This window comes from Nocardia australiensis, assembly GCF_020733705.1.
GTDB lineage: Bacteria > Actinomycetota > Actinomycetes > Mycobacteriales > Mycobacteriaceae > Nocardia > Nocardia australiensis.
On record NZ_JAJFZM010000001.1, the window covers coordinates 1,781,738 to 1,897,080 of the forward strand.

Annotated in this window: 97 protein-coding genes, 2 tRNA genes, 1 other RNA gene and 4 pseudogenes (2 of these 104 running past the window's edge); 57 read left to right on the forward strand and 47 right to left on the reverse strand. The window is 65.0% G+C overall.

All coding sequences use genetic code 11. The annotated features are described in order from the left end of the window. The 3 genes in view from LKE06_RS08015 to LKE06_RS08025 are tightly spaced (at most 5 nt apart) and all read left to right on the forward strand, a layout consistent with a single transcriptional unit that may run on beyond the window. Window positions 1-879: the end of an ABC transporter ATP-binding protein gene (locus LKE06_RS08015; protein ID WP_255648464.1), read on the forward strand. 942 nt of this gene lie to the left of the window's left edge; the window shows 879 of its 1,821 coding nt (coding positions 943-1,821); the start codon falls outside the window, past its left edge; it ends in the stop codon at window positions 877-879. After that, window positions 876-2,789, forward strand: a complete 1,914-nt coding sequence (locus LKE06_RS08020) for an ABC transporter ATP-binding protein (protein WP_227997978.1) — start codon at window positions 876-878, stop codon at window positions 2,787-2,789. Before LKE06_RS08015 ends, LKE06_RS08020 begins: the two co-directional genes overlap by 4 nt. A gap of 5 nt (window positions 2,790-2,794) precedes the next feature. Continuing rightward, a complete protein-coding gene (locus LKE06_RS08025) occupies window positions 2,795-3,430 on the forward strand; it encodes a putative glycolipid-binding domain-containing protein (protein ID WP_372477295.1) in 636 nt (211 codons plus the stop codon). A 9-nt stretch (window positions 3,431-3,439) separates the two neighbouring features. Here LKE06_RS08025 and LKE06_RS08030 read toward each other — a convergent pair whose 3' ends face one another. Continuing rightward, complete coding sequence (locus tag LKE06_RS08030) at window positions 3,440-4,390, reverse strand: prephenate dehydrogenase (protein ID WP_227997980.1); 951 nt, start codon at window positions 4,388-4,390, stop codon at window positions 3,440-3,442. A gap of 57 nt (window positions 4,391-4,447) precedes the next feature. On the opposite strand from LKE06_RS08030, the gene LKE06_RS08035 reads away from it, so the two are divergent. From LKE06_RS08035 to LKE06_RS08045, 3 genes are all read left to right on the forward strand, one after another. Next, window positions 4,448-4,987: a tRNA adenosine deaminase-associated protein gene (locus tag LKE06_RS08035; protein WP_227997981.1), complete on the forward strand. Its 540-nt coding sequence runs from the start codon at window positions 4,448-4,450 to the stop codon at window positions 4,985-4,987. Between the two features lie 31 nt (window positions 4,988-5,018). Then, window positions 5,019-5,468: a nucleoside deaminase gene (locus tag LKE06_RS08040; protein WP_227999336.1), complete on the forward strand. Its 450-nt coding sequence runs from the start codon at window positions 5,019-5,021 to the stop codon at window positions 5,466-5,468. Between the two features lie 63 nt (window positions 5,469-5,531). Beyond that, a tRNA-Ser gene (locus LKE06_RS08045) sits at window positions 5,532-5,622 on the forward strand. A gap of 123 nt (window positions 5,623-5,745) precedes the next feature. On the opposite strand, the pseudogene LKE06_RS08050 reads toward LKE06_RS08045, so the two are convergent. Then, a pseudogene (locus LKE06_RS08050) lies at window positions 5,746-5,925 on the reverse strand (tyrosine-type recombinase/integrase); the annotation flags it as partial. A gap of 349 nt (window positions 5,926-6,274) precedes the next feature. On the opposite strand from LKE06_RS08050, the gene LKE06_RS08055 reads away from it, so the two are divergent. Then, window positions 6,275-6,442, forward strand: coding sequence for a hypothetical protein (locus tag LKE06_RS08055; RefSeq protein ID WP_372477296.1), 168 nt, complete (start codon window positions 6,275-6,277; stop codon window positions 6,440-6,442). A 101-nt stretch (window positions 6,443-6,543) separates the two neighbouring features. Here the strand turns inward: LKE06_RS08055 and LKE06_RS08060 are convergent, their stop codons facing one another. Both LKE06_RS08060 and LKE06_RS08065 read right to left on the reverse strand, forming a co-directional pair. Beyond that, window positions 6,544-8,847, reverse strand: coding sequence for an MMPL family transporter (locus LKE06_RS08060; protein WP_227997983.1), 2,304 nt, complete (start codon window positions 8,845-8,847; stop codon window positions 6,544-6,546). A gap of 205 nt (window positions 8,848-9,052) precedes the next feature. Then, window positions 9,053-11,350 (reverse strand): MMPL family transporter, encoded by a 2,298-nt coding sequence (locus tag LKE06_RS08065; protein ID WP_227997984.1) that lies wholly within the window; start codon window positions 11,348-11,350, stop codon window positions 9,053-9,055. A gap of 203 nt (window positions 11,351-11,553) precedes the next feature. Here LKE06_RS08065 and LKE06_RS08070 point away from each other — a divergent pair, with 203 nt between their 5' ends. The 6 genes from LKE06_RS08070 (at window position 11,554) to tgt (ending at window position 18,006) form a co-directional block, all read left to right on the forward strand. Next, window positions 11,554-12,147 carry a TetR/AcrR family transcriptional regulator gene (locus tag LKE06_RS08070; RefSeq protein WP_227997985.1) on the forward strand — a complete coding sequence of 198 codons (594 nt, stop codon included), beginning with the start codon at window positions 11,554-11,556 and terminating at the stop codon, window positions 12,145-12,147. A gap of 39 nt (window positions 12,148-12,186) precedes the next feature. Beyond that, complete coding sequence (locus LKE06_RS08075) at window positions 12,187-12,720, forward strand: RrF2 family transcriptional regulator (RefSeq protein ID WP_227997986.1); 534 nt, start codon at window positions 12,187-12,189, stop codon at window positions 12,718-12,720. Between the two features lie 45 nt (window positions 12,721-12,765). Further along, window positions 12,766-14,499: an ABC transporter ATP-binding protein gene (locus LKE06_RS08080; protein WP_227997987.1), complete on the forward strand. Its 1,734-nt coding sequence runs from the start codon at window positions 12,766-12,768 to the stop codon at window positions 14,497-14,499. Then, window positions 14,496-14,642: a hypothetical protein gene (locus LKE06_RS08085; protein ID WP_227997988.1), complete on the forward strand. Its 147-nt coding sequence runs from the start codon at window positions 14,496-14,498 to the stop codon at window positions 14,640-14,642. The genes LKE06_RS08080 and LKE06_RS08085 overlap by 4 nt, the downstream gene beginning before the upstream one ends. Then, window positions 14,639-16,552: an ABC transporter ATP-binding protein gene (locus LKE06_RS08090; protein ID WP_227997989.1), complete on the forward strand. Its 1,914-nt coding sequence runs from the start codon at window positions 14,639-14,641 to the stop codon at window positions 16,550-16,552. The genes LKE06_RS08085 and LKE06_RS08090 overlap by 4 nt, the downstream gene beginning before the upstream one ends. A 203-nt stretch (window positions 16,553-16,755) precedes the next feature. Continuing rightward, complete coding sequence (gene tgt / locus LKE06_RS08095; protein WP_227997990.1) at window positions 16,756-18,006, forward strand: tRNA guanosine(34) transglycosylase Tgt; 1,251 nt, start codon at window positions 16,756-16,758, stop codon at window positions 18,004-18,006. Here the strand turns inward: tgt and LKE06_RS08100 are convergent. Continuing rightward, complete coding sequence (locus LKE06_RS08100; protein WP_227997991.1) at window positions 18,003-18,785, reverse strand: queuosine precursor transporter; 783 nt, start codon at window positions 18,783-18,785, stop codon at window positions 18,003-18,005. The two genes, tgt and LKE06_RS08100, sit on opposite strands and share 4 nt — an antisense overlap. A gap of 92 nt (window positions 18,786-18,877) precedes the next feature. On the opposite strand from LKE06_RS08100, the gene LKE06_RS08105 reads away from it, so the two are divergent. After that, window positions 18,878-19,447 carry a DUF4190 domain-containing protein gene (locus LKE06_RS08105; RefSeq protein WP_227997992.1) on the forward strand — a complete coding sequence of 190 codons (570 nt, stop codon included), beginning with the start codon at window positions 18,878-18,880 and terminating at the stop codon, window positions 19,445-19,447. Window positions 19,448-19,523: 76 nt separating this feature from the next. Here the strand turns inward: LKE06_RS08105 and LKE06_RS08110 are convergent, their stop codons facing one another. From LKE06_RS08110 to LKE06_RS08120, 3 genes are read right to left on the reverse strand one after another with little or no spacing between them, the layout of a single operon-like run. Next, window positions 19,524-20,273 carry an RDD family protein gene (locus LKE06_RS08110; protein WP_227997993.1) on the reverse strand — a complete coding sequence of 250 codons (750 nt, stop codon included), beginning with the start codon at window positions 20,271-20,273 and terminating at the stop codon, window positions 19,524-19,526. A gap of 44 nt (window positions 20,274-20,317) precedes the next feature. Then, entirely contained in the window at window positions 20,318-21,256 is a 939-nt protein-coding gene (gluQRS, locus tag LKE06_RS08115; protein WP_227997994.1) for a tRNA glutamyl-Q(34) synthetase GluQRS, read from the reverse strand. After that, on the reverse strand, window positions 21,253-21,756 hold the full coding sequence (locus tag LKE06_RS08120) for a DUF309 domain-containing protein (RefSeq protein ID WP_227997995.1): 504 nt from the start codon (window positions 21,754-21,756) through the stop codon (window positions 21,253-21,255). The genes gluQRS and LKE06_RS08120 overlap by 4 nt, the downstream gene beginning before the upstream one ends. Window positions 21,757-22,173: 417 nt before the next feature. Between LKE06_RS08120 and LKE06_RS08125 the strand changes: the two genes are divergently transcribed. Then, window positions 22,174-22,374 (forward strand): DUF397 domain-containing protein, encoded by a 201-nt coding sequence (locus tag LKE06_RS08125; RefSeq protein WP_227997996.1) that lies wholly within the window; start codon window positions 22,174-22,176, stop codon window positions 22,372-22,374. A 115-nt stretch (window positions 22,375-22,489) separates the two neighbouring features. Here LKE06_RS08125 and qcrB read toward each other — a convergent pair whose 3' ends face one another. Then, a complete protein-coding gene (gene qcrB, locus LKE06_RS08130; RefSeq protein ID WP_227997997.1) occupies window positions 22,490-24,139 on the reverse strand; it encodes a cytochrome bc1 complex cytochrome b subunit in 1,650 nt (549 codons plus the stop codon). 171 nt (window positions 24,140-24,310) lie between these two features. Between qcrB and LKE06_RS08135 the strand changes: the two genes are divergently transcribed. Beyond that, complete coding sequence (locus tag LKE06_RS08135; RefSeq protein WP_227997998.1) at window positions 24,311-25,723, forward strand: wax ester/triacylglycerol synthase domain-containing protein; 1,413 nt, start codon at window positions 24,311-24,313, stop codon at window positions 25,721-25,723. A 19-nt stretch (window positions 25,724-25,742) separates the two neighbouring features. On the opposite strand, the gene LKE06_RS08140 is transcribed toward LKE06_RS08135, so the two are convergent. Next, window positions 25,743-26,171: a hypothetical protein gene (locus tag LKE06_RS08140; RefSeq protein ID WP_227997999.1), complete on the reverse strand. Its 429-nt coding sequence runs from the start codon at window positions 26,169-26,171 to the stop codon at window positions 25,743-25,745. 269 nt (window positions 26,172-26,440) lie between these two features. On the opposite strand from LKE06_RS08140, the gene LKE06_RS08145 reads away from it, so the two are divergent. Continuing rightward, window positions 26,441-27,022, forward strand: a complete 582-nt coding sequence (locus LKE06_RS08145) for a TIGR03086 family metal-binding protein (RefSeq protein ID WP_227998000.1) — start codon at window positions 26,441-26,443, stop codon at window positions 27,020-27,022. 7 nt (window positions 27,023-27,029) lie between these two features. On the opposite strand, the gene LKE06_RS08150 is transcribed toward LKE06_RS08145, so the two are convergent. From LKE06_RS08150 to LKE06_RS08160, 3 genes are all read right to left on the reverse strand, one after another. Next, complete coding sequence (locus LKE06_RS08150) at window positions 27,030-27,374, reverse strand: MmcQ/YjbR family DNA-binding protein (protein WP_227998001.1); 345 nt, start codon at window positions 27,372-27,374, stop codon at window positions 27,030-27,032. A gap of 50 nt (window positions 27,375-27,424) precedes the next feature. Continuing rightward, window positions 27,425-27,583: a hypothetical protein gene (locus LKE06_RS08155; protein WP_227998002.1), complete on the reverse strand. Its 159-nt coding sequence runs from the start codon at window positions 27,581-27,583 to the stop codon at window positions 27,425-27,427. Between the two features lie 388 nt (window positions 27,584-27,971). Beyond that, on the reverse strand, window positions 27,972-28,283 hold the full coding sequence (locus LKE06_RS08160; RefSeq protein WP_227998003.1) for a hypothetical protein: 312 nt from the start codon (window positions 28,281-28,283) through the stop codon (window positions 27,972-27,974). 148 nt (window positions 28,284-28,431) lie between these two features. Between LKE06_RS08160 and LKE06_RS08165 the strand changes: the two genes are divergently transcribed. The 3 genes from LKE06_RS08165 to LKE06_RS08175 all read left to right on the forward strand — a co-directional run bounded on the left by LKE06_RS08165 (window position 28,432) and on the right by LKE06_RS08175 (window position 31,606). Beyond that, window positions 28,432-29,559 (forward strand): CapA family protein, encoded by a 1,128-nt coding sequence (locus tag LKE06_RS08165; protein ID WP_227998004.1) that lies wholly within the window; start codon window positions 28,432-28,434, stop codon window positions 29,557-29,559. A 395-nt stretch (window positions 29,560-29,954) separates the two neighbouring features. Beyond that, entirely contained in the window at window positions 29,955-30,536 is a 582-nt protein-coding gene (locus LKE06_RS08170) for an MspA family porin (RefSeq protein ID WP_308188318.1), read from the forward strand. 452 nt (window positions 30,537-30,988) lie between these two features. Continuing rightward, window positions 30,989-31,606, forward strand: a complete 618-nt coding sequence (locus LKE06_RS08175; RefSeq protein WP_227998006.1) for a DUF8020 domain-containing protein — start codon at window positions 30,989-30,991, stop codon at window positions 31,604-31,606. A 1,061-nt stretch (window positions 31,607-32,667) separates the two neighbouring features. Here LKE06_RS08175 and LKE06_RS08180 read toward each other — a convergent pair. Continuing rightward, window positions 32,668-32,755, reverse strand: a tRNA-Ser gene (locus tag LKE06_RS08180). A gap of 55 nt (window positions 32,756-32,810) precedes the next feature. Further along, window positions 32,811-33,863: a hypothetical protein gene (locus LKE06_RS08185; protein ID WP_227998007.1), complete on the reverse strand. Its 1,053-nt coding sequence runs from the start codon at window positions 33,861-33,863 to the stop codon at window positions 32,811-32,813. A 118-nt stretch (window positions 33,864-33,981) separates the two neighbouring features. Between LKE06_RS08185 and ffs the strand changes: the two genes are divergently transcribed. Together ffs and LKE06_RS08195 are read left to right on the forward strand one after the other, a co-directional pair. Next, window positions 33,982-34,076: signal recognition particle sRNA small type (gene ffs, locus LKE06_RS08190), an RNA gene on the forward strand. A 188-nt stretch (window positions 34,077-34,264) separates the two neighbouring features. Next, a complete protein-coding gene (locus LKE06_RS08195) occupies window positions 34,265-35,554 on the forward strand; it encodes an aspartate aminotransferase type Ic (protein WP_305082792.1) in 1,290 nt (429 codons plus the stop codon). Window positions 35,555-35,637: 83 nt separating this feature from the next. On the opposite strand, the gene LKE06_RS08200 is transcribed toward LKE06_RS08195, so the two are convergent. Beyond that, window positions 35,638-36,486 (reverse strand): methyltransferase domain-containing protein, encoded by an 849-nt coding sequence (locus LKE06_RS08200; protein WP_372477297.1) that lies wholly within the window; start codon window positions 36,484-36,486, stop codon window positions 35,638-35,640. Window positions 36,487-36,635: 149 nt separating this feature from the next. Beyond that, the gene (locus LKE06_RS08205; protein ID WP_227998008.1) at window positions 36,636-36,875 is read right to left on the reverse strand and encodes a hypothetical protein; all 240 of its coding nucleotides are present in this window, start codon (window positions 36,873-36,875) and stop codon (window positions 36,636-36,638) included. A gap of 166 nt (window positions 36,876-37,041) precedes the next feature. On the opposite strand from LKE06_RS08205, the gene LKE06_RS08210 reads away from it, so the two are divergent. The 4 genes and pseudogenes from LKE06_RS08210 (at window position 37,042) to LKE06_RS08225 (ending at window position 41,189) form a co-directional block, all read left to right on the forward strand. Next, window positions 37,042-37,626, forward strand: a complete 585-nt coding sequence (locus tag LKE06_RS08210; RefSeq protein WP_227998009.1) for an HhH-GPD-type base excision DNA repair protein — start codon at window positions 37,042-37,044, stop codon at window positions 37,624-37,626. Between the two features lie 6 nt (window positions 37,627-37,632). After that, a pseudogene (locus tag LKE06_RS08215) lies at window positions 37,633-37,964 on the forward strand (hypothetical protein); the annotation flags it as partial. A 69-nt stretch (window positions 37,965-38,033) separates the two neighbouring features. Further along, complete coding sequence (locus tag LKE06_RS08220) at window positions 38,034-39,509, forward strand: MFS transporter (RefSeq protein WP_372477298.1); 1,476 nt, start codon at window positions 38,034-38,036, stop codon at window positions 39,507-39,509. 390 nt (window positions 39,510-39,899) lie between these two features. Next, window positions 39,900-41,189, forward strand: coding sequence for an ROK family transcriptional regulator (locus LKE06_RS08225; protein WP_227998011.1), 1,290 nt, complete (start codon window positions 39,900-39,902; stop codon window positions 41,187-41,189). Between the two features lie 193 nt (window positions 41,190-41,382). Here the strand turns inward: LKE06_RS08225 and LKE06_RS08230 are convergent, their stop codons facing one another. Further along, a complete protein-coding gene (locus LKE06_RS08230) occupies window positions 41,383-43,011 on the reverse strand; it encodes a DUF2207 family protein (RefSeq protein ID WP_227998012.1) in 1,629 nt (542 codons plus the stop codon). Window positions 43,012-43,154: 143 nt separating this feature from the next. On the opposite strand from LKE06_RS08230, the gene LKE06_RS08235 reads away from it, so the two are divergent. Further along, on the forward strand, window positions 43,155-44,291 hold the full coding sequence (locus LKE06_RS08235; RefSeq protein ID WP_227998013.1) for a neutral zinc metallopeptidase: 1,137 nt from the start codon (window positions 43,155-43,157) through the stop codon (window positions 44,289-44,291). Window positions 44,292-44,464: 173 nt separating this feature from the next. Here the strand turns inward: LKE06_RS08235 and LKE06_RS08240 are convergent, their stop codons facing one another. Then, complete coding sequence (locus tag LKE06_RS08240; protein WP_227998014.1) at window positions 44,465-45,289, reverse strand: hypothetical protein; 825 nt, start codon at window positions 45,287-45,289, stop codon at window positions 44,465-44,467. 434 nt (window positions 45,290-45,723) lie between these two features. Between LKE06_RS08240 and LKE06_RS08245 the strand changes: the two genes are divergently transcribed. The 5 genes from LKE06_RS08245 to LKE06_RS08265 all read left to right on the forward strand — a co-directional run bounded on the left by LKE06_RS08245 (window position 45,724) and on the right by LKE06_RS08265 (window position 56,637). Continuing rightward, window positions 45,724-48,519: a DNA polymerase III subunit gamma and tau gene (locus LKE06_RS08245; protein WP_227998015.1), complete on the forward strand. Its 2,796-nt coding sequence runs from the start codon at window positions 45,724-45,726 to the stop codon at window positions 48,517-48,519. Between the two features lie 367 nt (window positions 48,520-48,886). Next, complete coding sequence (locus tag LKE06_RS08250; RefSeq protein ID WP_227998016.1) at window positions 48,887-50,101, forward strand: acetyl-CoA C-acetyltransferase; 1,215 nt, start codon at window positions 48,887-48,889, stop codon at window positions 50,099-50,101. Window positions 50,102-50,138: 37 nt separating this feature from the next. Beyond that, window positions 50,139-52,289: a 3-hydroxyacyl-CoA dehydrogenase NAD-binding domain-containing protein gene (locus tag LKE06_RS08255; RefSeq protein ID WP_308188319.1), complete on the forward strand. Its 2,151-nt coding sequence runs from the start codon at window positions 50,139-50,141 to the stop codon at window positions 52,287-52,289. A 154-nt stretch (window positions 52,290-52,443) separates the two neighbouring features. After that, window positions 52,444-52,767, forward strand: a complete 324-nt coding sequence (locus LKE06_RS08260; RefSeq protein WP_227998017.1) for an esterase-like activity of phytase family protein — start codon at window positions 52,444-52,446, stop codon at window positions 52,765-52,767. A gap of 291 nt (window positions 52,768-53,058) precedes the next feature. Next, window positions 53,059-56,637, forward strand: coding sequence for a serine/threonine-protein kinase (locus tag LKE06_RS08265; protein WP_227998018.1), 3,579 nt, complete (start codon window positions 53,059-53,061; stop codon window positions 56,635-56,637). Window positions 56,638-57,222: 585 nt separating this feature from the next. Here the strand turns inward: LKE06_RS08265 and LKE06_RS08270 are convergent. Both LKE06_RS08270 and LKE06_RS08275 read right to left on the reverse strand, forming a co-directional pair. Further along, on the reverse strand, window positions 57,223-58,539 hold the full coding sequence (locus tag LKE06_RS08270; RefSeq protein WP_227998019.1) for a class I SAM-dependent methyltransferase: 1,317 nt from the start codon (window positions 58,537-58,539) through the stop codon (window positions 57,223-57,225). Continuing rightward, window positions 58,536-60,029 carry an FAD-binding oxidoreductase gene (locus tag LKE06_RS08275; protein WP_227998020.1) on the reverse strand — a complete coding sequence of 498 codons (1,494 nt, stop codon included), beginning with the start codon at window positions 60,027-60,029 and terminating at the stop codon, window positions 58,536-58,538. The genes LKE06_RS08270 and LKE06_RS08275 overlap by 4 nt, the downstream gene beginning before the upstream one ends. 232 nt (window positions 60,030-60,261) lie before the next feature. On the opposite strand from LKE06_RS08275, the gene LKE06_RS08280 reads away from it, so the two are divergent. Further along, the gene (locus LKE06_RS08280) at window positions 60,262-60,696 is read left to right on the forward strand and encodes an SRPBCC family protein (protein ID WP_227999340.1); all 435 of its coding nucleotides are present in this window, start codon (window positions 60,262-60,264) and stop codon (window positions 60,694-60,696) included. Between the two features lie 52 nt (window positions 60,697-60,748). Here LKE06_RS08280 and LKE06_RS08285 read toward each other — a convergent pair whose 3' ends face one another. The 3 genes and pseudogenes from LKE06_RS08285 to LKE06_RS08295 form a co-directional block, all read right to left on the reverse strand. Beyond that, on the reverse strand, window positions 60,749-61,099 hold the full coding sequence (locus LKE06_RS08285) for a VOC family protein (protein ID WP_227998021.1): 351 nt from the start codon (window positions 61,097-61,099) through the stop codon (window positions 60,749-60,751). A gap of 100 nt (window positions 61,100-61,199) precedes the next feature. Next, window positions 61,200-61,346, reverse strand: a pseudogene (locus LKE06_RS33095) (hypothetical protein); the annotation flags it as partial. A 202-nt stretch (window positions 61,347-61,548) separates the two neighbouring features. After that, window positions 61,549-62,133: a hypothetical protein gene (locus LKE06_RS08295; protein WP_227998022.1), complete on the reverse strand. Its 585-nt coding sequence runs from the start codon at window positions 62,131-62,133 to the stop codon at window positions 61,549-61,551. Window positions 62,134-62,334: 201 nt separating this feature from the next. Between LKE06_RS08295 and LKE06_RS08300 the strand changes: the two genes are divergently transcribed. After that, a complete protein-coding gene (locus LKE06_RS08300) occupies window positions 62,335-62,667 on the forward strand; it encodes a YbaB/EbfC family nucleoid-associated protein (protein ID WP_227998023.1) in 333 nt (110 codons plus the stop codon). Between the two features lie 16 nt (window positions 62,668-62,683). Further along, window positions 62,684-63,292, forward strand: coding sequence for a recombination mediator RecR (gene recR / locus LKE06_RS08305; protein ID WP_227998024.1), 609 nt, complete (start codon window positions 62,684-62,686; stop codon window positions 63,290-63,292). Between the two features lie 111 nt (window positions 63,293-63,403). Here the strand turns inward: recR and LKE06_RS08310 are convergent, their stop codons facing one another. After that, complete coding sequence (locus LKE06_RS08310; protein WP_227998025.1) at window positions 63,404-64,048, reverse strand: hypothetical protein; 645 nt, start codon at window positions 64,046-64,048, stop codon at window positions 63,404-63,406. A gap of 180 nt (window positions 64,049-64,228) precedes the next feature. Here LKE06_RS08310 and LKE06_RS08315 point away from each other — a divergent pair, with 180 nt between their 5' ends. The 4 genes from LKE06_RS08315 to LKE06_RS08330 all read left to right on the forward strand — a co-directional run bounded on the left by LKE06_RS08315 (window position 64,229) and on the right by LKE06_RS08330 (window position 71,847). Further along, window positions 64,229-67,699, forward strand: a complete 3,471-nt coding sequence (locus LKE06_RS08315; RefSeq protein ID WP_227998026.1) for a transglutaminase family protein — start codon at window positions 64,229-64,231, stop codon at window positions 67,697-67,699. Between the two features lie 47 nt (window positions 67,700-67,746). Further along, entirely contained in the window at window positions 67,747-70,575 is a 2,829-nt protein-coding gene (locus LKE06_RS08320; RefSeq protein WP_372477299.1) for a circularly permuted type 2 ATP-grasp protein, read from the forward strand. Further along, complete coding sequence (locus LKE06_RS08325) at window positions 70,572-71,486, forward strand: transglutaminase family protein (protein ID WP_227998027.1); 915 nt, start codon at window positions 70,572-70,574, stop codon at window positions 71,484-71,486. Before LKE06_RS08320 ends, LKE06_RS08325 begins: the two co-directional genes overlap by 4 nt. 103 nt (window positions 71,487-71,589) lie before the next feature. Next, window positions 71,590-71,847, forward strand: coding sequence for a type II toxin-antitoxin system Phd/YefM family antitoxin (locus tag LKE06_RS08330; protein ID WP_227998028.1), 258 nt, complete (start codon window positions 71,590-71,592; stop codon window positions 71,845-71,847). A gap of 162 nt (window positions 71,848-72,009) precedes the next feature. On the opposite strand, the gene LKE06_RS08335 is transcribed toward LKE06_RS08330, so the two are convergent. The 8 genes from LKE06_RS08335 to LKE06_RS08375 all read right to left on the reverse strand — a co-directional run bounded on the left by LKE06_RS08335 (window position 72,010) and on the right by LKE06_RS08375 (window position 80,785). Further along, on the reverse strand, window positions 72,010-72,720 hold the full coding sequence (locus LKE06_RS08335) for a type 1 glutamine amidotransferase (protein ID WP_227998029.1): 711 nt from the start codon (window positions 72,718-72,720) through the stop codon (window positions 72,010-72,012). Then, window positions 72,717-74,003, reverse strand: a complete 1,287-nt coding sequence (locus LKE06_RS08340) for a Mur ligase family protein (protein ID WP_227998030.1) — start codon at window positions 74,001-74,003, stop codon at window positions 72,717-72,719. The genes LKE06_RS08335 and LKE06_RS08340 overlap by 4 nt, the downstream gene beginning before the upstream one ends. Window positions 74,004-74,071: 68 nt before the next feature. After that, complete coding sequence (locus LKE06_RS08345; protein WP_227998031.1) at window positions 74,072-74,710, reverse strand: pyridoxamine 5'-phosphate oxidase family protein; 639 nt, start codon at window positions 74,708-74,710, stop codon at window positions 74,072-74,074. 79 nt (window positions 74,711-74,789) lie between these two features. After that, complete coding sequence (locus LKE06_RS08350) at window positions 74,790-76,565, reverse strand: hydroxysqualene dehydroxylase (RefSeq protein WP_227998032.1); 1,776 nt, start codon at window positions 76,563-76,565, stop codon at window positions 74,790-74,792. A 400-nt stretch (window positions 76,566-76,965) separates the two neighbouring features. Then, window positions 76,966-77,337, reverse strand: coding sequence for a metalloregulator ArsR/SmtB family transcription factor (locus LKE06_RS08355; RefSeq protein ID WP_227998033.1), 372 nt, complete (start codon window positions 77,335-77,337; stop codon window positions 76,966-76,968). Between the two features lie 3 nt (window positions 77,338-77,340). Then, window positions 77,341-78,585 carry an MFS transporter gene (locus LKE06_RS08360; RefSeq protein WP_227998034.1) on the reverse strand — a complete coding sequence of 415 codons (1,245 nt, stop codon included), beginning with the start codon at window positions 78,583-78,585 and terminating at the stop codon, window positions 77,341-77,343. Window positions 78,586-78,719: 134 nt separating this feature from the next. Next, window positions 78,720-80,063: a HAMP domain-containing sensor histidine kinase gene (locus LKE06_RS32810; RefSeq protein ID WP_305082793.1), complete on the reverse strand. Its 1,344-nt coding sequence runs from the start codon at window positions 80,061-80,063 to the stop codon at window positions 78,720-78,722. Next, window positions 80,060-80,785 (reverse strand): response regulator transcription factor, encoded by a 726-nt coding sequence (locus LKE06_RS08375; RefSeq protein ID WP_255648467.1) that lies wholly within the window; start codon window positions 80,783-80,785, stop codon window positions 80,060-80,062. The genes LKE06_RS32810 and LKE06_RS08375 overlap by 4 nt, the downstream gene beginning before the upstream one ends. Before the next feature lie 89 nt (window positions 80,786-80,874). Between LKE06_RS08375 and LKE06_RS08380 the strand changes: the two genes are divergently transcribed. Continuing rightward, window positions 80,875-81,858 (forward strand): DUF1259 domain-containing protein, encoded by a 984-nt coding sequence (locus tag LKE06_RS08380; protein WP_372477300.1) that lies wholly within the window; start codon window positions 80,875-80,877, stop codon window positions 81,856-81,858. Between the two features lie 149 nt (window positions 81,859-82,007). Here LKE06_RS08380 and LKE06_RS08385 read toward each other — a convergent pair whose 3' ends face one another. From LKE06_RS08385 to LKE06_RS08395, 3 genes are all read right to left on the reverse strand, one after another. Continuing rightward, entirely contained in the window at window positions 82,008-83,033 is a 1,026-nt protein-coding gene (locus LKE06_RS08385) for a YncE family protein (protein WP_372477301.1), read from the reverse strand. Between the two features lie 199 nt (window positions 83,034-83,232). Beyond that, the gene (locus LKE06_RS08390) at window positions 83,233-83,583 is read right to left on the reverse strand and encodes an RlpA-like double-psi beta-barrel domain-containing protein (protein ID WP_227998035.1); all 351 of its coding nucleotides are present in this window, start codon (window positions 83,581-83,583) and stop codon (window positions 83,233-83,235) included. Window positions 83,584-83,842: 259 nt separating this feature from the next. Further along, complete coding sequence (locus tag LKE06_RS08395) at window positions 83,843-84,817, reverse strand: EamA family transporter (RefSeq protein ID WP_227998036.1); 975 nt, start codon at window positions 84,815-84,817, stop codon at window positions 83,843-83,845. A gap of 174 nt (window positions 84,818-84,991) precedes the next feature. Here LKE06_RS08395 and LKE06_RS08400 point away from each other — a divergent pair. After that, a pseudogene (locus tag LKE06_RS08400) lies at window positions 84,992-85,914 on the forward strand (LysR family transcriptional regulator). 131 nt (window positions 85,915-86,045) lie between these two features. Here the strand turns inward: LKE06_RS08400 and LKE06_RS08405 are convergent. Together LKE06_RS08405 and LKE06_RS08410 are read right to left on the reverse strand one after the other, a co-directional pair. Further along, window positions 86,046-86,264, reverse strand: coding sequence for a hypothetical protein (locus tag LKE06_RS08405; protein WP_227998037.1), 219 nt, complete (start codon window positions 86,262-86,264; stop codon window positions 86,046-86,048). 60 nt (window positions 86,265-86,324) lie between these two features. Continuing rightward, entirely contained in the window at window positions 86,325-86,753 is a 429-nt protein-coding gene (locus LKE06_RS08410; RefSeq protein WP_227998038.1) for a DNA-directed RNA polymerase subunit beta, read from the reverse strand. A 469-nt stretch (window positions 86,754-87,222) separates the two neighbouring features. Here LKE06_RS08410 and LKE06_RS08415 point away from each other — a divergent pair, with 469 nt between their 5' ends. Together LKE06_RS08415 and LKE06_RS08420 are read left to right on the forward strand one after the other, a co-directional pair. Next, window positions 87,223-88,113 carry a DUF5753 domain-containing protein gene (locus LKE06_RS08415; RefSeq protein WP_227998039.1) on the forward strand — a complete coding sequence of 297 codons (891 nt, stop codon included), beginning with the start codon at window positions 87,223-87,225 and terminating at the stop codon, window positions 88,111-88,113. Then, window positions 88,110-88,316 carry a DUF397 domain-containing protein gene (locus LKE06_RS08420; RefSeq protein ID WP_227998040.1) on the forward strand — a complete coding sequence of 69 codons (207 nt, stop codon included), beginning with the start codon at window positions 88,110-88,112 and terminating at the stop codon, window positions 88,314-88,316. Before LKE06_RS08415 ends, LKE06_RS08420 begins: the two co-directional genes overlap by 4 nt. A gap of 102 nt (window positions 88,317-88,418) precedes the next feature. On the opposite strand, the gene LKE06_RS08425 is transcribed toward LKE06_RS08420, so the two are convergent. The 4 genes from LKE06_RS08425 to leuA form a co-directional block, all read right to left on the reverse strand. After that, window positions 88,419-89,795, reverse strand: coding sequence for an alpha/beta hydrolase family protein (locus LKE06_RS08425; protein WP_227998041.1), 1,377 nt, complete (start codon window positions 89,793-89,795; stop codon window positions 88,419-88,421). Window positions 89,796-89,803: 8 nt separating this feature from the next. Then, a complete protein-coding gene (locus tag LKE06_RS08430; protein ID WP_227998042.1) occupies window positions 89,804-90,385 on the reverse strand; it encodes a winged helix-turn-helix domain-containing protein in 582 nt (193 codons plus the stop codon). Window positions 90,386-90,657: 272 nt separating this feature from the next. Beyond that, a complete protein-coding gene (locus tag LKE06_RS08435; RefSeq protein WP_227999346.1) occupies window positions 90,658-92,178 on the reverse strand; it encodes a MinD/ParA family ATP-binding protein in 1,521 nt (506 codons plus the stop codon). Window positions 92,179-92,931: 753 nt separating this feature from the next. Next, complete coding sequence (gene leuA, locus LKE06_RS08440; protein ID WP_227998043.1) at window positions 92,932-94,725, reverse strand: 2-isopropylmalate synthase; 1,794 nt, start codon at window positions 94,723-94,725, stop codon at window positions 92,932-92,934. 267 nt (window positions 94,726-94,992) lie between these two features. Here leuA and LKE06_RS08445 point away from each other — a divergent pair, with 267 nt between their 5' ends. From LKE06_RS08445 to LKE06_RS08460, 4 genes are all read left to right on the forward strand, one after another. Beyond that, window positions 94,993-95,760: a sulfite exporter TauE/SafE family protein gene (locus LKE06_RS08445; RefSeq protein ID WP_227998044.1), complete on the forward strand. Its 768-nt coding sequence runs from the start codon at window positions 94,993-94,995 to the stop codon at window positions 95,758-95,760. A 95-nt stretch (window positions 95,761-95,855) separates the two neighbouring features. Next, a complete protein-coding gene (locus tag LKE06_RS08450) occupies window positions 95,856-97,439 on the forward strand; it encodes an alpha/beta hydrolase (RefSeq protein WP_227998045.1) in 1,584 nt (527 codons plus the stop codon). 96 nt (window positions 97,440-97,535) lie between these two features. Beyond that, on the forward strand, window positions 97,536-99,155 hold the full coding sequence (locus LKE06_RS08455; protein ID WP_227998046.1) for a GMC oxidoreductase: 1,620 nt from the start codon (window positions 97,536-97,538) through the stop codon (window positions 99,153-99,155). A gap of 98 nt (window positions 99,156-99,253) precedes the next feature. Continuing rightward, window positions 99,254-100,087 (forward strand): ion transporter, encoded by an 834-nt coding sequence (locus LKE06_RS08460; RefSeq protein ID WP_227998047.1) that lies wholly within the window; start codon window positions 99,254-99,256, stop codon window positions 100,085-100,087. Here the strand turns inward: LKE06_RS08460 and LKE06_RS08465 are convergent. Continuing rightward, the gene (locus LKE06_RS08465; RefSeq protein WP_227998048.1) at window positions 100,072-101,289 is read right to left on the reverse strand and encodes a low temperature requirement protein A; all 1,218 of its coding nucleotides are present in this window, start codon (window positions 101,287-101,289) and stop codon (window positions 100,072-100,074) included. The genes LKE06_RS08460 and LKE06_RS08465 overlap by 16 nt on opposite strands. A gap of 99 nt (window positions 101,290-101,388) precedes the next feature. Beyond that, entirely contained in the window at window positions 101,389-101,847 is a 459-nt protein-coding gene (locus LKE06_RS08470; protein WP_227998049.1) for an SRPBCC family protein, read from the reverse strand. Between the two features lie 231 nt (window positions 101,848-102,078). Here LKE06_RS08470 and LKE06_RS08475 point away from each other — a divergent pair, with 231 nt between their 5' ends. Beyond that, window positions 102,079-102,408, forward strand: coding sequence for a sporulation protein (locus LKE06_RS08475; protein WP_227998051.1), 330 nt, complete (start codon window positions 102,079-102,081; stop codon window positions 102,406-102,408). Between the two features lie 40 nt (window positions 102,409-102,448). Here the strand turns inward: LKE06_RS08475 and LKE06_RS08480 are convergent, their stop codons facing one another. Then, a complete protein-coding gene (locus LKE06_RS08480; protein WP_255648473.1) occupies window positions 102,449-103,042 on the reverse strand; it encodes a TetR/AcrR family transcriptional regulator in 594 nt (197 codons plus the stop codon). A gap of 58 nt (window positions 103,043-103,100) precedes the next feature. Between LKE06_RS08480 and LKE06_RS08485 the strand changes: the two genes are divergently transcribed. The 5 genes from LKE06_RS08485 (at window position 103,101) to LKE06_RS08505 (ending at window position 107,985) form a co-directional block, all read left to right on the forward strand. Further along, window positions 103,101-103,676, forward strand: a complete 576-nt coding sequence (locus LKE06_RS08485) for a dihydrofolate reductase family protein (protein WP_227998053.1) — start codon at window positions 103,101-103,103, stop codon at window positions 103,674-103,676. A 34-nt stretch (window positions 103,677-103,710) separates the two neighbouring features. Beyond that, the gene (locus LKE06_RS08490; RefSeq protein WP_227998054.1) at window positions 103,711-104,289 is read left to right on the forward strand and encodes a dihydrofolate reductase family protein; all 579 of its coding nucleotides are present in this window, start codon (window positions 103,711-103,713) and stop codon (window positions 104,287-104,289) included. 255 nt (window positions 104,290-104,544) lie between these two features. Continuing rightward, window positions 104,545-105,810: an aspartate kinase gene (locus LKE06_RS08495; RefSeq protein ID WP_227998055.1), complete on the forward strand. Its 1,266-nt coding sequence runs from the start codon at window positions 104,545-104,547 to the stop codon at window positions 105,808-105,810. A 77-nt stretch (window positions 105,811-105,887) separates the two neighbouring features. Beyond that, on the forward strand, window positions 105,888-106,922 hold the full coding sequence (locus LKE06_RS08500; protein ID WP_227998056.1) for an aspartate-semialdehyde dehydrogenase: 1,035 nt from the start codon (window positions 105,888-105,890) through the stop codon (window positions 106,920-106,922). Window positions 106,923-107,070: 148 nt separating this feature from the next. Continuing rightward, a complete protein-coding gene (locus tag LKE06_RS08505) occupies window positions 107,071-107,985 on the forward strand; it encodes an aminotransferase class IV (protein ID WP_227998057.1) in 915 nt (304 codons plus the stop codon). A 20-nt stretch (window positions 107,986-108,005) separates the two neighbouring features. On the opposite strand, the gene LKE06_RS08510 is transcribed toward LKE06_RS08505, so the two are convergent. Together LKE06_RS08510 and LKE06_RS08515 are read right to left on the reverse strand one after the other, a co-directional pair. Next, window positions 108,006-109,355, reverse strand: coding sequence for a serine hydrolase domain-containing protein (locus LKE06_RS08510; protein ID WP_227998059.1), 1,350 nt, complete (start codon window positions 109,353-109,355; stop codon window positions 108,006-108,008). 81 nt (window positions 109,356-109,436) lie between these two features. After that, complete coding sequence (locus tag LKE06_RS08515) at window positions 109,437-110,636, reverse strand: APC family permease (protein WP_372477355.1); 1,200 nt, start codon at window positions 110,634-110,636, stop codon at window positions 109,437-109,439. Window positions 110,637-111,063: 427 nt separating this feature from the next. On the opposite strand from LKE06_RS08515, the gene LKE06_RS08520 reads away from it, so the two are divergent. The 4 genes from LKE06_RS08520 to bla form a co-directional block, all read left to right on the forward strand. Next, complete coding sequence (locus LKE06_RS08520; protein ID WP_227998061.1) at window positions 111,064-112,350, forward strand: ATP-binding protein; 1,287 nt, start codon at window positions 111,064-111,066, stop codon at window positions 112,348-112,350. Window positions 112,351-112,402: 52 nt separating this feature from the next. Then, entirely contained in the window at window positions 112,403-112,843 is a 441-nt protein-coding gene (locus LKE06_RS08525; RefSeq protein WP_308188325.1) for a Fur family transcriptional regulator, read from the forward strand. Window positions 112,844-112,898: 55 nt separating this feature from the next. Then, the gene (locus tag LKE06_RS08530; protein WP_227998062.1) at window positions 112,899-114,365 is read left to right on the forward strand and encodes a catalase; all 1,467 of its coding nucleotides are present in this window, start codon (window positions 112,899-112,901) and stop codon (window positions 114,363-114,365) included. Window positions 114,366-114,519: 154 nt separating this feature from the next. Then, a protein-coding gene (gene bla / locus LKE06_RS08535) for a class A beta-lactamase (RefSeq protein ID WP_227998063.1) crosses the window boundary here: on the forward strand, window positions 114,520-115,343 show its 5' portion. 94 nt of this gene lie beyond the right edge of the window; only the first 824 of its 918 coding nucleotides appear in the window; it begins with the start codon at window positions 114,520-114,522; its stop codon lies beyond the right edge, outside the window.

Below are 115,343 nucleotides of genomic sequence, written 5' to 3' on the forward strand. Positions count from 1 at the left end.
CCGATCATCTGGACCGGTTTCCTGCTCACCGAGCTCAATGACGCGCGCACCGCCGCGGACCGGTACTGGGAGATCATCGACACCCCCATCGACATCACCGACCCAGCGCATCCGGTGGAATTGCCAACCCGGATCGCGGGCAAATTGGCGTTGGACGGCGTGCGATTCGCCTTCCCTGATGCGAAAGGTGAAGTACTGCACGATGTTTCGCTCGAAATCCGGCCGGGTGAGACGGTGGCGCTCGTCGGTGCTACCGGCAGCGGAAAGACCGCGCTGCTCAACCTGATTCCCCGGCTCTACGACGCCACCGGCGGCGTGATCACCATCGACGGCATCGATATCGCCTCGATGCGGGTGGACGATCTACGCTCACTGGTTTCGGTCGCGTTCGAGGAACCGGTGCTGTTCTCGGCGAGTGTGCGGGAAAACGTCGCGCTCGGCGAACCGGAGGCCACCGATGCCGATGTGCGGCGCGCACTCGATGTCGCCCAGGCCGCCGATTTCGTCGCCGAGCTGCCGTGGGGACTCGACACCAGAATCGGTGAGCAGGGACTCAGCCTGTCCGGTGGCCAGCGCCAGCGGCTTGCACTGGCCCGTGCGGTGCTGGCCGAACGCGGCCTCGGCGATCGGACTCGCATCATGGTGCTCGACGACCCACTGTCCGCGCTGGACGTGGAAACCGAAGAGCGCGTGCAGGAACGGCTGCGGACGGTGCTGGCCGGCGCGACCACACTGCTGGTCGCGCACCGTCCCTCGACGGCGGCGCTGGCGGACCGGGTCGCGGTGCTGGACGACGGGCGGATCGTCGCCGAAGGCACCCACGACCACCTACTTCGGACAAGTACTCGCTACCGCGAGCTGATGGGAGGTGAATCATGACCGCAGAAGCCGAAACCGATCAGCGTCTGTCATCGGAAGGCGCGGCGAGACAAGGAGATGCACCGGCCGAAGCGTCGAAGAGTGTGGCCGGTCAGGATTCGGCCGCCGATTGGCGCGGTATCGCCAACGAGGACAAAGAGGTCACCCAGACCGGAAATCTGGTGCTGGCCGATCGATCCCGGCGACTGCTGCTCGAACTGGTGCGGCCCCACCGCAGGCTCGCGATACTCGCCCTGGTCCTGATCGTGATCGACAATGCCGCGACCGTCTCGGCCCCGCTGTTCATCGCGTACGGACTCGACACCGGCATCGCGGAGGGCGCCCACGGTAACTGGATGCCTTTGACGCTCACCGTCGCCGGATACCTGGTCTCGGTCGCGGTCGGTGTGGCCACCACCTTCTTCTTTCTGCACGTATCCGGAAAGCTCAGCCAGAGCGTGCTGTTCGACCTGCGGGTGCGTTCGTTCACGCATATCCAGCGACTCAGCGTCTCCTTTCACGAGAAGTACACCTCGGGCAAGGTCGTCGCACGGCTGACCGGCGATATCGAGACCCTGCAGGAACTGCTCGAGGGGGCGCTCAATCAGGCACTGAGCGCGGTTCTTTCGGTGCTGACCATCGCGATGCTGCTGATCTACCTCGATCAGATGCTCGCCGCGATCGTGCTGGCCGGATTCATCCCGCTGGTGCTGGTCACCCGCTGGGCGCAGCGCAGGCAGCGTGCGGGCTACCGGCGTACCCGTGGCGCCATCGCGAAAGTCGTTGTGCAGTTCGTGGAGTCGATGGGCGGCATTCGCGCGGTGCAGACCTTCCGTCGTGAGCAGCGTAACGAATCAGTGCTGGCGCAGGAAGATTCGGAGTACCGGCAGGCGACCACGGCCGCATTGCGAGGTATGGGCGATTACGTCGGGCTCACCCGGTTACTCGGCAACCTGACCACCGTCATCATCATCGTGGTCGGCGCGTGGCGAGTGATCGAGGGCGACCTTGCGGTCGGTGTGCTCGCGGCATACCTGTTGTACCTCAACGAGTTCTATGGTCCTCTCGACGAACTCGCCCAGGTCTTCAACTCCTACCAGTCGGCCGCGGCGGCACTGGAGAAGATCTCCGGCGTACTCGAGGAACAGCCGACGGTCGCGGAGCCGACCGATCCGGTACCGCTGGACAAGGCGAGCGGCGCGGTGCGCATGGACCACGTCTGGTTCAGCTACGACAGCCAGTCGAAGCCGGTGCTGCCAGAGTTCTCGCTGGAGATTCCGGCGGGTCAGGTGATCGCGCTCGTCGGCGCGACCGGCGCGGGCAAGTCGACGCTGGTCAAGCTGCTGACCCGCTTTTACGATCCCTCCGGCGGTACGGTCACCCTCGACGGCATCGACCTGCGCAGCCTCGGTGACGCCGACCTGCGCCGCAACGTCGTGATGGTCACCCAAGAGTCGTACCTTTTCTCCGGTTCGGTGGCCGACAACATCCGGCTCGGCAGGCCCGAGGCCACCGATGAGCAGGTGTACGCGGCCGCCCGCGCGATCGGCCTCTACGACCTCGTGATGGCGCTGCCCGACGGTTTCGACACCGATGTCCGCAAACGCGGCGGCAGACTGTCGGCAGGCCAACGGCAGCTGGTGGCCTTCGCTCGGGTATTCCTGGCGGATCCGGCGGTGATCGTCTTGGACGAGGCGACCTCGAGCCTGGACATTCCGAGTGAGCGACTGGTTCAGCGGGCACTGGAAACAGTTTTGCGCGAGCGCACCGCGGTGATCATCGCGCACCGGCTCTCCACGGTCGCGATCGCGGACCGGGTGCTGGTCATGGAGTCCGGGCGGATTGTCGAGGACGGCACCCCGGCCGCGCTGATCGGGGGCTCCGGACGCTTCGCCGACCTGCACGCCGCATGGCGTGAGTCGTTGGTGTGATGCGGATGCGGGCCGTCCCTTACGGTAGATATGTGACGAACCCAGCCTCTGGCCCCGACAGCCAACCGGCGGCATCGCGGTGGCCGGCGATTCTCACGTGGCGCGCACACGACGCGGTGCGGATGGAGTCGGTGCGCGTGACGCTCAATGGCAACCGCATCCGCGCCGCGGGCCGGATGGTCGGCACAGATTGCGCGGACCATCCGGCGTTCAGTGCGTCCTACGATCTCGTCACCGATGAGAACGGCGCCACCAAGCGGCTGTCGCTGCGTACCACCACCGCGGCGGCGGGGGAGCGGCACGCGTCTATCGCAAGGGACGAGGAGAACTACTGGCTGGTCGACGCGGGCGGCAACCACATGCGCTCCACCTTCGCCGGCGCCCTCGACGTCGATGTGGTGTTGAGCCCGTTCTTCAACACGCTGCCCATCCGCCGCTTCGGTCTCCAACACGCGGTCGGCGATGTGCAGGTGCCGGTCGTCTACGTCCGGCTCCCGGACCTGCTCGTCCAGGAAGCCAGCCTCACCTACAGCGGCGGCGCCGATGGCATCAGCGTCCTATCGCCGGTTTCCAGTGCCACCGTTACCGTCGACGCCGACGGCTTCCTGCTGGACTACCCCGGACTCGCCGAACGCGTCTGAGGCGGCAGCTCAATTCAGTTCGGTGAGCACACCGCCGCCGCGACCCGCCGTGCGTAACCGCTCGAGCCAATCGTGGTCCCCTGGACGGATATCGGTGATTTCCCAGCGCTGTGCCGTTTCGTAGTTCTGCCGCGCATCGTGACCCGCTTCCACCAGATCGGCGAGCGAACCGTCGATGCGCAGGCTGTCGCGTGCGACGCTCAGCACGGTAAGAGTTTCCTCGAGAACACCGAGCAGCGCCGCCGCGTTCGGCTCGCAGATCGCGCGCACCAGGTTCGGTGCTGTCGCGGCGACCCGGGTGCCGTCACGAAACGATCCGGCCGCCAAACCCAGCGCGAGTTCGCCGCCGGTCGTCCCGGCCAGCGCCAGCGCCTCGGCCAGCACGTGCGGCAGATGCGAAATGCGGGCAACGGCGTGATCGTGTTCTTCCGCGGCAACCGGTACCACCACCGCGCCACAATCCAATGCCAATCGCACCACGCGCCGCCACGGCTGCGGATGTGTGCCGTCGTCCACGCTCACCGCCCATGCCGCGCCGCGGAAAAGGTCTGGATCGGTAGCGGCCCAACCGGATTCGGAGGTGCCCGCCATCGGGTGCCCGCCGACATAGCGCGCAGCCAGCCCGCGTTGGCGCACCGCCGCGGCGACCGGTGCCTTCACACTCACCACATCGGTCAGCGTGCAGCGCGGCGCGAAGGTGGAAACGTCGGCGAGCAGGTGGTCGACCGCGGGCATCGGCACCGCGATCACGATCAGCGCGTCAGTGTCGGCGGCGCGGGTCAACACACCGAGCAGGTCACTCCGCACGTCGTAGCCGTCGGCGCGTGCCGCCTGCGCGCCCGCCTCCGAACGGTTGTAACCCCAGGCGTCATAGCCCGCGCCAATGGCGGCACGCAGCAGGGAACCGCCGATCAGGCCCGTCCCGAGGACACACACGGGCGCTTTCTGGTCACGAGTCATCCGAACAGATTCGCACACGACTTCAACATTTCGGCTCGAGCCGACTACCGTTGCGGCATGGCAGCACAGCGCTCGGGCACGAACAGGGCGACGTCGGATGATTACGACGACGTGGAAGGATTCGCAGTGGCCGTTGTCCGCGAAGAAGGACAATGGCGCTGTAGTCCGTTGAGTTCGGCCGCGCTCACCGATTTGTCCGCAGCTGAAACCGAGCTCAAGGCATTACGCAGTTCCGGCGCGGTATTCGGATTGCTCGATATCGACGACGAGTTCTTTATCGTGCTGCGGCCCGCCCCGAGCGGAACCAGGATGCTGGTTTCGGACGCGACCGCCGCGATCGACTACGACATCGCCGCCGACGTGCTCGAGGCATTGAATGTCGAGATCCCAGATATCGACCCCGACGAACTCGACGATGTGGAGCCGTGGGAGGAGGGCGACCTCGGCGTGCTCGCCGATCTGGGCCTGCCCGAGCCGGTGCTCAGCGTTATCCTCGCCGAGACCGACCTCTATCCGGATGAGCAACTCGGCATGATCGCCCAGCGACTCGGCTTCGCCAACGAACTATCCGGCGTCCTGGACAAGCTACCGCGCTGAGGCGGAATTGCCGGCTCACGTGACCCCCACAATGTCCGACGCCGATATGGTGCGCGCCGCCATCGCGGCGGCGGGTGCAGCGGACCCGCGCGATGTGCCGGTCGGCGCGGTCGTATTCGATTCGGCCGGACGGGAACTCGCCCGCGCCGCCAATGCCCGCGAGGCCCTGGGGGACCCAACCGCGCACGCCGAAATCCTCGCGCTGCGCCGCGCCGCGGAAGTTCACGGCGACGGCTGGCGCCTCGAGGACGCCACCCTCGCCGTAACCCTCGAACCATGCACCATGTGCGCGGGCGCGCTCGTGCTCGCCCGCGTCGGCCGCCTCGTCTTCGGTGCCTGGGAGCCGAAAACCGGCGCCGTCGGCTCCCTATGGGACGTAGTCCGCGACCGCCGCCTCAACCACCGCCCTGATGTCCGCGGCGGCATCCTCGAACAAGAATGCGCCACCCTCCTGGACAACTTCTTCCACACCCAACGCTGACCACATCCCCCGCCTCTACAGGCGATTTATCGATCCGCCACCCGGTCCGGTATGGTTGTCGGCGGTGGCGTGTCCGAGCGGCCTAAGGAGCACGCCTCGAAAGCGTGTGAGGGGTAACCCCCCTCCGAGGGTTCAAATCCCTCCGCCACCGCCAAAGGCCCTTCACCTGTTTGCGCAGGTGGGGGGCTTTTTCTATGCCGTAGCTCGCTCCGTTTTCGGCGCTGTGGGCACATCTTGGGCACACTCGCCCGGCGCGTAGGGCCGCATCCATCGCGTTCGCGAGCTTGTCGAGGTCGTCATCGAATAAGTCCGCGTAGGTGTTCAGCGTCTCCTTGGTGTCCTTGTGCTCGAGTAACCGAGCGAGCGCCAGCACGTTCGCACCCGCCGAGATGGTGAGCGATGCGCACGTGTGCCGAAGATCGTGCGGCGTGATCGGCTGGACCTTGGATCGCTTCACCGCACCGGTGACGATGCTTGCAGGTGCAAGCATCCCGTACGTCTCGACCGACTGCCACCCTTCGACCGAGTTGATGACCACGGCAAAAGTAGGTGTCCTAAGTAACGGGTAGAAGACCGATTGGTTTCTTGAATCCGGTCACGGCATCGCTGGATGTCTGGCAGGGTGTGTTCCCCGGCGCACACCGCATGGATAACCGCCAGCGCCATCGGGTACCCGGGGTAGTACGCGAGTGCAGAAAGAGGCGATGACTATGCGCGAGCGAACGATCAATGGAAGACCAGTACGCGGCGAGAGACCAGCACACGAAATGAGGTCGCGGTTTCTGAGTCTGCTGCTCCTAGCCTGGTTGGCCACCGGCCTGATTGCCGCCGGTCAACGCCACTATTTCGAGAGCGGACCACTCAACTGCGCCGGCTGGGAAACCATTGCCGTCACCGCGGTAGCCGGTCCGCTCAACTACATGGGGCTCAAACCCAAGGTCTCTGAATGCCAGTTGCCGGAACCCAGTCAGTGACCGTAGGCGTCGGTGCCGATACCTGAGCCGTGATGGCACCGACATAATTGCGCCCCACCCGAACGAATTCGGGTGGGGCGCGGGAGTCCTCGCGTTCCGGCTCAGCCGGGTGCGGCCGGCTGCCGCACCGCTTCCGGTTGTGCCTGCTCGCGCAGGGCATGCAGCTTCGCGCCCTCCACGTCGATGTCCGGCACGATCTTGTCCAGCCATTTCGGCATCCACCATGCCCATTTACCCATCAGGACCAGCAGCGATGGGATCAGCAGCATGCGAACCAGGAATGCGTCGAAGAGCACGCCTGCGGCCAATGCGAAACCCATCGACTTCGCGGTGGCGTCGGATTCCAGCAGGAACGAGCCGAACACCGAGATCATGATGATCGCGGCGGAGGTGACTACGCGGGCGCCGTGGTGGTAGCCGCCGACCATCGCTTCGGTCGGCGATTTGCCGTGCACGTATTCCTCGCGCATACGGGTCACCAGGAATACCTGATAGTCCATGGCCAGGCCGAAGACCAGTCCGATCATCATGATCGGCAGGAAGCTCACGATCGGATGTGGATCGGCGATGAGCCCGAACTTGCCCTCCTGGAAGATCAGCACCGTGGCACCGAAAGTAGCCGCCATCGAGAGCAGGAAGCCGAGTGCCGCGGTCAGCGGGACGAGTACCGAGCGGAATACCGAGATCAGCAGCAGGAACGCGGCACCGGCGACGATCGCGAGGTAGGGCACGATCTTGCTGAGCAATACATGGTCGACATCCGCGTAAATGGCCGTAGTTCCCGTGATGCCGTACTCCATGCCGTACTCGGATTTCAGCTGTGTTTCGGCGTCGCGGGCATCGTTGACCAGGTCTTTTGTGTCCTGGTTGTTCGGGCCAGATTTCGGCACACCGTCCAGCAGTGCGCCCGCTTTGTCGGGTCCGCTCCACTGCGGCTCGGTCACATAGTCCATGCCGGAATAGGACGAAAGCCGGTCCCGCAGGGCCGTGACCGCGGCTTCCCGGCGATCCTGCGGCACGTTCCCGAGGTCTGCCACGACCTTCAGCACGCCATTGCTGCCCTCGCCGAAGCCCTCGGTCCGCAACTCGTATGCCTTCCGGATCGTCGTGTCCTTCGGCATGCTGTCGTCACTGGGCAATCCGAGGCTCAAACCGGTCGCGGGCGCGGCGAGCAGGCCGAGCACGATGATGGCGAGGAGCAACGTCAGGGCCGGCGCCTTGGCGATCAGCCTGCCCATGCGCATGCCATTGGTGATCGAGTTGTCGTCCTCGGGGTCGTGCTCGGCGATGAGTGGCAGCTTCGGTTTGAACAGGAATCGCCCGAATGCGCCGAGTATTGCGGGCATCAGCGTGATCGCGGTGAGCACCGCGAACGCCGCCGCGATCGCACCGCCGAGCCCCATGAACGTGAGGAATCGGACCCCGACGATAGCCAAGCCGATTAGCGCGATAATGACCGTCAAACCAGCGAAGACCACCGCGGACCCAGCGGTGCCGAGTGCGGTGCCGGCCGCTTCTTCCGGTGAATCCTGTACTGCCAGTTCGTGTTTGTAGCGGGAGACGACGAACAGCGCGTAGTCGATCGATAGCGCGATGCCGATCATCGAGGCGAGGAAGGTTGTGAAGCTGGGGATCGACAGGAACGAGGTGCTGAGGAAGATCAGCGAGGTGGCCGCGCTCAGGCCGACGATCGCGGTGATGATCGGCACGAACGCCGCGACGATCGCTCCGAACGCGATGATCATCACGATCAGTGCCACCGCCATGCCGATCATTTCTGATTTCCCGCTCGGCGCCTGTTGTTGCATCGCGATGGAACCGCTCATTTCGACCGTCAGCCCGGCATTGCGGGCGGCATCCGCCACGTTGTAGGCGGCCGCGCGGTCGTCGGCGGTGACGTCGCTGAATTCCTTGATGGTGAACGGCACGCTCATGAAGGCGACCGAATCGGGGTCGGTCTTACTCAGCACGTTCAACGGTGCGCCACTGCATTTGGAGAGGTCGGGCCGGCCGTTGAGACAGCCCAACTGTTCGGCGGCGACAACCGGATCGGTGATCGGCTTGCTGTGATCGACGATATCGAGTTGGTTGAGGTTCGCGATCAGCGTCTCGACCGCCTGATGGTTGGCCGGGTCGGTGAGCTTCTGCCCCTGCGCCGCACCGATCACGTAGGTGCCGGTTACCGCGTCGAAATTGAACGCCTGGGACATGCCGGGGAAATGCTTGTCGAGGATTTCCGTGGCCCGCTCCGAAGGCAGGTTCGGCATGCTGAAGTCGTCGCTCATCGGCTCCTTAAGCTGCGCGCCGAGGCCGCCGAGGATCAGGAACAGGACGAGCCAGACGGGTAGGACGATCCACTTGTGGCGGAAGGCGAACTTCCCCCACCGGTATAGCAGTACGGACACTGAGGTCTCCTCGCGGTGATCGGGTTGTGCTGGTTCATTCACGAACTTCCAACCGACCGCCTGCGCCGGTGGACTACCGAGCTGAAGAGTCGAACAACCTCAGAGTCTGCTGCCGAGCGCACCCAAGATCAAGAACCGGGGCAAAAGCACTCGGCCCCGCACCATGAAAAGGTGCGGGGCCGAGTGCCTATTTGCTACGTGTCGATCAGCCGACGGTGACCGGCTCCTTGTCGAGATCGACAGCCTTCTGCTGCAACGCACGCAGCTTGGTGCCCTCGATATCGATATCCGGCAGGATCCGGTCCAGCCACTCCGGCATCCACCAGGACCACTTGCCCATCAGGACCAGCAGCGACGGAATCAGGATCATCCGGACGATGAACGCGTCAAGCAGCACACCCACTGCCAGTGCGAAGCCGAACGATTTCGCGGTGGGGTCGGATTCGAGCAGGAACGAACCGAATACCGAGATCATGATGATCGCCGCGGCGGTCACCACGCGGGCACCGTGGTGATAGCCGCTTACCATCGCTTCGGTCGCCGATTTGCCGTGCACGAACTCCTCGCGCATGCGCGTCACCAGGAATACCTGGTAGTCCATGGCCAGACCGAAGACCAGTCCGATCAGCATGATCGGCAGGAAGCTGATGATCGGGTGCGGATCGTCGATCAGCCCGAACTTGCCCTCCTGGAAGATCAGTACCGTGGCACCGAAGGTGGCCGCCATGGAAAGCAGGAATCCGACGGCCGCGGTCAGCGGCACCAGGATCGAGCGGAACACCAGGATCAGCAGCAGGAATGCGGCGCCGGCGACGATCGCGAGGTAGGGCACGATCTTGCCGAGCAACACATGGTCGACATCCGCGTAAATGGCCGTGGTGCCAGTGATGCCGTATTCGATGCCGAATTCGGACTTCAGCTGCGCTTCGGCGTCGCGGGCGTCGATGACCAGGTCTTTTGTGTCCTGGTTGTTCGGGCCTGATTTCGGTACACCATCCAGCAGCGCGCCCGCCTTGTCGTCGCCGCTCCACTTCGGTGTCGTGACGTAATCCATGCCCGAATACGACTCGAGCTTGCTACGCAACGCCGCGACCGCGGGCTCGCGCTGATCGGCGGGCACATTGGTGAGATCCGCGGCGATGTTCAGCACGCCATTGCTGCCCTCGCCGAAGCCATCGGTCCGCAACTCGTACGCCTTGCGGATGGTGGAGGTCTTCGGCTGGCTGTCGTCACCGGGCAGGCCGAGGTTCAGGCCCGCGGCGGGCGCGGCGAGCGCACCGAGCACAACCACGCTGAGCAGTAGCGCCACCGCGGGTGCCTTGCCGATCAGCCGGCCGACACGCATGCCGACCGTGATCGAGTTGTCGTCCTCGGGGTCGTGCTTGGCGATGAGTGGCAGCTTCGGTTTGAACAGGAATCGCCCGAATGCGCCGAGTATTGCGGGCATCAGCGTGATCGCGGTGAGTACCGCGAATGCCGCCGCGATCGCGCCACCCAGACCCATGAAGGTCAGGAACTCGACACCGACGATGCTCAGTCCGGCCAGCGCGATGATCACGGTGAGACCCGCGAAGACCACCGCGGAGCCGGCGGTGCCGGTTGCGGTGCCGGCCGCTTCTTCCGGTGAATCCTGTACTGCCAGTTCGTGTTTGTAGCGGGAGACGATGAACAGCGCGTAGTCGATCGATAGCGCGATGCCGATCATCGAGGCGAGGAAGGTTGTGAAGCTGGGCACCTCGATCACCGAGGTGCCGAGGAAAATCAGCGAGGTGGCCGCACCGAGGCCGACGATCGCGGTGATGATCGGCACAAACGCGGCGACGATCGCACCGAACGCGACGATCATGACGACCAGTGCCACCGCCATGCCGATCATTTCTGATTTCCCGCTCGGGACCGCGCTCGTCATCGCGATCGAGCCGCTCATCTCGACGTCGAGCCCCGCATTGCGCGCGTCGCTGGCCACGTCATAGGCCGCTTTGCGCTGCTCATCGGTGACGTCGGTGAACTTCTTGATGGTGAACGGCACGCTCATGAAGGCGACCGAATCGGGGTCGGTCTTCCCGAGTACGTTGAGCGGGGCGCCGCTGCACTGCGAGGGGTCGGGATTGGTCAGGCAGCCCATTTTGTCGGCGGCTTCGACCGGGTTCATGACCGGCTTGCTGTGGTCGACGATGTCGAGCTGGCCGAGTTTGGCAATGAACGCGTCCAGAGCGGCACGGTTCGCCGGGTCGGTCAGCTTCTGCCCGTCGGGGGCCGCGATGACATAGGTTCCGGTCACGGCGTCGAACTTGAAGGCGTCCGACGCGCCGGGGAAGTGTTTGTCGAGGATGTCGTTGGCGCGGGCCGACGGCAGCGCCGGCATGCTGAAGTCGTTGCTCATCGGCTCCTTGAGCTGCGCGCCGAGGCCGCCGAGGAGCAGGAAGAGGATGAGCCAGACCGGAAGCACTATCCATTTCCGGCGGAAAGCGAACTTTCCCCATCTATATAGATAAACGGACACGAGAGATTCTCCTAGCGATGACTGGGGGGACGTGCTGGTTCGCGGCCCGTAGACAGCACTCGCGGGGGTGCGCTGTGCCCCGCTTCCATTGACTCACTCTGCCTACCGTGCGGTAGGTAGACTACCGAGAGTCTAAGCGGAGGTCCAACCTCAATTTGGATGGCAAAGTTAGCTGAGCGCAGCAGTGATGAGAGGATCATCCCATGCATGTCCGTGACACACCTGGCACCGTCGTCGCAGGTGGGGGCACTAAGATCGCGATTCGAGATGCCGCGCTGAAGCTGTTCGCAGCCAAAGGATTCGAGCAAACGAGCCTGCGCGAGGTCGCAGATGCGGTAGGGATCACAAAGGCGTCGCTCTACTATCACTACGCCTCGAAGCTCGATCTGCTTGTCGCGATCATTGATCCGATCGTCGATCACATGCGTGCGGTGGTCGAGGACATCGTTGCGGTTCCGCATGATGCCGATGGCGTCCGCGCGGTGCTGCGCGATTATCTGCACGGCATGATCCGCCACCGCAGCGCCGGTGCTCTGTTGGTGCGCGACAGCGTGGCGATCATCAATGCGATGGCCGACAGATACCCCGATCTGATGGATTCGAACGACCGCTTGCGCAGTTGGCTGGCCGGCCCTGACCCGACCGACGAGAAGAGGCTGCGTGCGAGTGCGGCGCTGGAAGTGCTCGGGGTGGCGCTGCTTTCCCAAGAGTTCGTGCCAGGGGCCACCGACGCCGTTGTTGAAACGACCCTGCTCGACGCGGCGACATGTGTACTGACGGCCTGCGGAACCGCGTAGGTTCGAACTGGTCATCCGATAGCTCAGGGGGTCGCTGCTGTGCATATCACCGCGAGGGTCGATTACGCGGTGCGGACCCTGCTCGAGATCGCCCGTGCGCCGCGGGTGGGTCAGGCGGGGGTCACCGGCGTGCCGGTGATCACGGCCGCGGCCGTGGTGAAAGCGGATGCGATCGCCTCCGCCCAGGCCATCCCGCCCAAGGTGCTGGAAACCGTGCTCGCCGAGCTGCGCCGCGCCGATCTGGTCACCAGCAGGCGCGGGCCCGACGGCGGCTACTGGCTGGCCCGCCCGGCGGCCGAGATCTCCGTCGCTGATGTCATCAGGGCAATCGAGGGCCCGCTGGCTTCCGTACGTGGACAGCGGCCCGAGGACGTGAAGTATCCGGGTGCGGCGCAACCGCTACAGCGGGTGTGGATCGCGCTGCGCGTGAATATCCGCGCGGTGCTGGAGAATGTATCCATCGAGGACGTCGCCCAGGATCGGCTTCCCGGTTTCGTCGAGGCGCTCACCGAGGATCCCGGTGCATGGACCCGCAGAAACCCGCAGATCGGAGGCATCCGTGCCGGTCAATAATCCGCACGACGGTTGTCACCGCTTGCCGGTAGCCTGCGGATCACCATGCTGATCAGACTGTTACGGACCTATCTGTACCCCTACCGGGCGCAACTGGCGGGGGTCGTTGTCTTGCAGCTGATTTCGGTCATCGCGATGTTGTACCTGCCGAGCTTGAACGCCGATCTGATCGACGGCGGCGTCACCAAGGGCGATATCGGCTATATCTGGAGCACGGGTCTGCGGATGTTGGCGGTGACGGGTGTGCAGATCGTCGCGTCCGCGTCATCGGTCTACCTGGCCGCCCAGGCCGCCATGGGGGCCGGGCGTGATCTGCGCGGCGCGGTGCTGCACCGGGTGGGCACCTTCTCCGCACGCGAGGTCGGCACGTTCGGCGCGCCGTCGCTGATCACCAGGAATACCAACGATGTTCAGCAGGTTCAGCTGCTCATCGTGATGTCGGCGACCATCCTGGTGATGGCGCCGATCATGTGTGTCGGTGGCATCTTCATGGCGCTGCGCGAAGACCTCGGTCTGTCGTGGCTATTGCTGATCGCGGTGCCCGCGCTGGCCATCTCGATGGGCTTCATCGTCGTCAAGATGGTGCCGGGTTTCCGCGCCATGCAGGCCAAGATCGACGCGGTCAACCGGGTGCTGCGCGAGCAGATCACCGGCATCAGGGTGGTGCGCGCATTCGTGCGGGAACGGCAGGAAACGTGGCGTTTCGGTGTCGCGAACACCGAACTCACCGACACCGCGCTGCGCGTGGGCAGGCTGGCGGCACTGATGTTCCCGCTGGTCATGCTGATCAGCAATGTCACCGCCGTAGCGGTGATCTGGTTCGGCGGGCACGCGATCGACCAGGGCAGCATGCAGATCGGTTCGCTCACCGCGATGCTGTCCTACATCATGCAGATTCTGATGGCTGTGATGATGGCATCGTTCCTGGCCATGATGGCGCCGCGCGCGGCGGTCTCCGCCGACCGGATCGGCGAGGTGCTCGAAACCGAGACATCGGTGGTCGCACCGAAGCTGCCGCAGTCGTTCAAGGGTGATCCGGGAACGGTCGACATCGCCTTCGCCGAATTCGCGTTCCCCGGCGCGGAGAAACCCGTGTTGCGCGCCATCCGATTCCAAGTAGAACCGGGTACGACCACGGCGATCGTCGGATCCACCGGTGCCGGTAAGACCACGCTGCTGAATCTGATTCCCCGGCTCATCGATGTCACCGACGGCGCGGTTTACATCGGCGGAACCGATGTCCGCCACATCGACCTCGAACTGCTACGGGCGCAGATCGGTCTGATACCGCAGAAGGCGTACCTGTTCTCCGGGACGATCGCGAGCAATCTGCGCTACGGCAACCCCGATGCCACCGACGAGGATATTTGGCGTGCCCTGGAAATCGCGCAGGCCGCGGACTTCGTGCGGGATATGCCAAAGGAACTCGATGCCCCGGTCGCCCAGGGCGGGACGACTGTGTCGGGTGGACAGCGTCAGCGCCTCGCCATCGCAAGGGCGCTGGTGAAACGCCCGCGCATCTACCTGTTCGACGATTCGTTCTCCGCCCTTGACGTCGCCACCGATGCCAGACTGCGCGCCGCGCTCCGGCCGGAAACCAGGGAATCGTCGGTAATCATTGTGGCACAACGGATTTCCACCATCCGTGACGCGGATCAGATCGTAGTGCTCGAGGACGGCGCGATGGCCGGAGTCGGCACCCATGAACAGTTGATGCGTGACTGTCCCGAGTACCAGGAAATCGTCGCGTCGCAGCTCAGTGCGGAGGAGGTGCGATGAGACATGATCGCGTAGCGCTCATCGTGGCCGACCGGGTGCGGGTGTCCCGCAAGGACGCTGGAGGTGCGATGAGACATGATCGCGTAGCGCTCATCGTGGCCGACCGGGTGCGGGTGTCCCGCAGAACGCAGGAGGTGCGATGAGACCCGGAGCAGCTACTCCTGGTGCGCCGGATGCGAAGGCGAAGTCGTTCGCGCCGTCGTTGAAGCGACTGTTGCGCAGGCTCGCGCCGGAGCGGGTGTCGGTCGTACTGATCCTCGTGCTGGTGATAACGGCCGTGGTGTTGAACACCCTTGGGCCCTACATCCTCGGCAAGGCGACCAATCTCGTTTTCGATGGCGTTGTCGGCAAACAACTGCCCGCGGAGTTCAGCAAGGATCAGGCGATCGAGGCGCTGCGGGCCGAGGGCGACAACACCTTGGCCGAGATGCTCGGTGCCATGGATGTCACACCGGGCGCCGGGGTCGATTTCGATGCCGTCGGCCGGGTGCTGATGCTGGTGCTGGTGCTGTATATAGGTGCGGCGGTGTTCGGCTGGTTACAGGGCATCCTGCTCAACCTCGTCATCAACCGCACGGTCAAGCGCCTGCGCAGCGATGTCGAGGACAAACTGCATCGGCTGCCGTTGAGCTACTTCGACGCCGCGCCGCGCGGTGATGTCCTCAGCCGGGTCACCAACGACGTCGACAATGTCTCCCAAAGCCTGCAGCAGACCATGAGCCAGCTGCTGACCTCGGTTTTCTCGGTGCTCGGCATCCTGATCATGATGTTCTGGATCTCGCCGTTGCTCGCGGTGATCGCGCTGCTCACCGTCCCGGCCGCGGTCGTGGTCACCGCGCAGATCGCCAAACGCTCCAAGCCGCACTTCGTGAACCAGTGGAAATACACGGGCCTGGTGAACGCCCAGGTCGAGGAGGCGTTCACCGGCCACGAGATCGTCACCGCGTTCGGCCGCAATCGCGAGGTCGGCAAGGAATTCGACAAGCGGAACAACGAGCTCTATGAGGCCAGCTTCAAGGCGCAGTTCATCTCCGGCCTGATCATGCCCGCCATCATGTTCCTGGGGAACGTGAACTTCGTGCTTGTCGCTTTGGTCGGTGGGCTGCGGGTCGCGACGGGGCATATCTCCCTCGGTGAGGTGCAGGCATTCATCCAGTACTCCCGGCAGTTCAGCCAGCCGTTGACCCAGATCGGCGCGATGGCCAACCTGCTGCAATCCGGTGTGGCTTCGGCCGAACGGATCTTCGAGATCCTCGATGCCGAGGAGCAGTCGCCGGATCCGGTCATGGAGAACGTGCGTCCGGTCGACCGTGGCCGAGTCGAATTCGAGGCGGTCTCGTTCCGCTATGAGCCCGAGACCCCGATCATCGAGCGGTTGTCGCTGATAGCCGAGCCGGGGCACGTGGTGGCAATCGTCGGCCCGACCGGCGCGGGCAAGACCACGCTGGTGAACCTGCTAATGCGGTTCTACGAGCTGGACGCGGGCACTATCACCATCGACGATGTCGACATCACCGAGATCACCCGCGATCATCTTCGCTCGCGGATCGGCATGGTCCTACAGGACACCTGGCTGTTCAAGGGCACCATCCGGGAGAACATCGCCTACGGGAATCCGAACGCGAGCGAACAGGACATCATCGCCGCCGCCCGAGCCGCCTACGTGGACCGCTTCGTGCACGCGCTACCCGCAGGTTACGACACCATCATCGATGACGAGGGTTCCGGAGTGAGCGCGGGGGAGAAGCAGCTCATCACCATTGCCCGCGCGTTTCTGGCGAAGCCGTCGATCCTGGTGCTCGACGAGGCGACCAGTTCGGTCGACACCCGCACCGAGCTGCTGGTTCAACACGCGACGGCCGCGTTGCGCCGCGATCGCACCAGCTTCGTCATCGCGCATCGCTTGTCCACCATTCGCGACGCCGATCTGATTGTCGTCATGGAGGCGGGCCGGATCGTCGAACACGGCACCCATGAACGACTACTGCAGGAGCGCGGCGACTACTACCGCTTGTACAACGCGCAGTTCGCCGCAGCGGCCGCTGACGCTTAGGACCCGGCCTCTCCGCGCCTCGATGCCGGACTCGGGTATCGCGGACAGAGGTGTCGGGCCCGGTGCCGTGTCGGTGGTTGGGAGAGGTGTCGCACTGCCCGGATCACGGGTGCGATGGGATCAGCGCGAGCAGGATGGACGCGCAGGTCGGGCTGGGTGGTGGGCGGCGTCGATCACCCACGCTCGCCTGAGAGGATGGCAGCGTGTCCATACCCGAGTCCTTCTCTTTCACCGTCAACAGCCGCCTCGATAATGAGCGGCACGGTCGGTCGGGTGTGATCAGCACACCACATGGCGCGATCGCGACGCCCGCGTTCATCCCGGTCGGCACCAAGGCGACCGTGAAGGCGGTGCTACCGGAGACGATGAAAGAGATCGGCGCGCAGGCATTGCTGGCCAACGCCTATCACCTCTACCTGCAGCCCGGTTCGGACATCGTGGACGAGGCGGGCGGACTCGGTAGGTTCATGAACTGGGACGGCCCGACCTTCACCGACAGCGGTGGATTCCAGGTGATGTCGCTCGGCGTTGGGTTCAAGAAGGTGCTGGCGATGGAAGCGGTCGAGGTCCGCAGCGACGATGTGATCGCCAAGGGCAAGGAGCGCTTGGCGACCGTCGACGATGACGGCGTAACTTTCCGTTCGCACCTCGACGGATCGAAGCACCGGTTCACCCCGGAGGTGTCGATGGGCATCCAGCACCAACTCGGCGCGGACATCATGTTCGCCTTCGACGAGCTGACCACCCTGCTCAATACCCGTGGCTACCAAGAGAAGTCGCTACAGCGCACCCACGAATGGGCACAGCGCTGTATCGATGAACACGAGCGGCTGACCACGGCGCGTACCCACCGCCCGTACCAGGCGCTGTTCGCCGTGATCCAGGGCGCGCAATACGAGGACCTGCGCCGCAAGGCATGTCGCGAACTAGAATCGATACGTGGCAGTGCCGGAACGGGTTTCGACGGCTACGGCATCGGTGGTGCGCTGGAGAAACAGAACCTCGGCGCGATTGTCGGCTGGTGCTGTGACGAGCTGCCCGAAGACAAGCCGCGGCACATGCTCGGCATCAGCGAGCCGGAAGACATCTTCACCGCCGTGGAGAACGGCGCGGATACCTTCGACTGCGTGAATCCGTCGCGGGTGGCGCGCAATGCCGCGATCTATGTCGCGGAGGGCCGATTCAATATCAACACTGCCCGTTTCCGTCGCGACTTCACGCCCATCGACGACACTTGCGACTGCTACACCTGCGCGCACTACACCCGGGCCTACATCCATCACCTGTTCAAGGCCAAGGAGATGCTCGCCGCGACACTGTGCACAATCCACAACGAGCGCTACACGATTCGGCTCGTCGATCGCATCCGCGAGAGTATCGAGGGCGGCTACTTCGACGAGTACAAGAGCGAAACGCTGGGCCGCTGGCAGGGGCGGATCAGCACCCCGTCCTAGGCTCGCAGGGCCGGGACTTCGCGCGGTTCGTAGCTCGGCTCGTGCTTCTTCAAGAAGGCGATCACCCGGTAGGTGATGGGTAGCACGATGATCTCGGCCAACGTCTTCCAAATGAAGCCGACGATTACGTAATTCACGAATTGTTCCCAGCTGTCGATGCCGATGGCGGTGGCGGCGATCGAGCAGAAGATCAGGGTGTCACCGAATTCGCCGATCACTGTGGAACCGATCAGCCGGGCCCACAGATGCTTCTCCTTGGTCCGTTCCTTGATCAGCACCAGCGTCGCCGAATTCAGCATCTCGCCAACGAAGTAGCCGATCAGTCCGGCGGCGACCAATTGCGGGGTGGTGCCGATGACGGTTCGGAACGCGTCCTGGTTTTCGTAGAAGCTCGCGGCGGGCAGTCCGATGGCGATGGTGAAACACAGCACAGTCACCAGCAGGATGGCGAACCCGTAGTAGATGGCCCGGCGGGCGGCGCGGAAGCCGTATACCTCGCTGAGCACGTCGCCGATGATGTAGGCGAGGGGGAAGAGGAACCAAGCGCCGTCGGTGGTGATCGGCAGGATCTCCAACGGCCCAAGCCGCACCGAATGGTCGGCGAAGTATTGAACGCCCTTGGTAGCGCAGATGTTCGAGATGATCAGCGTTGCGGTGAACAACGCCACGACCGGTGTGTAGTACCCCCGCGCGACCTGGGCGAATGCCGCATGGTCCGACGCGGGGCGCCCAGACTTTTCGTGTTCTTCGGTTTTATACGACTCACTCACGCGCTTCATCCAACCAGGTTGCCGTGGGCTCGGCTGCCTCGCTTTCGCGCGGGCCATGCTTCGGGCGGACCGTCTCCGGCGGCACCCATTAGGCTGTAGCAATGACGAATCCCGGCGATTCCGACGAGTGGTGGAAGCAGTACGGCGGCGAAGGTGTGTCGGCGGAATCTGGCACGCCCAGTTCGGTGCCGCAATACCCGACCGCCCAACCGTCCGGATATCCGTCGGCTCCGCAGTACCCACAGCAGCCTGTCCCACAGCAGCCTGTCCCGCAGCAGGCTGTCCCGCAGATGACGCCGCCGCAGTATCCGAACTACCAGCCGCAGCAGCCAGCGCAGCCGCAGCCATATCCGCAGCCGCCGAATCCCGCCTACCCCAATGCGGGCTACCCCAACCCGGCCTACCCGAACGCCTACCAGCCCTACGGATATCCTCAGCCGCAGGGCACCAGCGGTATGGCCATCGGCGCGCTGGTTTCGTCGCTGGCCGGATTTGTTACCTGCGGTGTCGGGGCGATCGTCGGGATCATCCTTGGGGTCGTCGCGCTGAATCAGATCAAGCAGTCCGGTCAGGACGGCCGGGGTATGGCGTTGGCGGGCATCTGGATCGGCGTCGGCCTCGTCGTGCTTTCGGTGCTCTGGCTCATCCTCGTGATCGCCAGCAGCGCGTAGCTTCGTAGGTCGAAAACAACAGGGGCGCACCCGATTCGGGTGCGCCCCTGTTGTGTGGTGATCAGGTGCCGGAATATCAGCTCTTCACGACCGCGGTGCCGCCGGCGAACTTATCGTGCCAGCCCTGCTTGTTCGGGTCCTGCGAGGTCGTAACGATGATGTAGATGGCCAGACCGAGCGCGACCAGCGGTCCGACGCACGGGATGATCATCGCCAAGATGTAGATGTTGCGCTTGAGTGAGGCCTCTGGCTGCAGCTTCGGCGCACCACCAGGCGCGAGCACCTTGAGCCCGACCAGCTTCTTGCCGAGGGTCGTGCCCTGGCTGGTCTCCATGGCCACGAAGTAGCCGATCAGCGCGAGAGCGGCCACGATGCCGTTGACGGCCGAACCCGCGAAGCTGTTGAGGCCGAAGAAGAGCGTAATGACAATGTAGACCGGGATGCCGACGATCAGGTGATCGATGACACGGGCACCGATGCGGGTCCCCACATCGCCGGGTTGTCCGCCATAGCCGGGCTGCCCGCCGCCGTAACCGGGCTGCCCGCCGTAGGGCTGATGGGGGTGTTGCTGGCCGTAGGGGTCCTGCGGCTGTCCGTACTGCGGCGGCTGCCCGTACTGCGGCGGCTGCTGGGCGTAGGGGTCCTGCGGCTGCCCGTATTGCGGCTGTTGTCCGTATTGGGGCGGCTGCTGCTGCTGGCCATATTGATCCTGCGGCGGCTGGCCCTGGGGATACTGCTGGCCGCCTTGCGGATACTGCTGTCCGCCCTGCGGGAACTGTTGTCCGCCCTGGGGATACTGGTTGGGGTCGTACCCACCGCTTGTCATATTGAGTCCTAGTCAGTGATCTGAAGATCGGTCGAGTCCGTACGTTACGGACAACGGGTGCGTTGCAACAACCCATTCCGGTCGAGGACCCATGGTTCTCGGGGCAGACCGGTTGGCGCGAAAACGTCGAGAAGCTCGGTTGGCGACACCGGCGGATAGCCGAGGGAGCAGGCCAGTGCGGCGGCGACTCGCTCGGGAGAGTTGCCGAGGACGGCCTGGTCAGCGAGGGTCACGGCACCATCGCGTTTGGCCAACCGCTTGCCTTCTACGTTCAATACCAGTGGTACATGGGCATATTGCGGAACCGGCAGCTCGAGCAGCGACGCGAGGTATGCCTGCCGGGGCGTGGAGGGCAGCAGGTCATCGCCACGCACCACCTGCTCGATGCCTTGGGCGGCATCGTCCACCACGACAGCCAGGTTGTAGGCGGGAATGCCGTCGCCACGGCGTAGCACGACGTCGTCTACCTGGCCCCGGAACCGTCCGTGCAGCTCATCGACGATCTCGAAGTCTGTTTCCGTCGCGCGCAGGCGCAGCGCGGCGGGCCGGCCGTTGGCTCGGTGTTCGGCGCGCGCGGCCTCGGACAGGGTGCGGCAGGTACCGGGGTAGGCGCCCATCGGTCCATGCGGCGCGGTGGCGGACTGCTGTATTTCTCTTCTGGTGCAATAACACTCATAGGTGCGCCCGGCAGTGGTCAATCGATCGATCGCTGCTCGGTAGAGCGCGAGCCGCTCGGATTGCCGCACTACCGGGCCATCCCAGTCCAGTCCGATGGCGGCCAGATCCGCCAGCTGTCGCGGCTCGGCGCCGGGACGCACCCGATCCAGGTCGTCGATCCGCATCAGGAAGCGCCGCCCCGTCGAGCGGGCGAACAGCCAGGCCAGCAGGGCGGTGCGGAGATTGCCCAGGTGGAGGTCACCCGATGGGCTCGGCGCGTATCTGCCCGCGCCTACCGCATCGGACCCGATCCGCGCGTCGATCATGGCTGGGCCCGCAGATACGGCCGGAGTCGTTGTGCGGAGATCGCTGTTGCTGAATCGAGCTCCGCGAGCAGTGACTTCGCGTGGGCGATCAAGCCGGGGCCGTCGATTTCGTAGGGGAATGCGATATCCGTTTCGCGGCTATCGTCCGATTGGTAGTCGGTCAGCCGGGTGATCGCTCGAGTGAGCAGCGTGCGCGCACCCTTGGGGTTGCCGCGTTGGATGTGCGTCAGAGCGACCGCATATTGCGCGAGACCTTGCCACAGCATCCGCTCGGCGAACGGCCCGTTCTTCCATGCGGCCTCCAATACCTCGTGTGCGTTGAACGCCAAGCCTTCATCCAGCAGTTGCTGGGCGTAGGAAAGAGTTTGCTGGGGCGGCAGATTCAGGTCATCGGGAATACGCGGTACGCCGGGGCTACCGACCGGTAGTGGGCGTCCGAATCTATCGCGTGGGCGGGGATTGCGGGCGCGACCTGCCTCGTCGCGTGGGCGTTCGACCATGGCCCCATGATCCACGGGGTGGCGCGAGCCTGTCGAGGCGAGGGGTTTCGGAGGCGATTAAGTGACGGATCACGGAGTTATCACATCGACACGAAAGTTAACCTGGCACGCGTTGTCCGAAAGAAAATCAATGACTGGCAATGTCTCCGCAACATTTCATCTTCGCAAGATTGGCAAATGCGATGGTCGCGTGAGCAAGAGATCGGCAAATGGTCGATGAACCTGCTAGTCTTTAGCCAGCGGGGGCAACCCCGTGGGTGTATTCCACCTCGCAGCGCAGTGTGATCACAAGCTATGTGAAAGTGGCGCGTTACCACTGGGCGCACCACGGGATTCGGCGTTACCGCCGAGTGCCGGTGCTAGTTAGAACGATGTCAGAAGAATTCTCGTTCTCGACGCAGCAAAGGAGCTAGTGCCGTGGAGGTTGATTTCACGGACGCTGTGTGGCGTAAGAGCACACACAGTGGTCCCGACGGGAACTGCGTGGAAGTCGCATTTCTTGTCGACGGCAAAGTGGCGGTTCGCGATACCAAGAATAACGGATATGGTCCGGTGCTGGCCTTCGCGCCGGGTCGGTGGGATGAATTCCTAAGAAGAGTTGCGGCGGGGGAGTTCTGACGCGACTGAACCACAGTTGCGTGTAAGCCGGCCAGCATGGGCCCCGGGTCGAAAAGGACTTGGGGCCTTCGCGCTGTTCAGAGCACAATTCGTGCCCACCGCCTTTCGCGGGCGATTAGTGGTCGCGTGATCCGTCGCCGCTGTGCGCGATGGTCTGTTCCTGGTCTTGAACCTGGCGCAGCACCGCGAGTTGTTTGTGCTCTTCGTCGTGCTCGGTTGCCAGATTGCGTTCGGACTCCTGCCGGGGATCGGCGCGGAAAAAGCTGCCCGTGCCGGGTTTTCCTGCGGCACCTAGCTTGCTCATCTTCCGTGGAACCGGTGCCCCCTGATATTCCAGTGGAATCGGATGCCCGTGCTCGTCGACCGGGCCGAGCGGCTGGTGGATTTCGATGTATTCGCCATGCGGCAATTGCCTGATCACACCGGTTTCCACGCCGTGTTCCAACACCGCACGATCGCTGCGCTGCAGGCCGAGGCACATCCGATAGGCGATGAAGTAGGCCAGCGGGGGCAAGGTCAGAATTCCGATCCGCCCGGCCCATGTTGTCGCATTCAGTGAGATGTTGAACTTCAGCGCCAGGATGTCATTGACGCACGACAGCGTCAGCACCACGTAAAAGGCGATCACCATGGCGCCGATCGCGGTGCGCACCGGCACGTCGCGCGGCCGTTGCAGCAGGTTATGGCCGACGTAGTCCTTGGTCAGGCGTCGTTCGATCCAGGGGTAGCTGATAAGCAGCGAGAACACCAGTCCCATGATCAGCGCACCCCACACCGGCGCGGGCACCGTATAGCGTCCGAGATACAGCTCCCACGGAGGTATCAGGCGCATCATCCCGTCGGTCCACATCATGTAGAAGTCCGGTTGCGAGCCCGCCGACACCTGAGACGGGTTGTATGGCCCCATGTTCCATATCGGGTTGATCTGCAACAGACCGCCCAGGACCGCGACGATGCCGAGGGTGAATGCGAAAAACGCGCCCTGGTCAGCGGCGAACACCGGCACGATTCGGGCGCCGACCACATTCTTTTCGCTGCGGCCGGGACCGGGGAATTGTGTGTGCTTCTGGTACCAAACCAACGCGATATGGGCGGCGATCAGCGCCAGCATGATGCCGGGGAACAGCAGCACATGCGCGATGAACAGCCGCGGGATAATGATCGTGCCCGGATAGTCGCCGCCGTAGACCAGCCAGTGCATCCAGGTGCCGATGACCGGGAGCCCGAGCATGATCGAGGAGAACGCGGCACGCAGGCCGGTGCCCGACAGTAGGTCATCGGGCAGGGAGTAGCCGAAATACCCCTCGAACATCGCCAGGATCAGCAGCAGCGTTCCGATCACCCAGTTCGCCTCGCGCGGCTTGCGGAACGCGCCGGTGAAGAAGACGCGGAACAGGTGCACGATGATCGAAGCGGCGAAGAGCAGTGCGGCCCAATGGTGCACCTGACGGACGAACAGACCGCCGCGCACCTCGAAGGAGATGTTCAGCGCGGTCTCGTAGGCACGTGACATGGTGACGCCGCGTAATGGCTGGTAGGAGCCGTTGTAGACGACCTCGGCCATCGACGGGTCGAAAAATAGGGTGAGGTACACGCCCGACAGCACCAGGATGATGAAGCTGTAGAGCGCGATCTCGCCGAGCAGGAACGACCAGTGCGTCGGGAAGACTTTGTTGATCGAACGTTTGACGAAGGCCGCCGCCCGGTATCGCTCATCCGCGGAATCGGCCTGTGCGCTGAGCTTGCGACCAACCTGACCAGCCATAATTAACACCCCGCACCCTTTGGGTGAGCGATACTTTCCCCTACTACAGAAGGTAGCAGAGGATCTGGGCGGAATCGATAGGTTCGTCGAGCACCGTTGCCGAACAAGATCATTCGCTGGATCGGGGCGTCGCGATCACGGGTTCGGAAGGCGGCCGATATTGTCGAGCGGGTGAGCTCGTTGGCCGCATCGGACGCGATGATGTACTGGCTGTCCAGGCGCACCCACAACGATCTGTTCCTGCTGTATTGCTTTGCCGATTCCGCCAGCCCGACCGCGGAACTGCGCGCACTTGTCGAGCGGCGTAGCGCGCGGATCAGTGAACTTCGGGTTCGGCTGCGTGCGGTGCCCGGCGATCTGGATTATCCATCCTGGGTGCCCTGCGAATTCGTCGCCGAGCAATTCCTGGAACACGCTTTGTCGGAGGCGAATTGGCCGGGCGTGTTGGATGGTCTCGGCAAACTCCTCGGTACGGGAGTGGACGCGACTGTGCGGCCGTGGCGAGTGCATATTTTTCGCGGAGTACGCGGCGTACCGGGGCAATTGCCCGACGCGGCGCCGGCGCTGGTGGTGGTGCTCCAGATGTCGCATGCCCTGGCTGACGGGCGGGGTGCCGCTCGGATTGCTCGAACGTTGTTCGCGGAGTCCGATATGACCCGTCCGCCTGATAATGGCTCGGCGCTGCGGCCGAGTGCGGCTACCTCGCTCTCGGCAATCACGGATTCGGTATCCGGTCTGCTGCGGACGCCGATACAGGTGGTGCGGACGGTCGTGCGCGGCTACGGTGCCTACCGGGCGCAACAGCAACTTGCCGAATTGACCTCGACCGGTCGACTGCCCGCACCCGGACCCGGCTGTATGCCGAGCGCAGTGAACCGGCCGCTACTCGCGGGACGGGCGGACCATGCGGCCCGCATGATCGTGTGCGATGCCCGACAGCTGCGCGGTACCGGCCGGACGGTGACAGTTGTTGTGCTGACGGCGATTTCGCAGGCACTGGCACGTTATCTGGAGTCGCGCGGCGAACCCGTGGACCGCCTCGCTGCCCAGGTGCCGATGGCGATAACCGGTACGTCGTCCGGGGTTCGCAATAACTACCGCAACCTCGGCGTCGACCTATTCATCGACGAACCGGATCTGACCGTGCGCGCGGACAAGATCGCGGCGGCGCTCGCCGCTGGCCGAGTCCGCGCCGAGCATCCGCTGCTGGCGGCGCGGGACCTGGTGACAGCCGTCATTGCGGCCCCATTACTGCGCCGTGACGTGGACCGCTACCCGATCGACACCGTCCCCGACTCGATTGCGGGACACACGGTGGTCTCCAGCGTGGACCGTGGCCCGGCCGACCTGACCTTCGGCGGTGGCCGAGTCCTGTTCACCGCGGGGTTCCCGGCCATCGGCGCGGTAATGAACCTGACCCATGGGGTGCACGGCCTCGGCGACACCGTCACGATCTCGGTGCACGCCGACCGCGCGGCCGTGCCCGACCCCGACGCCTATGTCGAGTTGGTTCGTGAGGCGTTGCGCGCGGTTACCGCCGTGCCTCGAGGCGACGCGAGCGTGCGTGATCGACAGTCCCGATGACGCTGCGGATAAATGGGTGTCAGCCGCGCCGTGGCTGACCCGTCGCTGCTGCGACACCTGGGCCGAGCGTGGCGCCCTCGAAGAATTCGGTTTCGCTGACCCCGAGCCGTGAGGTGACCAGGTCGAGCGCCTGCCGCACCACGGCCGATTCGTCGACCGCGACAACCTGGGATTGCTCGAGCCGGGAGGTGCCGCGTTCGATCCGGACCTGGCAGCGCCACGCGCGCCCAGTCGCATACCGTTCCGGTCGCCCGATCATCACCCGGACCGCAGTGCCGTTGGCGGTGAATTCCTTGGTCGCCAGCAGATCGCCCGCGAGCGTATCTCCAACGATCATCCCGCGTGCGGTGCCGCGGCGTACGACGTGGTGGCTATCGGTCATCATGCCCATCGGATTCTCCCGGTCTTCCACGACGGCCTGGGAAGTCCACCGCCTCCCATTGCGCATGAGCGTATCCCCACCCGCAGCTATTCAGCAACATTTCAGCTAATGGCCGATCGTGGCCGATGTACCGACGTACATAACCGCTATGTCCGTGCTCGGGCATACGAGCAACGCCGTGGCGGCTACGGTGACCTGATTCGCCGTCTGACCACAACATTTACGGCCGACGACATTGTGGCAACCGTCTTCCGATGAGTTCCGGACGCGGCTGCCGTCTATATCGCTGTGGGCGCCTCGCGCCTGGAGAGTGTGGACCCTGAGGAGGGAACGTCATGATCGATCTGAAACCGGCCTGTCACACGATGATCGAGTTGCTGATAGGTACTTCCGAGGACGGGCTGGCGGACCCGACCCCGTGTGCCGAGTACAACGTTGCGGGCCTTATCGACCACATCAGTGAGGTGGCGCGCGGGTTCGCGGCGATCGCGGGCGGGGAGACCGGCGAGCCACAGGTGGCCGGCGCCGAGTCCGTCGCTGTGAGTTTCGGCGACGAACTGGCCACGGCTGCCGAGCGGGTGCGGACGCTCGGGCAGGTGTGGGACGACGCGGCAGCTTGGCAGGGGAGCGCGGAGTTCGCGAGTCTGGAGTTGCCGAATGAAGTGTGGGGGAATATCGCGCTCACCGAAATGGTGGTGCACGGCTGGGATCTCGCCGTTGCCACCGCCCGGCCCGTCGTCACGCCCGACCCGACGCTGCTGGCCTGCCTCGAGCATGTCGCCTGGTTTGTCCCGAACGCTCCACTTCCGGAATTGTGGGGTACCGCGTACGACGTTGCCGCGGACGCCGAACTCATCGACCGGATCGTGGCTATCACCGGGCGCGATCCGCGCTGGAATGCGGCTGTGGCGCGTTGATGGCCGGCTATTTCCAGTCCGGCACCTCGGCGAGGAGTTGTTCGGGGGCGGATAGGCGCCACGCCTCGAAGACCAATTCGGATAGCTCGTCGATCTCGACGCCCGCCAGGTAGACGACCACCCAGCCGAATCCGCCCGCGGTGAATTGTTCCTCGAAGACCTTCGGGCGTTCGGCCACCAGCGCCTGCTGTTCGGACAAAGTCTGCTTCAAGCCGACAGTTTGTGTTCGCGGCCAGTAGTAACCGAACCGCTTGCCGCGCACGCTGAACGTCGTGAATTTTTCGCCCTTCGCGCGTTCCACGTCGACGAGCGAGTCCACGATCCGGAAGAACTCGTCATCATGCACAGCCACTACAGACTCCCACTCGACAGAGCCCGAAGTATATGTCCGGCAGCTATCGGTCAGTCGGCCGGTACGACGCTGTCCAGGAAGGCTTCGACAGTGTCGACCACACTCTCTAACCGTGGTGAGCGGAACAGGTCGAAAGAATGCTGCGTGCCCGGGAGTTCGGCGTAGACGACACCGTTACGTGACTGTGCGCGAGGCTTTTTCGAGGTCATCGACCTGCGCCGCAAGATCCGGCACACCCCCGAACAGAACAGTCCCCGGTAGTCTCCATCGAATCCATGAGCCTCAGTCGTCGCTGACTGCTCCGGTTTCGATTGGCTTGCCGGGGGCCTGGCCAGATCCTGAAAAAGCGTCTCCGTAGCCGCCGAACGTCTCCGCTGACCACGCGACTCTCTCCGGTATTCCGGTGTAATAACTAGTCTCCTCTAGTTCTGCCTCCAGTCAATACTTCGCTGCTCGGAATATGTATTAATTTTCTGGGCGATCGGCCGAACCAGAAGCCGGACCGTGCTGTCCATCGTCGTGCCGGGGTTTGGGGGTAGGAGACCGGCTCGAGCGCGAGGCCGATGGCGCTATCTCGAAATGGCCGGATCGGTTCGGTCAGCTACTGCCGAACATGCCATTGGGAAACATGTTGTTCCAACCGTAGTTCCAGTCATTGCCCTGGTCACGGTCGCATCGATGATCATCGCGGTCGCGCTGATCGTTGTTGCCGTAGCGCCAGTTGTCGTCGCGGTCGCACCGCTGGTTGTCGCGGTCTTGGGGGTAATCCGTCCGCACGACACCGGGGGTAGACGGCGCCGCCATTGCGGGAACCGCCACCGCCGTCGTTGGGACTGTCATCGCCGCTGCGACGAGTGCGACCTTCACGAGCAGCCGGCCGCCGCCGGTGCTGTGGGTCCGTTTGGTCATGATCACTACCTTCTTCCAGCGAGTTTCGTCGTGTGGACGTACCCCGCCGAGTTGTCGAGTTTATTGACATTTCCCCGACTCACTGATCGTAGGACCGCACCATCGGTCGCCGCCAGCACCGGAGCCGACCCAATTTGCTCCGATCCCGGTGGCCGGGATCGATAATGGTGATGTGGCGACGGTGCTACTGGGTGGCGATGTCATGCTTGGCCGCGGCGTGGACCAGATCCTGCCGCAACCCGGCGATCCGATGCTGCGCGAACAGTATGTGCACGATGCGCGGACGTATGTGGAGTTGGCCGAACTCGCGCACGGCCCGATTGCCCGTCCCGTGGATTTCCGCAGGCCATGGGGTGATGTTCTGCCGATCCTCGCGCAATTCGCCCCGCAGGTGCGTTTGATCAACCTGGAGACCTCGATCACCGCCGACGGCTGGTTCGCGCCCGCCAAGGGCATCCACTACCGGATGAACCCGGACAACCTCCCGGTCTTGACCGCCATCGCGCCCGTCGTCTGCGCACTTGCCAATAATCACGTCCTCGATTTCGGTACCGACGGGTTGTCCGACACCCTCGACGCGCTCGATATCGCGGGCATCCAGCGGGCCGGAGCAGGTGAGGATCTCGATAATGCCTGCGCCCCAGCACTATTCGAACTCGATGACCGACGCCGGGTGGTGATCGTCTCGATCGCCGTGGGATCGAGCGGGGTCCCGGCGGGCTGGGCGGCGCGCCGCGGTCGGCCGGGGCTGTGGCGGATCGGCGATGCACCGAGCCTTCGCGCTGCTGACGGTGTGGCGTCAGAAGTGTTGGCGCACAAGCGTGATCGCGATACCGCCATTGTCTCGATACATTGGGGACCCAACTGGGGTTATGGGGTGGCGCTGAGCGAAATTCAGTTCGCACACCGGTTGATCGATGCCGGAGTGGATCTGGTGCACGGACATTCCGCACATCATCCGCGGCCGATCGAGATCTACCGGGGTAAACCGATTCTGTACGGATGCGGCGACGTCATCGACGACTACGAAGGCATCGGCGGGCATGCGCGGTACCGCCCCGACCTTCGTCTGTTGTATCTCATATCCATCGAACCCGATGCAATGCAGGTGCGATTGATTCCGCTGCGAATTCGACGCATGCGCCTCGAATCGGCCGCGCACAGTGAATGCCAATGGCTGTGCCAAACAATCGAGCACATAAGCCACGCGTTCGGCACCCGCGTCGCGCCGCGGCCCGACGGCTTGCCGGTGGTATTCGAGGCTGTACAGCGCTGAGGTGGCGGGGCACGGCAGCTCCCGAACTTCATCTTCAGATGGATCGTCGGAATCATGGGGACTGGACTCGTGCCGATGTTCCTTCTGTTCCCGCAGGATGGGACCGTCGACACGCCTGCCGCGGCGACCGATCGGCACGGTGTCCGCGTTATGCTTTCCGATCGTTAGCTATTTGGGATCTGATTCTGCGATATCGAGCCAATGCACATCTGCTTCGAGTGGAGGCCCCGGGTATGCGACGTCCGTTCATTATGGCTGTGGCGGCTACTGCCGCGGTCGGTTCAGCCGCCGCTGGTTTATGGATCGGTAACGCGGAACCCAGCCATGCCCAGCCGCCCGGTACGGATGTATCCGGCTCTGGAGTTCATCTGATGGCGTCGGTCGACTCTATTGAGGTGAACCCGCCTGGTGACCGGACTCCGAACTACCTCATGACCTTCTCGCATGCGACGCAGGTGTCCGGGAATTACTCGGTCACCGTGGAGGAGGGCTCGATCGTATCGGGTCAGGCCGTCGCCGGGTTCCTGCTCGGCTGCGGGATCAGTGTGGCCGGCGGCGTCGGCGTCGGAGTTTCGCCCCAGCAGGGGCTCGATTACAGCATCTCCCCGTCATTCAGCCCCCCGTCATTCAGCCCTCCGAGCGCCGCCGTGCCCAGTGCGACAAGTGCTCCCAGCATCAGTCCGCCGAGCGTCACTCCCCCCAGTTTCAGCCTCGGGCCCAGCGTCGGTGGTTCGCTCGGCCTAACGGAAAACCTGGGGGTGACCTTGGCGCCCGGCGAGGTCACTACCGCGACCACGGCGACGGTCAACCTGGACAGCGCGACGGTTTTCCCGTTCCACATCGCGTTCAACAACACAGCGCTGAACGTCTCCCAATGCGCCTCCCCGGTGGCGGCGGTTCCCTTCGTCACCGCCTCGGTCTCCACCACGGAGGGGTTGGTGCAGACAACCGCATACGGCGACCAATTCACCTTCTGACCGCAACGACTCCACCAGCGAAAAAATCGGCGTGAAGGGCGGAGATCCCCGACTCGTGCCCCGCAGGCCCATCATGACGCGAATTCGATTGCTCGATCAGGTCCTCGTGTCTGTTTAGCATGGACGTGGCCGAGACTTGGTTGGGGAGCGGGACTTGGTTGGGTAGCGGGATGGGAAGAGGCGCCGATCGACCGGGCCTACGGCGCACTCGCGATCCGGCGGGGACCATCGCGGGAGCTCGGTTCGAGCAAATGTGTGGCATCGCACGTAGGGCTTGACTGCCTCGCATATTGATTCGCGGCACCACATCTACCGTCGGTAGCCAAATCCTAGCTATTGCTGAAGTTTCGCAGCAACAAAACCCCAATGCGCGACAACAAATTCCGCACGCTAACGTTCTGATCCTGTCCCCTTGTCATGGGGGCAAACAAAGTGGAGGGAATTCAAGAAATATGAAGTTCGGAAAGATCACTGCTGCCGTTTTCATGGCCGTCACCGCGGTGGGGATTACCGCGGCCACCGCCAATGGACAGCCCGTCGTGGCGAGCGACCAGCCGGCGGCAGTGACCCCGGGGGACGCGACTTCTGGTGTTGCGCACGGAATCAATTACCACACAACGGTTTCCCCAACTGACAAGGTCATCACCTGGGCGGTCGACAGCGGCCGGTTCGAGCTCGCCTCGGACGGTGCCGCAGTGCTGCTGAAATCCGACGACGGCGCGACGGTGGACCAGGTGCCGCTGCGTTCCGAGGTCGCGGGGCTCCCCATCGCGGTGAGCCAGCAGATCAGCGCGGACCGTCGCACTGTTGCGCTGACCCCGACTATGACCCCGCAGGACACCGCCAAACTGCAGGACATCGCGGGGCTGAAGGACATCAGCTCGTACGACCGGCTCATGGAGCAGGTCAACAAGAACCTGCCGGGCATCATCATCGGTGGTGTCATCGGCGCGTTCGTCCCCTTCCTGTGGCTCATCAGCATCCCGGCCGGCGCACTGATCGGCGGATACGTCATGGGTGGCCAGGAGTTCATGGACGCCGTGATCGCGTTCGCCACCGGTCAGCCCTGATCTGACCGAGCGATCCCACGTGGGTGCGCGGGCGATTCCCGGCCGCGCACCCACGTGGCCGTAAGGGGTAGTTATGAGTCGGCCTTGACGCAATCGGACTGAACCCCGCCGCAGTTTCGTCTGGCAGTGCGCGGCGTCGCGACCAGGGCGTACCCATTGGCGGAGGATGGGGGATTTGAACCCACCCAATAATCAGCGCCGAAACAGACTGCAATGCAGTGGATTTGACCGAAGTATCTGTTGCCCTGGGGTTTTGGGCCCCATAGAACGCGATGTGGACTATTCGAGTTTCCGAATCGTGTTTGTCGACAAGGACATTGCGAATATCCCCACTCCAGTAGGTGATTGAAACACGTCCTGGGCCGATTGAACATTCGGCGAGGTTGCCGGATCGGGCCCGGCGATCGCCGTATCAGCAATTGGCGGATACCGCTTCCGGAAAGCGGAACTTCGAACTCACCCGTGTTGTATGCCGGCCGGAATATTCGCGCCGCGGCTGGGCCAGCGCAATCTCCAGTGGGTGTGGGCGGTAGGTGCTGCTGGGTGCACCAGTGAATACGGCTCCGAAAATCAATGAAACGGACTTTGAAACTGACAACAACGGTACAAACCCCGGCAACTGCTACCCAATTCGAGTGGGGCTGAGGTTTCCTGCCTTCTTGGAGGGCTTCGAGCATGGTCCGATAGGACCAAGGAGGAGTCATTCGTGGCAGCACCGAAGAAGTACCCCGACGAGTTGAAGGCGCGGGTGGTCTGGTTGCATCGGTAGCCCGATCCCAAGCCGACGGTTCGGAAGCTGGCTCAGCAGCTCGGGGGGCAATCGCGGACCTGGCGCTGAGGGGTCGCAACTACCAGCGCCCTATAGGGGATGTGATCCCCTATCCCGAGGCTTGTTGACGCGGTCAGCACGCCCTCCACCTGCGGAAACGGCTGTGATCGGCTCTGAAACCGCCCTAATAAGCCCTTATGGGCAACAAGACTGAGCGTTTGCCGGCAGCGATAGCGCAATTAAGAAAAACGCCCCTGACCAGCCATTAAGGCTGGATCAGGGGCGTTTGCCCTGGCGGAGGATAGGGGATTTGAACCCCTGAGGGCGTTAACCCAACCCGCGTTCCAGGCGAGCGCCATAGGCCACTAGGCGAATCCTCCGTGCAGCAGCATACCGGTTGCACCCCGTCAGTCGCCAAATTGGGCAGGTCGGAGGCTATTTACGCAGGCCGGCCAAGACCTTTCTGGCCTGTGCCTCACCGGCGGCGGCGACCGCGGACTTATCGATCGAGGTTTTGGAGTAGATGTTTATCTGGATCTGGACGGAGAGGTTGCTGTCCAGGACGCCGACGGTGTAGTCCAGCGTGTTGAAGGAGCTGGACGCGTCCTCCTTCGAGGAGAAATACGCCTCTTCACCGAGGTTGCTGATCGCCCCGGAGGCACGGCCGGTGCCCGAGGTGCCGGTGTCGTATTCCTTCCAGGACTTGTAGGACGGTGAGCCGTATTTGCTGGCGAAGTCCGCGTCCATGGTGAGGGTGGCGTCATTGATGCCGGTGCCCTCGTTGCGGGCCCGGCAGTTCAGCGAGCCGCCGCCCCAACGCGAATCGGGTTGGTTCTCGGTGTGGGTGACTTCCTTCTGGCTCGGCGCCCACTGTCCGAGGATGGTCACGTCGACGAGGTTGCACGAATTGGTGACCTTGTCCATGGCGTAGTTGCCCTGCCAGGACTTGTCGTCGTCACCGCTGACGCTCCGCGCGGCCACGACCAGACCACCGACCAGGGCCACGACAAGGACGAACGCGGCGATCCCGCCGACGATCCACGGAGTCTTGCTGCGTTGGCGGCGCGGCTGATTCGGGTACTGGCCGCCGTAGGGCGACGCCGGGTAACCGGGCGGGCCCACGGGTGGCTGTCCGTACGCCGGCTGCTGCGCGTAGGGAGACTGCTGCGCGTAGGGGGACTGCTGCGCGTAGGGCTGGGGTTGTTGCGCGTACGGCTGGGATTGCTGCGCGTACGGCTGGGATTGCTGCGCGTAGGGCTGCGGTTGCGGGGTGTAGGAGGGCTGTGCGTACGGCCCGGACGTGCCCGCCGCGTACGGCGCTGGCGGCGGGGGCGCGAACTGATCGGCGTCGCCACGCAGGATCGTCGGGTCGGCGCCGCTATCGCCGGCGCTCGGCGCTTCCCACCACTGCTTGGTTTCCTCCGCGGAGCTTTCACCGGGCTTGCCGAGGGGTACCTCGTTGCCGCCGTGTGCGTTGTTGTCTGCCACCTGTTCATCCCCTCGGGTATCGGGAGAGCCCCTCCGATGTTGCACAGATCGTAGCCAGTGATCGCCGACGTGTGTGGGCCCCGGATGGGTGAGTGGGATCGATGCCGCTACACTGGCCATCGGATCCCGCGCGGCGCGCATCCTGTGAACTCCCCCAGGGCCGGAAGGCAGCAAGGGTCAACGGGCTCTGCCGGGTGCGCGGGGTCCCCTATATCTACTGCTCGGGCGACGAATTTCCATCCGCCCGCTTGGAGCGTCGCGAGGGCGAAGGCCCGGCCCTATATTCCCTCCCAATTCCGAGCAACAGCCGGGTAACGTGAACTACGGTCCGCCGACGGTCAGATGGACATCGGCCGGACATCAACCCCTAGCCCCTTTGTTGCTTCGAAAGGCTGCCCAGGATGCCCCGGCAAACGCAGATCGGTTTGATGAGCCACGCGGAGCTCGTGTCCGAACACGAGACCCAGACCTCGAATTACGCGACGCTCCGGACCGAGAAGCTCACGCTGGATCTGACCAGGGGCAAACCCTCGCCGGAACAACTCGACCTCTCCGCGGACCTGCTCTCGCTGCCCGGCTCGGGCGACTTCCGTGACGGCACCGGCACCGACTGCCGCAATTACGGTGGCCTGCAAGGGCTTCCGGAGCTGCGCGCGATCTTCGGTGAGCTGCTCGGAATTCCAGTGGACAACCTGCTCGCGGGCAACAACGCCAGCCTCGAGCTGATGCACGACGTCATCGTCTACGCGACGCTGCACGGCACCCCGGATTCCCCGCGCCGCTGGGCCGCCGAGCCCACCGTGAAGTTCTTGTGCCCCAGCCCCGGCTACGACCGGCACTTCGCCATTACCGAGGCGCTCGGCTTCGAGATGATCCCGGTTTCGATGAACCACAATGGCCCGGATGTCCACGCGATCGCCGAGCTACTGGCGGCCGACCCGCAGATCAAGGGTCTGTGGGCCGTACCGAGCTACTCCAATCCGACCGGCGTGGTCTTCTCCGAAGAGGTTGTCCGGGAACTGGTTTCGATGCCGGCGGCGGCACCGGACTTCCGGTTGTTCTGGGACAACGCCTATGCGGTGCATCCGCTGACCGATACTGCCGCGCCGGTGATCGACGTGCTCGGGCTGGCCGCCGCGGCCGGTAACCCCAACCGCCCCATCGTCTTCGCGTCCACCTCGAAGATCACGCTGGCTGGTGCCGGTGTCAGTTTCATCGGCGGCTCGACCGCGAACCTGGACTGGTATCTCGGGCACGCGTCGAAGAAGAGCATCGGGCCGGACAAGATCAATCAGCTGCGTCATCTGCGCTTCTTCAAGGATGCCGATGGTGTGCGCGCGCATATGCAGAAGCATCGGGCTCTGCTGGAGCCGAAGTTCGCACTGGTACTGAAGATCCTCGAGGATCGACTGGGCGCCTCGAAGGTGGCGTCCTGGACCGAGCCGAAGGGCGGTTACTTCATCAGCCTCGACGTGCTGGAGGGCACCGCCGCCAGGGTGGTCGCATTGGCCAAGGAGGCCGGAATCGTGCTCACCGCGGCGGGGGCCCCGTTCCCATTGCGGAATGATCCGGAGGACAAGAACATTCGCCTCGCACCCAGCTTCCCGCAGCTGCCGGAACTGGAGAAAGCGATGGACGGTCTGGCTACCTGCGTGTTGCTCGCCGCCACCGAAAAACTGCTCGGGAAGTAGCCGAGCGGTCTCGATACGCACTGCGGGCGCAATACCGATTCGGTATTGCGCCCGCAGTGTTCTGGTTCGCCGTGTTGTCGCGGTCAGCCTGGCTTATGGGCCAAAACCGCGAACATCGTCACCGATAGGTGGATGTCGCCGTTGTCCGCGCCCGCCTGTAGGTCGGCGATCAGCTGTTCGCGTTGGGTCTCGGTGATAACGCCGCGTGCGACCGCCATCGCCGAGATGCGGGTGACCAGTGATCCGGCGCCGACGCTGCGGTCTTGGACCAGCGCGTGCGAGCCGATCTCGTCGATCACCAGACCTGCCTTGGTCAGTAGCCCGGGCAGCCTGCGTCCCGACAGCGGGTTGGTGGTCGCGGAGGCGAGGGTGTCCACGACATCGCGGACGACCCGCCGGTCACCGGGGTGCACGATCGCGGTTCCCCAGTCGCTGTCCATCACCACGACGCGACCGCCGGGTCGCAGTACGCGCGCGATCTCGTTCGCGGCACGCAGCGGCGCGGTGAGGTGCTGGAATACGCGCTCGCAGAGCACGGCGTCGAAACTGTCGGCGCCGAAGGGCAGGCCGTAGGCGTCGCCGGTATGGAATTTGGCTGACGAACCGAGGTCGGTGGCGCGGCGTTCGGCTGCGGCGAGCAGGTTCGGGTCGGGTTCGACGCCGAGCGCGGTGCCGGTCGGCCCGACCGCGTCCGCGAAGGTCAGTACCTCGGAGCCGGTGCCGGAGCCGATATCGACGGCGTCTTCACCGGGCTGTAGCGCGAGTGCGTCATGGGCCCAATTGCGTAGTCGCCGAATGCCCGGCAGTGCTGCCTGTAGGTCGCGCACATCGACAAGTTGATCGTGGCCCGCGCTGTCGAAGCGGTCCGGGCGCAACCCGCGCATATCCATGGGCTCGATTCCGTCCTTCGGGATGGCCGTCGTCTGAGGCATGGGCGCGAGCCTACGCGGGCCCTCATTGCGCTGCTCGGCGGGGATGTGAGCTGAATCACGATCTTGCTGACATCCCCGCCCGGGCCGCCGAAATCCCGATCGCTGCGGCGGAATCTGTACAGCCGCAGCGCAGCGTTACGGTCGCCGGATCACCACGGCATTCCGTCGCAACCGGCGAAGTCGGCGGAAAAGGGGCATATCGACATGTTCGGCAGCAGGGCATTGGCCGATCCGGTTGACGCGCCGGCGGCGGGTGCGGCCACCTGCGCGCTGTTCGCCGGGGCCGGCTCGAGCGGAAGACCCGGAGCCGCCGCCGCCGTACCCATCGCCATACCGCCGCCGAGGGCGAAAGCCAACACCGTCGCACATCCCATGACTGCACGTTTCACAAGTTTGTCCTTCCATTGAATCCTCTTGCTGCGCAGAACGCTAACGTGGCTCGATGTCGGTGGGTAGCCGAATATTTCGGGGCACTATCGCTGGGGGGTGCTCGCCTGAGTCATCGCATTTCGGGGTAGCCAACCCGTACCCGTGCCGAAGTGCGATGATCGGGTGATGGTGAGCCACCAGCTGTGCCTCGCGCAGGAACCCGAGGCGGACAAGTTGCTATCGCAGGACGACTTCGCCCTGCTGACAGGAATGTTGCTCGATCAGCAGTTCCCGCTCGAGCATGCCTTTCGGGGGCCGAAGAAGATCGCCGACCGGATGGGTGGGCTCGATATCCGCCGGATCGCCGAGGCTGATACCGAAGCGTTCGAACAGTTGTGCGCGACACCGCCCGCGATTCACCGCTATGGCAGATCGATGGCGCGCCGGACCCAGGAGCTCGCCAGGTATGTGCTCGAACACTACGACGGCGACGTCGCCGTGATATGGACCGCCGGTGATCCCGACGGCAAAGAAGTGTTGAAGCGTCTGAAGGCGCTCCCGGGGTACGGCGATCAGAAGGCGAGGATCTTCCTCGCGTTGCTCGGTAAACAGCTCGGGGTTCAGCCGAAGGGCTGGGAAAAAGCGGCCGGTGCTTATTCGGAGCGAGGGTCGCGTCGTTCTGCCGCCGACATTGTCGACGCTGAGTCGTTGCTGGAAGTCCGCGCGTTCAAGAAACAGCTGAAGGCCGCCGCGAAACAGGCGGCAAAATAGGCACCTACCGAATACGACCGCGAGCAGGCGGCCTGGAGCAGGCTGACCAGCATTAGCGCGGGCGCCACTCTCGGCGCTTTACTCGGCGGCATCACCGGCTGTGTCCTCGGCGGTATCGCCGGTGCGACCGTCGCGTCCGCGACCATCATCGGTCTGTTCGGTCCATTCATTCCTGCCGCGGCGGTCGGTTGCGTCGGCGGCATTGCTGCCATCGATGCGCTGGGTACGCTGCTCGGTCAGATTTCCGCACCACTCCGGTGGCCGTCGGTGCAGCTATTCAGTACTTCAACACGATCAACCAGCCCTTCGGCGTGCCTGCTCCGGCTCCGGGCGAATAGGACCCGTGGTGTCCGGGATCGGGGCATAAGCTGCTCGACCTGGAGGTTCATGCGGCTGCATTACATGTGTTGACAACTAATGCGCGTGCATTTAAATTAGCCGACGTGACTCTGACGGCTTCCGCACCAGAAACTCTGACTACCTCACCTACCGCACACACCCCCGATCGTTGGGGGCCCATGCTGTGGGCCGTGTTGTTCGTCGCCGGTCTGGCGATGTTTCTCGACGCCCTCGATGTTTCGATGGTCGGCGTCGCGCTGCCGTCCATCGGTTCGGAGCTCGGTCTGAACACCGAGAGCCTGCAGTGGATCGTCAACGGCTACATCCTCGGCTACGGCGGCCTGCTGCTACTCGGCGGACGAGCCGCCGACCTACTCGGCAGGCGCCAGGTCTTCCTGACCGCGCTGGTCGTCTTCGGCCTCGCCTCGCTAGCGGGCGGCCTGGTCGATGACGGTGCCCTGCTCATCGCGAGCCGAATCATCAAGGGTGTGGCCGCCGCGTTCACCGCGCCCGCGGCGCTTTCGATCATCACCACGACCTTCAAGGAAGGTCACGATCGCAACCGCGCGCTGTCGATCTTTACGGTCTTCGGCGCCACCGGATATGCCTCCGGCCTGATCGTTTCGGGTCTGCTCACCGGTATCGACTGGCGGCTGACCTTCTACGTCCCGGTCGTGGTCGTCGCGGCCGTCGTGGTCACGGCCTACTTCGTGGTGCCACGCAATATCGAAAAGGAGCCGGGCCGTATCGATTTCGCCGGTGCCGCGCTGCTGACCGGCGGTATGCTCGCCGCGGTCTACACAATCGTCACCGCGCCCGAGTCGGGTCTCACCGTTGGCGTGATCATCACCGGCGTGCTGGCCGTTGTCCTGCTCGGCGGCTTCTTCGCGGTGGAGAAGAGGGTTGCCCATCCGCTGGTGCGGCTGAGCATCTTCAAGGTCAAGTCGATCGTGCGGGCCAATCTGGCCGCGCTGGCAATCTTCGGTTCCTACATCAGCTTCCAGACGATCGTGTCGTTGTACCTGCAGAACACACTCGGCTGGGAACCGCTGAAGATGGCTCTCGCGCTGGCGCCGACCGGTGTCCTCGTGGCAATCGTTTCGCCGGTCGCCGGAAAGCTCATCGACCGCTATGGCACCACCCCGATGATCATCGCCTCGATGGCCTCGTTCGTGCTCGGCTACATCTGGTTCCTGGCTCTCGGCGGTAGTGCCGATCCGAACTACGTGGTGGATTACTTGCCCGCGTTCCTGTTGCTCGGTCTCGGCTTCGCGCTCGGCTTCTCCTCGGTCATGGTGCAGGCCACCGAGGGCATCGCCGATCACGAGCAGGGCCTGGCTTCGGGGCTGGTGCAGACCTCGGGTCAGATCGGTGGGGCGGTCGTCCTGGCCATTGTCACCGGCCTGATCAGCGGTGGCGCGGCCACCGGCATTGCCCAGTACCGGCCCGGCCTGTACCTGGTCGCGGCGGTCGCCGCCGTCGGTCTGGCGGCCTCGGCTACCGCACTGCTGACCCGGCGCGAAGCGGTCGCCGAAGCCGCGTAAGGGGAAGAAAGTCACCCGATGGGGTCGCCGTGATCGGCGGCCCCATTCGGCATTTCGGGATAGAACGTGCCGTGGGCCACAGTAGAATCGGAACATGATGTGGGGCAAAGATTTCGGCGAGACGTGTATAGCCGGGTCGCTCCGGGGGCATCGAGAGGGGTTGGTGAGCTCCGGTTTCGGTGTTAGCTTTGATCCCATGTCTGCCAGCCGCCCCACCGCCCCGCAGGTCACTTTCGTGACCGCCGCGCTGGGTCTGCGGCTCCCGTTGACGCGGGAACTGTGTTGTCGCCACTGCCGCAGCTGAGCCTTTCTTCCGGCTCGCGCGCTGCCTAGTCGTCACACGTGTAGGCATGTCCCGTCGAAACGGGACTGGAGCAAGGAATTTTCCATATGTCCCTCACCCTCGAGCGACCCCTGTCCAGGGTCGCGAACGGTCGTGTTCGTGTACAGCGCCCGGTGGTCGCCCCGGAACTGCGCATCGCTGACAACCCGGCGGCCGCAGTGCTGCGGGCCGCGATCGGTGGGCCGGTTTCCCGTGACAATGCCGCGCGCACAACAGGTTTGAGCATTGCGACGGTCAACCGTCAGGTATCCGCGCTGCTGGCCGTCGGTCTGCTGCGCGAGCGGCAGGACCTGACCGCCTCGGGTGCGGTGGGGCGTCCGCGAGTGCCGTTCGAGATTGATCACGAGGCGTATCTGACCCTCGGCATCTACGTCGGCGCGGCGGCAACCAGAATCGTCGCCGCCGACCTGCGCGGCCGGATCCTCGGTGGTCTGGCCATCGCCACCCCGCAGACCGGGGAAGCCTTCGCTACTACGACCATCGCACGCAGCGCCAGAGCATTCCTGCAGCGCTGGCATCGGCGCAAGCCACTGTGGGCTGGTGTCGCGATCGGTGGCCGTGTCGATCCTTTGACCGGCGTGGTCGATCACCCGAAGCTGGATTGGCAGGGCTCGCCGGTCGGTTCGGTCCTCGGCGACGTGCTCGAGTTGCCCGTTTCGGTGGCACCGCACGTGGAGGCCATGGCCGCCGCTGAGCTTTTGCTCCCGACTCCGGAACTGCGGGACGCGGCGGCACAGGGCCGCGCCACGGGACTGGAACGCGGTAGCGGTCTATACTTCTATGTCCGTGAAACCGCCGGTGTGGCAGTCACATTGGACGGTCGAGTGCATACGCCGAGCAATGGGCCCGGCTCTATCGCACATCTTCCCACCGGCTCCGATGTGGTGTGCCCCTGCGGCAGGCGCGGCTGCCTCGAGGTGACGGTCGGTGACCGGTCGCTGCACGCGCGGGCCGTCGGGCGCGGGATCATCCCGGCCTACAACGGCACCGCGGGCTCGACCATCGCCGATCTGTACCGAGCTGCCGAGGCGGGCTCGGAGCCCGCACGGGAACTGCTTGCGGAACGGGCGACAATTCTCGGTCAGACCGTCGCGCTGGTTCGGGACATGCTGAACCCGGACCGGGTGATCCTCGGTGGCCAAGCATTCACCGGATACCGTCCTGCGGTCGCCTATATGGCGCGCGCGTTCCAACAGTCCTCCAGCCTGCCGCCCACCGACATCCGGATCAGCGGATTCGGCGGCAAGGTCCAGGAATTCGCCGCCGTGGTGACCTCGCTGAGCGCGCTGTACGCGGACCCGCTGTCGGCCATGCGCCGCGCGGCGGCCGTCGACTGATCATCGCAAGATCGACGCCGGACTATCGGCCCGGCCGTCGGTTCGCGTGCGGTGGAACAGACTGCGGAGTAATGGGATTCGCCAGTCTTCTCGGCACCGAATCGGGCTTCATCGGATCGGCGGTATTTGTGCCCGAGGACGCGGGCAGTATCGAATGGCAGCCGAATCTGTTTGGCTTCCACCAGATTTCGAGCTATCGGCTGCCGCTGGAGTTGCCGAACAAACCCTCGATCGCGGTGATGAAGTAGGGGAAGTGGGCGGCGAAGCGTTGCAGGTCACGGTCGCGGTCGAAGCCGCCGAACCAGTAGATGCCCGGTTGGGAATCGGCGGCCGGATTCAGGTCGCGGAAGGCGCGAATCCAGTTGTCGGCTCGGCCGCTGATGATGGTGAACGGAAGCGCCCTGGAGAACACCAATTCCTGGTCGGCGGGTGGAATCCGGTCGCGCATAGTCGTATCCAGCCCGCGTTGCAGTGCGCGAATCTGTCCGGCGAGCTCCCGGCCGTGTGCGGTGCGGGCCGGCAGATAGCGCGGCAGCAGCAGCGTCGCGATACCCGCGAGCAGGATCGCGACGCCGACCAGGGCGTGCCCGGAGCTGACGGCGAGTGCGATGGTTACCGCGATGCCCGCGAGGATCAAACCAGCGCCGATCCAAACCGGAAGCCCGAGACGCGACCGTTCGGTGAAAGCGCCACGCGCCACCACGTCCGCGAGCATGGCCTTGCGCACCGGCTCGGCCGGCACGCGGCCGGGGGCGCGCAAGTCGGCCACCGTAACCGAATCGGTGCCCTCGGGCAGCAGCGTCTGGTAGACCGTTCGCTCGTAGTCGCGCAGTTGATCGTCGGCCGCGTTGACCCGGTCGATGCGCCAGTCGGTGTCGCTGATCGGCGTGATCCACAAGTAGCGGCGCACCGCGAGATCCACCACGGTCGCGGCGATGTCGGCGGGGTCCGCGTGCTCGTCGAGTACCACTCCGGCCTCGCCGGGCAGGATGCCTTCCGGCGAGGTGAACTGGACCCGATCGCCTTCGCGCAACAGCGGATCGATTGTTTCCGAACCCGTTGCGGCCGAGGCATTTTCGCGCCGAGCTCGCAACACGAACGCGGCCAGTCCGGCCAGCGCGAGCAAGAGCACTCCGAACGCGACGAGGACCGGTGCGGTTACCGCGAATGGTCCCGGTCCATCGTCACCACGAACATCGGCATTGGCCGGGACGGTCCCGGGTGGTATTTGCAGAGTGAGGTCGATGGAGTCGCCCTTGTGCAGGTCGGACTCCTCGAGGAACAACTCACCGCCGACCTCGATCTGCACGTTATTGCATTTGCGCAGGTTCGCAGGCGGGCCGAGTTTGCAGTCGACAATGCCCATTTCGTAACTCGGACTGACCAGCGACGCATCGATCGACGCGACATCGGCGTTGATCACCCCGAGCCAATGGAACAGCTGGCTGCCCGGCGCATCGCTCACGGTGTTGTGGATGGCGTATTTGAAGGTGGATTCGCCGGGCTTCGCATCGATCGTGAACTGATCGCCCGCGGTCGCGGTGGTGCCGGCGCCCTGGGTGTCGACATCGGTGACCCGAAAGACGCGCTCGACGTCCTTATCTACCTGAAGACGCAGCGGCAGCGACATTTTGAACTCGCGGCCCGGTGGCACGGTCACCTTCTCAGTGACCTCGAGAACGCCCTGCCTGCTGAGCGTCAGCTCGGCGCTGATGGTCACACCCTCGGGCGCGGGCTCCGTGTGGGCGACCGGCGCGGCCGCCAACAATCCCGCAGCGGCGAGAAATAGCGCGCCAGCGGCGCCCCCCCGAAAAGTCAGCATGGCTGCTTACTCTAGACAAGTTGCTATTCTGCGTCAGCCGGGCGGCGCGGCCCGGAAGCGGTAGCGAACCGGTACTCCAAAAGGCCGTGAGCGCTGCACAGGCAATAGAGCTGGCGATCATGAGACGAGGGGGGTACGGGGGCGTGACACAACCACCGTACGGCTATGGACCGGTCCCGTCTGGTGGGCGGCAGGTTCCGCCGCCCGGTTACGGCACGCCCTATGGTCAGCCGGGCTACGGTCCGCGGCCGGGGTACGGTCCGCCACCCGGATATCGACAGCAGCCGGGATATGGGCAGCAGCCCGGATACGCTCCATCGCCGGGTTATTCGCCGCCCGGATATCGGCAGCCCATGGCGCCGCCGATCCCTTACCGACCGCCCGGTCCGCCGCCCGGCCCGCCACGTAAGCGCGGTGGTGGTGCGGTCGCGTTGTTGCTGGTCGTGGTGTTCCTCATTGCCGGTGGTCTGGTGCGATACGCGGTGGCGACCGGCAAGGTCGGGACCGGTTCCTCCGGATCGTCGCCGAGCTTCACCTATACCCCGGATCCCAGTGGCGCATCGGGCCGCGCCGACACCGGAACCAACCCGCTGCTGACCGATGTCAACGCGACTCTGCTTCCAGCGCAATGCGATTACGCGCCATGGGGAACCCAGGTGGATACCGCGCGCAAGTTCTTCGAGACGGCCGCGAGCTGCCTGCATTCGGCCTGGAAGCCGGTGCTGGAGAAGGCGAATCTGCCGTTCCAGGCGCCGCTGCTCAACGTCACCGCGACCACCGCGGGTATTACCACCCCATGCACCGGCACCACCAGCAACTTCGCGGCCTTCTACTGTGGGGCTGACAAGACCATCTACTTGCCGATCAGCCAGTTGCAGACGGACCTGTTCAAGGACAACTGGGTGGTCTACCTGTCGGTGTTCGCGCATGAATACGGCCACCATGTTCAAGCAATGTCGGGAATTCTGCGCAAGGCGAACAGCGAGCGGGTCGACGTGGGCGCGCGCAGCGACAGGGGTTTGGAGCTTTCGCGCCGAGTCGAGTTGCAGGCCAACTGCTTCGACGGCATGTACATGGCCTCGTCGTCCGGTGGCGGGTCGCTGACTTCCGCGCAGATCGGACTCGCCAAACGCGACGCGGGCAATCGCGGTGATCAGCGCGGGGATATGCGTGATCACGGGACTTCCGAGCACGGCGGCGACTGGTTCGAGACGGGCGTCGACAAAAACCGTGCGGCACAGTGCAATACCTTCACCGCGCCGGCGAGTTCGGTGAGCTGACCCGATGACACAGCCGCCGCCCGGTTACGGCCCGCCGCACCGTACGGTCCACCGGCGGCATATGGTCCGCCCGGTTACTACGGACACCCGCCACGGCAGAAATCCGGCCTGCTCGGCGGAAGGCGGCGAATAGCCCGGAATGCGCACATCGCGCCCGGCCACCACCACATGTATCAGCGCCGGGACTTGCGGGTCAGCACCCGCAGACCGCGCCGTCCGGGAACCGGGAGGTCATCGCGGACCGCGATCCATTCGGCCGTGGTCAACCACTGTTGTTGGATGCGGGCGTCGGCGGCGTCGTAGAAGATCCGGCGGCCGTGGTCGTCGCGCAGATCATGTGCCAGCGCCGACCAGCCGGACGGGCGGTTGTACTCGGTCAGATGTGTGTCGAGATAGGCGGCGACCAGGGTGCCGATGGTGTTCACCGGCCGCAGCGAGACGTGCCTGCCGTATTTGGCCGAATGGAAACGCCTTGCGGCACATAGTGATCCAGGTTCAGCATTGGAGGCGATCCAACCGGCGCGCTGGGCTCGCTCGATTAGCCACAGGTGTTTCACAGCGGTGGGCGCGATGTCGCCGATTCGTTCCCGGATGAGGCTCATCACCGGCTCGGACCGCAGTATGTCTCGGCGGATGGGGCCGGTGCCGTGTTCGATCCAATGACTGTGGGCGAGCTGGGCCAAGACGCTGCCGAAGTCGTCGATGCTGCGCTGGGCGCGGCGGCCGAGCCGCTCGATGCGCGCGGCCTCGCGGCGCATCTCGTTCTGGGCGGTGATGGTGCGGATCGCGGCCATGGTCGGCACCTGACCTCGCTCGAGTAGCTCGAGGATCGCGGCAGCCGTCGCCGGATCGGCCGCTGCGGCCACCGGCAGCGAGTCGCGTTTGATCGCGAAATCCTGCGGGCTGATCGCCCGGCCGAGTAGGTCGACGGCGGCATGGTCGTCGGCGAAATCGGTGCTCGAAAGCCAGGCAGCGGCAATATCGTCACGAGACGGCACGGTGCTAGAGCCCTCCGTCGGAACGTGGATGTTTGTTGTGCCCCGGTCGGGATGAGGGACCGGCCGGGGCCACCAACCTGATGAAGGTTTGGCTACCGAAGTTGCCGATGACCACGGTAGCCAGCCAATAGCGTCGATGTCACTTCCGTACACAAATTCGTTATGTACGCAAACTGGGGCCGAATCAGGGTGAAGGTTCAACCAACCCACGCCAAGGAGGGTGGCCAAATGGCAAGTTGGTTGGTTCGTCTTCTCATCGACAGGAGATTGCTGGTCCGTAGCATGTTCGTCGCTGATCCGTGGGGGTAAATAGGGTTAAGGAATTTTCTGGCTACGCCGCCCCATGGTCGGTAGATGGGCTGGTAGCGCGCCTTCTCGGGTTTCGGGGCGGCGGGGGAATGTTCTTTGTCGGTGCTCGCCGGTAGCCTCTGGCCGTGGCTCTGTACCGGAAATACCGACCGGCAACGTTCGCTGAGGTGGTGGGCCAAGAGCACGTCACCGACCCGTTGAGTATCGCGCTCGACACCGGGCGAATCAGTCATGCCTACCTATTCTCCGGTCCGCGCGGTTGCGGCAAGACCTCCTCGGCGCGCATCCTCGCGCGCTCACTGAACTGTGTGCAGGGCCCGACATCGAGACCGTGTGGCGTCTGCCCCTCCTGTGTGGCGCTCGGACCAGGTGGCCCGGGAAACCTCGATGTGATCGAACTCGACGCCGCGAGTCACGGCGGGGTCGACGACACCCGTGAACTGCGCGACAGGGCCTTCTACGCGCCCGCGGAGTCGCGGTATCGGGTGTTCATCGTCGATGAGGCGCACATGGTCACCACAGCGGGCTTCAACGCGCTGTTGAAGATTGTGGAGGAGCCACCCGCGCACCTCATCTTCATCTTCGCCACCACCGAGCCGGACAAGGTGTTGCCGACCATCCGCTCCCGTACCCACCACTATCCGTTCCGGCTGCTGCCGCCCGCGACCATGCGCGGACTGCTCGGGAAGATCTGCGAGCAAGAACAGGTCCCTGTCGAAGAAGCGGTGTACCCGTTGGTGATTCGCGCGGGTGGCGGATCTCCTCGCGACAGTCTGAGCGTGCTCGACCAACTCTTGGCCGGGGCGGGCGCCGAGGGCGTCACCTATCCGAGGGCGGTCTCGCTGCTCGGCGTGACCGATGTCGCGCTGATCGATGACGCGATCGACGCGCTCGCGGCAGGCGACGGCGCGGCGCTGTTCGGCACCATCGATCAGGTCATGGAGGCGGGACACGATCCGCGCCGCTTCGCCGTCGACCTACTGGAGCGGCTACGTGACCTGATTTTGTTGCGTGCTGTCCCCGACGCCGCCGATCGTGGCCTGGTTTCCGGTCCGGGCGATGTCCTCGAGCGCATGCGCGACCAGGCGCAACGGGTCGGTCCGGCCACGCTGGCCAGGCACGCCGAGTTGCTGCACGAGGGCCTCGGCGAAATGCGCGGCGCCACCGCGCCCCGATTGCTATTGGAAATCGTGTGCGCCCGCATGCTGTTGCCCTCGGTCTCAGAGGCCGAATCGGCCACTTTGCAGCGCATCGAACAGCTCGAGCGCGGCATCGCGAGCGGTGCGGCGCCGGCGTCGCGGCCCGCTGCGGCGCCCACCTCGACCGCGCCCGCCCAGGATGCGCCATCCGGTGCACCTCGCCGCAGGGGTGCTGAGTTGCTCGCCGCCGCGCGCCGCGAGACTCGGGCAGCCAGTGAGGGAGGCGCTCAGTCGAATGCGGCCCCGGACCGGAATTCGGATTCCGGATCGGGAGCCGCGCCGACATCGTCCGCCGAGCCTGCGCCGGTCCGTGTGCGAGCCGCTGGTGCCGACTCGGCTGCGGTATCCGAGCGAGGAACGGGTACTGAGCCGACCGCTGCGGTAGATCCGTCGGCGGTTGTCGAGCCCGTGGCGGGTGCTGGGTCGCCTCCGGTTACCGAGCGTGAAGGTGAGTCGTCTCCGATTGGCGAGCGCGCGACGCAGTCTTCCCCGGTTATTGCTCACCCGGTGGGTGCCGAGCCGGTGGGTGCGGTAGATCCGTCGGCGGTTGCTGAGCGTAGGGCCGGTGCTGGGGCGTCGGCGTTCGCTGAGCTCGGGGCGGTGGCTGATGCCTCCCCGGTTGTCGAGCGTGGGGCCGGTAGCGAGTCGTCGCCGGTTGCCGAGCGTCGAGTTGGTGGCGGGGTGTCGCCGGTTGCCGAGAGTGCTGCGGCTGCGGAGTCGTTCCCGGTCGCCGAGCGCGGAGCCGGTGCGGGGTCGTCGGGGCCTGCTGGCGGGCGTGCGGATGATGCCGGGGCCGTGGGTGCTGTCGAACCGCCGTTGGATGCTGATCGCGCGGAGGGTGCCGGCCCGGCCCGGAGTACTCGGTCCGGTGCCACCGTCGGTGCCGACAGCGCCGGCAATCCGGATGTCGGTGCGCTGGATGTAGCCGGTGCGGCTACGGAATCCGAAGCGGCACAGTCGGGTTCGGCGTCGTCAAGCGGTGAGGTGGCCGCGGAAGCGGGCCCGGCCGCGTCGGACGCGGATCTATTGCGGGCGGTCGAGGCGGCGTGGGGGGATATCAGGTCGAAGGTGCGGGAGTTCGGACCGACCGTGCAGGCGTTGCTATCGGGGGCGTCGGTATCGCGGATCGATGGTGACGTGATCGTGTTCGCTCATCAGCACGCGCCGCTGGCCAAGCGGCTGTCGGACCCGCGAAATCTGGAGGCGGTGCGGGCGGCCGTGCGCGCGGTACTCGGCCGCGATCACGAGGTGCGATGGGAGGCCGGTGCGTCCGCGCCACGGCCTGCCGCCGCTACCACGGCCAAAACCCGGAGTGCGGCCGGTCGCGAACCCGCGAAAGCGCCGTCACGTGAACCCGGACCCGCGGCCGGGCGCAGCACGGATGCCGCCGCGCCACCGAAATATTCGCGGCCGAGTCAGGCGCGTGGTGCCGCGGTCGACACGGCGGGCAGCGCTCAGCGGCCGAACCGGGCTCCCGATACCCGCCCGCGCGGTGGCGACGATGACATTCCGCCGCCCGACTTCCCCGATCTGCCCGACGACCCCGGCCCGACGGACTATGCGCCGGTCGACGGCGTGCCGCCACCGACGACTCCGGAAGAGGAACAGGAGATGCTGCGCCAGTCGGCGGAGCCGGTGGCGCCGGGGGAGCGGCGTGACCCCGACGAGATCGCTCTCGAGTTGCTCGTAAGTGAGCTCGGTGCCATACGGCTGGACGGTTGACAACCGCCGCCTCGACGACGTTAAGTTAACCGGAGTTCGCACACGCGGTAGTATGAGCGGGTGGCCGTGAACTCCGGCATGGCGAGGTTCTATGGTATGCCCAAGCATCTGGGTGCCCAGAACGTGCGTCCGCTGCTGCTTGTCGAGTTTTGTACAGCGTTATGTGGTGCGGGCGATGGGCCTGGAGGAGGGAGTTCATGCGACCACGAAGGGTCCTGGGAACGCCGCCAATTTAATACAGACAGTCGGTCGGAAGATCGGTCGGCGAGGTTACCCGCGGTATCGCCGTAGACGCGGTGGCGCCGCAGAGAGCGCTTGGACGGACGGAAGTTCGGACTACGCACCCCAAGGAAGGAAACACTCCGATATGACCACAGAGGCCTACATCTACGAGGCCATCCGCACTCCACGTGGCCGCGGCAAGAAGAACGGTTCGCTGCACTCGGTGAAGCCGATCGACCTGACTGTTGGTCTGATCCAGGAGCTGCGGGGCCGTTTCCCGAACCTCGACGAGGACCGGATCTCCGACCTCATCCTCGGCGTTGTCACCCCCGTCGGTGACCAGGGCATGGACATCGCCCGTACCGCAGTGATGGTGGCCGGCCTGCCCGACACCGTCGGTGGCTTCCAGCTCAACCGTTTCTGCGCGTCGGGCCTCGAGGCCGTGAACCTGGCGGCCCAGAAGGTCCGCTCGGGCTTCGACGACCTGGTTCTCGCCGGCGGCGTCGAGTCCATGTCGCGCGTCGCGATGGGCTCCGACGGTGGCGCGTGGGCGCTGGACCCGGCCACCAACTACGACACCTACTTTGTGCCACAGGGGGTTTCGGCCGACCTCATCGCCACGATCGAGGGCTTCAGCCGCGATGACGTCGATGCCTACGCGGTGCGTTCGCAGGAGCTGGCCGCCGCGGCCACCACCGGTGGTTACTTCGCCAAGTCGGTCGTTCCGGTCAAGGATCAGAACGGCATCGTCGTGCTGGACAAGGACGAGCACATGCGTCCGGGCACCACTTCCGAGGACCTGGCCAAGCTGAACCCGTCCTTCGCGGTGATCGGTGAAATGGGTGGCTTCGACGCGGTCGCGCTGCAGAAGTACCACTTCGTCGAGAAAATCAACCACGTCCACCATGGCGGCAACAGCTCGGGCATCGTCGATGGCGCCGCGCTTGTCCTGGTCGGCTCCGAAGACGCGGGCAAGGCTTCCGGACTGACCCCGCGTGCGCGCATCGTCGCCACCGCTACCAGCGGCGCCGACTCCACCATCATGCTGACCGGCCCCACCCCCGCCGCGCACAAAGCGCTGGCCAAGGCGGGCCTGTCCATCGAGGACATCGACCTGTTCGAGATCAACGAGGCGTTCGCCTCCGTGGTGCTGAAGTTCCAGAAGGACCTGAACATCCCGGACGAGAAGCTGAACGTGAACGGCGGCGCCATCGCGATGGGCCACCCGCTTGGCGCCACCGGCGCGATGATCACCGGCACCATGGTCGACGAGCTGGAGCGCCGCAACGGCCGCTACGCGCTGGTCACCCTGTGCATCGGTGGCGGCATAGGCGTTGCCACCATCATCGAGCGCGTCTAAACCCCAACCGAGACTTTTCCCAAGGAGACACAGAGCTGTGAGCGAGACCAACATGATCGGTTGGGAGCAGGATTCGGACGGCATCGTCGTTTTGACGATGGACGACCCGAACCAGGGCGCCAACACGATGAATTCGCTGTACAAGAAGTCGATGGCCGCGACGGTCGAGCGGCTCGAGGCCGAGAAGGACAACATCACCGGCGTGGTGCTGACCTCCGCGAAGAAGACCTTCTTCGCCGGCGGTGACCTGAAGAACATGATGAAAGTCGGCCCGCAAGACGGCGCCGCCCTCCTCGAAGAGCTGACCACCATCAAGGGCGCGCTGCGTCGCCTGGAGACCCTCGGCAAGCCGGTCGTCGCCGCAATCAACGGCGCCGCGCTCGGTGGTGGCCTCGAGATCACCCTCGCTACCCACTACCGCATCGCCGCGGACGTGCCCGGTGTGCAGCTCGGTCTCCCCGAGGTCAGCCTCGGCCTGCTGCCTGCCGGTGGCGGTGTCACCCGCACCGTGCGCATGTTCGGCCTGCAGGGCGCGTTGATGCAGTTCCTGCTGCAGGGCAACAAGTACCGCCCGGGCAAGGCCAAGGAGCTCGGCCTGGTCAACGAGGTCGTCGGCTCGATCGAGGAACTGGTCCCCGCCGCCAAGGCATGGATCAAGGCCAACCCCGAGGGCGGCGTGCAGCCCTGGGACAAGAAGGGCTTCAAGATCCCCGGCGGTACCCCCTCCACCCCGGCCTTCGCGGCGAACCTGCCCGCGTTCCCGGCCAACCTGCGCAAGCAGCTCAAGGGCACCAACATGCCGGCGCCGCGCGCCATCATGTCGGCGGCGGTCGAAGGCTCGCAGGTCGATATCGATAACGCGTCGCTGATCGAGTCTCGCTACTTCGTCTCGCTGCTGACCGGCCCGGTCGCCAAGAACATGATCCAGGCGTTCTTCTTCGACCTGCAGTCGATCAACAACGGTGGTTCGCGGCCCAAGGATGTCCCGAAGAAGGAGATCCGCAAGGTCGGCGTGCTCGGTGCGGGCATGATGGGCGCCGGCATCGCCTACGTTTCCGCCAAGGCGGGCTACGAGGTCGTGCTGAAGGACGTCACCATCGAGGCGGCCGAGCGCGGCAAGAACTACTCCGAGAAGATCGAGGCCAAGGCTCTCTCACGTGGCAAGACCACCGAGGAGAAGTCGAAGGCGCTGCTGGCGCGGATCAAGCCGTCCGCGGATGTGGCCGACTTCGCCGGTGTCGACTTCGTCGTCGAGGCCGTCTTCGAGAACACTGAGCTCAAGCACAAGGTGTTCCAGGAGATCGAGGACATCGTCACCCCGGATGCCCTGCTCGGCTCCAATACCTCCACCCTGCCGATCACCGGTCTGGCGGCCGGTGTGAAGCGCGAGGAAGACTTCATCGGCATCCACTTCTTCTCACCGGTCGACAAGATGCCGCTGGTGGAGATCATCAAGGGTGAGAAGACCTCCGACGAGGCGCTGGCCCGGGTGTTCGACTACACCCTCGCGATCAAGAAGACCCCGATTGTCGTCAACGACAGCCGTGGCTTCTTCACCTCGCGCGTGATCGGCACCTTCGTCAACGAGGCGATCGGCATGCTGACCGAGGGCATCGAGCCGGCCACCATCGAGCAGGCCGGACTACAGGCGGGCTACCCGGCCGCGCCGCTGCAGCTGTCGGACGAGCTGAACCTGAAGCTCATGCAGAAGATCGCCAAGGAGACCCTGGAGGCTGCCAAGCACGGTGACGCCGCCCTGGGCAAAAAGCGGCACCCGGCGCAGGACGTCATCGACTACCTGGTTGCCGAGGGTCGTCCGGGTCGCCTGGAGAAGGCCGGCTTCTACGATTACGACGAAGACGGCAAGCGTATCGGTATCTTCCAGGGCCTGCGTGAGCACTTCAAGACCACCGCCGGTTTCGGTGTGCCGCTGCAGGATCTGATCGACCGCATGCTGTTCATCGAGGCGATCGAGACCCAGAAGTGCTTCGACGAGGGCGTGCTCATCACCACCGCCGACGCCAACATCGGCTCGATCTTCGGCATCGGGTTCCCGGCCTGGACCGGTGGCGTGCACCAGTTCATCGTCGGTTACCCGGGTGGCCAGGCGGCCTTCGTGGAGCGTGCCGACTACCTCGCCAAGACCTACGGCGAGCGTTTCGAGGTTCCCGCCTCGCTGCGCAAGTAAGTCTGGCTATGGCCCGAAGCCCGTCACCGCGAATCGTGGTGGCGGGCTTTCGCCGTTCCTGGAGCCTGTGGAAAGTCAAGGGGGCGGGGATTCGTGGCGGCGGATTTCGGAGGCCGTTTACCTCTCGGTCCGATTCCGGCGTTAGCGTGGCACGTTGGCCGCCGATCCGCTCGACCCCACGAAATTCCTTGTCCTGGAACGCTCTTTTGTGGTCGGCGTCGGCACCAAGATCCGGATCTACGAGAGTGACACCAGCGACGCCACCAACATCCTTGACGCCCCACTCGGCAGTGCCCGCCCGGTCACCAAGCGCTTGCTGGTCGACCTCGCGGATCTCGGTCTCGACCCGATCGACAATATCGAGGGTATGACCTGGGGCCCGCCACTGCCGACAGGTGAGCGAACCTTGGTGCTCGTCAGCGACGATAACTTCGCCGACCAGCAAATCACCCAGGTGGTCGCGCTGGCGGTCCGGTAGCGATGCCGCGCCGTCCGAATGGCGTGGCCTCGGCAGTGTCTCCGAAGCCAACCCAACGCACCGAGCTGTGGAGCGAATCTCGTTCCGATGCGGGCCAGGACACCGTCGTCGAGGCCCGGTCCCACACGGAACCAACGCTGATTCGAAAGATCCCCACTGGGTCGGATACCGCGCTACGTTGGAGTAAGCGCAGACATATCGGAAACTGCGGGGGGCGGCTCGCGATGCCCGGGGTGGATGCGTTGTTTGATCGCTGGTGACGCCGAATCGCTATGAGTTCGAGGTGGTCACATGAATCCACAGACGCGTTCGGGCAAGGTTGGCCCCGAATCGGCTCCGGCCGAATCGGAAACGCAGCGAATCGCGTCCATCGCAATCGCCGACGAACTGGAGGCGATGGGGCTGTCGGGTGCGGTCGAGGTCGGTCGCGGCGGCTTCGGGGTGGTCTACCGCTGCATCCAGCAGACGCTGGATCGAGTTGTCGCGGTGAAGGTGCTTTCCTCGGAAATCGATGTGGAGAGCCGCGAGCGATTCCTGCGGGAGGAACAGGCTATGGGCCGGTTGTCCGGCCATCCGAATATCGTCGACATTCTGCAGGTCGACGTGACGTCGAGCGGTCTGCCGTTCATCGTGATGCCGTACTGCACACGCGGTTCACTCGAGCGGGTCATCTGCGATCGAGGCCCGCTCACCTGGGCTGATTCGCTGCGCGCCGGGGTGAAACTGGCGGGCGCGATCGAAAGCGCGCATCGTGCGCTGATTCTGCACCGCGATGTGAAGCCGGCGAACGTGCTGCTCAGTGGCTACGGCGAGCCGCAGCTCACCGATTTCGGTATCGCGAGGATTCCCGGCGGATTCCAGACCTCGAGCAGCTTGATCACCGGCTCGCCGGCGTTCACCGCGCCGGAGGTACTCAAGGGCCAGGATCCGACCATCCGATCGGATGTGTACGGACTCGGTGCGACGTTGTTCGCACTGCTCACTGGGCACGCCGCCTATGAGAGGCAGGCGGGGGAGCGGGTTGTCGCGCAATTCCTGCGGATTACTACGCAGCCGGTGCCCGACCTGCGCGAGCGGGACATCCCGGCCGACGTGGCGGCCTCGATCGAGCAGGCCATGTCCACAGATCCGGATGAGCGCCCGACCTCGGCCTACGAGTTCGGCGAACAGTTGCGGGTGGCGCAGCGTGACCACGATCAGGTGCCCGACGAGATGGCGCTGCTGGCCACCGGCGAGGAACCCGACGCTATCGATGACGGCTCATCGGATATAACGGTGGTCCGGCCCGCGGTGACCGCACGTCGCAGTTGGCCGCTGACGTTGCGCCCCGCGGTTTCCCAACATCCCGGTGTGAACGAACCGACCGCGACCACGCTGCCGCCGACCACCCCGCCGCCGACCGCGGCGACGAAGTTCCGCCCGCCGACCCCGGCCCGCGAACCCCTTGCGCGCCCCCGGCTCCTGGATACGCTGCGGGCGGGTGGTCGCCGCAGGCTCGCGGTGATCCATGCTCCGGCCGGATTCGGTAAGAGTACGGTGGCCGCGCAGTGGCGATCCGAGCTGACCGAGGCTGGCGTCGCGGTTGCCTGGATCGGCATCGATCGCGGCGACGACAACGAGGTCTGGTTCCTCGCCCACCTCATCGAGGCCATTCGCCGGGTGCGCCCCGATATCGGCGCGGGACTCGACCAGGTGCTCGAGGAAGGTCCGGCGGACGCGGTCGCGTTCGTCATCTCGACGCTGATCGATGAGATCCACGCGGCGGGTTCCACCATGGTGGTGGTAGTCGACGACTGGCATCGAATCACCGACGCGGGTGCGCACCGAGCGATGGAAGCTTTGCTGGACAACGGATGTCACCACTTACGCTTCGTGGTGACCAGCCGCGAACAGTTCGGGTTGCCGACCAGCAGGTTGCGGGTGCATGACGAGTTGATCGAGATCGGGTCTTCCGCACTTCGGCTGACGGCCGCAGAGACCCGTCAGATTCTCTTGGAGCGCAACGGCTTTGCGCTGACCGACGAACAGGTGGAGCAGATTTACACGGTCACCGACGGGTGGCCCGCCGCAATCCAGTTGGTGAGTCTCTCCTTGCGCGGCCACTCCGATCCGGACCGATTGATCGCCAACCTGTCGGAGGGGGATCACGGCATTCGGGAGTATCTCGCGGAAAATGTGCTCGATACGCTCGAGCCGAGGATGCTCGAATTCCTGATGTCGATTTCGGTGACCGAACGGGTGTGCGGTTCGCTGGCGGCGGCGCTGTCGGAGGACCCCGATAGCGAGTATCTGCTCGAGCAGGCCGAACAGCGCGAGCTGTTCCTGCGGCGCATAGCTCACGATCCCGAGTGGTTCCGGATGCAGCCGCTGTTCGCCGAGCATCTGCGGGCCAGGCTGGAGCGGGCCGATCCCGGCCGGCTCGAGGCGCTGCACCGCAGGGCATCTCGCTGGTACGCCGAGCATCAGTTGTTGCGGAAGTCGGTCGATCACGCGCTGGCGGCGACGGATCTGAAGATGGCGCTGGACCTCTTGGAGAGCGGCGGCATGGACCTGATCGATAAGTCCCAGCTGACCACGCTGCTCGGCACCGTATCGAAACTACCTGTGCAGCAGGTTTCTTCGCGTTCGAAGCTGTTGATGGCGGTTGCCCGCGCGAACGTCAACCTGCAGCAGACCGGTGCGGCCAAGGCCGCGCTCGGCCGCCTGTCGAATGCGCTGGCCCGTGGATCGGCTACCGATGCCGATGTGATCAAGCAGCGCTGCCAAGCCGCGGTCCTCGCCGCATCGGATGCCATTGCCCAAGATCGCACCGAGGGTGTGCTCGACCAGGTTGCCGACTGTCTGGAGCGGCCCGATGAATTGCCCGCTTGGACGGTATCGACGGCGGCCAATCTGACCTCGTTCGTTCGCCTGTGCGACTTCGATTTCGACGGTGTGCGCGAGATCCAGGAATGGGCCGCGGAGTATCACGCGCGCTCGAAGGACCCACTCGGTGCGGTATTCGGGCTGTGCGGGCGGGGTGCGGCGGCCTATGAGCAGCTCGATATCGCCACTGCGGCTGTGTGTTTCCAGCAGGCGTACGAAACCGCGGGTACCCGATCCGGCCCACGCTCGCACGCGGTGCGGGTGGCCGCCGCGCTGATCGGTGAATTGAACTATCGCCGTGGCGATCTGGATTCCGCCGATCGGCTCCTCGACGAAAGTCACCAGTTGGTCGCCAGGGTCGGTCCGGTCGACTTCCTGATCTCGACCTTCGTCATCGGAGCCAGGGTAAAGGCTGCGCTGGGGGATCTATACACCGCTACCGCCAGGCTCGATGAAGGCGACCGAATTGCCGCTGACGGCAAGCTGATCCGGCTCGCCGCACACATTCGCGCCGAGCGATTGCGGCTCGGTCTGCCGACGGATGCGACCGCACGGCCGGCCGCCGAGACCATCCATCACGCCCATCGGATGACGGGTGCGAAGGCGCTGGCCGCCGAGGCCGAAGAGATAGCCGCGATCGGTGAACTGCTCGCCGAACGTCAGCTGCGCTCCGAACGTCAGCTGCGCTCCGATGACCGCGCGGTCCGCCGGGCCCGCGCGTTGCACGGCCGCATGCGCGAACAAGGCCGTCCCCGTGCCGAATTGGACGCCGCGCTGCTGCTCGCCGAATGCCTGGCCGCTTCCGGTTGGGTCGGCGAGGCCACTGGGCTGCTGCTCCCCGTCGCGGCTACCTGCGCCGAACTCGGCTGGACCCGGCCGCTGCTCGACGCGGGCCCCGGTGTGCTCGCCATTCTTCGGGTACTGCGCACCGAAATGCGTTCGTCCCCGGAACAACTCGCGGATACGACACTGCCCGCCCTGTTCCTGGATGAACTCCTGGACTAGAGCTCCCCTGATACGACTGTCGTGCTAGGCCGGATAGCAGTGGATCTCGGTGGCCTTCAATGCTCAGTACGACTAATGTCGTGTAGCGCGGCGGACCCGGCAGGTGACGCTGCCGAGCTTGCAGCGGGATCGTTGCAAGCCAATGGGGTGCACCGGGAGGTGCAAGCCGGAACAGACATGATGTTCTTGGCAGGGATGATGCTGGATCTTCGATAATCGGTATCGGCGGACGCGGAGACCTGGACGGGAACATATCGCCCGCATGGCGATCTTTTCCGACATCATCGCGAGGCGACAGCGGCTAGCACGACAAGTCGTATTTCGTTGTGTAGGTAAACCACCACCCGCGACGGCAACGTCCGGACCGTGGCCTGCACCGTCCGGGTCGCAGGCAGCGGAACTCCAGCTTGAAGGGTTGTCTTGGTCGACGAACCTTCGCTACTGGAGTTCCGCTGTTTCCATCTCCCGACACACCAAACGCCGCAACCAGATTCGCATCACAAACCCACCACCACACAACTTGACCGCCAGCTCACCGCGCAAACTGAGCGGCCTCGGCTCTAGGGCGGACAGGGCTCTGTCGTCTTACGCGGTCCACCAGGGCCGCAGCGGCAGCCCGGACTCACCGTTCGGGCCGAGCTTCACCCCGAGCGCCTGGTGCAACTGAACCACGTTGCGCTGGAAGCCGAGCCGACAGCCCGCCATGTACAAGCCCCATACCTTCGCGGTGCCCTCGCCGACCTCTTCGACGCACGCGTCCCAGTTCGCGACCAGGTTCTTGCACCATTCGTGCAGGGTCAGCGCGTAATGCTCGCGAATGTTCTCCTCGTGCATCACCTCGAGCCCGACGTTCTGGATCTCGGCGATGATGCGGCCGGAACCGATCAGCTCGCCGTCCGGGAACACGTAGCGGTCGATGAAATCGCCGGCCTTGGTGCTACGCAGGTTGTCCGGGCGGGTGATGCAGTGATTGAGAAAAAGGCCGCCGTCACGCAGCTTGCCCTTGATGAATTCGAAGTAGTGCGGGTAGTTGTGGACGCCGATGTGTTCGGTCAGCCCGATCGAGGACACCGCGTCGAAACTGGACTCCGGGATGTCGCGGTAGTCGGAGTACCTGACCTCCGCCAGTTCTGAAAGTCCTTCCTCGGCGATCTTCTTCTGCGCCCATTCGGCCTGCTCGGCCGAGAGGGTCGCGCCGATCACCTTGACGCCGCGCTTGGCCGCGTAACGCACCATGCCGCCCCAGCCGCAGCCGATGTCGAGTAGTCGGTCGCCCTCCTTCAGGCGCAGCTTGTCGAACACCAGGCGGTACTTGTTCTCCTGCGCCTGCTCGAGCGTCCACTTCTCGTCCTCGTAGACCGCGCAGGTGTAGGTCATGGAGGGGCCGAGGACGTATTCGTAGAACGTATTCGAAACGTCGTAGTGGTGGTGGATGGCCTCGGCGTCACGAGTCTTGGAGTGCCGTAGCCCTTCCAGCGCGATGCGACGCCAACGCGGCAGGGTCTCCTGCGGCGGCGGCGCGATCGGCTTGAGTCGCTCCCAGCCCAATGACCTGGCTATCGTCACCAGCGCCAGCGCCGAGGGGCGATGGAACTTCAGCCCGTCCATCGCTTTCAGGATTTCGTACGGGTCACCGGGATGCACACCGGTCGCCGTCATATCGCCGGAAATGTAGGCGCGGGCCATACCGAGATCGCCGGGGGCGCTCGCGAGGTAGTTGATGCCGCGCGGCGTCTTCACATCAAGAGTGAATCGCGAGTCCTCGGGACCGGTCGCGCTGCCGTCGTAAGCGGTTAATCGGATCGGGACTCGGCCGTCGACCAGCGTCTCGAAGATCTCGGCAATGCTGAGCTTGGTTCCGAGATCGGCGAAGACATCGGAACGGTCTTTGAATGTGGTCACTTGCGTTGCACCGCCTTCGAATACAAGTCCAGCAGTCGCTGGTCCGGGTCGTAGCGCTTCTTCAATTCGGTGTAGGTCTCGCCGCCGTAGAGAGCGGCGAATTCATCCTTGCCGTAGTACGAATCCGAGTACAGGGACTTATGTCCGTCGAATTCGGTGACGGTCTGCTCGATGGCACGGTTCGCGGCGCCCTCGGGCTGCCCGGCAGTGGTCGGCACCGCGGACCAGAATCCGACGTTCACATAGGTTCGTTTCGGCTCGAGCGGATACAGCGGCCAGGCGCGCCCATCCGCGCCCGCCTCCGCTCCGGTATCGCGCAGCCGCAGCGGGCACAGCCACAGCGGCTCGATCGGGATCTCACGCAGGAACCATTCGACGAAATCGGCGGTCCGCTCGATCGGTACCTCGATGTCCTGGACCACGCGTTCACGCGGGAGGTTGCCCTGGCGCGCCTCGAGCCGGTCGCCGATGTGATAGCGGTGGTCGAGAGCGATGAGCTTCCAGTAGAAGCTGCTGCGACGGTAGCGCTTCGGCCAGAACCGGCGGATCTTCGGGTTCTGCGCGCCGAAGGCACGTGAGCACCAGAACCAGTCGGTGTCCCAGCGCCACAGGTAGTCGTGGATGGTCAACCGGTCGCGTTTCGGGGCGGGAGCGGAGCCTGCGGAGTGACCAGAAGAAACGGCGGGACCAGAAGGCACGGCGGAATCGTGTTGGATCGACCGGTAGAAGATGTCCATATCGGTGTAGTCGCTGACCGGGCCGGGCTCGTCGGTCTGGCGGCCGAGCGTCAGGTAGCTCTCGTCCGCGGTGAACACGACGCCGTCGAGATAGTCGACCCGCTCGCCGTCATAGGTCCGCTCGGTGACGATCCTGGCGAGCGTGGCCTCCAACTCGCGCAGATCGTGGAAGCGGACGTGCCGCAGCGCCACATACGGCTGCACGGTCTCGAGTTCGATCTTCAGCCGGACGGTGTAGCCGAGTGTGCCGTAGGAGTTCGGGAAGCCGCGGAACAGGTCGGCGTGCTCGCCATCCGGTGTCGCGGTGACGATCTCGCCCGCGCCGGTCAGCACGTCCATCTCCAGGACCGATTCGTGCGGCAGGCCATTGCGGAACGACGTCGATTCGATTCCCAGGCCGGTCACGGCGCCACCGAGGGTGATGGTTTTGAGCTGCGGAACCACCAGCGGGGCCAGCCCATAGGGCAGCGTGGCGGCAACCAGTTCCTCGTAGGTGGTCATTCCGGCGACGTCGGCGGTCTTGGCGACCGGATCCACCGAGATCACCTTGGCCAGCCCGGACACGTCGAGTCCGGGCGCGGGATTCTTGGCTCTGGCCCGGAACAGGTTGGAGGTCTTCTTCGCCAAGCGCACGTTGGCGTCGGTGGGTATCGCTCGATAGCTCGCCAACAGTCGATCTACGCCAGCCCGATGCGCGGCGAACCCCGACTCGCGCGCGGTCGATCCCTGTCCGGTCTTACCCAACAGACTCACTGCCACTCCTCGACGCTAGTACTCACGGCTGCGGTCAGCCACCGTGAGGTCACCGACGAGGGAGAAATGTCACGCACATGTTGCAACGGGAATAGTAGGCGCGGATCCACGGTGGGCGGGTAATGGCCACCAGCGTGGCGCGCGGTGATGCGGTGTCTGGTTGTCGGGCGAATCGGGTGGCAAGGCAGGATGTGAGGTGGTCGAGATACCGCATCCGGACAAGGAGCTCATTGTGGGACAGGTCAACGCCAGCAGTTCGATCACCGTCTCGGCGGATCCACAGCGCACACTCGAGGCCATCGCGGATTACGAGGCGGTTCGCCCTCGCATCCTCTCTTCGCACTACCACGACTACAAGGTCGTCGAGGGCGGCCATGGCGCGGGCACGGTCGCCGAGTGGACGCTACAAGCCACCGAGAAGCGCACCCGCAACGTACATGCCGTGGTCTCGGTCTCGGATTCGATCGTGACCGAACGGGATTCGAACTCGACAATGGTCAATACCTGGACGGTGACGCCCGCCGGTTCCGGTGCGCAGGTCACGTTGGCCACCACCTGGAAGGGCGCGGGCGGCGTGGCGGGCATTTTCGAGGGGATCTTCGCGCCGTTGGGGCTGAAGAAGATTCAGGCCGAGGTGCTCGGCAACCTGCAACGCGAACTGGCCTGATACCTGCCCGCACCCCGATGCGCGATCGGGGTGCGGGTGCCGCCGGTGTGGGTTAGTCGGCGCCGATATCGAAGAGGTTGCCCTCGGGGTCGGCAAGTGTCGCCCACCGCATGCCGTACTCGTCGAAATCGCCGATGCGCTTGGCGCCGAGGCTGACCGCGTGATCGATCTGCGTGGGCAAGTCCTCGGTGTGCAGGTCGAGATGGATGACGTTCTTGCCGGGGTTCTTGTCCGACACCTGGATGAACATCAGTGTCGGCGATGCGTCGCAGCCGCGGCCGACAGTCGCGAAGTACGCGTTCGCGTCGGGATCGACGGGCTTGTCCAGTAGTTCGGACCAGAATCCGGCGAGTGCCGCGGCGTCGTTGCAGTCGAACGTGACGTGTGCGATTGAAAGCGTCATCGGGTTTCTCCTGATTTCCTATGGCCGGCCGATGGGCCAGCAGACTTCGGTTCGGTATTCGGCGGGGTCGTCGATATCGCCGGGGCCGAGCAGATACCGCTCACGCACGGGTTCGGCCAGCGCCGTGGCGTTTTCGGCGACGTGGCTGCCCAGTGCGCCGTAGGTACGGTCGAAATCGTCGAAGGCGCCGAGGTTTGATCTCAGGCAGCGGCATATCCAATTCCCGCAGCCTGCGGATCATATGGGCCTGCGCTACCTGAGCTGTCGAGTACCGCCGATATCCGGACCCGGGTCCACCGCGACGGGCTCGAGCAGCTCTATGTCGTGGTAGTACCGGAGGGTCTTGACGCTGAAATAGGTCAGCCTGGCGACTCCCCGATGGTGACGGTCGCTGTCATGACTTCAGCGAACACCCTCCAGTGTTGGGAGAGTCAACTTCACGCAATTCACTACGGCGTGGCCAGGGCGAAGGTCAGCAGGAGGGTGGTCTGGGATATACCGCGCCACCATGAATAGCCGAACCAGACGCCCGGTGTGACCTCCCGGATCTCGTCGTACACCGGCGGGGTCGGGGAGGGGGCGTAGTTCAATGCCCAGGTCGGTAGGCCATCGGTGATCGCGGGGGCGCGGTAGACATCGGCACGCCATGCCTCGATTCCGGCGCCGGTGACCCTGTTCATCAGGTAGCCGCCGTCCGGTCCGGTATAAAAGTTCTTTCCGATCCAGAACGCGGGGGCCAACGGTTGGCCCCAGCTCGGCCGGGTCACCCAGCCATCCTTCACGCCCGTCGGGACCTCGCCGAGCGGCGCGTCTCGGAACAGGGTGTCCTGCTGTTGCGGTGAACAGCGAAACCGCAGCGAATCGATGGTCGCGGCGCGATCGTCCGGGTACAGGACGCAGCCGCCGCCATAGTCGGTGGCCTGCGCGATAGCGGAATCGGCGCGGGCCATCGGGGTACCCACGCCTGGGACAAGACCGGAAAAGCCTAGCGAGATTGTGAGGATACTCAGCATCAGTACTCGGTTGGTGCTCATCGCTGTCTCCAGAATTCTGCACACCGGGCCCACCCCTCGCAGCTGATGGTATGCGCGATCGCGCCGCAGGATCCGGCGAATAGCAGAACCGGATCATACGGTTGCGGTTTATTCGCTGAGGCTGGTGCATGCGCCCGGCGGACCTCCTACGGCCGTGCCGGTTAGGCTGGACAGCGATACTTTCCGCAGAGAGGACAAGCCGTGCAGCCCGGTGGTCAGTTCGACATGCAGCAGTTACTCGCCCAGGCGCAGCAGATGCAGCAGGCGGTAATGGAGGCCCAAGCCGAGATCGCGGCGAGTGAGGTCGAAGGTCAGGCCGGTGGCGGGCTGGTCACGGTCACGATCAAGGCGACCGGCGAGATCGTTTCACTGACCATTGACCCGAAGATCGTCGACCCCGACGATGTCGAGGGGTTGCAGGATCTCGTGATCGGCGCGGTCAACGACGCCATGGCCAACGCGCAGCAGCTGGCCTCGGATCGGCTCGGGCCGCTGGCAGGTGGCGCGTCGCTGCCCGGTCTGCCTGGCCTCTGAGCACAGGACATAGCCGTTGTACGAGGGGCCGGTTCAGGATCTGATCGATGAGCTGGGCAAACTGCCCGGCATCGGTCCGAAGAGCGCGCAGCGCATCGCCTTTCATTTTCTGCAGGTGGAGCCGCCGGAGATAGATCGGTTGCAGGCCGCGCTGCAGAAGGTGCGTGACGGTGTGCAGTTCTGCGTGGTCTGCGGCACCGTCGCCGATAATGAACTGTGCCGCATCTGTGCCGATCCGCGCCGCGACCGCACCATGATCTGTGTGGTCGAGGAACCCAAGGACGTGCAGGCCATCGAGCGCACCCGCGAGTTCCGTGGCCGCTATCACGTGCTCGGCGGCGCCCTCGACCCACTCAGCGGCATCGGCCCGGATCAATTGCGGATTCGGGAACTGCTGGCGCGCATCGGAAATCAGGAAGACGGTATCGATGTCACCGAGGTGATCATCGCGACCGATCCGAATACCGAAGGCGAGGCAACCGCCACTTACCTGGTCCGAATGCTGCGTGACTTCCCCGGATTGAGCGTCACCAGACTGGCTTCCGGCCTGCCAATGGGTGGCGATCTCGAGTTCGCGGACGAATTGACCCTCGGCCGCGCGCTATCGGGACGTCGCGCGTTGTAGAAATCCGGTTGTGTTCGGCCCGATCCGGATCAATTGTGCGGGGATGAGCATCTTCGATGCGCCGTTCATTGCGCTCTCGGGGCTCCTGTGGTGCGAAACCAGTGGGCACCCTCAGAGTTCTACCCGGGTCCAGGGGAGTGTTTGCAGCTGCGTGCGGTTGTCGGTGGCCCACTCCCAAACCAGGTCGGCGACGGCGGTCGGGCCGGTGATCGTGGTGCCGAAGTGTTTGTCGGGGGCGCCGTCTCGATATTCGACGATGTAGTTGCCGGATTCGTCGTGGTAGGTCTGGATGTAGACCTGGTCGGTACGCTCGACGATCAAGTACGGGTTCGGCGGTGCGAGTTCGGAAACCCATTGAATGGCAAGGGGTTTCGTCAGATAGGGGAACTCGCCCAGGCCGCCGTGGGTGACGGTGGCATCGACCCGTTCGGCCGGGTCGATCAGCAGGGCGAGCTGAGGATCGTAGACGGCGTAGTGCAGCGGTGTCGCGATCTCGAACAGCAGATTGCGGAGGTATCCGATCGCGTCGTACGGGCATGGCACATGCAGCACCGCGCCGGTTGCCGCGCCGCCAACCGCCTCGACACTCAGGAAGTGGTCGTCCTCGGGTAGCTGTGCATTGCGTTTGTTCAGTTCCGCGGCCATTGCCGCCACCACGTCGGTTTCGGTCAGACCCTGCTGTGTGGACAGGTAGGCGTCCGCTTCGGCGAGCGTCGAGGCGGCACCGGATGGCAACAGGAGGTGGTCGTAGGTCACCGGGCCAGCGTAGGGCCAGCGGATGCGGGCCGGACGTCGACGGTTCAGTTCACGCCGTCCGGGGACATCGCGGCGGTGTCGCGCAGTCATCGAGAAGCCTGCGTCGAGAGCGCGCGGCCGGAGAAACACCGGGTTCGTTGGTCGCCATGCGCGGCCGGTGCGGTGTGGTGAACTTGCAGTATGGGCATCAAGGTGTCACTCGAACACCGGACCACCTACACCTTCGACCGGCAGGTCGAGGTTCATCCGCACGTGGTGCGGCTGCGCCCAGCACCACACTCGCGGACGAGGATCGATGCCTACTCGATGCGGGTGACACCTGTCGATCACTTCTGCAACTGGCAGCAGGACGCGTTCGGGAATTTCCTTGCCCGGCTGGTATTTCCGCAGCCGGCCAGGGAGCTTTCCATCACGGTCGGGTTGATCGCGGACCTCGAGGTGGTCAACCCGTTCGACTTCTTCATCGAGGACTGTGCGGAGCACTTCCCATTCGCCTACAGCGGTGAATTGGTGGCCGATCTCGAGCCGTACCTGCGACCGGTGGACGAAGTGGGGCCCGGATCGGGCCCCGGCGAGTTGGTCCGCGACTGGGTGCGCGCGCATACGCCAGGTGACCGGCCGCGCACCATCGATTTCCTGGTCGCGATCAATCAGGCGTTGCGCCACGATGTCGGCTATCTGATCCGGATGGAACCGGGCGTGCAGTCACCCGGCCACACCTTGCGCAGCCGGCTCGGTTCCTGTCGCGATTCGGCCTGGTTACTGGTGTCGATACTGCGAGAATTCGGGGTAGCGGCCCGGTTCGTTTCGGGTTATCTGGTGCAGTTGGCGCAGGATGTCGCGGCTTTGGACGGTCCATCTGGGCCGGACGCCGATTTCACCGATCTGCACGCCTGGACCGAGGCGTATATTCCCGGCGCGGGCTGGGTCGGTCTCGACCCGACCTCGGGGCTGTTCGCGGGCGAAGGGCATATTCCGCTGGCGGCGACACCGCATCCGACCTCGTCGGCGCCGATTACCGGCGCGACCGGAACCACCGGCGCCACCATGGATTTCGCCAATATCGTGCGCCGAGTGCACGAGGATCCACGAGTCACCCTGCCCTACACCGATTCTCAGTGGGACCGGATCACCACGGCCGGTGCCGTCGTCGATAGCCGGATGTCGGCCTCGGGGGTAGGGCTGACCGTCGGCGGCGAACCGACGTTCGTTTCGATCGATGACCAGACCAGCCCCGAATGGACCACCGCCGCCGACGGCGAGCACAAGCGGGAACGCGCTCTGGACCTGGCGGAACGCATGCGAGGGATCTATGCCGCGAACGGCCTGGTGCAACACCGGCAGGGCAAGTGGTATCCCGGAGAAGCATTGCCGCGCTGGGAAATCGCGATCGCCTGGCGTGCGGATGGTGTGCCGCTGTGGACGAGGCCGGATCTCCTTATCGATCCGTGGACACCACCGGCGGACGGCGACGCCGGTAACGCGACCTCGGACTCGGCGCGTGAAATTGTCGCGCACATTGCCGCGGGACTCGGTCTGCCCGAGACACAGGTTCGGCCGGTATTCGAGGACCCGCTGGCCCGCCTGGCGGCGAAAGTGCGTGCTCCCGAGGGTGTTCCGGTCGACCCGGACGACGATCTCGGACCGGAACTGGATTCGGTGCGGGCGCGCGAGAAACTGCTGAACCGACTCGATTCGGCGGTCGCCGAACCCGCCGCGCATGTGTTGTCGCTGTATCGCAGGGAGGACGGTTCCGGCTGGGCGAGCGCGGACTGGCGGCTGCGGCGCGGTATGTCCGTGGACAACCCCGCCGGACGAATCGTGTTGACCGAGGGCGATTCTCCAGCCGGCCTGCGCCTGCCGCTCGAGGCCATCTACTGGTATCCGCCGCGTCCACGCCCGGAACGTGACCCGATGGCCGACGCTCCGGACGCAGCGCGGGGCGGTGAGTCGCCTGCGGTAGTCGAACCGTCGGATCGGGAGCCACCTACCGCCCTGGTCTGCGAGGTCCGTAATGGCAGGGTGCATGTCTTCTTGCCGCCGCTGGACGAGTTCGACGACTTTCTCGATCTGATCCAGCGCGTCGAGGCGGCCGTGGCGGCGACGAACCGGCCGGTGGTGCTCGAGGGATACGGTCCGCCGGGGGATCCTCGGTCGCGCACCTTGTCGGTGACACCCGATCCGGGGGTGATCGAGGTGAATGTGCAGCCGACGGCCTCCTTCGGCGAGCAGGCCGAACTGCTATCGACCCTGTACGAACAGGCGCGTCAGGCCAGGCTGAGTACCGAATCGTTCGATGTCGACGGCACCCACGGCGGGACCGGCGGCGGCAACCACATCACCCTCGGCGGGGTGACCCCCGCGCGCTCGCCGCTGCTGCGCCGTCCGGATCTGCTGGTATCCATGCTCACCTACTGGCAGCGGCACCCGGCCTTGTCGTATTTGTTCGCGGGCCGATTCGTCGGGCCGACCTCGCAGGCGCCACGGGTCGATGAAAGTCGTGCGGACGGGCTATACGAAATGGAGATCGCTTTCGCCGAGATCGCCCGATTGAGCCACGAGCCCGACGCGGGCCAGGTTGCGCCAGGCGAATCATTGAGAGCTGAATCATTAAGGCGCACAGTGGCTGTCGAATTGACAGCCGAGGCGGTCGCGGACGATAACCGCGCCGGAGAAGCCCGGCCCTGGTATGTCGACCGCGCACTACGGCACCTGCTCACCGATCTCACCGGCAACACCCACCGCGCCGAATTCTGCATAGACAAGCTCTACAGTCCCGAAACCGCCAGGGGCAGGCTGGGATTGGTTGAGCTGCGCGGCTTTGAAATGCCCCCACACTTCCAAATGGCCATGGTGCAATCGCTGCTGGTGCGCGGTCTGGTTTCCTGGTTCTGGTCACAACCGTTGCGGGCCAAGATGATTCGGCACGGTGCGAACCTGCACGGTCGGTATCTGCTGCCGCATTTCCTGATGACCGATATCGCCGAGGTCGCGGCGGACCTGCGTGCGCAGGGTACCGATTTCGACACCGCCTGGCTGGACCCGTTCACCGAATTCCGTTTCCCGCGCATCGGCACGGTCGTGCTCGGCGGTATCGAAATCGAATTGCGCGGCGCCATCGAACCATGGCGCACGCTCGGCGAGCAGACCGCGGAGACCGGAACCACCCGCTACGTCGACTCGTCGGTGGAACGCCTGCAGGTGCGTGTCGTCGGCGCCGACCGGGACCGCAATGTGGTGACCTGCAATGGCATCCCGGTACCGCTGCTGGCCACCGACAAGGCTGACGTTCAGGTCGCCGGGGTGCGATATCGGGCCTGGCGGCCGCCCACCTCGATGCACCCCTCGATCACCGTCGACGCCCCGCTGGTGTTCGACCTGTTCGACGCCGAGACCGGCCTGTCCCGCGGCGGCTGTACCTATCACGTCGCGCATCCAGGCGGCATGGCCTACGACGACCCGCCGGTGAACGCGGTTGCCGCGCAATCGCGCCGAAACCGGCGATTCGAAGCGGCCGGGCACACTACAGCTCGTGTCGATCCGGGCGAGTTACGTGCGAAGATGGCCGCACAGTCCACCGACATCGGTGCGCCCGGCATCCTCGATCTGCGCCGGGCCCGGACGGTGTGGGGACTCGGCAGCGACCGGTAGGGCTCAGGCTTGCGGGCAACCTCGGCAGGGGAAGTGAGGTCGGCACGGTGACAACGCACGACATGCTGCGGGACAACAGTCAGCTCGACGTGCGCGAGCAGATCGCCGAACAGTTCGCGAGATACCGTGCCGACGGTGCGCGGGCCGCGGCCTACGACGAATGTGGTCGTCCCGTTGACGGTTACTACGACGAACTGGTCGACTCCGAGGGGCAGGTCCGGCGTATGTGGTCGGAGCTCTCGGCCGACTTCGTCGAGGTCGGCGTCACCGGCCTGGGCACGCTGGACAGTCGCGTACGCAGATTGATCGATGACGACGGCATTACCTACACCGAGGTGATCAGCCCGGGGGAGACGGCGCCGCCGACCCCGTGGCGCCTCGACCCCATTCCATTGCTGATCTCCGCGGACGACTGGACCCGGCTGGAGGCCGGGCTGGTGCAGCGGTCGCGGGTGCTCGACGAGGTGCTCACCGATATCTACGGACCGCGCCGCATCATTACCTCGGGCCTGCTGCCGCCGGAATTGGTGTTCGGCAATAGCGGGTACGTGCGGGCGGCGCACGGCATCACGGTTCCCGGGCGGCATCAGCTGTTCCTGCACGCCTGCGACATCAGCCGGTGGAGCGACGGCCAGTTCCGCGCTATCGCCGACTGGGCGCAGGCACCCTCCGGCGCGGGGTACGCGCTGGCGGATCGCCGGGCGATGTCGACGGCGATCCCGGAAGCGTTCGAGCATTCGAATCCGCGTCCGCTCACCCCGTTCGCCAGGGCGATGCGCCTGATGCTGATGGAATCGGCGCCGATGGCCGAGGACGATCCGGTGGTGGTGGTGCTCAGCCCGGGTGTGCACTCCGAAACCGCTTTCGACCAGGCGTATCTCGCTTCGATACTCGGCTTTCCCCTGGTCGAGAGCGCGGATCTGGTGGTACGTGACGGCGCGCTGTGGATGCGTTCGCTCGGCACCCTGAAACGCGTCGACGTGGTGCTACGCCGGGTGGATGCCGAGTTCTCCGATCCGCTTGATCTGCGGCCGGATTCGCGGCTGGGTGTGGTCGGTTTGGTCGAAGTCCTGCGCCGGGGTGCGGTGACCGTGGTGAACACGCTCGGCAGCGGGCTGTTGGAGTGTCCGGCGCTTGCCGGGTTCCTGCCGAAAATTTCGCGTGCCCTGCTCGGCGAGGAATTGGTGCTCGACAGCGCGCCGTCGTATTGGGGCGGCGAGGACGCCGAGCGGTCTCATCTGATCGCGAATCTGGATCGCCTCATCATCCGCTCCGCCGTCGACGGGACCACGCTGTTCGGGCCGGCGCTCGCCGCCGCCGAACGCCGCGAACTCGCGGCCCGAATCGAGACCAACGGCTGGCAGTGGGTTGGCCAGGACCCGGCGCAATTCTCGGTAGCGCCCGCGGTTGCGGGTTTCGGCGGACTCGCCTCCGCACCGGTTGGCATGCGGTTGTTCTCCATGGCCCGTCGCGGCGGCTACACGGCGATGACGGGCGGACTCGGACAGCTGCGCCATCGGCTGGAACCGGAACGGGTGGTGATCAAGGTTGCCGCCAAGGATATTTGGGTGCGCGCGGCACCCACCGCCGTTACCGCCGTCGGCACCGAACCGGCACCCGAGGAACGCGTTCGCCGTGCTCCCGCGCTGGAATCGCTCAGTTCCCCGCGCGCGCTCAAGGACCTCTTCTGGATGGGTCGTTACAGCGAACGCGCCGAATCCGTTGTGCGCCTGTTGATTGCTACACATGATCGCTATCGGGACTATCGCTACCAGCCGTGGCTGGAAGGTGCGGAGGCGGTGCCGGCGCTGATGGCCGCGCTGGCGCGAACCACCGGAACCATAGCGCCTGCCGACGTGTTGAGCGGCGGCGGTGCGCGGGGCGAGGTTGTGCTGGCGAGTGCTGGTGGCGGGTTGTCGGGCGACGCCGATGTGAATTCCACCGGCGCTGATGTGAATCCGACTGATTCCGGTGTACATCCGAATCCTTCAGCGGCAGAGCAGAATAGCTCGACCGACGCGCAACCGCGGGAGCCCGATGGAGCGGTCGGCGAGCAATCGCCGGTGGCCGGTGCGTCGCGGGCGGGGCGCGACTATCTGGTGGCATTGACCGTCGATCGTGCCCGGCCGGGTTCGCTGGCCTACGCGATCGACAGGTACGGGTCGGCTGCCCGTGCGGTGCGCGATCAGCTCTCGGCCGACACCTGGATGATCCTCGGCGCGGTCGATCGGGCGCTGGTCGAATATCGCGGCAGCGGTGGTGATCAGGAGACCGCGCTCTCGGCAGTGCATTCGTCGTCGCTGGCCGGATTGCTCTCACTATCGGGCATCGTCGCCGAATCGCTGGTCCGCGACACCGGTTGGTACGTCATGGATATCGGCAAACGTATCGAGCGCGGACTGGCGATTACCGCGCTGCTCGCGACCACGCTGACCGATACTTATCCGGGCGAGGCCGAGCGGGTGGTGATCGAGGCGGTGTTGCGTGCCACCGAGTCGTCGGTGAGTTACCGCCGCCGCCACCTCGATTCGGTATGGGTATCCGCGGTCGCCGGACTGCTGTTGTTCGACGAGTCCAACCCGCGCTCGCTCGCCTATCAATTGGACCGGCTCGACACCGATTTCCAAGCCATGCCCGGCGCGTCCGGAACGTCTCGGCCGCAACGACTGCTGGCGGACGCGCGAAGAATGCTGCGCCGAGTCGGCCCGGACGACCTGGATGTCGTCGACGCCGATGGCAAGCGGACCGAACTGGCGGAACTTCTGGAGGGCGTGAACTTGCGGCTGCGTAAGCTGTCGGAATCGTTCGAGACCACGAAATTGGCGCTGCCGGTTAGCATTCAGCCGCTGTGGGGCAGCGCGCAGGTGGTCGGGTGATCGGCCGCGATGGTTCGGCTCGCCGCTACCGCGTGGCGCATTCCACGACGTACTCCTACTCCGACCAGGTCACCAGCTCGTATGGGCGGGCCTATCTGACGCCGCGGGAATTCCCCGGGCAGCGTGTGCTTTCGCACGAGATCGTCATCGATCCGGTGCCGTCGGACCGTTCGATCGGTACCGACGTCTACGGCAACACCACCTCGTATTTCCATGTCACGGAGGAACATCGGGCATTGGTGGTCACCGGCGAATCGACGGTGGAGGTGGACGGAGCCGATTACGCCGCGTCCGGTCCGGCCGTCCAACCCTGGGAGAACGCGCGTCCCACGGCCGCGACCGGACCGCTCGCGGTGGAGTTCACGCTGGATCTGCGCCCGCCCGAGATCACGCCCGAGGTCACCGCCTACGCGGCCGAATCGTTGACGGCCGGTCGGCCGCTGCTGGAAGCGTTGCGGGAGTTGAACACTCGCATACATGCCGACTTCACCTACAAGTCGGGGTCTACCACGGTATCGACGAAGGTGTCCGATGTGTTCGCCGCGCGAGCGGGAGTCTGTCAGGATTTCGCGCGCATCGGCGCGGCCTGTCTGCGCTCGCACGGGCTCAGCGCTCGTTATGTATCCGGTTATCTCGCAACGGATCCGCCGCCGGGCAAAGAACGCATGGTTGGCGCCGACGCCACGCACGCCTGGGCGGCGGTATGGGTTCCCGGCGATACCGCGAACGACAGGACCGGCAGCTGGATCGCCTTCGACCCCACCAATGACCAACTGGTGGACGAGCGATACGTCACCGTGGCCTGGGGCCGCGACTACGCGGACGTGCCCCCGTTGCGCGGCATCATCTACACCGACGCCAGAGAAAGCTCCATTTCCGTCTCGGTCGATGTCGCGCCGATCGAGGTGTAGCGGACGCGCGGTTTCGCCTGTGTCCACGGGCGAAACACCTGGTCGTCCGCTTCTACTGTCCGTTCCGCGGACGGTGGACTAATCTCTTAGCTAAGGAGGCCCCATGTCTGGCAATGCAGCGGAGCAGTTCAATATCCACGAAGCCAAGACCAACCTGTCGCGAATTATCGACCGAGTCGAACACGGCGAAGAGATCGTCATCTCCCGAGCGGGTCATCCCGTCGCCAAGGTCGTGCCGCTGGTTCGCCGGGTCGACCGCACTGCCGGTGGATCGCTGCGTGGCCGATTGGTGCTGACCCCGGATTGGGACTCCGAACAGACCAATGCCGCGATCGCCGACGACTTCGGAATGACGCGGTGAGCTTACTGCTGGACACCCATGTGTTCGACCGCATGCTGTGTGGCACAGGCTCAGTGTGAAGGTCTCACGTTGGTCACGAGAGATCCGTACTGTCGGAAATATGATGTCGCCATTTTGGCGATCTAGGAGTTGGTTCGTTCGGAAACCTGGTGCCCGCGCTGCTCATGCGCGCAAGCGTTCCCGTCGAAGCTGCTCGACCTCGGGTAGTTCCAGCGGGGCCAGTTCGGAGACGCCGAGGGCGCGGGAAAGTAGCAGGTCGGCCAGTTCGGGATTGCGGGCAAGTACTGGGCCGTGCATGTAGGTGCCGAGGGCGGCGCCGTGGACGACGCCTTCCATGCCGTCGCCGACGCCATTGCCGACACCTCGGGTTACGCGAGCGAGGCCGGTGGCATCACTGCCGAGTGTTGTTCCGCCACGATGGTTTTCGAATCCGGTCAGCGGTGCGGTGAGGCCGGGAAGCAATGGGGTGGTGGTCACCTCGCCGATAGCGCGCAGCTTTTGCGGTGTGGTGGTGACGTCGATGAGGCCGACGCCGTCGACTCGCTCGCCCGAGGAGGTTTCATACCAGTGACCGAGCACCTGGATGGCGGCACAAATCGCAAGCACGGGTGCGCCTTTCGCGGCCGCCTGTTGCAGGCCGGGGTAGCGCTGTAGATGGCGGGTGGCCAGCCGTTGCGCCGAATCCTCCGCGCCGCCGAGAGTGTAGATGTCGAGTGAGTCGGGAACCGCGTCCGACAGCGTGATTTCGACGATCTCGGCATCATGGCCGCGCATCCGCAGCCGCTGCCGCAGCACCAGCGCGTTACCGCCATCGCCGTAAGTGCCCATGACATCGGGCAATACGAGTCCGATGCGTACCGTCGATTCGCTCATGATCGTGCTCCGGTCGATTCTGTCGTGCCCGCGATCGGCTCGTTCATGCCATCCGCCCCCTCGAGATCGCGATTGAGATCACGGAAGGCCGTGTAGTTCGCCAGTACCTCTACCTGACCTGCGGGGCAGGAAGCTATGGCGCGCAAGGGATCCGGCACCAGCGTGTGTTCGACTCCGGCGTAGGTCAGCCGCACCGCGAGGTCGGTGGCGCGTTCACCGGCGGCCACCACCTGGACGCCTTCGAAATGCTCGAAGCGCACGTCCCACAGCCAGGACAGGTCCTCGCCGTCGGGTACCTGGCCATTGACCGCGATCACCAGCCCGGCGGCCGTCGGTTCGATCATCGACAGTGCTTCTTGCCAGCCCGCCGGGTTTTTCGCCAGCAGCAGCCGGGCGGTGTGGTCGCCGACCTGGACAGTGCGGTAGCGGCCCGCGATCTCGCGCACGGTCCCGGTAGCCGTCGCAGCGGTCGCTGGTTCGGCACCGAGCGCGACTGCGGCCGCCACCGCCTGTGCGGCGTTGCCTCGATTGGCGCGACCGGGCAGGGCTATTTGCAGCGGAAGCCGCAATCCGTCCGGGCCGCAAAGCTTTTCGCCGTCGAGCCACCAATCTGGTTCCGGGCGTTGGAAATCTGTGCCGGTGCTGCGCCAGTGCGCGCCCTCCCACAGGATGGGTTCGCCGCTGCGCGGACAGCTGGTCGCATCCATCGCCCATCCGCTGCCTGCGGCCACCCACACCACATTCGGATGGTCGTAGGCGATGGAGGTCACCAGCACGTCGTCACAGTTGGCGATCACCACGGTATCGGGGTGCTGTGCGAGCCCGGCCCGTAGCTTGCGCTCGATCATGTTGATCTCGCCGACCCGATCCAACTGATCGCGGCTGAGGTTCAACAACACCACCGCCGCCGGTTGCAGCGCATCGTGGACGTGCGGCAGATGCAGTTCGTCCACCTCGATCGCGGCCAGCGGCGCGTCCAGATGGGTGCTCAACGCGGCAACGATGCCCGCGTCCATATTGGCGCCGTCGGCCTGGGTCGCTACCTCGCCGAGGCTGCCGAGCGCGGCTGTCGTCATCCTGGTGGTCGTCGACTTACCGTTGGTGCCGGTCACCAGCACTGTGCGCTTACCGCGTCCGAGCTGGTCCATAACAGACGGATCGATCTTCAGCGCGATCAATCCGCCGATCATCGACCCCTTGCCACGACCGGCCTTCTGCGAAGCCCACGACGCCGCGGCCGCCGCTCGCAGCGCGAGCCGCCCACGCACCGAAATATCTGCCACGCGCCGAGTCTATGTGGTGCGGTCCGACGGCTCGCGCCGTGCGCCGTGCCGGTCCGGACCGGCACCCTTCACGCGCGGTAGAGCTTCGCGTTGTAATTCTCCGAGTAATAGCGCTCGAGTTCCTCGACGGACTCGGCGATATCGGTCTGCACCTCCTTGACCAGGCAGGCATGGCTGGGCAGATCGTCGACCGGCCACTGGTCGGGCTCCCACAGGTGGCTGCGCATGAAGGCTTTGGCGCAGTGCAGGAAGATCTGCTCGATATCGATCTCTATGGCCAGGATCGGGCGATGGCCGCGCACCAGCATGTCGTCGAAGTAAGGAGCGTCACGCACGAGGCGGGCACGGCCGTTGACACGCAACGTCTCGCGTCGGCCGGGGATCAGGAAGATCACGCCGACATGCGGGTTGGCCAGGATATTGAGGTAGCCGTCGGCGCGGCGGTTGCCTGGGCGTTCGGGAACGGCGATCGTGCGATCGTCGAGCACCTTCACGAAACCCGCAGGATCGCCCTTGGGGGAGGCATCGCAGTTGCCATCGGCATCGCTGGTGGCGATGACAATGAACGGCGAAGTGGCGATCCATTCGCGGTCTCGCGGGTGCAGCGCGATCCGTTCCTTGTTCGCGGCACGCGGCATCACCTCACCGAGTAGCTGCCTGAGTTCGATCGGGCTGGTGATCTCGTCCGTGCCGGTGATTTCGCGCATAACTCGATTGAAACATCGCCCCCCGCCACCGGCGATCGAATTAGGTTTCGACGGCGGGAGATCGATCACACCCGGCGGCTCAGATCGCGACGTCGAAAAGATTCGGCTGACCCGCCGCGTAACGATCCGCGTCGATTTTGCGCAGCGGTTCCAATTCCGCAGCGCGATACAGCGAGAACATCCGGCACGGTTCGGCATTCGACCCGGATACCTCGAGCAGCGCGTTCACCGCCGTGCGGGCGGACTCGTTGGCGCCCTCCATGGTGGCGAGGTCGACATTGGTGCGCACGTAATCGCCTGCCAGGAACAGATTTTCGAGTGCGCCATGCGCCTGTGGCCGATACTGCCACGATCCGGCGGTATTGATGAGCAACGGATCGGCATTGGCATTGCGGCCGTGGTCGGCTTGCCAGCTGATACTTGGATCGAGGAACCAGGAATGCAGATCGTCCGCGCGCAGCACCGTGCCCCTGTCATCGAGGTGCGCGATGATCTGCGCCCAGACCTCGCGTGCGATCTCCTCGTGCGTGCATTCCTTGGCGGGCTTGCCGTAGAGCATGCCGGGGGTATTCCAGTCGGAGATGTCGACCGAAAGGCAGTCGCGCACGTCGCCGTCGCCGAATTCCGTGAGTTTCCTTGTCCACAGCTGATTCTGGGTGATCGAGGTGAGCGACCACGGTGCGTCGATATAGGCGGTGTGGCCACGCGAAATATCCGCGGGTGTGCGCAGATAGAACTGGATGCCATTCATCCAGTCGACGTAGAGTTGGTCCATCGCGGCCAGTTCGGGCCGCACCGCAAGCACATCGGGCGACCACAGCTTGCGTGCCTGTTCGGCGGACAACGCCACCACGAAGTAGTCGGCGTCGACGGTGCGCGCGACACCCGACTCGTCGACCACCCTGGCCGCGGCGATCCGCTTGTCGCGCACGTCGAGCCCGCCGACCTCCGACCCGAGGGCGAACCGCACCCCGAGATCCCGCAGCCGCTGTACCCACGGTTTGATCCACACCGCATTGGTCGGACCGTTCAGCACCCGGTCCAGCGCACCGTCATTGCCGATCTCGAACGGATTGCCGAGGAACTGCTCGCCCATCGTGCCGATGGTGCGGACGCTGGCGATCTCCTCCTTGGCGGCGACCATGATGCTGGTCAGGGTGCGCGAGAGCAACGCGCGGAATTCGTGTGACCGCGCGTGCCCGCCGACATAGTCGCGCCACGACATATTTTCCCACTGCCCCAACCGCCGGGCGTCGCAGCTGGAATTGAAAACCAGCAGCCGATCGGCGAAATACAGCCCTTCATTCGCGGGCATTTTCAGCGTTGTGCTGATGACCGCGCCCACGGTCTCCCGGAACATCTCCGGCGTGAACGACGTGGCTGCCTTCGGTCCGAGCGGAAGCCGAAAATCATCGCCGCCGAGCCGGGCGAACCTGGTCTCGGGCACCCCGATCAGATTGTTCCAGACGCCATTGGGATTGCCGCTGAACGGGATTCGCCGCATCGTGTCCGGAATATGTTGGTAGAAGCCGGGAAAGAAGCGAAACCCGTGCTCACCAGGTAGCTCCGGCCGTCCCCCGGTCCCGCTGCCCGGCACCGGGATGCTGCGCGCCTTCCCACCGAGCGCGCGCCGCTCATAAACGGTGACCTGGAAACCGCGCTCAGCCAGCTCGTGCGCCGCCGTCAATCCCGCGACACCACCACCGAGCACCGCGACCCGCCTACCGTCCGGTCCCGCCGTGGCACGCGCCGGTAGCAGCGCACTCGCCGATAGCGCCCCCGCCGTCGCCACTCCCGCCGCGACCGTTCCTCGAAGCAATGTTCTCCGTGACACAGTCGATCGCTGTTCTGCCATGCGCAACTCTGCTGCCTAGCCTTTTCCGGACCTGTTAACACGCACACTGTAAAGCGGCCACTCCAAGGCCGTCATGCCACACCCCACCACCGCGCCGTGCCCCATTACGTGCTCACTCGCCATGACCCATTTTCGAGTGCGGCGAGACCGAGCCCCTAAGCCGCTAAAGCGCGGCATCCAACTGTGTACAGAAATAGTCGGTGCCGCACGAGCCCACTTACGTGCTCGCTTGGCGCGGCAACAGTTTTCGAGCGTAGCGAGATCGAGCACTAGAGTTCGCGGCCGGCTCGCGTCCGAGGGGCAAATACGATGCGACGAAGGAGCAAGTATTTGCCCCTCGGACGCGAGCCATAGGGGGCCGCGAACACGCAGCGCCGCAGGTGCTGCCAAACAACACAGCTCAGGCGTGTGGGGGTTCTCCGGTGACGATGTGGTCGGCGTGGTTCATGCCTTCTCGGACCAGTCGGGTCAGGTGCCCGTCGTGGATGCGGTAGACGATGCGGCGGCCTTCGCGGCGGGTGTCGACGAGCCCGGTGAAGCGCAGTTTGGCCAGGTGTTGGCTGACTGCCGTGCGGGAGGCGCCGCAGGCTTCGGTCAAAGCGGTGACATCGGCTTCACCGTCGGCGAGGACCAGCAGGATATGCAGGCGGGTGGCGTCGGACAACATCCGAAAGGTGGCGGACGCGGCGTCGAGGCGTGCCTTGTCGGGCGTGACGGGGTGGACGAGGCTGGGAGCTGCTTGCGCGGCGGCCGAGACATGCTTGGCCGTCATCGTTCACCGCCTTCCTGCTAGCACCTCTTCCACCGTGGATGAGGTATCCACCGGCCATACGCGGGCGGCCGTTGTTGCGGCAAGTGTAGCGACGGCGGCCAGGGTGATCGCGGCGGCGAACTGGCCGACGCCCGCGCCGACCCATCCGGCGATGGGGTAGGTGAGGAGGAAGCAGGCGTGCGATAGGGAGAACTGGGCGGTGAATACCGCTGTTCGGTTGTCGGGTGTGGTCTGGGAGCGCAGCAGCCGGGCGGCGGGGGTGTTGATCATCGAGGTGCCCGCACCGAGCACCACCCATGCGACCGTAAGCATCACCCACCCTGGACCGGGGGTCGGCGACAGGGTCGCGATCGCGGCGGCTGCCAGCAATCCCACCGGCAGCACGGCGGCTCCGGCAAGCATCAGGGTGCGGTCGGTGATGGTGGTGAGCAGTCGTGGCACTGACAGTGCGACGATCATCGATCCGCTGCCGTAGCAGCCCAGTGCGAGCGCCACCCCGGTGGCGGAGCCGTCGAGTAGATCTCGCACGTAGACGACGGTATTCACCACGACCAGTGCGGTCGCCGCGCCGACTGCGAGGTTCATTGCCAGCAGTCCGCGCAGTACCGGGCGTTCGGTCATGAACTGGGCGCCTCGGGTGATCCGCTCCAACAGTGGCACCGAGCGGTCCGTCGGCACCGGCCGGGGCAGCGTCGTGGTCACCACCGCAACAGCGGAGGCGATGAATCCGGCGGCGGTTCCGACGAACAGCAGGTTGTAGCTGATCACGGTCAGCAGCGCGGCGGCCAGGACCGGGCTCAGCAGGGATTCCAGGTCGTAGGCCAACCGCGACAGCGACAGCCCGCGGGTGTAGTCGTCTTCGTTCTCCAGGATCGAGGGGATCACCGCTTGAAAGGCCGGGGTGAACGTCGCCGACGCCGCCTGCAGCACGAAGATCAGCACATAGATCTGCCAGACATGGGTGACGAACGGCAGCGTCAGGGCGATCGCCGCGCGGATCGCGTCCGCCGACACCAGCAGCACCCGGCGTGGCACCCGGTCCGTGATCGCCGAAATCACCGGTGCCACAAAAACATACGCGACCATCTTGATCGCCAGCGCGGTGCCGAGCACCGCGCCGGCGTTACTGCCCGCTAGGTCGTAGGCCAGCAGACCCAACGCCACCGTCAACAGGCCGGTGCCGACCAGCGCCACCACCTGCGCGGTGAACAACCGCCGGAATCGGCGATTCCGCAGTACCTCGATCACACTCCATCTTCCAGACTCGCGAACCGCTCCGACAAGGGTTACCTTACGCCATTATGTGCGCAGTTGCGAACGTAATGGCATAGGGTGGAGCTGAACAGAACGTGAGGCTGACGGTGGTTACGTCGGCCGGTTGCTCAGCTTCGGTCTGCGGGCAGGGTGAGGGTGAAGACAGCGCCGCGGTCGGGGTGGTTGGTTGCGGTGATGGTGCCGTTGTTGCGGTGGGCGAGTGTGGTGACGATGGCCAGGCCGAGCCCGCTGCCGCCGGTGGTGCGTGCGGTATCGGCGCGGGTGAAGCGGTCGAATATGTGCGGTAAGAACCGGGGCTCTATCCCTGGGCCGTGGTCGCGGACCTCGACGACGAGCGAGTCGGCGTCGCAGCGGACGTGGATGGTGACCGGCGGTGCGCCGTGCTGGGTGGCGTTGTCGAGCAAGTTTGTGATCATCCGGTCCAGGTCGTCGGGATCGGCGCGGGTTCGAAGGGCGGCAGGGCAATCGAGTGTCACCGCGGTTTCGTCCATGGTGGCGTGGTAGCGGGTGATCACGGATTCGAGTGCCGGTCGCAGCTCGACGACTGCGACCGGTGTATTGGGGTCGCGGGGTTCGTCCGCGGTGGCGGCGAGCATGGCGCGGGACAGTCGGGACAGTCGTTCGACCTCATCGAGTGCGGAGCGTAGCGAGGTGGTGAGTTCGGCGTTGCTGCGCGGGCGACGAAGGGCGAGTTCGAGTTCGGTGGTGAGCAGGCTCAGTGGGGTGCGTAGTTCGTGGCCGGCGTCGGCGACGAATTGTCGTTCCCGATCGAGGGCTTCGTGCAGGCGCACCAACAGGTCATTGAATGTGGTTCCCAGGCGCGAGATTTCATCGTGTGCGGGCGGTATCGGCAGGCGCGCTTCGGGATCGGTGTGGGTGATGCCCGCTGTGCGGGCACGCATGCGTTCGACGGGGCGTAGCGCAGCCATGGCCAGCAGGTAGGCGCCGAGGGCTGCGGCGAGCAGGACCAGTGGGAATCCGACGGCGAGTTCATGGGTGAGATCGGCGACGGCGGCGTCGCGGTCGCCGAGGCTGACCGCGGCAACGACGATCCGGTTGCCGGGTGCGCTGGTGGCGGCGAGACGCACCGGTCCGGTCAGCTGTCCCGCGGCGGCGTGGTCGACAACAAGGGTTGCGTGTCTTGCGCTGTTGAGTTCGGCAGGTGAAAGTGCCGACGCCCCAGAGAGTTCCGGGGTGGTAGCGACGACCTGCCCGCTGTCGGTGAGGATTTGCACGGCGGTGTCTTGGCTGGGACCGGGCAATATCGGTTCGACGGCGGCCGCCAGAGGGCGTAACTCGGTGAGCTGGTAGGTGAGTGATTCAGTGACGGAGTTGTCGAGGAACGAGCGCATGTGGGAGACGGTCACGGCCCCGACTCCGGCGAGCACAAGCGCCATCATGATGGTGAAAGCGACGGTTAGCCGGATACGGATAGGCCAGGCGCGGATCATGGTGTGTGGCTTTCGATTCGGCCGCCATCGGGGCGGAGGCGGTATCCGCTGCCGCGCACGGTTTCGACCGAGGTGACCCCGAAGGGTCGGTCGATCTTGTCGCGCAGGGCGCGAATGTGGACGTCAACGACATTGGAGTGGGATTCGTAGGCGAAGTCCCAGCAGTGCTCCATCAGCACCTCCCGCGACAGGACGATGCCGGGTTGACGGGCGAACATCTCCAGCAGCGCGAATTCCTTGCCGGTCAGCACGATTTCGGTGTCGCCGCGCCAGCAGCGCCGTGCGGTGGCGTCGATGCGCAGGTTGCCGACCGTCGAGACAGTGGGGCGCGGGGTGGGTCCCCGCCGGATCAACGCACGCAGGCGGGCGAACAGTTCGTCGAGGTGGAACGGTTTGGTGAGGTAGTCATCGGCGCCGCCGTCGAGGCCATGGACCCGGTCGACGACGGCGGCGCGGGCGGTGAGCATCAATACCGGCACCCAGATCCCGTCATGGCGCAACCGCCGACAGATTTCGAATCCGGAGAGGCCGGGCAGCATGACGTCCAGCACGATCGCGTCGTAGACGCGCCCGGCGGCGGCGTCGTATCCGGCGGCGCCGTCGGCGGTGACGTCGACGGCATAGCCTTCTTCGACAAGGCCGCGACCCAGCAGTTCGGCCATTTTCGGTTCGTCCTCGACGACGAGTATTCGCACGGCATCATCACCGTCTTTCGTCTTCATCCGGGCTTCATGAACACCCACTACACCTGAGCACGGGACTACAGCAGCATCTGCGACTACACGTACTCCACGATGACAGGAAGTGCGACATGATTTGCTCGAAAGCCCACTTCGCCGCATTGATCAGGTGGCCGCGCGGTAGCCGTCTGGCGGCCGCGGTGTTGCTCGCCGCGGCAGTATCGGCGTGCGGCAGCAGCACCAGCCCGGGTGACACAAGCACACAGACCACGGCCCCGGTCCGGCCGGTGACCACTACCGACGCGGACTGGAAACCGGTCACCGACGGACTGGGCCGGACCGGGAAGTTCGGTGACAGCAACACCGTGTACCGGATCCCACTGGTGCGCAGCGACTTACAGGTGGTCACCGGCGGTGTCCCGATCAAGCCAGGGCTGTCGCTGGGTGGCTATACAGCGTTCGCGAAATACGCCGACACGACGATGGTGATGGGCGATCTGATCGTCACCGAGGCTGAACTGCCCAAGGTCACCGACGCGTTGCAGGCCCACGGCATCGCTCAGACCGCACTGCACAAGCATCTGCTCGAGCAGACACCGCAGGTCTGGTGGACTCACATCCACGCCATGGGCGATCCCGCTCAACTCGCCGCGGGGATCAAGGCAGCCCTCGACGCCACGTCCATCCCACCGGCTGCCGTCCCGCCGGCGCAGCAGCCGGCCGTTGATCTCGACACGGCGGGGATCGATGCGGCGTTGGGCCGCAAGGGAACCCCGGATAACGGCCTCTACAAGTTCAACCTCGCCCGCGGCGAAACGATCGTCGATGAGGGGCATGTCGTGCCGCCGACGTTCGGTGTCACCACGACGGTCAACTTCCAGCCGCTCGGGCAGGGCAAGGCCGCGATCAACGGTGACGTCGCGATGACCGAACCCGAGGTGCAGCAGGTCATCCAGGCTCTGCGCGCGGGCAACATCGCGCTGGTAACCCTGCACAACCATTCGCTCACCGACGACCCTCGCCTGTTCTACCTGCACTACTGGGCCGTCGACGATGCGGTCGCTCTCGCCAAAGCGATGCGCACCGTCGTGGACGCGACGAACCTGGCCAAGTGAGCAGGCCGGTCACGTCCACCATCGCACGCCGGGTTGTCGTGGCACTGATACGTCTCCCGCCGCTGTTTTCGTTGTCGGTTGCGGCAGCGGCCGGACGAACCCGCCCCAGCCCGGCGCGCAGACACAGAACGCTCAGGCGCCGAGCACGCTCACGTGGTGGGCTCGAACTCCCACAGCACCGGTCCACCACCGGAACCTTTGGGGATCGGGAAGTAACTGTGGTGGGTGGCGGGATCCAGCGCCAGTGTGTGCGCACCGTCGGCCAGATGCTCGGCCCCGACCGCGGTAGTGCGCCCATCGCGCTGGTCGAAGACGCTGACCCAACTGCTTTCGGCTGCGACGTACAGTCGGTGCGCGTCGGAGTCGTAGACCAGGACATCCGGTGTCTCACCGACGGTGTTGTGATCGGTCACCGTGCGCCGGTTCAGATCTACGGTGACCAGGGTGGCGTTGGCTTCGCATCCCACGAACATCACCTGGTTCGCCGTGTCGAGGGCCTGGCCGTGCGGGCTGTCGCATCCCGGTGTCGGGATCCGATCGGTCACCGCGAGCGTGGCCGGATCGATGACGGCCAGATCACCGCGTCCCTGCACCGCCACCACCATCCGGTCGATGGCCGGATCGTAGACGACGTTGCCGACCTCGCCACCCAACGAGACTGTGCCACGGACGTTTCCGGTGTCGGCGTCGATGACGGTCTCGGTGCCCGCGCGTTCGTTGGTCGTCCACACCGCACCCCGCACCGGGTCATAGGCCAACCCATCCGGGTAGGCGTCGGTCGGCGAGCTCCACAGGGCCGCACCGGTGTCCTCGTCGAGGGCGACCAACTGATTGCGTCCGGTCGCCGTGGCATACACACGGTGCCGGTCCGGCACGACCAGCACCCCATGGACATCGGGCAGGTTACCGATCGTGCGCACCACCGTGTGGGACCGGATGTCGACCTCGACGACCTCACCGGCTCCCATATGCGCGATGAACAGCAACCCGGCTCCGCCATCGAGGCTGGTGTAGTCGAACCGCACCGAACCGCCCGTCAATGCAATCTCACCGACCTGCCGCAACGGCAGCTCAGCCGTCCCCGCCGGGGGCGTCGTCGGCGAGGAGCAAGCGGCGACCACCGTCACGATGCCGACCAGCATCGGCAGTACGCGTTTCGGCTGCACCCAGTCCATCCTCCTCTTCCGCCGAGCGAATTCTGGAGATCCGTGACCGCCGTCAGTACGGCGCGTCGGGACTTTTTGTCCAGCGTGAATGCCTGGACGGGACCACGCCGTGAACTCCGGTCTCGCAACGGTGGGTACGTGCTTTCGGCACGAGGGCTGGACGGATCACAGCGAGGGCACTCGAATCAGAGATTTGCCTGGTCACGGCTTATACGAAATGCCATTCCACGGAGATCAGGCCTGCGTCCAAGGACCCAAGGCGTTCGAAGGCCGCTGGCGACAGATCGATGTCGTTGGCGGCGCAGGCGGGGCAGACGCCGGCCACCACGACGTCAGTGTGGCCCTTGCCGGACGTTACTTTGATGTGTCTGCCGCAGTTAGCGGCTACGAAAATAGATGAGCTCAATGCGACCACCAGGTCACTGTCTGTGTACGACTTTCCGCATTCCTCGTCACCGACGTTGTAGTAGGTAGCGTTGCCGGTCACGGCGTTGGCGGGACCGGCGGCAGCCAGAACTATTGCGGTCGCCAGCGATGTCACAGCCACGGTCCATTTCATCGAAAGCTCCTTCATCCCAACAGTCAGGTCGATGGATGGGCAACACGACGACCTCGGCCGCACTTGCCCGCACAACCCGACCCGGCCACGCGGGCTCGGGCCGCCGCGATCGGGCGACCGTCAAAACGCGCTGTTCAGCGGACAGTTTATGAGCGCCACGCTCCTCGAGTTCCGCGCCACGCCGAACACCACCTGCGGCGCGGGCACTGGGTTTCGGCAGTAACGGCATTGCCGGCCGGGGCCACGGATCGGCGAGAGACTACCGAGTCACAACCACCCCCGCCCGAGCTTCCGCGGTACCCACCCCCGCCGAACCCTGACTCGAATCCAATTCCGCGACGCCACTTTCCACCACCTCCCGCCGACCCCCGGTAGTCGCGATGAACGCCCCCCCGATGACGACAACGCCCCCGATCAGCGAGGCGACCGTCGGCGTTTCCCCGAATGCCACCCATGCGGCGGCGATGCCGATCACCGGCACCAGCAGCGATAGCGGAGCCACAGTCCCCGCGGGATAGCGGCCCATCAGGTACGTCCACACCCCCGACCCCACAGCGGTGCCGAGTATGACGATGTAGGCGAGCCCGATGAGCGCGGGTGTGAAGGTGGGGGCGGCGATGTCGGTCAGCGTGTGCAGGCCGGTCGTCGGCCCCTCGGTGAATGCGGATACCGCGAACATCGGGATCGGCGGCACCACGGTCATCCACAGCGTGAGGTGCAGCGGGTTGACCTCACCACCCGCTGCCGCCAATCGGGAGCCGATATTTCCGAAGGCCCAGCCGAGTCCGGCGGCCAGGGTGAGCAGCATGGGCAGCAGTGCGGCGGACTGCATCCGCTCTACCCCGATCACGCTGATGCCGGTCACCGCGACGGCCAATCCGAACAACTGCAATGGCCGCAGCCGTTCCCGCAGTAGCAGCGCGCCGAGCGCCACCGTGAATGGCGCCGCGGACTGCAGCACGAGTGAGGAAAGTCCGGTCGGCATGCCCGCCCGCATCGCGGTGAACAGGAAAGCGAACTGCAGGATGCCGAATCCGGTGCCATAGAGCAGCAGCCAGCGCAGCGGCACCGATGGCCGGGGCACGAACAGCACGACCGGGACCGCGAGTATCGCGAATCGTAGTGCGGCGAAGAAGAACGGCGGGAAGTGATCGAGGCCCACGCGGATGGCGATGAAGTTGAGTCCCCAGAGCAGGACGACGGTGAGGCCGAGCAGGCGATCGCGGTTGGTCACGCCTCTCATCGTCGGGGCTTAAAAGCATGAGAACAATCGAATTAATGTGGACTATCTGTGTAGGTTTGCTACATAGTTGGCGCGGTGAGCGCTTCGCCGGTGCTGGTGTCGGTGGCGCAAGCGTGGCGGGTGCCGGACGGGAGATATATGTCGGTCGTGTCCAGCGGTTCGACGATTTCGGTGGAACGTCTGCGCGTGCTAGCGAACTCGCCGATCGCGGCACGATCGGCGCGGTGGCCGCGGCGCTATCGATGACACCGTCGGCCGTATCGCAGCAGCTCAAGGTGCTGGCCAGGGAGACCGGCGTCGCACTGCTCGAACCCGATGGCCGCCGAGTGCGGCTCACCGACGCGGGCCAGGCGCTGGTGGTGCGCGCCGACGAGGTGCTCGCCGCGATGGACCGCGCCGCCGCGGAAATGGCGCACTATCGAGGTTCGCCGCGCGGACGCGTGCGGGTCGCGCTGTTCCCCTCCGGTGCCGCGCTACTGCTGCCTCATGTGCTGCTCGCCATGGCCGACAGCGGTGTCGAGGTGATCGCCAGCGGCGAGGACCTGCCGCCTGCGCAAGTGCCGCGCCTGCTCGCCGATTACGACATCGTGCTCACCCACCGTGACGAGCGCGCCGCCTCGATCGCCGGACCACGGGTCAGCATAAGGGTTCTCATGCGTGAACCGACCGATGTCGTTGTCGCACCGACACATCCGCTGGCCGACCGCACCGAGGTCGCGCCCGCCGAATTGGCCGACGAAACCTGGTTGAGCGTCCGCGGCGGCTTCCCTGTCGATGACGTACTCCGATCAATCGCCACTCTGACCGGCGTTCAACCTCGTATTGCTCAGCGCCTCAACGATTTCCGAGCAATCGAAAACCTCGTCGCCGCCGGCTACGCCGTCGCCCTCATGCCCCGCTTCGCCGTCGCTCACCCCCAGCTGGTCGTGCTGCGTCTCTCGGGAGTCCGCGCCGCGCGCCTCTACGAACTCGCTTTCCGCCCCGGTGCCGAGAATCGCCCGGCCGTCGCCGCAGTCCTCGCTGCCTTCGAGACCGCAGCAGCCCAAATTGCCGCCGAGTGGTCCGCACCCACCCACCCGCGCCGCTGACTCGAGCGCTGCCGACAACACCGAAATCCATTCCGATCTGCTCCCCGCTGACCATCGCTTTACTCCTGTCCGATTCGTTCGAGAATTCGTTGGAGCTCTCGCGTTTCGGAGGCCGAGATCAGTGGCGCATCTCAGGGTTCGAGATATAGCCTTTCGCATGGTAGGCGCGGGTAGCGGCTGGTGTCGCCTAGATCGACCGTTACGGCATCGGCGTAGTGCTGCGCCTGGTGCTCGTGCATGAAGATCAGCGCGGCGGTGAGGCAGGCGGCGAAGTCGAACCGCGCACCGTGTAGGAACACGCTCAGGTGTACGTCTAGCTCTTGTGGGCGCGGAGATATGTTCTTGCTCATGGGTTCTCGCGATCTACGACGCGCCGCACATCGACACCGCGATCTGGCCGACACTCGCGCTCAGCCATGAGTGACCCTCCGCCGCACCGACCGATACGGTGCTGAGCAAGCACGGATCGCGTCGACCACCACAAGACCGGACGGCCGGAACGTGCAGCGGGGCGGTTCGATCCAACGCCGGAACTGCGCGCCCTGGTCACCCGGCGACGGTAGCGCGACGGTGCCACCGGTTCGAACTACCGACACGTTCAGGCGGAACATCTCGGCGAACAGACGCACATCATCGGGGATGTCCGGCCGCACGAGCAGCGTCCAGCGATTCGAGCGCGGATGCGACAGAATCGGGCCGATATTCGAACCATGTTGTTGCATATGGATTTTAACGGCTTGGCCGAGATGCGCGGGCATGATCAGCGCCCAAACATGATCAGCCTTCATGATGATGCGACCGAGGTGCGGCGGGTCGACGGTCGCCGGCAGATCACACACCCGCCTGTAGAAGTGGCAGCGCGATACCAGGGTATCGCCAAAAGATTTGTGGTCCATCGGTTTTAGGCCTCATGATCGGGTTGGTCAGTGCAGGTTCGCTCGGGTTTCCACTCGCGTAGGGCGTCTAGATACCGTTCGACAACATCGACAGGGACATCAACCGCGAGCGCGGCGGGCGGGCCAACAAGCGGAATCCGGTGCGGTAGTGCTGGGTTCAACATCGTGACCCCTCAATACGGTGGGCTATGGTGCGCGCCCGACCCCTGAGAAAACCGTCCTCGATCAGGGAAGTGGGAGAGGCGTTCTCTTCGGGCGCACCTAAAGCACACCATCCTGAACGCGACTCTGGAAGAATCCAGTACACGTTTTCGCTCACGAATTTGCCAGAATCCTAGACGAAGCAAGGCGGAATCCAGTGGCGAAGCGGAACCCCATCCAGTATGAGCACCGGTCGAATGGAGTGGACACGATGTCTTCTGAGGCTGAGTCGGATTCGACGATCCCGCGCCGCTTGCTGGCGCGGCAACTTCGACGGCTACGAGATGATGCGCGGATAACGTCCGACCTCGCCCGCAAGGAGATCGGCGTCTCGCAACAGACGTTCTGGCGCATGGAGACCGGGCAGCCAACCCGGATCAATCGCCTGTTTATCGAGGCGCTGTGCAAGCTGTATGACGCCGACGAGAAGACGACGAAAGCTCTACTTGCTCTGAGAGACGAAGCGCAGAACAGGAGTTGGTGGCACGCCTACTCTGACGCCATCCCCAAGGAATTCGATCTGTTCGTCGGACTCGAGCAAGCTGCCAACAGCCTTGTTGGATATCATCCGACCTTACTCCCTGGTCTGCTGCAAACCAGGGAGTACAGACAGGCGCTGATCTGGGTGGAACGCCCGAGTATTAGTTCGGAAGAAGTCAACCGTCGTCTCGAGCTGTCCGCACGACGGCAGGCGCGGCTAACCGCGGAGCGGGAGCCCGCCCGCCTCGATGTGATCATTAACGAAGCCGTCGCACGACATGCCGTGGGCGGCGTGGCTGTGATGGCGGCACAGCTAATTCACTTGGTGGAGAGCGGCAAACGGCCTAACGTCTCGATACGTGTAGTCCCGATCGACGCACGAGCCCATCATGGTTTGTTCGTTGGAACGTTCACAATCCTCGGCTTCCCTCCGCATCGGACCACCCACTTGACCGAACCACCTGTGGTGTACGTTGAGGGCTATACAGGTGACCTCTACCTGGAGAAAGAGGAAGAAGTCACTCAGTATCGCAAGGCATTCGCTGACATTGAGCGTTCAGCCCTGAACGAGGAGCAGAGTCGGGATTTGTTCCTCAGGATCGCAGAGGAGTATGGCACGTGAGCGTAAACCTTTCCGGCGCAAAGTGGTTCAAGAGCCGCCGCAGCGGTCCGAGCAAGGATTGCGTGGAGGTCGCGTTTCTCGACGGCGGACATGTCGGTGTTCGTGACTCCAAGAACCCGACCGGTCCAGCGCTCGTATTCACCCCTGGCGAGTGGGCAGCTTTCACTGCTGGCGTCCACGATGGCGAGTTCAACCGCCCCTGAAGCCACAAAGCCCGGCACGACACGAAAGCCCGTCGTCCGGGCTTCTTGCTGCTCTGGCCTGCGCATTTGGAGATCCCTAGACCGTGTTCTCCCCGGATGCGGTCAGGGGAGCAGCAGGCCCCAGTACAGTGCCCAGAGCACGAATCCCGTTCCGCCGCAGACCAGGATCACCCACCGCGTCCGCGCGCCAGTGGTCGCTCCGGCCAGCGTGTGACGGCCCCGCGCGAGGACCAAGCCCAGCGCGATCACCGCACACACCGCAACCAACTGCAAGGCCAGCCATGGCAGGGTGCGCCCGAACAGCAAGGGGCCGAATGAGGTTGCCCGGGTCGAGAGGATGTAGCCGAGCTGGACGACAGCACCGGCGATGCCGAACATGGCCGTGAACACCAGCGTTCGCGCGGGCCAGCGGTCCGGCAACCGCCATGCCTGCACTATGCCGGTGAGCGCATAACCGCTGAGCGCGAGGATGACCCCGACCAGCAGCGCAATGTTCGCCCCGGCCGACTCCCACCAGGACACCGGATCGAGGTCCCGCACCGGATGTCTCTGCGCCGCAGGCTGATCCACCGACGGCGCGGCAGCCGTGCCGGGCAGCCCGTTCACCCACTCGCCCATGAGCTCGCCGTATCCGGGCGCCAGCCCGGGCAGCTTGTCGAAGCCGTCGGTGGTCGGCTGCCCGCCGTGCTGGGCGTTGGGTAGGGTCACCAGCGTGTAGTTCGACTTCCCGGCGCGGGCGAACGCGGCCTGGAATCCGCGCAGGCTATCACCCGGCGGGGTGAGCCGATCCTGATCACCCCAGATCGCGAGCACCGGCTGCCCGATCCGTGCCAACACCGGAATCGGGTCGTAGTCGGCCTGTGCGAATTGTCCGGCCCCGGCGAGCTGTCGAATCCCGTTGCGCGCCAGCACATCAACCATCGACCCGCGCACTCCCGCCGCACCGAACCTGGTCTCGTTGGCCCACGTCTGTTGGGTAGCGGGCGAGACCGAGTTCGCGCCGATCGTGATCAGGAAGGCCACGTCGGTGGACCGCGAAGCAGCCAGTGGCGCAACCCATCCACCCTCGGACAGGCCCCACAGACCGACCCGATCCGGATCGACTTCCGGCCGATTCCGCAGTGCGGCAAGGCCCGCCAGAGCGTCGTCGGCCAGCAGCGAATAGTCGCGGTGCGACGGCGTGTATCCCTCGGTGCGCTTGTCGTAGCGCAGCGCGACGATGCCTGCGCGGGCGAACGCGTCGGCGACCTGGCTGTAGTGATCACCGCGGCCGTCACCCGACCCGTGGACGAGCACGACACCGGGCCGTCCGGTGGCACCGATCGGGGAGTGCACGGTGCCGGTCGTCTCGGTGCCGTCACCACGGGTGAACGTGATGTCGGTGGTGGTGTAGTCCTGTGCGTGCGCCAGCGGCATCCCGGTTACGGCGGCGGCAAACATGATGGCGAACAGGGCGATACTTCTAGCGATCGAAAGCATTCATCGTCCTACTCAGCCGAGGTGGTGCCGGGTGCCGGGAAGGCGAGGAAGCGTGTCAGCACGCGGCGGGCGCCGGGCCTGTCCTGTTGATGCGTCGCCTGGAAACTCTTGAGCAGCGTTAGGTAGTCCTCGAAGAACTCCTCGAGTTCCGCGGGCGTCGCATAGATCGCGCCACGCGAGAAAGGCATGATGTCCGCCCACTCACCCAGTTCGGCGCGTTGAGCCTCGAACCGCTGGAACATCTCGATGTCCTCGGCGATGTGCTGCGCGACCAGCCCTTCCATCAGCTCGCGCAACTCCGGCGACTGTTCACGATCCATCCGGTACCGCAGATCCTTCGGCGGCGAACGCCACCACCGCTCCTTCCCCTTCGCCAACTCGGGCGCCTCCTCGATGAATCCGTGTTCGGCCAGCTGTCGTAGGTGGTAGCTGGTCGCACCGGTGTTCTCTCCCAGCGCAGCGGCCAGTGCGGTGGAGGTCGCCGGTCCGTTCTCCGCGAGCGCGCGCAAGATGCGTTGGCGCAGAGGATGTGCCAGCGCGCGTAAGGCGGCGGGATCAGTGATCTCCCTGGGCGGTATCTCATCAGGCATAGTTACACATTATTCTTTGCATGCAGGTCTATGCAAAGAATATTTTGCAACTATGGACCGGGCGGGTAGGCAATGTGCTTCAAAAATCGAGGGCATGACCGATCTCGCGCTGACGCCCGGACGTCGAACCGAACTGGCCGCGTGGCCCGGCATATGGCCGGTGTCAGTACGCGAGATTCCGCGCGGTGTTCTACAACGGCGAAACGCGAGGACCCCCAGCCATGGGCTAGGGGTCCTCGCGTCGAAATCGGTTGTGCCGCTTGGGTAGCGAATCAGTGCCTGGTCGGGCCCGGTCGGTGCTGCTGGTTGCCGATGTAGCCGAAGTCGTCGGCGACCATGGCGGCCAACTCCAACAGGGCGCGGCGGGTCGGCTTGCTCACCAGTTCCAGGTCGATCTCGGCACCCTCGGCGAGGTGGTCGTCGAAGGGCACTACCTGGACGGCGCGGGTGCGATCGAGGAACAGCTTGCGCAGCTGGTCCAGATCGACCGTCGAGGCACCACGGCGTGACGCGTTGACAACCACCACCGTGCGTTCGACGAGCTTGCCGTAGCCGTGATGGTCGAGCCAGTCCAGCGTTGCCGACGCGCTGCGCGCACCGTCGATAGCCGGTGAGGTGACCAGCACCAGCGAACTGGCCATATCCAGCACGCCCGCCATGGCCGAGTGCATCAGGCCGGTACCGCAGTCGGTGAGGATGATGTTGTAGAACGACTGCAGGATGCCGATGGCCTGGCGGTAGTCGGCCTCGCTGAAGGCTTCCGAGACCGCCGGATCCTGTTCGCTCGCAAGCACTTCCAGTCGGCTCGGTGCCTGCGAGGTGTGTGCGCGGACATCAGAGTACCTGGTGATTTGCTGGTCTTCGAGCAGGTTGCGCACGGTGGATCGGGTCTGGCGCGGGATCCGGTGCCCGAGCGTGCCGAGGTCGGGATTGGCGTCGATCGCGATAACCCGGTCGCCGCGCAGTGTCGAGAATGTCGACCCGAGTCCGACGGTGGTCGTCGTCTTGCCGACACCGCCCTTGAGCGAGAGGATCGCGATCCGATAGTCGCCACGCACCGGCTGATTCACTCGCTCGACGAGATCGCGGTGCACGACGTCCGCCGCCGACTGACCGGGATTGATCATTCCGCCGGATGCCTTGTGCACGGCGCGCCGCCAGCCGCTGCGCGGTGCCTTGCGTGCGCGCTTGAGCAGGTTCAGGTCGTTGACCGAATGTCCGGGTTGTCCCGGCTGCGGCATGTGCTGCGGCTGGAAAGGCTGTTGCTGCTGATGGGTATTGGGTTCGCCCTGCCAGCCGGGTGGCGGCACCTGGCCCATGGATCCGGTCTGGCCGACGGGCGGCTGAGCGATCGGTGGCTGACCCATCGGCGGCTGGCCGATCGGACCCGGCTGCTGATACATCTGCTGTTGCGGCGGCGCTGGCTGCTGCATCGGCGGGGGCGGCGGTGCCCAGCTGTAGATGGCGCCGCTGGGCTGATCGGGCTGCTGTCCGTCCGGCGAGACTTGCGGCCCCTGGCTGATTTCCGGCCGGTACTCGCCGTAGGGCGCGTTGGGCTGTTCGGGCGTCGGCTGCACCGGGTGGTTACCGCTCTCGGTCGCAGCGGCCGGCGCACCGGGCTGGTTGGGTGCGGCTCGGTACGGCGTCGATTGATCTTGGTACGGCGCCGACTGATAAGGATCGGGCTGATACTGCTCCGTCGGGTATGGAGCAGGCTGCGCGAACTGACCGGCGTTGTATGGCGCGTATTGATCCGGCGCGCCGGGGGGCGCGAACCCTTCAGCCGGAGCCATACCTTGTGGTGGCGCAAAGCCTTCCGGCGGCGCGAATCCCGGCGTCGGCGCAAACCCGTCGGCCGGCGCGAATCCGGGAGGGGGCGCGAATCCTTCCTGCGGGGCGAATCCGGTGGGCCCCGAGCCGTCCGGCGCGAACCCCCCGGTCGGTGCGAAACCTTCAGGCGCAGTGAACCCCTCGGGCGGCGCCGAACCGTCGGGCTGGCCGTACGGCGGCGCCACGTTCGTCTGGTAGACAGTCGTCTGATCCAGCGGCCCCGCGCCCGCTGGTACGCCAGCGAACTCCTCCGGAGCCGACTGCGTGGCTACCTCCGGCTGGTCCGGCTCGGACCGGTTCGTGGATTCCTGAACGTCGAAATCGCCGACAGCGTCGGAAGAGACGTCGGCGGAAGACGATTCGCCCGCCTCATCCGGTGCCCCCTGGCCGGTGGCCTCGGCCGTGTCCACCGAATGACTCAGCAGCCAGGGCGGAGAGGTCGGGTTGTGGTCGTTAGTGGTCACAGTTCCCCCATCTGCTCGGAAATTCGAGCAGAGAGCTCGGCGCTTGAGTGCGAATCAACGCTAGCACGGGATTCGCTGACTCGTCCCGCGGTGTGGATGGGCGAATGTGCCTGGCAGGACGCACCGCCGAAGGTGGTCCGAGTGCTGGTCCGCGCCAACAAGATCGGGCCGGACGCCCAGGTAGGCGACTCGCGCGCGCCTATCACAGGCATCCGGCCCCGATCGAAGGATTCGGATCGGCGGAACGTGGGATCAGTTGGCCCGGTTCACCGCGGACACCACCGCGCGCAGCGACGCGGTGGTGATCGAGGTGGCGATACCGACGCCCCAAACCACCTTGTCGCCGATCGCGCATTCCACATAGGCGGCGGCCTGCGCGTCGTCACCCGCGGACATCGCGTGTTCCGAGTAGTCCAGCACGCGCGCGTCGTAGCCGACGGTGGCGATCGCGTCGACAAACGATGCGAGCGGCCCGTTGCCCGTGCCGGTGATCTCCTGCTCGACACCGTCGACCTTGACCACCGCGGCGATGGAGTCGACGCCTCCGTCGGTCTCCGACGCGGTCACCTTCTGGCGCATCCGCTCCAGCGGCCGGATCGGGCTCAGATACTCTTCGGCGAAGACGTCCCACATTTCCTTCGGCGAGACCTCGCCGCCTTCGCCGTCAGTGATCTTCTGGATCGCCTGGGAGAACTCGATCTGCAGCCGACGCGGCAGCACCAGGCCGTGGTCGGTCTTCATGATGTAGGCGACGCCGCCCTTACCGGACTGCGAATTGACCCGGATGACCGCCTCGTAGGTCCGGCCCACATCCTTCGGGTCGATCGGCAGGTAGGGCACCGCCCAGATGATGTCGTCGACATCGGCGTCCGCCGCGTCGGCGGCAACCTTCATGGCGTCCAGGCCCTTGTTGATCGCGTCCTGGTGGCTACCGGAGAACGCGGTGTAGACCAGGTCGCCGCCGTAGGGGTGGCGCTCGGGAACCGACAGCTGGTTGCAGTATTCGACCGTGCGGCGGATCTCGTCGATATCGGAGAAGTTGATCTGTGGGTCGATGCCGCGGGAGAACATGTTCATCCCCAGCGTGACCAGACAGACGTTGCCGGTCCGCTCGCCATTGCCGAACAGGCAGCCCTCGATGCGGTCCGCGCCGGCCTGATAGCCCAGTTCGGCGGCGGCGACTGCGGTGCCGCGGTCGTTGTGCGGGTGCAGCGACAGCACGATCGAATCGCGGCGGGCCAGGTTGCGGCTCATCCACTCGATCGAATCGGCGTAGACGTTCGGGGTCGCCATCTCGACGGTCGCGGGCAGGTTGATGATCAACGGCTTCTCAGGGGTCGGCGCGATGATCTCGGAGACCGCGTCGCAGACCTCCTTGGCGTAGGACAGCTCGGTACCGGTGTAGGACTCCGGGCTGTACTCGTAGCGCCAATCGGTGTCCGGGTAGTTCTTCTCGATCTCCAGGCACAGCGTCGCGGCATCGGTGGCGATCTTCCGCACCGCGGCCTGGTCCGCGCGAAACACCACCTGCCGTTGCAGCACCGAGGTCGAGTTGTAGAAGTGGACGATTACGTTGGCCGCGCCCGCGCACGACTCGAAGGTGCGCTCGATCAGCTCGGCACGGCACTGGGTCAGCACCTGGATGGTGACGTCGGCGGGGATCGCGCCGTCCTCGATGATCTCGCGAACGAAATCGAAATCGGTCTGGCTGGCCGACGGGAAGCCGACCTCGATCTCCTTGTAGCCCATTCGCACCAACAGGTCGAACATGCGGCGCTTGCGGGCGGGGCTCATCGGGTCGATCAGCGCCTGGTTGCCATCGCGCAGGTCGACCGCACACCAGCCGGGGGCGCGATCGATGATCTTGTCCGGCCAGGTGCGGTCGGGCAGTGTGATCGGCTCGACTTCCTCGGCATAGGGCCGGTACCGGAAGGCCGGCATCGAGGAGTTCTTCTGGGTGTTCCAGCCGGGCTGGTCGGTGGGGGCAGGCTTCGACGGCGGGGTAATGGTGCGAGAGCCGGATACGAAGGCGTCAGCGGGTGACATGGCGTTTCTCCGTGGGGGGTGTGGTGGATCCCTGTATGGGGGACGACCGGCGCGGCAGAACCCCGCGACGGGAGGCCGGTCCGATCAGACCCCGTCGCGGCGGCCGAGAAGAAGTGCCCGCTGCATAATTCCCGGAAGTTTACAGTGTCGCGTCGCGTCTTCGGAAGGCAGTCCTGTCGTCCGGTCATCCGACGTCTCCGATAGCGTTCGGGGCCGCATACAACGCTTGTACGGACTCGGTCCGACGGGACGTCGAAGGAACTTCATATGACTTGGCTGGAACAACTGGCCGTCCTCGCCGCGGGTATCGCCGCGGGTGGCATCAACACCGTCGTGGGATCGGGGACACTGATCACTTTTCCGTTGCTGCTGGCGTTCGGGCTGCCGCCGGTGACTGCGAACGTGTCGAACACGATCGGCCTTGTGCCGGGCGGCATCAGCGGGGTAGTCGGGTATCGGCGCGAACTCGAGGGGCAGCGGACCAGGTTGCTGCGGCTGGGCACGGCATCGCTGCTCGGCGGTATCACCGGCGCGGTACTACTGCTGACGCTGCCGGCCCAGGCGTTCAAGGCGATCGTGCCGGTGCTGATCATCGCGGCGCTGATTCTCGTCGTGGTCCAGCCGAGGCTGGCGCGCTGGGTGAAACGGCGTCGTGAGCAGGACACCGGCCCCGAGCCACAACACGGTGGTCTGATTCTGTTCGTCGCGGTGTACGCGTGCGGCATATACGGCGGGTATTTCGGTGCGGCCCAGGGCGTGCTGTTGATCGGGTTGCTCGGGGTTTTCGTGCACGAGGACATCCAGCGCCTCAACGGTGTCAAGAATGTGCTCGGGCTGCTGGTGAACGCGGTGTCGGCGGTGATCTTCACGATCATCGCCGACGTCGACTGGACCGTGGTCGCGCTCATTGCCGTCGGATCGATCATCGGCGGACAATTGGGGGCGAAGGTCGGCCGGAAGCTGCCGCCCAATGTGTTGCGCGGGGTCATCGTCGTGGTCGGCACCATCGCGGTGGTCCGATTGCTGACGACGTAGGTGAGTTCGACCGCCGGGCCGGGTTTGGGCATGTGCCGCGCCACAGTCGATCTCGTCACAAAGGAGGACGACGCGTAGGGGGGTGTGAGCACAGGATGAGCACTGTGGATAGGTGGAAGATCGCCGTGTTCGGTGTGCTCGTCGTGTCGGTGCCCGCGCTGGCCGGATGCGATGCGTCGCCGTCGGGGCAGGCGTACCAGCAGCCCTCAGCGTCGGCCGAACTCGTCGCACAGGCCGACGCCGCGCCGACACCACGGCTCGAGTGGGGCCCGTGCGACGGGCCCGGGCTGGCCGGATACCAATGCGCGGTCGCGAATGTGCCGCTCGACTATGCCCAGCCGAATGGGCCGACCCTCCCGCTCGCGGTGCTGCGTCAAGCCGCGACCGATCCAGCCCGTCGTGTCGGTACCCTGTTCACCGCGGTCGGCGGGCCCGGCGGATCGGCGTTCGATTCGGCACGCGATGGCGAGCTGGTTCCCGGCGAACTGAGTCGCCGATTCGATGTGGTGACCTTCGATCAACGCGGGATCGGCCGCAGTTCGCAGGTGCGCTGTTTCGCGAATACCGATGAGCAGCAACGGTTCTGGTTGAATTCTTGGCAACCTCCCGCGAATGCCGAACAGGAACGTGCCGCCGAACGCGGCAGTCGCGAGTTGGCGGCGGGCTGCGCTGCCAACGACGGTGCGCTGATCGCGCATCTCACCACCGTCGACGCCGCCCGCGATCTGGACCTGCTGCGCCGCGCGGTCGGTGAGCCGAAACTGACCTACCGGGGCGGCTCGTACGCCAGCTACCTCGGCGAGGTCTACGGCGCGCTGTTCGGTGCGCGCGTCCGTGCGCTGCAGTTGGGCGCGATGATCGATCCGGAGGCATATACCAACGATTCGAGCACCGACATCGCCAATACAGCTGTCGGCACCGAGCAGGTCCTCGACGAGTTCTTCCGGTTGTGCACGCAGGCGGGCCAGCCGAGGTGCGCCTTTGCGGGCGAGGATGTTCGAGCGCGCGACCGTGCCCTGCTGGATCGGCTACGCCAGGGCGCGATCGTGGTCGGGCAGGGGGAACGCGCGGTATCGGTGAGCTACGGAGAGGTCGTCCAGGCGCACGCGATAATGCTGTACGACGCGCAGCACGGCTGGCCCGCGCTGGCCGGCCTGCTCGCGGAATTGGAGCGCGGCGCCGACGGCAACGCCGACACCGTGCGGGAAGTGCTTGCCGCAGCACCATTTTCGTTCGACTTCCTCGATTCATTCACCGCAATCACCTGCGCGGACGGCACTTTCGGTCGAAATCCGGAACAGTGGCCGGTAACTGGGCGTGAATTCGCCGGTACCGCACCGACTTACGCCGAGTTCTGGTTGTACCTGCGGCAACCATGTGCGGTATGGCCGACTCCGGAGCAGGGCTATCCGCAGCGATACACCGGCCCATGGACGCTGCGCTCGGATGTTCCGGCCCTCTTGCTGAACAACCGATTCGATCCGGTGACCCCGCTGACGTCCGCTAAACGCGCACAACAGGAAATGGGCAACGCGCGGCTCGTCGTCATCGACGACGGCTACGGTCACGACCCGAGCGGTGACTGCGCGCGGCGGCTGGTGGAGCACTATCTGATCGATCTGCGACTCCCAGACGCGGGCACCTCATGTAGGGCGGACCGCGCTCCGTTTACCGAATAGCCGCGCCTGCCGCCCACATCGCCTAATGGTCATCTGTTCAGCGGACCGGAATCCCGGTATTCTGCGCTCGGCCATGCGTGATGAGGAGGTGGCCTGGTGCATAGACGTGCCTTCTTCAAAGCGGCGGGTTCGGCAGTATTGCTCGGTGCCGGGGGCACGGCACTGCACACCGGGTCCGCGGCCGCGGACCCCATCTGGGGATCCCTCTTCCGCGACTGGGTACCGGAAATCTTTGCGCCACTTCCCGATCCGCCCGACCATTCGCCCGCGATCGTGATCGGCTCCGGTTTCGGGGCGGCGGTCACCGCGCTGCGTCTCGCGGAGGCGGGTGTCGCCAACACGGTGCTGGAGCGCGGCTCGCGCTGGCCCAACGATCCATGGCGCGAGATCTTCACCGGTGACGATCTTCCCGACGGCCGCGGCTTCTGGCACCGCACCAGCTTCACCGGCGTTACCAGGGTGCCGATGCAGTTCTCGAGTTTCGGCGGGGTGCTGGACTGCACCGAGTATCCGGGTATCGACGTCTGGCGGGCCGCGGCAGTCGGCGGCGGCTCGGTGGTGTTCACCGGCGCGATGGTCGCACCGGAGCGCCGCTTCTTCGACCACGTCTTCGGGGGCGTCCTCGACTACGGCGAATTCGATCGGGTCTACTACCCGCGGGTGCGAGAGATGTTGCGGCTGAACCCGATTCCCGCAGACCTGTATGCCTCGCCGCCGTTCGCGCACTCCCGCGCCTGGGATGATCAGGTGCGCAGGGCCGGTTATCGGACTCAGGCCAACGACTCGATTTTCAACTGGGACATCCTGCGCGGCGAACTCGCCGGCACCACCCGCCCGTCGGCGACAGTTGCCCGCAGTAACCTCGGCAACTCCAACGGCGCGAAATTCGACCTCAACCAGAACTACCTGAAATACGCGCAGGACACCGGGAAGTCGGCGATCTTCGCCGGGCATCGGGTCGATGCCATCGCCCAAGAGCCCGGCGGGCGCTATTCGGTCACCGTCACCAAGCTCGCGCCGACCGGGGAGGTCCTCGGTACCCGCACCCTGACCTGTGACCGGCTGTTTCTCGGCGCGGGCTCGATCGGCACCTCGGAGCTGCTGGTTCGCGCGCAGGCTACCGGCGCGCTGCGCAACCTCAACGAACATATCGGCGACGGCTGGGGCACCAATGGTGACGTGGTGCTCGCTCGTGGTGCGAGTCAATTGGCCGGTCACGGTCAGGCCGCGCCGAGCGTCAGCCGGATTTTCGACGAGTCGGCCATGCCGCTCACCCTCGAAAGCTGGTACATCCCAGGCATTCCCTTCGAGACCGGTGCGCTCGCCTCCTTCGCCATGGTGCTCGATCCGGCCCGCGCGCGCTTCGGCTACGACCCGGGCAGCAACCGGGTCGGATTGGCCTGGTCGGCCCAGAATCGGGACGACAGTGTTGCCGCCGCCCGCGCCATCGACCACCGCATCGCCGAGCGCTCCGACGCGCTCGTCGAATACGGCGCACTCGGTTACGACGCGAATGCCCTGTTCACGGCGCACCCGCTGGGCGGTGCGGTGCTCGGCAAGGCCACCGATGGCAACGGTCGCGTGCAGGGCCATCCCGGCCTCTATGTGATGGATGGCGCGGCGATCCCCGGCAGCACCGGCACGGTCAATCCGTCGCTCACCATCGCCGCGCTCGCCGAGCGCAATATCGAGGCGATCATCCGAGCCGGGCGGTAACCCGCCGAATTACCAGCCGGTTTCTCGGTGAGAAGGACGATGTATAGGGGCAGGCCGATACGCTCGGCGAGTCGTTCGGCGTCGAAGGGATCTTGACCGTGGCAGCTCCGACCATCCCGTCGGGTACCGGCGAAGCATCGAAATCTCAGGATTTTCCGAATAAGCCGCCCGCGCTGTGGACCGACTTCGTGATGCTGGCGCTGGCCATCGTCTCGGTGGTGCTCGTCGCGTGGGTCACCTTCTTCCCGGTGCCCTCGCACACCTACCAGGTGATCGTGATCATCGATTACTCGGTGTGCGCGGTATTCGCCGCGGAATTCCTGTGGCGCTGGCACCGCGCGGGCTGGCCGTGGACGTTCCCGTTCATCTACTGGTACGAAGTGCTCGGCATGATCCCGGTGACCAGCCCGTTCTTCCGCGGCTTCCGACTGCTGCGGATCGTGGTGATCGTGGTCCGATTGGGCCGGGTCGCCGATCGTGCCCTCGGTGACAGGGTGACCGCGGCCGTGGTCACCCGCTCGGTGAAAACCATCGTCGACATCATCAAGCGTCCGATGACGATCGCGGTGCTCGACGAGGTGGGGCATGTGCTGCGTTCGGGCCACTACACCCGCAATATCGCCGCCGCGCTGCAAGAGAATCGCGTCGAGATGGACGACATGATTCTCGAACTGATCAAGAAAGATCCGCAGGCTGGTCGGGTGCGCTACATCCCGTTCCACGACGAGATCATCCGGCTCATCGCCGACACCACATTCCGCATCGTGTTCCAGGTGTTGGAGGATCCGCGCACCGATGAGCTCGTCTCGGACATGTTGCGCGAGAACATCGATCAGATCAGGGAGGCGGTCCACAACGGAACGCGTGTGGAACCGTCGGCCTATGGCCCCACCGCGCCCGAGTTATCGGTGCGTCATCAGCCCAGGTCGTGACTCGCGTGCCTGAGCTCGTCGCGCGGCTGGGCGTATTTGGCTGTCTCGATCAGAATCATCAAGACCAGCACCGCGCACAGTATGGATAGCGAGGCCAATGCGGGCAGCGCGGCGGCGAGTGGGATGAGCGCCAGTAGCACGACGGCCGCGACCACCCGGACCATCGAGTACTGCCGGGTCGCGTAGTACTTGAACCCGACCAGCGCGACCACATACAACACGACGCCGCCGTACAGCGTGTAAAGCGGAATCCCGTACAGCGCGTCGGTCAGTGTGTGGTGCGATTCGTCGCCGACGTAGTACAGGACCTTCTTCAACCCGAGCGAGAGCCCGATGATCCCGACGATCATCGGGAAATGCCAGTAAGTGTAGGAGGCTCGCGCGATCTTGATCTGGCGCTGGCCGGTGGCATGCGCGAGTTCGCGCTCCACCGATAGCGCGGCGACATCGAAATACGCCCACCACAGCAGTCCCGAGACCGCGAGCCCGAGCAGCGCGCCGACCGTGATCGGCCACGAGATCGGCAACCCGGCCACGCCGATGCCGATCGACACGATCGACTCACCAAGCGCCACGATAATGATCAGCCCGTAGCGCTCGGAGAAATGGCTGGCCGAATTCACCCGCCAGTCCTCACCCGCCAGCGCCGTCCACAGCATGTCGCCGGCGACTGCGGCAATCCACAGTGTGGTCTGCACCAGTCCGGTAGTCATCGCGGCGATCACCAGCAGGGTGGTGCCGATGGTGATCGAGCCGACCGACCACCGCGCCACCTGCCCACGCAATTGCGAATCCTCGGTGCTGGCCAGCCAGAACACTCCGAGATGCACCAACCGCACCAGCAGATACGCGATGGCGAAAACCAGCGGCCCGAACCAGCCGCCCGGCAGGTCGTGGAATGCCTCGGGAATGGTGAGCGCCGCGAGGAATACTCCGCCCATCGCGGCGAACATGGCCACTCGCATGATGCCCTCGTCGGCGCGCACCACATTGCTCAGCCATGAGTAGGCGATCCAGATCCACCACATCACCGCGAGCACCAGGGTGGCGCGCAGCAGGTTCTTCGCGGTTGTTTCCTCCGCCGCCAGGTCGGTGACCATGGTGAACGCGAAAACCAGGACGAGGTCGAAAAACAGTTCGAGCTGAGTTACCGACCCGCCCTCGGATACATGTTGGAGTCGAACCCGCCTGGAACCGATCATGACGCATATCGTCGCACCTCACCGTGACCAGGGTGCGCTGTACTCGCTGCGCGTCGGCCGATTTCGCCGACGGCGTCAACGGCCGCTCAGAAGCTGTCGTTATACGGACTCATAGGATTCGGTCTCCGGAAATCGCTCGGCGAATTCGATGAAGTTCGCCACCACCTCTTCGTTCGAACGGCGCAGCGTCCGGCGGACCAGCAGGCCGGGCAGCGGGATCGGCAGATACAGCTCCACGTGGTACCAGACGTGCGTGCCGTCCTCGCCGTCGGCAATCTCGAACCAGCCGCCGCCCTTGACACCGCGAGTGCTGTCGGTGACCTCCCACTCGGATCGGCTGTGGGTCCAGTCGTATTCCAGGACCTGTAGATCCGATCCGCCCATCAGATCGGCCTTCACGAAAACCCGCTGAGGTCGGCCCTCGTCATCCCGCGTCGCGACCCGTGCGTCGCGGTAGGACGTCGACCATTCGGGGAGTGATTCGACTGCCGCCAGCGCGTCCATCACCTGATCGGGGTCGGCGTCGACAACGAAACGGATATCGGTCTTCGTACGCATTCATACCTCCGTCCCCGCCCAACAACATCGGCCGATTGTGCCCAGCGCACATCCGATCGTCAACTGGACGGGACGTGGGTCGCAGCTGGTCCGCGCCGGGCATATTCGCCGCAACGATCGATCCTGAAATGGGTGAAGGAGTTTCGAACGCGAACGACCAAATCGCCGGTTATGCCGCCTTAGGATCGAATGGGCGGCGTGTGGCCGCCCGCCGACGAAGGAGGGTGCGCCGTGCAGTACGCAGAACTTTTGGGACGCGCATACGACGCGATCAGCGTGCGACGAGTGTTCGGCGAACCACACGAATCCGGCGGCATCACAGTGATTCCCGCGGCCTCCGTCGGTGGTGGAGGCGGCGGAGGTGGTGGGGGTGCCGAAGGCGAGGGCAGCGGTGAGGGTGCCGGTTTCGGCATCGGGGCTTCGCCGGTCGGCGCGTTCGTGTTGCAGGACGGCAAGCTCGCTTGGCATCCCGCCGTCGACGTCAACCGAGTTGTCGCGACGGTCGGCCGGGTGCTGATTACCGCGATTATTGCCTGGGCCCTGACTCGGCGCCGCAAGTAGTGGGGATAGTCGCCCCGAGCCCTGCGCAATCCGTTGGTTATTAACGCGACGCGCCGGTCAGTCGTTCGACCGCGATCGCGATCAGTTCCTGGCTCTGCTCCTCGCTGAAGACCTCGGGCAGGGTGAGCCGGTCCACGATCAGCCAGTTCAGCGTGAGGTAGAGCAGCAGTACCGACTGCTCGTCTCCCGGCAGGCCGGCATTCAGGTGGTTGCGCACATTGAGATCGATATCGGCGCGTACCCGTTCGGTCAGCACGGCCCGTAGCTCCGTCCGCCGCGTCGCCTCCAGCCGCAGCTCGAGCAGTGCGAGGTAACCGGTGCGGAACGACTCGACGCGCGCCACCGTCTCCTTCATCAGCTCGATGATGTTCGCGCGTGTCTTGGGTCCCTCGGCGAGCTGGGTCATGGTCGCCTCGCTCGGCTGTAGCCGCTCGTAGAACCGGGCGCCCGACTGCGTCAGCAGCCCCTCCCGATTGGCGAAGTAGTTCGACGTCGTGCCTGCGGGGACGGCAGCCTCCTTGTCGACCGCGCGGAAGGTCAGCCCACGCGCGCCCTCCTTGGCCAGTACCTCGAGCGCCGCGTCGAGCAACGCCTGCCGCCGTTCCGGGTTAGTCCGCACTTGACACCACTCCATCCGTAGTACTACCTTCAAATCACTACAGACAGAGTACAACGGATCGGGCGGTATTGAAATGCGAAAGCTTGTCTACTACGTGGCCGTTTCCCTCGACGGCTACATCGCCGGCCCGGCGGGCGAGTTCGACTTCTACCCGTTGGACTCCGCGATGGGGGAGTGGCTCAACGGGAAGTATCCGGAGTTCGTCCCCGTCCATGTGCGGCCACTGATCGGCATGCCGCTGGAGGAACCCAATAAGCGCTTCGACACCGTGCTGATGGGCCGGGGCAGCTACGAACCCGGCGTGTCCGCTGGCGTGACCAGCCCGTACGCGCACATGAAGCAATATGTCGTGTCGAGCACCCTCGGCCGGATCGACGATCCGCAGGTGGAACTGGTCGAGTCCGATCCCCTCGGCCTGGTGCGGCGGCTGAAAGCCGAAGCGGGCGGCGATATTTGGCTCTGCGGCGGCGGGATCGTCGCCGGGCAACTGCTCGGCGAGATCGATGAGCTGATCATCAAGAGCTACCCGGTCGTCGCCGGTTGCGGCATTCCGGCCTTTGCGGGCGAATTCCGCCCGACGCTGTTCACTCCGACGCAACGCAAGGAATTCGGCAACGGTGCGCAGGTCAGCTGGTTCACCAGGTCCTGACGACGCGTTCACGACACTCGAAAGTGGGACTAACATGCGAAAACTCGTCTACTTCGTCGGCATGTCGCTCGACGGCTACATCGCGGGCCCCGGCGGCGAGATCGACCACTATCCACTGCCGGAACACATGCTGGACTGGATTCGGACCGAGTATCCGGAGACCCTGCCCACCCATGCGCGCCCGCATCTCGGGTTGGCGGCCGATGAACCGAATCGGAAGTTCGACACGCTGGTGATGGGTCGCGGCACCTATGACCCGGCCCTCGCCATCGGCACCACCAGCCCTTATGCCCACATGAGGCAGTACGTGGTGTCCAGCACGCTCGGCCGCATCGACGATCCGTCCGTCGAGTTGATCGAGCGCGATCCGATCGGCCTGGTGCGCGCATTGAAGCAGGAAGACGGCTTGGATATCTGGCTGGCGGGCGGCGGAAAGTTCGCCGCAGCCGTGCTCGACGAGATCGACGAGCTCGTCATCAAGAGTTACCCGGTTGTCTCCGGTGCCGGCATCCCCGCCTTCGCGGGCGAGTTTCGTCCGACGCTGTTCACGCCGACGCGGCGCGCTCAGGTCAGCGCGAACGGTACACAGGTCAGCTGGTTCGCCCGTGCGTGAGTGGATGCTCGGGTGGGTGCGTCGACTCTCAGGCGGATTCGCCTTCGCGTAGCTGCGTGTGACCCGCACCGATGTCTCCGGCCCCATCAGGGCAGGCGAACTGAGCGCTCCACTTGCCTTCGCTGAGCGCGGCGTGGCCTGCGAAGGGACGACTTCCGGCCGTGCCCGCCAGGAGGTGGGGGCAAATCCGCTGGACGCGGGTCGGTACCCTTGGTGGCTGTCAGCAGCTGATTGTCGATCTTGGAGGACCCTGCCGTGGCTCTCGTTGTTCAGAAGTACGGAGGATCCTCGGTGGCTACCGCCGAGCGCATCCGGCGCGTCGCTGAACGGATCGTGGAGACGAAGAAGCAGGGCCACGACGTGGTGGTCGTCTGCTCGGCAATGGGCGACACCACCGACGAACTATTGGAACTGGCCCAGCAGGTGTCGCCCGCGCCGCCCGCACGCGAAATGGACATGCTCCTCACCTCAGGTGAGCGCATCTCCAACGCGCTGGTCGCCATGGCCATTCATTCACTCGGTGCCGAGGCCCGCTCGTTCACCGGTTCCCAGGCCGGCGTGATCACCACCGGTGCGCATGGCAACGCGAAAATCATCGACGTCACCCCGAGTCGACTACGCAGTGCGCTCGATGAGGGACTCGTCGTGCTGGTCGCCGGATTCCAGGGCGTCAGCCAGGACAGTAAGGACGTCACCACGCTCGGCCGTGGCGGCTCCGACACCACGGCGGTCGCATTGGCCGCGGCGCTGGAGGCCGACGTCTGCGAGATCTATACCGACGTCGACGGCGTGTTCACCGCCGACCCGCGGATCGTGCCGGACGCGCAACAGCTCGAGCAGGTCTCCTATGAGGAGATGCTGGAGCTCGCGGCCTGCGGCGCGAAAGTACTCATGCTGCGCTGCGTGGAATACGCGCGTCGCTACAACGTGCCCGTGCATGTGCGCTCGTCCTACACCGACAGGCACGGCACCTACGTTTACGGATCGATGGAGGACATCCCCTTGGAGAAAGCAATCCTCACGGGCGTCGCGCACGACCGCAGCGAGGCCAAGGTGACCGTGGTCGGACTACCGGACGAACCCGGCTACGCCGCGAAGGTGTTCCGCGCCATCGCCGATGCCGAGATCAACATCGACATGGTGCTGCAGAACATCTCCAAAATCGAAACCGGCAAGACCGACATCACCTTCACACTGCCCAAGACCGACGGTGCGCGCGCGGTGGAGATGCTGACCAAGCGTCAGCGCGAAATCGGTTTCGCCCAGGTCCTTTACGACGACCACATCGGCAAGGTTTCGTTGGTGGGCGCGGGCATGAAGAGTCATCCCGGCGTCACCGCCACCTTCTGTGAAGCGCTCGCGGACGCGGGTGTGAACATCGACCTGATCTCCACTTCCGAGATCCGGATTTCGGTGCTGGTCCGGGATTCCGAACTGGACGAGGCCGTGCAGGTGCTGCACCGGGCCTTCGATCTGGGTGGCGACGAGGTCGCCGTGGTCCACGCGGGAACGGGGCGCTGACATGATCAGGTCAAGCGTGGAGGCGGTAGCGCAGCGTGACCATGTAGCGCTCCTGATCATGTCGGAAGGGTACTGACGTGGGTGTACGAGTAGGCGTTGTCGGCGCGACCGGTCAGGTCGGAACCGTCATGCGAAAACTGCTGGAGGAGCGCGACTTTCCGGCCGAGGAGATCCGGTTCTTCGCCTCGTCGCGTTCGGCGGGCAAGACGCTGCCATGGCGTGGCCGCGAGATCGTGGTCGAGGACACCGAGACCGCCGATCCGTCCGGGCTGGATATCGCCTTGTTCTCCGCGGGGGCGACCATGTCGCGTGTGCAGGCGCCGCGCTTCGCGGCGGCGGGTGTCACGGTGATCGATAATTCGTCGGCTTGGCGCAAGGATCCCGAGGTTCCGCTGGTCGTCAGCGAGGTGAATCCTGAGCAGACCCGCAACCTGGTCAAGGGCATCATCGCCAATCCGAACTGCACGACCATGGCGGCCATGCCGGTGCTCAAGGCGCTGCATGATGTCGCCGGTCTGCAACGGCTGATCGTCTCCAGCTACCAAGCGGTGTCCGGCAGTGGGCTCGCCGGTGTCGAGGAACTCGCCTCACAGGTACGAGCCGTGGTCGACGACGCCGAAAAGCTGGTGCACGACGGCAGTTCGGTGGAATTTCCCGCGCCGAACAAGTACGTCGCGCCGATCGCTTTCGACGTGATCCCGCTGGCCGGTGGGCTGGTCGACGACGGTTCCGGTGAGACCGACGAGGATCAGAAGCTGCGCAACGAGAGCCGCAAGATTCTCGGTCTGCCTGATCTGCTCGTCAGCGGCACCTGCGTGCGAGTCCCGGTCTTCACCGGCCACTCGCTGTCGATCAATGCCGAATTCGCCGAACCGATTTCGGTTGAACGCGCACAGGAAATCCTCGCCAAAGCACCCGGCGTGCAACTCACCGACGTTCCTACGCCCCTCGCGGCCGCAGGCAAGGACGACTCGCTCGTCGGCCGCATCCGCCAGGACCCGGGCGTCCCCGATGGCCGCGGCCTTGCCCTGTTCATCTCCGGTGACAACCTCCGAAAAGGTGCCGCCCTCAACACCATCCAAATCGCGGAAGTCCTCTTGGCTCAGCGCTGACACCAGCCGAACGGGCCGTTCTGGATCGTCAGATTCGAACGGCCCGTTCGCCATTCAACCCGCTGTTCGCGCCTCGGGATGTTCCTGTGTGCGTAGCAGTCCGAAAAACTCCTCGCCCCGCCCGGATTCCGGCTGCTAGCCTGCGCCGATGGCGAATCCTTATCCACAGGTGTACTTCGGGGACCGGATCGTTGACGCGGGGGAGGCGTCGGTCGGTGTCGGATCGTCGGCGGTGCTGTACGGCCTCAGCGTGTACACGGTGTTCCCGGTGCATGTGGATGGTTCGGCGCGCACCGCATTTCGACTGGACGATCACTTCCGTCGACTCGAGGAATCCTGCAAGATCATCGGCATCGACCGGTTCGCCGCCGAATGGGACTTCGCCAGATTCCGACCGGCGGTCATCGACCTGATCGCGGCCAATGCGCCGACCGAGGATGTATTCGTCCGGGCGACGGTTCATGTCGTCGAATCGATCCCGGGCACCCGAGTTCGGGGGTGCGCGATCAAGGTCAGCATCTTCGTCTATGACGCGATGCCGATCGTGCCGCAGGACGGTATGCGACTGAAATCCAGTCCCTGGCGGCGCATTCCGGATAACGCGATTCCATCCCGCGCGAAAGTAAATGGCGCATACGTCAATTCGGTGCTCGCCAAGCAGGATGCCATCGACAGCGGCTACGACGACTGCGTCTTCCTCGACGGCAACGGCCACGTCTGCGAACTCAGCGCCGCCAACATCTTTCTCGTGCGCAACGGCACCCTGATCACCCCGGATGTGTCTTGCGACATCCTCGACGGCATCAACCGCCGCACCATCCTCACCCTCGCGGCGGAAGACGGCATTCCGGTCGTCGAGCGCACCATCGACCTTACCGAGCTCTATATCGCCGACGAGGTCTTCGTCACCGGCACCTCATCCGGAACGTCTCCGGTCACCGAGGTCGACGGCCGCCTGATCGCCGACGGCCGCCCCGGCCCGATCTCCCAAACTCTGCGCAAACGCCACACCGCCGCCCTCCGCACCGACATCCACCACGGCTGGGTCACCCGCCTGTTTTGACCAGGCATTCCGGGCAGGATTCAGTGAATTCCCGGGGTTCGCGGGTCGGGGCCGAGGCAGGCCAGGATGACGCAACCCGGTGCGGTGTCCGCGAACGGCGGTGCCAATGGGTAATTCAGGCAGGAGAAGACATTGCATCCTGGATAGGCGGCAGGGCCGATTCCGAAAACCGCGAGCAGGATGTTGGTGTCCACGAATCGGCTCGGATCAAGCGTCAGCGGCGGCTCGATATAGGGTCCGGGGTCGGGAACCGGGGTGTCGTCGAATGCCGCGAACAGTCTGCGGAAGAATTCGTGCGGCAATTCCGAGGTGTTCTGCACAACTCCGGAAGGGCCGTGGCTGCTGACGTTTCCGAACGCGCCGGTCCAGACCACCGTCAAATCCAGGCTGGGGATGACGAAGACGTTCTGTAGACCCATCCCGGACATCGAATAAACATCTGGCGGCAGGAACGCGGCGGTCTCCGCACATCCGGGTCCGAGCCAGAAGAGGTACCCGTAGCATTTATTCGCGGGTGACGGCTGACGTGCCTTCTGTAAGTAGGCCGACGATACGATTTGCTGTTTGTTCCAATGTCCTTCATTGCTCACCAGCAGGCCGAGCTTCGCGAAATCATTGGGCGGAATCATTAGATGCGCGTAGCCGTAGGTGTGTCCGGCGCGGTCACGCGCCCAGTAATAGTCACCGCGGTCGATGCCGAGCGGAGCGAACAACTCGCGCTGCGCGAAATCCTGCAGCGGTTCACCGATCGCGAGTTCGATGACGTAGGACAGCAGGTCGACATTGCGCTGGCTGTAGCTGAATACCGTGCCAGGCGGGTTGTCCAGCGGCACCCCGAGCGCCTGTACCGCGCTGTTCGGATCGATCGGGATCACCCCGGTGACACCCTCGGTGAGCACCCCGACCTTCATGCCCGAGGTCTCCGTGAGCAGATCCCCGACCGTGATCGACCGATGGGCCTCGTCGCCGAGTCCCGGTGGCAGGTACCGATCGATCGGCGCATCGATATCCAGTTGACCTCGGTCCCAGGCCATTCCGGCCAGAATGGAGACCACGCTCTTGGTCGCGCTCCAGATATTCCACGCGACATTCCCGGTTTGATCATTCGTCGGGCCCTCGCCGATCAGGCAATTGTGCCGGAAAACTTGCACATTGCGCCGATTGCGTCCGGAAGCGAACTCCAATGCGTCCGCGAGGTGCTGCGAATCCAGTCCCACCTGCTCGGGTGTCGCCCGCTGCGGCTCGCGTCCGGAGGACACCTCGCATTCGACCTGTCCGGGTTCGGTCGCCTGCGCACTCCCGGCGAACACGCTCCCTGCCACCAGCGATACCGCCGCGATTCCGGCCAGGAATCCACAGAAACGCCCCATGCGGCAAAGGCTATCGCGCTGACCCCCGCCAGATCGGCCAACAGGCCCGGGACGCGCGGCCCAAAATGAGAAAACCCGATATCACCGGACAAATCGTGCGCGGACCGCGTACCAGCCCGCGCCGAGAGCCAGCACTCCGATTCCGGTGAATACCGCCGAAATCGGCAGTGCGAAAGCGACGATCACGCATCCGGCCGCGCCCGCGATCGCCACCGCGCGGGCCGGGCGATCCTGTGTCGCGGTCAGTGTCGCCGCCGAGACATTGGCGATGAGGTAGTAGACCAGCACCGTGAACGACGAAAACCCGATGGCCGCACGCAGATCAAAGCAAGCCGCAACCACCGCGATAACGATCCCGACTGCCAGCTCCGCTCGATGCGGAACCCCGAACCGTGGGTGGACTGCCGTCAGCGCATGCGGTAGGTACCGGTCGCGTGCCATGGCGAACACGGTGCGGGAGACGCCGAGAATCAATGCGAGCAATGATCCGGCGGCGGCAAGCGTGGCCCCGATTCGGACGATCGGCGCCAATCCCGGTGCTCCCGCGGCGGATACGACCCGAGCCAGCGGGTCCGTCACGGTTGCCAGTCCGTCGGCACCGAGAACCCGCAGCCCGGTGATCGCCACCAGCGCGTAGATCAGCAGGGCCAACCCGAGTGCGACCATGATGGCCCGGGGAATCGTGCGTCGCGGATCGCGCACCTCCTCACCGAGCGTGGCGACGCGGGCGTAACCGGCGAAAGCGAAGAACAGCAGCCCCGCCGCTTGGAGTACACCGTGCACGCCGATGTGCTGCGAAAGAACCGTTGCCGCCGAATGTGATCCGAACAGCCCGACGACGACAACCATCGTCAGCACGGCGAGCACCGCCGCCACGATGACGCGCGACGCCAGCGCCGATTTCTGAACCCCCGCATAGTTGATCGCGGTAATGGCGACGACAACGCCGACCGCGACAGCACGCGATTGTTCCGGCCACGCATAGTCGCCGACCGTCAACGCCATCGCCGCGCAGGACGCGGTCTTTCCGGCAACGAATCCCCACCCGGCGAGATATCCCCAGAATGCTCCGAGCCGTTCGCGTCCATAGACATACGTGCCACCCGAAACCGGGTAGATCGCCGCCAGCCGGGCCGAGGATGTCGCATTGCAGTACGCGAGCACGGCCGCTATCACCAAGGCGAGCGGCAGCAGGCCTCCGGCTGCCGCGGCGGCGGGTGTCAGCGCGGCGAAGATGCCGGCACCGACCATCGACCCGAGGCCGATGACTACCGAATCCATCAGCCCGAGACGTCGGCGCAGTGCGTCGTCGTGTCCGGTCACCCCCCGCATCCTGGGGCATACCGGTCGCCGCCGTGCATCGGCCCCGCCGTCTCCGGGACCGAAGCGACAAAACGCCGCCAGATTGGGGGAACCTGGCGGCGCTGAGTCGCCGGACGCCATGCCGGCGTCACGACTCGGTGCCGACGTCCCACAAGCGCCTCTCGGCGGGTGGTCGCTCGCAGCGACAAATGGGGTGAGGCCCGGGGCTGTCCGGACGCCGACAGCGGGATCCAACGAGTATCCACCCGGAACTATTCCGTGGCGCAGATGTGACGCGGACTACCCGGACGCGCATCTCGATCTACGGGCGCGAGAACGTGGGATCCCGAACCGAGCGCACGCGGAGGACTTAGAATCGGCGGCTGGATAGTGAAGGGGGAGCGGCATGACCGACGATCCGGTATTGATCGAGATGCTCGCGGCACTCGACCGCAGCCCGGAGGTGCTGGCACTGCGGGTGCGGGTGATCGAATTGCTCGCCGACCGCGGCCGCTACGCGGAGGCGCTGGCACAGTGCGCGACGGCGCTGGCGCAGGATCCGCGACACAGCGCGGCGATCGAACTGTTGCAGCGATGTACGGCCGCGCTGGCCGCCGGTGGCGCAGTCGGCACCGATCTCGAGGCGGTTGCGCAAGTGTCGGGGAAGGCGCCCATCGAGGAGCAGCCGCAATCGCCGTCGGAGCGACCTGCCTCGACCTATGACTGGTCGGCTGCCGAAGATCAGGTCGCCGACATCATCGCCCCCGCGTTCGTCGATGCGGGCCCTGCGGAATTCGTGGTCGAGGGTGATACGGGTCTGTTCGAGAAGCCGAAGGTGTCCCTCGCCGACGTCGGCGGCATGGAGGATGTCAAGCGCCAGCTCGACCTGACGCTGCTCGGCCCGATGCGTAATCCCGCACTGGCCAAGACGTTCGGTACTTCCGCTCGGGGCGGGCTGCTGCTCTACGGCCCACCCGGCTGCGGCAAGACATTCATCGCGGCGGCGGTCGCCGGGGAACTGGGCGCGAACTTCTATCCGATCGAGATCGCCGACATCTTGGATATCTACACCGGAGCCAGCGAGCGCAACCTGCACGGGATATTCGAGCTCGCCCGTCGCAACGCGCCCTGCGTGCTGTTCCTCGACGAGGTCGACGCGCTTGGCCACAAGCGCAGCCAGATGTCGGGTTCGGCCACCATGCGCACGGTGGTGAATCAACTACTCACCGAAATGGATTCGGCCACCAGTAGCAACGAGGACGTCTTCATCCTCGGTGCGACAAACCATCCGTGGGATATCGACGTCGCGCTGCGCCGCCCCGGTCGATTCGATCGAATGATCCTGGTGACGCTCCCGGATTCGGTGGCCCGCAAGGCGATTCTGCATCACCATCTGCGTGACCGTCCGGTGGCGGGCATCGATCTCGGCGCGATCGTCAAACGCACCGATGGTTTCTCGGGCGCCGACCTGGCGCATATCTGCACATCGGCCACCCAGTTGGCGATGGCGGAATCGATTCGGACCGGTCAGGTGCGCCCGGTCACAATGAAGGATCTGGAAGTCGCGCTCGCCCAGGTCAAGCCGAGCGCGGGCGCATGGTTCGAATCCGCCCGCAACGTAGTCGAATTCGCCAACAACGATGGCACCTATGACGACCTGGCCAAGTACATGCGGCACAAGAAGTTCAAGTAGGAGCCGGACTTCTCTTCTTGACTAATTCCAGAAAACCGGCAAACTGGGACTCGTGCATACCAACGTCATCGATCCGCGAGAGCAGTTGCGTGCGGTCGGCCTGCGGGTGACAGCCCCGCGGGTCGCGGTGCTGAACGCGGTTGCGGCCATGCCACATTCGGATGCCGATCGGCTGGCCGCCACCGTGCGCGAAGCGCTGGGTTCGGTGTCCACGCAGGCGGTCTACGACGTGCTTCGGGCCTGCGTGAACGCCGGAATCCTGCGCCGCATCGAACCTGCCGGTTCGGCCGCGCTGTATGAAACCCGCATCGGTGACAACCATCACCATCTGGTGTGCAGAAACTGCGACACGGTTGTGGACGTGGACTGTGTCGTGGGTGGCGCCCCCTGCCTGGAACCCAGGAACGACCACGGTTTCGCTGTCGATGAGGCGGAGGTCGTCTTCTGGGGTCTATGCCCGACGTGTCGTTTGGAAGGACGGCGCCCACTCTGACAACCCGGGTCGGTCCAGCACCGGGACGTTGTTCATCAGCCGAGGAGGCTTCGATATGACCAAGCCGACAACCACCAATACCGGTATCCCCGTGGGTAGCGACAACGAGTCGCTCACCGCCGGTACCCAGGGCCCGATCCTGCTCCACGATCACTACCTCATCGAGAAGCTCGCCCAGTTCAACCGCGAGCGGGTCCCGGAGCGGATCGTGCACGCCAAGGGTGCGGGCGCCTACGGTGAGCTGGTTGTCACCAACGACGTGAGTCGCTACACCAAGGCGAAGTTGTTCCAGCCGGGCGTACGGACTGAGTCGCTGGTGCGTTTCTCGACGGTGGCCGGTGAGCAGGGCAGCCCCGATACCTGGCGTGACCCAAGGGGTTTCGCCGTGAAGTTCTACACCGAGGACGGCAACTACGATCTCGTCGGCAATAACACGCCGATCTTCTTCATCAAGGATCCGATCAAGTTCCCCGATTTCATTCGCTCGCAGAAGCGCCTGCCCGGTAGCGGCCTTCGCGACAACAACATGCAGTGGGATTTCTGGACCCTGCGCCCGGAGACCGCGCATCAGGTGACCTGGCTGATGGGTGACCGAGGCATCCCGAAGTCCTATCGCCACATGAACGGCTACGGCTCACACACCTACCAGTGGATCAACGCCGAGGGTGAGCGCTTCTGGGTGAAATACCACTTCAAGACCGACCAGGGTAACGAATACCTGACCCAGGCCGAGGCGGATCGGCTGGCGGGCGCCGACGGCGATTACCACCGCCGTGACCTGTACGAAGCGATCGAGCGCGGTGAATTCCCGAGCTGGACGCTGCATGTGCAGGTCATGCCGGTGGCCGAGGCCGAAGGCTACCGTTTCAACCCCTTCGACCTGACCAAGGTGTGGTCCCACCAGGATTACCCGCTGATCGAGGTCGGCAAGTGGACTCTCAACCGCAACCCCGGCAACTACTTCGTCGATATCGAGCAGGCCGCCTTCGAGCCATCGAATGTCGTTCCCGGCATTGGTTTCTCGCCGGACAAGATGCTGCTGGGCCGGGTGTTCGCCTACGCGGACGCGCACCGCTACCGGATCGGCACCAACTATGCGCAGCTGCCGCCGAACCGGGCCAGGGCCGCGGAGGTGAACTCCTACTCCAAGGAGGGCGCGATGCGCTACGACTACAACCTGGCGGATGTTCCGGTATACGCACCGAATTCGTTCGGCGGACCGCATGCGGATCCTTCGCGAGCCGGTGACGACGGTATCTGGGAATTCGATCCGACCGTTGTGCGGGCGGGTTACATCGAACATGCCGAGGACGGTGACTTCACTCAGCCGGGCACCCTGGTGCGCGAGGTGTTCAACGATGAACAGCGGGCGCGCTTGGCCGACAACATCATCGGTCATGTGCTCGGTGGAGTGCGGGAGCCCGTGCTCAGCCGGGTCTTCGAGTACTGGAGCAATGTCGATCCCGATCTCGGCAAACGAGTCGAGGAAGGCGTGCGCGCCGGTCTCAACGGCAACGGCTGAGTATCGTGGCCCGGTCACGGGCCGGTGAGAGGTAGTCCGACATCTGCGCAGGCGCACACCCGGGGAGTGCGCCTGCGTAAGTGTGTCTCGCGCAGGGCATCTCCGATCACCGCCCCGGTTGGCCGACGGCCGGAATGCCTGACACAGTGAGGGTATGTTCCGGCTGACACGTAACTATCGGGTAGCGCTGACCGCCGCGCTGGCACTCCCACTGCTCGCCGCCTGCGGCACCGATTCGAAAGCGGCGCAGGATCTTCCGAACGCGACAGCGCAAGCTCCGGTGCGAACGGCGGCCAGGATCTCCGATCTGGAAATGCGATACGAGGCCCAGATCGGCGTGTTCGCGGTCGATACCGGTACCGGTAAGACCGTGTCGAACAGCAGCAATCAACGCTTCCCGCTGCTGTCCACCTTTAAAACGCTTGCGGCCGCGGCATTGTTGAAGGCGCACCCGCTCGATACCGGATACTTCGACCGGGTCATCCAATTCGCCGACGCCGACCTGGTGGCCAACTCGCCGGTGACCAGCACCAAGGTGGCCTCCGGGATGTCGGTAGCCGAGCTGGCCGAGGCGGCGATTACCCGCAGCGATAACACCGCGGGCAATCTGCTGCTGCGCGAACTCGGCGGTCCCGCCGCGCTGACGGAGTTTCTGCGCACCCTGGGCGATCAGGTAAGCCAGCTCGATCGCTGGGAACCCGAGCTCAATACCGCTGTCCCCGGCGACCCGCAGGACACCACCACTCCTGCCGCGCTTGCCACCGACTACCGCGCGCTCGTCCTCGGCGACGCGCTCGGCGCGCCGGAGCGTGATCGTTTGATCACCTGGCTGAAGGCGAATACCACCGGCGCCAAGCGCATTCGCGCCGGCATCCCCGCGGGCTGGGGCGTCGGCGACAAGACCGGTACCGGTGATTATGGCTGTGCGAACGACGTGGCCGTCATCTGGCCCGACGGCGGCGGTGCCCCTATCGTCGT

Excerpts from the sequence above, each read along its gene's own strand:
- LKE06_RS08105 (WP_227997992.1), top strand. The coding sequence starts at position 18,878 with ATGACGAATCCCGGCGATTCCGACGAGTGGTGGAAGCAGTACGGCGGC.
- LKE06_RS08470 (WP_227998049.1), bottom strand. The coding sequence starts at position 101,847 with ATGCGTACGAAGACCGATATCCGTTTCGTTGTCGACGCCGACCCCGAT.
- LKE06_RS08405 (WP_227998037.1), bottom strand. The coding sequence starts at position 86,264 with ATGAGCAAGAACATATCTCCGCGCCCACAAGAGCTAGACGTACACCTG.
- LKE06_RS08140 (WP_227997999.1), bottom strand. The coding sequence starts at position 26,171 with ATGCGCAATGGGAGGCGGTGGACTTCCCAGGCCGTCGTGGAAGACCGG.
- gluQRS (WP_227997994.1), bottom strand. The coding sequence starts at position 21,256 with ATGATCGACGCGCGGATCGGGTCCGATGCGGTAGGCGCGGGCAGATAC.
- LKE06_RS08285 (WP_227998021.1), bottom strand. The coding sequence starts at position 61,099 with ATGACGCTTTCAATCGCACACGTCACGTTCGACTGCAACGACGCCGCG.
- LKE06_RS08480 (WP_255648473.1), bottom strand. The coding sequence starts at position 103,042 with ATGGAGTGGTGTCAAGTGCGGACTAACCCGGAACGGCGGCAGGCGTTG.
- LKE06_RS08090 (WP_227997989.1), top strand. The coding sequence starts at position 14,639 with ATGAGACCCGGAGCAGCTACTCCTGGTGCGCCGGATGCGAAGGCGAAG.
- LKE06_RS08020 (WP_227997978.1), top strand. The coding sequence starts at position 876 with ATGACCGCAGAAGCCGAAACCGATCAGCGTCTGTCATCGGAAGGCGCG.
- LKE06_RS08040 (WP_227999336.1), top strand. The coding sequence starts at position 5,019 with ATGTCCGACGCCGATATGGTGCGCGCCGCCATCGCGGCGGCGGGTGCA.
- LKE06_RS08315 (WP_227998026.1), top strand. The coding sequence starts at position 64,229 with ATGGGCATCAAGGTGTCACTCGAACACCGGACCACCTACACCTTCGAC.
- LKE06_RS08265 (WP_227998018.1), top strand. The coding sequence starts at position 53,059 with ATGAATCCACAGACGCGTTCGGGCAAGGTTGGCCCCGAATCGGCTCCG.
- LKE06_RS08025 (WP_372477295.1), top strand. The coding sequence starts at position 2,795 with ATGCGGGCCGTCCCTTACGGTAGATATGTGACGAACCCAGCCTCTGGC.
- LKE06_RS08505 (WP_227998057.1), top strand. The coding sequence starts at position 107,071 with ATGGCGAATCCTTATCCACAGGTGTACTTCGGGGACCGGATCGTTGAC.
- LKE06_RS08030 (WP_227997980.1), bottom strand. The coding sequence starts at position 4,390 with ATGACTCGTGACCAGAAAGCGCCCGTGTGTGTCCTCGGGACGGGCCTG.
- LKE06_RS08430 (WP_227998042.1), bottom strand. The coding sequence starts at position 90,385 with ATGCCTGATGAGATACCGCCCAGGGAGATCACTGATCCCGCCGCCTTA.
- LKE06_RS08415 (WP_227998039.1), top strand. The coding sequence starts at position 87,223 with ATGTCTTCTGAGGCTGAGTCGGATTCGACGATCCCGCGCCGCTTGCTG.
- LKE06_RS08335 (WP_227998029.1), bottom strand. The coding sequence starts at position 72,720 with ATGAGCGAATCGACGGTACGCATCGGACTCGTATTGCCCGATGTCATG.
- LKE06_RS08195 (WP_305082792.1), top strand. The coding sequence starts at position 34,265 with ATGCCCCGGCAAACGCAGATCGGTTTGATGAGCCACGCGGAGCTCGTG.
- LKE06_RS08330 (WP_227998028.1), top strand. The coding sequence starts at position 71,590 with ATGTCTGGCAATGCAGCGGAGCAGTTCAATATCCACGAAGCCAAGACC.
- LKE06_RS08355 (WP_227998033.1), bottom strand. The coding sequence starts at position 77,337 with ATGACGGCCAAGCATGTCTCGGCCGCCGCGCAAGCAGCTCCCAGCCTC.
- LKE06_RS08530 (WP_227998062.1), top strand. The coding sequence starts at position 112,899 with ATGACCAAGCCGACAACCACCAATACCGGTATCCCCGTGGGTAGCGAC.
- LKE06_RS08085 (WP_227997988.1), top strand. The coding sequence starts at position 14,496 with ATGAGACATGATCGCGTAGCGCTCATCGTGGCCGACCGGGTGCGGGTG.
- LKE06_RS08350 (WP_227998032.1), bottom strand. The coding sequence starts at position 76,565 with ATGGCAGAACAGCGATCGACTGTGTCACGGAGAACATTGCTTCGAGGA.
- LKE06_RS08380 (WP_372477300.1), top strand. The coding sequence starts at position 80,875 with ATGATTTGCTCGAAAGCCCACTTCGCCGCATTGATCAGGTGGCCGCGC.
- LKE06_RS08295 (WP_227998022.1), bottom strand. The coding sequence starts at position 62,133 with ATGAGCACCAACCGAGTACTGATGCTGAGTATCCTCACAATCTCGCTA.
- LKE06_RS08210 (WP_227998009.1), top strand. The coding sequence starts at position 37,042 with ATGGTGAGCCACCAGCTGTGCCTCGCGCAGGAACCCGAGGCGGACAAG.
- LKE06_RS08445 (WP_227998044.1), top strand. The coding sequence starts at position 94,993 with ATGACTTGGCTGGAACAACTGGCCGTCCTCGCCGCGGGTATCGCCGCG.
- LKE06_RS08155 (WP_227998002.1), bottom strand. The coding sequence starts at position 27,583 with ATGACCTCGAAAAAGCCTCGCGCACAGTCACGTAACGGTGTCGTCTAC.
- LKE06_RS08175 (WP_227998006.1), top strand. The coding sequence starts at position 30,989 with ATGAAGTTCGGAAAGATCACTGCTGCCGTTTTCATGGCCGTCACCGCG.
- LKE06_RS08160 (WP_227998003.1), bottom strand. The coding sequence starts at position 28,283 with ATGACCAAACGGACCCACAGCACCGGCGGCGGCCGGCTGCTCGTGAAG.
- LKE06_RS08435 (WP_227999346.1), bottom strand. The coding sequence starts at position 92,178 with ATGGCTCCGGCTGAAGGGTTCGCGCCCCCCGGCGCGCCGGATCAATAC.
- leuA (WP_227998043.1), bottom strand. The coding sequence starts at position 94,725 with ATGTCACCCGCTGACGCCTTCGTATCCGGCTCTCGCACCATTACCCCG.
- LKE06_RS08070 (WP_227997985.1), top strand. The coding sequence starts at position 11,554 with ATGCATGTCCGTGACACACCTGGCACCGTCGTCGCAGGTGGGGGCACT.
- LKE06_RS08110 (WP_227997993.1), bottom strand. The coding sequence starts at position 20,273 with ATGACAAGCGGTGGGTACGACCCCAACCAGTATCCCCAGGGCGGACAA.
- LKE06_RS08145 (WP_227998000.1), top strand. The coding sequence starts at position 26,441 with ATGATCGATCTGAAACCGGCCTGTCACACGATGATCGAGTTGCTGATA.
- LKE06_RS08080 (WP_227997987.1), top strand. The coding sequence starts at position 12,766 with ATGCTGATCAGACTGTTACGGACCTATCTGTACCCCTACCGGGCGCAA.
- LKE06_RS08520 (WP_227998061.1), top strand. The coding sequence starts at position 111,064 with ATGACCGACGATCCGGTATTGATCGAGATGCTCGCGGCACTCGACCGC.
- LKE06_RS08250 (WP_227998016.1), top strand. The coding sequence starts at position 48,887 with ATGACCACAGAGGCCTACATCTACGAGGCCATCCGCACTCCACGTGGC.
- LKE06_RS08450 (WP_227998045.1), top strand. The coding sequence starts at position 95,856 with ATGAGCACTGTGGATAGGTGGAAGATCGCCGTGTTCGGTGTGCTCGTC.
- LKE06_RS08225 (WP_227998011.1), top strand. The coding sequence starts at position 39,900 with ATGTCCCTCACCCTCGAGCGACCCCTGTCCAGGGTCGCGAACGGTCGT.
- LKE06_RS08100 (WP_227997991.1), bottom strand. The coding sequence starts at position 18,785 with ATGAAGCGCGTGAGTGAGTCGTATAAAACCGAAGAACACGAAAAGTCT.
- LKE06_RS08425 (WP_227998041.1), bottom strand. The coding sequence starts at position 89,795 with ATGCTTTCGATCGCTAGAAGTATCGCCCTGTTCGCCATCATGTTTGCC.
- LKE06_RS08375 (WP_255648467.1), bottom strand. The coding sequence starts at position 80,785 with ATGAAGACGAAAGACGGTGATGATGCCGTGCGAATACTCGTCGTCGAG.
- LKE06_RS08485 (WP_227998053.1), top strand. The coding sequence starts at position 103,101 with ATGCGAAAGCTTGTCTACTACGTGGCCGTTTCCCTCGACGGCTACATC.
- LKE06_RS08345 (WP_227998031.1), bottom strand. The coding sequence starts at position 74,710 with ATGCGCGAAATCACCGGCACGGACGAGATCACCAGCCCGATCGAACTC.
- LKE06_RS08035 (WP_227997981.1), top strand. The coding sequence starts at position 4,448 with ATGGCAGCACAGCGCTCGGGCACGAACAGGGCGACGTCGGATGATTAC.
- LKE06_RS08515 (WP_372477355.1), bottom strand. The coding sequence starts at position 110,636 with ATGGATTCGGTAGTCATCGGCCTCGGGTCGATGGTCGGTGCCGGCATC.
- LKE06_RS08510 (WP_227998059.1), bottom strand. The coding sequence starts at position 109,355 with ATGGGGCGTTTCTGTGGATTCCTGGCCGGAATCGCGGCGGTATCGCTG.
- LKE06_RS08120 (WP_227997995.1), bottom strand. The coding sequence starts at position 21,756 with ATGGTCGAACGCCCACGCGACGAGGCAGGTCGCGCCCGCAATCCCCGC.
- LKE06_RS08385 (WP_372477301.1), bottom strand. The coding sequence starts at position 83,033 with ATGGACTGGGTGCAGCCGAAACGCGTACTGCCGATGCTGGTCGGCATC.
- LKE06_RS08465 (WP_227998048.1), bottom strand. The coding sequence starts at position 101,289 with ATGATCGGTTCCAGGCGGGTTCGACTCCAACATGTATCCGAGGGCGGG.
- qcrB (WP_227997997.1), bottom strand. The coding sequence starts at position 24,139 with ATGGCTGGTCAGGTTGGTCGCAAGCTCAGCGCACAGGCCGATTCCGCG.
- LKE06_RS08200 (WP_372477297.1), bottom strand. The coding sequence starts at position 36,486 with ATGCCTCAGACGACGGCCATCCCGAAGGACGGAATCGAGCCCATGGAT.
- LKE06_RS08490 (WP_227998054.1), top strand. The coding sequence starts at position 103,711 with ATGCGAAAACTCGTCTACTTCGTCGGCATGTCGCTCGACGGCTACATC.
- LKE06_RS08390 (WP_227998035.1), bottom strand. The coding sequence starts at position 83,583 with ATGAAATGGACCGTGGCTGTGACATCGCTGGCGACCGCAATAGTTCTG.
- LKE06_RS32810 (WP_305082793.1), bottom strand. The coding sequence starts at position 80,063 with ATGATCCGCGCCTGGCCTATCCGTATCCGGCTAACCGTCGCTTTCACC.
- LKE06_RS08230 (WP_227998012.1), bottom strand. The coding sequence starts at position 43,011 with ATGCTGACTTTTCGGGGGGGCGCCGCTGGCGCGCTATTTCTCGCCGCT.